The organism is Enterobacter sp. JUb54, from assembly GCF_014298075.1.
Classification (GTDB): Bacteria; Pseudomonadota; Gammaproteobacteria; order Enterobacterales; family Enterobacteriaceae; genus Klebsiella; species Klebsiella lignicola.
Genome location: NZ_CP060418.1, coordinates 3,221,092 through 3,334,826, shown reverse-complemented (window position 1 = coordinate 3,334,826; position 113,735 = coordinate 3,221,092). Strand labels below are relative to the sequence as shown.

The window sequence follows — 113,735 nt, the reverse complement described above, 5'->3', positions numbered from 1 at the left end:
CGCTGGAAGGCAGGTAGATCAGGCCGCTGGTGACGTTACGCTCGATGATATTTTTGATCTTGGCGTAGGCCATCGGCGCCATCACGCGGTAGGTTTGCAGCGCCGCATGATCCGGCAGCCAGGCACCGTTCACCCATGGGGTGGCTTCTGAACACATCGAGTCGCTCAGCGCCCAGAACATATTGCGCCACGCGACGACTTCCCCGAGGTCGGCCTGCACGCCGCGGAATTCCATGGTGCCGGTACATTCCAGAGAGCGCTTGAGCAGGGCGGTGATAAAGTCGAGTTTGACCGCCAGACGCACGCAGGCCTGCAGCGGATACATACGGGCAAAGCCCCCTTCCATGGTCCAGCGACGGCAGCGATCGAAGTCGCGATAGATCAGCACGTTTTCCCACGGGATCAGCACTTTATCCATCACCAGGATCGCGTCGTTTTCGTCAAAACGGCTGGAGAGCGGATAGTCGTATGGCGATCCGGTGGCGCCGGCGACCATCTCGTAAGAGGCGCGGGAGATGAGCTTCACGCCTTCGGCATCCATCGGGGCGACGAACATCAGGGCGAAGTCCGGATTCTCACCCATCACCTGAGCAGAGCCAAACCCGATCATGTTGTAGTGGGTCAGCGCCGAGTTGGTGGCCACCACTTTTGCGCCGCTGACGATGATCCCGGCGTCGGTCTCTTTTTCCAGCTTGATGTAGACGTCTTTCACTTCGTCGGCGGGTTTATGGCGGTCGATCGGCGGGTTGACGATCGCGTGGTTAAAGTACAGGCCGGTTTCCTGAATGCGGGTGTACCAGTTGCGGGCGTTCTGCTCGAACTGGCCGTAAAACGCCGGGTTAGCGCCGAGAGCACAGCCGAAGGCGGCTTTGTAATCCGGGGTGCGGCCCATCCAGCCGTAGCTCAGGCGGGACCATTCGGCGATGGCGTCGCGCTGCTGGCGCAGGTCGTCGGCGCTTTTTGCCACGCGGAAGAATTTATGGGTATAGCCGCCGCTACCGGTATCGGTGTTCCAGCACAGCGAATCCTGCAGCTCCGGTTTGTGCAGGGCGTCGTACAACTGTCCGACGGAGGCAGCGGCGTTGCGGAATGCCGGATGCGTGGTGACATCCTTGACGCGCTCGCCGTAGATATAAATTTCGCGGCCGTCCTGCAGGCTCTTCAGGTACTCTTCACCGGTTAACGGGCGTTTAGCGTCTGCGCGGAAATCTTCAGGTTTCATAGGGGCCTCTTCAGTATTTATCGGAATCTCCCGTCCTGCGTCGGACGCCGTAGAGTGGCGGTAGCCGAACGCTTTCAGGGGATAAAATGTTAAATTTATGTATTGTTTTTGTTGTTCAATTGAAGCGGTTAAACGCGGTTTCGTGAAGAGACTTTTGGGTCAACGGCAGGTACTTTTCAGGCTGGGTTTGGTTCTGTGATCCAGGCGATGTTTTCAGCCTGGAGGCCCCTGTTTTCCCCGGTGGCGCTGCGCTGACCGGGCTACGGACTGGTACTGGTAGGTAGCCCGGATCAGGCCGCAGGCCGCCATCCGGGACATTTCCCCCGGAGTTGGCATCGGTGGTAGCCCGGACAGGTGCGCAGCACCGCCTCCGGGGGGTCTTAAGATACCGGGACTTTTTGCGTTCTGTACGCGCTCGGTGAGCAGCCCACCAGGCGGTTAAAAAAGCGGGCGAAATAGGCCGGGTCTTTAAAGCCGAGCTGCCAGGCAATCTCGTTGACCGCGCTATCGGAAAACAGCAGCAGCCGTTTAGCTTCGCGCAGCTGACGGTCGAAGATCAGCCGCTTTGGCGGCCGGTTGGCAAAGCGGCGGCAGATATCGGTCAGCCTTGATTCGGTGACATGCAGCTCATTGGCATAGTCCGGCACCGTCCAGTGCTGGTGGTAGTGGCTGTCGATCATCTGGTTAAAACGCTGAAACAGCTTCAGTTCGCCGCGCATCCCGCTGGCGGCATGATCGTCGAGCCGGGCGTTGCGCAGCAGTAGCGTGAACACCGCCTGCGCCAGCAGCGCCAGAGTATGTTCACGCCCGGCCAGCTGTGACGTCGACTCGCGTTTAATCAGCTGCCAGTAGTGCGCCAGCGCCGTCAGCTCATCGGGTTTATCGGCCAGCGACAGGCACATACCCGGTAGGCCGAAGGCTTCCCGGGTGCCGGGGTAGAGCACTTCCAGCAGCGGCCAGATCAGATCCTCATGCACCGTCAACACATGCCCGTCGCTGTCGGACTCGGTGATAAACGCGTGCGGCACCGACGGCGGCGTCAGGACAAACAGCGGCGCCTGCACCGAGTAGCGGTGATCGTCGAGCTGCAGCTCAATCTGCCCGGTATCGAGAAAATGCATCTGAAAGTACCGATCGTGCCGATGCGCCTGCATATCGCGGCCAAAAAAGGCCGCCATACGGGCAAACGACTGGTAGTGCACGTCTTCGGTCCCCAGACTCTCATCGTAATCTTTGTTGATATCGATATTCGCGATGGAGGGCTGGCACATACGTACTCCTTAATGGCTTTTCTGTGCGGCAAGTCCGGCCGCCGCCGCGGCATCATCCCGCTGGCTCATTGGGATCCTGGTCAGCACCAGCGCACCGACGATCAGCAGTCCGGCGACAAACCACAGCCCGGAGCTAAAGCTGCCGGTGGTGTCGCGCAGGATGCCGATCAACAGCGGACTGACGGCGGATCCAATGTTGCCGATGGCGTTGATCACCGCCAGCGCCACCGCCCGGGATTGCAGGCTAATCACCCGATCCGGCGTGGTCCAGAAAATCGCCATCGCGGTAAAGGAGCCGACGGACGCCATGATGATGCCGATGAGCTGAACCAGGCTGTGGTTGGTGGCAGAGGCCAGCAGCCAGCCGGCAGCGGCGAACAGATAGGGCAGGATGGTGTGCATCTTGCGCTCTTTACGCCGGTCGGATCGCCGGCTCCACCACAGCATCCCGAAGATGGTACAGAACTGGGGGATCGCCGCCAGCAGGCCGATCACAATGTTGCTGCTACCGGTGTTGAAGCTTTGCAGGATCTGCGGGGTCCAGATATTAATCGCGCTCAGGGTATTGGTCAGGCAGAAGTAGGCGAGGGTGTACATCAGCACCGCCGGCGTCAGCACTTCGCGCAGCGTCGAGCGGCCCGAGGTCGGCAGCACGGTGGCGCTTTCCCGCTCGCGCTCAATCATGGTTTTCAGCGCCTGCTTCTCCTCCTGATCCAGCCAGCTGGCCTGATCCGGGGTATCGTTCAGGTAGAACCAGGTGACGACGCCAAGCACCACTGACGGTAGCCCTTCCAGCAGGAACAGCCACTGCCAGCCCTTCAGGTTCCACAGGCCGTCGAGCGCCAGAATATAGCCCGAGAGGATTGATCCGAGCATCATGGTCACCGGCATCGCTATCATAAACAGGGCGTTAGCGCGGGCGCGGTGATAGGCCGGGAACCACCAGGTCAGATAGACGAGGATCCCCGGCAGGAAACCGGCCTCGGCAATGCCCACCAGCATCCGCAGAAGATAAAGCGTATGCGGGTTGGTGGCGAACATCGTACAGGTTGAGGCAATCCCCCACACCACCATGATCCCGGCGATCCAGCGGCGAGCGCCGACCTTCGCCAGCATCATATTGCTGGGGATCCCACACATCACGTAGGTGACGTAAAACAGCGTGGCGGCAAGGCCGAACATGGTGGAGGTCAGACCGAGGTCTTTGCCCATCGTCAGGCCGGCGAAGCCGATGTTGATACGGTCGAGAAACGAGAAGACAAAGAGCACAAACAGGAACGTAATGAGACGACGGAACAGCTTCTTTATCACCCGTTGTTCGGGGGCGTTATTCTCACTATTTTGCAGGGTTGAGGTTGTCATAATGCGCTCCACATTATCCGTTTAATAGACGGATTTATTGTTATCGGTTGTGGTGGTTGCTGCGTCGATAAAGCGTGCCGCCAGCGCTTCTGCACCGCGGGCCAGCAGGGTGGTATCTACGCCAACGGCGACAAACAGCGCGCCGAGTTCGAGATAGCGTTTTGCCAGTTGCTCGTTTGCCATCAGAATGCCCGGGGCTTTGCCTGCCTGGCGAATCTGGACGATGGCGCTTTCAATGGCCGCCTGTACTTCCGGGTGCTGCGGGTTGCCGCCGAATCCCATATCGGCACTGAGATCCGCCGGGCCGATAAACACCCCGTCGACCCCTTCCACGTCGAGGATCTGCGGTAGATTTTTTAACGCCTCGCGGGTCTCAATCTGCACCAGCACGCACATGGCATCGTTGGCCTGCTGGAGATAGTTCGGGACACGGTTCCAGCGGGAAGCCCGCGCCAGGGCGCTGCCCACGCCGCGAATACCGGCTGGTGGATAGCGGGTGGCTTTCACCGCCAGCCGCGCTTCGTCAGCGTTTTGTACCATCGGCACCAGCAGGGTTTGCGCGCCAACATCCAGCAGCTGTTTGATTTGCACCGGGTCGTTCCACGACGGGCGCACCACCGGCTGGCTGGGGTAAGGCGCGATGGCCTGGAGCTGGGTCAGTACGGTCTGAACGTTGTTTGGCGCGTGTTCGCCGTCGATCAGCAGCCAGTCGAATCCGGCCCCGGCCAGCAGCTCGGCGCTGTAGCTGCTGCACAGCCCCAGCCACAATCCGATTTGCGGGCGCCCGGCCTGGAGCGCTTCTTTAAAGGTGTTGTTCATCTCTTTCCCCTTACACAAAGCGGCAGCTAATCGCGCCCATGTTGCCGTAATCGACGTGGAAGGTGTCGCCCTTGCGCGCCGGTACCGGACGGGTAAACGAGCCGCCGAGGATAATCTGCCCGGCTTCCAGCTGAACGTCGTGGGCTGCCAGCTTATTCGCCAGCCAGGCGACGCCATTGGCCGGGTGATTCAGCACGCCTGCGGCAACGCCGGTCTCTTCGATGACTCCGTTGCGATACATCAGCGCGGAGATCCAGCGCAGATCCAGCTCATCGGGTTTAATCGGCCGACCGCCAAGGATCACCCCGGCGTTGGCGGCGTTATCGGAGATGGTGTCGAACACTTTGCGTGGGCGCTGGGTTTCAGGATCGATGTTGTGGCAGCGGGCGTCGATCAGCTCCAGCGCCGGGATCACATAATCGGTGGCGTTATAGACGTCGAACAGCGTGCAGTTCGGCCCGCGCAGCGGTTTCGCCAGCACGAAAGCCAGTTCAACTTCAATGCGCGGCACGATAAAGCGGTCGGTAGGAATATCGCTGCCGTCGTGGAAGAACATATCGTCGAGCAGCGCGCCGTAGTCCGGTTCGCTGATTTGCGAACTGGCCTGCATCGCTTTGGAGGTCAGGCCGATCTTATGGCCCTTGAGCACCCGGCCTTCGGCGATCTTCATCTCGACCCACTCGCGCTGGACGGCGTAAGCGTCCTCAATGGTGATCGATGGGTAATCCAGGGAGATCGCGCGGATCTGTTCACGCTGTTTTTCGGCCTGATTCAGCCGTTGGGCGATCAGCGTGCGGGTCTGTTTATCGAGCATAGTGGCTTCCTGTAGCATTACCGGAAAATGGGCATCATCGGGTAGCCCGGCGAATCGCCGCCGGGACCGGCTTCGGGCGCTATTTAAAGAGCGCGTGCACGTTGTTCTGTTTGTAGTTCAGCGTCGGGTGCAGCTCTTCAATCTCGAAGGAGAGCGCCAGATAGCGGCTTTCCATCAGGGCGGCGAAGTGGGCTTTGATCAGCCCAAACAGCATTTCGCCTACTTCCTGTCGGCTCTCCAGGCTGCGCCCGCTGCCGATTTTCAAGGTCATGTGCACAAAGGCGTAATCGTGCTTTCCGTCGGCCATCTGCCAGGTATCCAGCCAGTGGGCGCGGCTGCGGATCCCGCCAATCGGGAAGATGCCGGTGGCGGCCAGCGCCTGGTTCACCTGGGCGAACAGGCCGGGTAAATCGGCTTGTTCGCGGATGTTGTCGCTACATTCGGCGATAAAGTGCGGCATAAAGGCTCCTTACGCCTGGGCCGGAAGCGGGAACACGGCGTTGACCTGGCCGGTGCCGGAGCTGGCGAACAGGTCGGTAATAAACTCCACCTTGCCGTCGTATTTATCCCAGCCGAGCACCCCAAGCAGCATCACCGTGTCGTGCATATTGCCTTCGCCGTAGCAGTAGTCGGCGTACTCCGGCAGCATGGTGCAGAACTCTTTGAACTTGCCTTCACGCCACAGCTTCACCACCCGTTCATCCATCTGATGGTCAAATTCGCGGGTGTAGCTGTTCATCCCTTCTTCGGCGCGCTGGTCGTCGATAAAGCGGTGCGACAGCGAGCCACTGGCGAATACCGCAACGGTCCCGTCGTACTGTTCGATGGCCTTGACGATGGCTTCGCCCAGCTTGCGGCTGTCGGCAAAATCGTGAACGGTGCAGAACGCGGAGATCGACACCACTTTGAAATGTTTATCGCTGTTCATGTAGCGCATCGGCACCAGGGTGCCGTACTCCAGCTTCAGGCTGGGGATGTTGTGCGCTTTGGCGCGCACGCCCAGCTTGACCGCTTCGTCAGCAATCAGCTGACCCAGCTCCGGGTTACCGTCGTAGTCATAGGTCATGTCGCGGATAAAGTGCGGCAGTTCGTTGCTGGTGTAGACGCCTTTAAAATGGTCGGCGCAGTTAATGTGGTAGGCGCTGTTAACCAGCCAGTGGGTATCGAAAACGATAATGGTATCGACGCCCATTTCGCGGCAGCGCTTGCCAATTTCTTTATGACCGTCGATGGCCGCCTGACGGCAACCATGGTTTTTCCCCGGCAGTTCTGAGAGGTACATCGACGGCACGTGAGTGATTTTGGCAGCTAAGGCTAATGTTCCCATGCGGTGTTCTCCTTACATAACCTGAATAGTTTGAGCCGCAGTCAACGTTGACGCGGCTCGACGGATGACGGTTACACGCCCCATTTCGGGATCGGATGGTCACCCATGGAAATGCAGACGTTCTTCATTTCGGCGAACACCTCAAAGCTGTACTCGCCGCCTTCACGACCGGTACCGGAGGCTTTCACGCCGCCAAACGGCTGGCGCAGATCGCGGACGTTCTGGGTGTTGACGAACACCATGCCGGCTTCGATACCCCGCGCCAGGCGCAGAACCTTGCTGATGTCCTGAGTCCAGATGTAGGAGGCCAGGCCGTACTCAATGTCGTTTGCCAGGCGCAGTCCTTCCGCTTCGTCTTTGAACGGCAGCAGACAGGCTACCGGGCCAAAAATCTCTTCCTGCGCGACGCGCATCCGGTTATCGACATCCGCCAGCACCGTCGGGCGCAGGAAGTTGCCGTTTTTCAGATGGGCAGGCAGGTCGGACGGTTTGTCCGGGCCGCCGGCCAGCAGAGTGGCGCCTTCTTCGATCCCCAGACGGATGTAGCCGGAGACTTTCTCCCAGTGCTGCTGGCTGATCAGCGCCCCGACCTGGGTCGTCGGATCGGTCGGATCGCCGACCCGCAGGCGGTTAGCGCGTTCCGCAAAGCGTTTAACGAACTCCGGGTAGATGCTCTGCTGAATGAAAATGCGCGAGCCGGCGGTGCAGCGCTCACCGTTGATCGAGAAGATGGTGAACAGCGCGGCATCCAGCGCGCGCTCGATATCGGCATCTTCAAAAATCAGCACCGGTGATTTGCCGCCCAGCTCCATCGAATACTTTTTCAGCCCGGCGTTTTTCATGATGTTGCGCCCGGTGGCGGTGCCGCCGGTAAACGACACGGCACGGATGTCATGGTGACGGACCAGCGCATCGCCAGCGCTGGCGCCGTAGCCCTGCACCACGTTAAGCACGCCGGCCGGAATACCTGCCTCCAGCGCCAGCTCGCCCAGACGATCGGCGGTCAGCGGCGACAGTTCGGACATCTTCAGCACGGCGGTATTGCCCAGCGCCAGGCACGGGGCAACCTTCCAGGTGGCGGTCATAAACGGCACGTTCCACGGCGACACCAGCGCACACACGCCAACCGGCTGCACGAGGGTGTAGTTGAGCATCTTGTCGTCAACCGGGTAGGTCTTGCCGTTCATCTGCTGGCACACTTCGGCGAAAAACTCGAAGTTGTGCGACGCGCGCGGGATCAACACGTTTTTGGTTTGATGGATCGGCAGGCCGGTGTCGGCGGTTTCCATGGCCGCGATCTCCGGGACGTCGCGATCGATCAGATCCCCCAGACGACGCATCAGACGCGCGCGCTCTTTCATCGGCAGATTAGCCCATTTCGGGAACGCTTCTTTGGCGGCGGCCACGGCCTGATTTACTTCGGCTTCACCGCCGGAGGCGACTTCCGCCAGCACTTCGCCGGTCGCCGGGTTGGTGGTATGGAAATACTCGGTGCCCGCGACATTTTTGCCGTTAATCCAATGGTTTATTTTTTTCATGACAGCTTCTCCTCATACGCCTGCTGGCTGATGATGCGGTTGACCAGACGGCCGACGCCTTCGACTTCGACGATCACCTCGTCACCCGGCACCACATCGGACAGCCCTTTCGGCGTGCCGGTGGCGATCATGTCGCCGGGTTGCAGGGTCATAAATTCGCTCAGGTACGCGATCAGGAACGGGACGCTGAAGATCAGATCCGCCGTGGTGCCCTGCTGGCGCAGTTCGCCGTTGACCCAGGTGCGCAGGGTCAGGTTATGCGGATCCGGGATCGTCTCTTTCGCCACGATCCACGGCCCGATAGGGGTTAAGGTATCGCGGCTTTTCACCCGCAGGTTCGGACGATAGTAGTTTTCCAGGTAATCGCGGATGGCGTAGTCGTTGCAGACGGTATAGCCGGCGACGTAGTCCATGGCGTCAGCCTCGCTGACGTGGCGCGCGGTTTTACCCATCACCACCACCAGTTCGGCTTCGTAATGCATGTACTCGACGTTGTCCGGGCGCACCGATTCTTGCTGATGACCGATAAAGGTGTTCGGCGCTTTGATAAAGACCAGCGGCTCTTCCGGCGGCGTAAACTCCAGCTCGCTGGCGTGATCGGCATAGTTCAGACCCAGCGCGAACAGGGTGCCGTCAGCGGGAGGCAGCCAACGGAATTCGCCTGCCTGCAGCAGGGTGCCATCGCTGAGGCGCACCTGCTCACGTTCATCAACCTGGACGTCGTAGCGCTGGCCTTGCCATTCAATACGTGCCTGTTTCATGCCAGCTCTCCTTCTGCGACCACCGGGTTTTCCAGCGTTGGAAATCCTGCGGCGAGGATCCGGACGCGGTCGCCTGGCTGCAGCGTCACGCGGGTATGTGGGGTGCCGATCAGAATGGCATCGCCGGGGTTCAGGGTGGCGAACTCGCTCAACGCGCTTAACAGTTCGGCGGCGTTACGCTGTAGATCGCCGGTGTTCCAGCTGTCCGCTTCGCGGCCGTTGATTTCGGTGACGATGGTCAGATTGTCCACGTTGTGTACCGGGGCCAGAGCGCCGATCGGGCAGAAACCATCGCGACATTTCGCTTTGATCGCCGGGCGGTAGAAGCTCTCTTCCGGCAGGCTGACGTCATTGGCCAGGGCATAGCCGGCGATAAACGCCGCGGCTTCAGAAACGGGAACCTGGCGCGCGGTTTTGCCGACAATCAGCGCCACGGTGGCGCCGCTCTGCACGGTTTCGCCCTGTGGATGTGGGATCGCCTCGCCGCTACCAATCACGGTATTACGAGGTTTGATAAACCAGACCGCGGTCTTCGGCGGCGTTTTGTAAGGGGCCTGTTGGAACGCATCGCGCCAGGCGTCGAGCTGGCTACGATGGTTGAGCGCAACGGCGAAGATAGTACCTTTCATTCACCACTCCTCTGGTACGGATGTCGGATGCTAAGTGTCATTCATTAATATGTTAATGATCAACTTTTATTCCTTGTGAGAAGGTTTGGCAAACAGAAGTGAATGTTTTGTGATCTGATTAACAATAAATTTACACTTGAAAATTTTATTTGTTTATAATCATATTGTTATAAAATTTAACGCCGAAGGCTGGTACTTTTCAGGTGCAGAAACCGGTTGCGTCATGGCAGGATAGGCGCTAATTATTAACTTATTAATAGAATTGAGTGTGTGACCGTGGGGATATGTAATGCATGATTCGTTAACCATTGCGCTGTTGCAGGCGCGGGAAGCCGCGATGGGCCATTTCCGGCCGATCGTCAAACGCCATAATCTCACCGAACAACAGTGGCGTATTGTGCGTATCCTCGCGGAAAACCCGTCGATGGACTTTCACGATCTGGCGTTTCGCGCCTGTATATTGCGCCCGAGCCTGACCGGTATTTTGACCCGCATGGAGCGTGACGGCCTGGTGCTGCGCCTCAAGCCGGTTAACGATCAGCGCAAGCTGTACGTGTCGCTGACGCCGGCGGGCAACAAGCTGTACGAAAGCGCGCAGGCGCAGGTAGAAGAGGCTTACCGCCAGATTGAAGCCCAGTTCACCCGGGAAAAAATGCAGCAACTGACCGGGTTACTGGAGGAGTTTATTGCGCTCGGCGGCGGTCAGCAGGCCGGGCGCGGTGACGAAGAGGAGTAGGTCAGCGTTCGGTGCGGTGTCCGGCTAACGCAATCAGCGTTTCGGCTCGGGCGGGAGAGAGCGGCTCTCGCGGCTGCGGTAACGGCCAGCCGTACAGCCAGCGGGCGGAGGCCGCGCAGGTTCTGCCCTGACAGGCGCCCATGCCGCAGCGGCGGCTCAGCTTGGCCTGCTGCCAGCTTTCGGCATCGGCCACTTCGCCGCAGCGGACATCCTCGCAGCGGCACAGCAGGCTATCCGCGGTGGCGGCGCTTTTCAGGCTGTCCGGCAGGGCAAAAGTGCGGTTTACCGCGTCGGCAAAGCGCTGCCAGCGTGCGCGGCGGGCAAAGCCTGCCTGGGCTTGCTCACCGGCATCGGCGCAGGCATAGCCGGCAATTTCACCTTCGATCAACGCCAGTTCGCTGCCGCCAAAGCCGGTGCATTCGCCGGCGGCATAGATCGCCGCGACGCTGGTCTGCTGCCAGCAATTGACCTCAACGGCGTCGTCGGCAACCGCACAGCCGAAGAGCAGCGCGGTTTCAATATTAGGCACCAGGCCATAGCCGATCGCCAGCCGTTGGCAGGGGATCGTCCGCTCAATTCCCCAGTGGCGCAGCGTCACCGCTTCCAGCTGCGTCTCTCCGTGAGCGCGGATCACCTGGCCGCCGCTGAGATAGCGCCGCGGGGCGAGCGTCGCCAGCTGGCTGAGTTTTTCCGGCCAGCGCCACAGGCCCGCGCCAAAACGCACCAACGCGCTGAGCTCAGCCTGCTCGACGATCTGCTGCACCTCGCCGCCGCTGTTGGTCACCGTGTTGGCCACCGCCAGCAGCAGCGGGCCGCTGCCGGCGATCACCACCTTCTGGCCCTGGACTGTCAGGCCATGTTTGATTTGCGCCTGCAGTCCGCCGGCGCCGGTGACGCCGGGTAAGGTCCAGCCGGGGAACGGCAGCGAGAGCTCCCGCGCCCCGCAGCAGAGGATCAGTTTTTGCCACTCAACAATCCCGCTGGTCTCTGCGGTTTCAAACAGCACGCTGCAGGCTGACGGACGGGCGATGAGTCGGGCGCCGTTCAGCATGGTGATGTTGGGCGCGGCGGCAACGGCCGCACGGTAGCGATGCGCCAGGGCGGGAAGGGCGACCTGCGGGCCATCGCGCCAGATTTGCCCGCCGGGGAGCGGGTTATCGTCGAGGATCACCACCTGTTTATCGCAGGAGGCGGCTGCCAGCGCGGCGGCCAGGCCTGACGGTCCGCCGCCGAGAATTAATATGTCACAACGCAGCGTGTGCATGGGGACTCCTTTCAATGGTCATTTCCGGCTGGCACAGCGTCTGGCAGGCCAGCATCCGCCGCCCGTTGACGGTCACCCGGCACTCCTGGCAAATGCCCATGCCGCAAAAAGGGGCGCGGGACTGACCGCCGACGGCCACCCGGGTGGTGGGATCTGCAGTTAACGCCAGCGCCGCCGCGACGCTGATGCCTGGCGGCACTTCATAGCGCTCGCCTTCAATCACCACCGGGATAGTTTCACTCATGCGATAGCCTCTTTCTTCAGCAGGCGCTCCGGCAGCCAGGCGTCCGGGGCGAGCGGGCAGCGTTCGCCCAACAGCTGGGCGGCGAGCAGCTCTGCGCTGGCAGGCGCGGTAGTGACGCCAAGCCCTTCATGACCCAGCGCCAGCCACACTCCGCGGCGCGTCGGGTGCGGGCCAATCAGGGGATTGCCATCCTGGGAGGCGGCGCGAAAGCCGCTCCAGCAGCGGATAATATTGAGCTCGCCCAGCGCCGGCAGGAAGTGCCTGGCGCGGTTGAGCATCTGCGCCAGCAACGGTAAATCGAGCTGGCGTTCTGTGGTATCAAACTGTCGCGACGAGCCGATCAGCAGCTGGCCGGTGGGCCGCGGCTGAACGTTGAACGCCACCGAGGTGCCGCCGCCGTGGGCGCTGGCGCCGTAGCCCAGTTCGACCAGTTGGTGGTGGAGCAACGGGCCATAGCGGTCGGTGATCGCCAGCTGGCCTTTCTTGGGCCGCAGCAAGTTTTCCGCCAGCAGCGCGTTGGCGTTAAGCCCGCAGGCGACCACGATCGCCGCGGCCCGCAGCCGTTTTCCGCTGCTCAGCACCACCGTCGGTTCGTCGAGCTCTGTGGCGCCTTCTGTCAGGCAGGTCAGGTTGTCTCCGGCGTCGGCAATAAACCAGCGGGCGACTTCGGGGGCATACACGATGCCGTCGCCGGGAACCCACAGCCCGCCGTGCAATCCTGCTCGCAGCTGCGGTTCGCGCTGCATCAGCTGTGCGGGCGTCTGCATTTCGCTGGCGGCCTGGTATTCCGCCATGCGCCGCTGTTTTTCCCGGGCAATCTCCAGCTCCTGCGCTGTTTCCGCCAGCCATAAAGTACCGCAGCCGCGCCAGGCGCAGCGCTCGGGCATTCGCGGAGTCAGGGTGCGCCAGCGCGCCAGCGACCAGGCGGAGAGCGCCAGTTCGGCGGGATCGTCGTCCATACACACCAGATGTCCCATGCCGGCCGCGGTGGCTCCAGGCTGGCGATCGTCAAGCAGGATCACGCTCTGCCCGCGTTTCGCCAGCTGCCAGGCGCAGGCGGCGCCGACGATCCCGGCGCCGATCACGATGACATCGCAGTGGTTCACGGCACGATCCCCCAGCAGAAGGGATCGTCCGGGTTGAGGATCAAGCGCGTATCGCCACACACCCAGGCTGCACCGCGGATCGTGGGAATAATCTCGCCGTCGCGACGGGCATAGTGGGCGCTAAACTGGCTGCCGATAATACTGGCCTGATGCCAGCGTTCACCGGGCTGGAGCTTGCCGTCCTCTGCCAGGCAGGCCAGCTTGGCGCTGGTTCCGGTGCCGCAGGGCGAGCGATCCCAGGCTTTCCCCGGACAGAGCACAAAGCTGCGGCTATCGGCCTCGGCGTCGTCGGCAAACAGTTCGATATGGTCGATCTCGCCGCCGTCATCGCCGCGGATCCCGGCGGCCTCCAGCCCTTCACGTACCGCCCACGCATAATCGGTGAGGGCCGGGATCTGTGCCGGTTCGAGGGTAAAAGGGTGATCGTTGATGAGGAAAAACCAGTTGCCGCCCCAGGCGATATCGCCGGTGACGGTCCCCACCGCGGTGCTGAGGCTGATCTGTTTTTTCCAGCGCCGGGCCGGGACGTTTTCCACCGATACGCTGCCATCTTCATGCAACGTGGCGCTGACGTTGCCTACCGGCGTTTCAATCAGATGCGTGCCGGGCTGGATCCGCCCAAGCCACGCCAGCGAGGCGATAAGCCCGATGGTGCCATGCCCGCACATGTTCAGGAAACCGGCGTTGTTGAAGAAAATCACGCCTGCCGTTGCCTCGGGAGAGACGGGTTTACACAGCAGCGCGCCGACCAGCACATCGTTGCCGCGCGGCTCAAGGATAACGGCCTGACGCCAGTGGTCGAAGTCGCGGGCAAAGCGTTCGCGGCGCTGGGCCATGCTGCCGTCGCCGAGGTCCGGAAAGCCGTCGACAATCAGCCGGGTCGGCTCGCCGCCGGTATGAGAATCGATGGCCCTGAGTTCAATAGCGTGGCGTGGCACAGTCATGATGCGCTCCGAAAGTTAACAGTATGTTTCATCATGCTGGCGCAACATTCCGTCTCCTGCTTGAGCGCTTTCATCAAAGAAAATGACGAAATTAGCATAATCACCGTGCTTGCTTACTCGTGGTAATTATAATTATTTATTATTAATCATTCACTTAATGCTGTGGTAAACCGAAAGTCGTCAGAACGCCAGCGACGTATTAAGGGGAAAGCAGAATCCGCAGTCAGGATCGCAAAACGCGGTGTTGCTGCTTGATGTGTTACTGGTATGTGAATAAATATCCTCCCGTCACCCGCCATGAGGAAGTCTTATGTTCTGCGTTACTGCTGCTGCACCGGAGTCTGCTCCGGCTGACACGACGGATCTGGCCGTCGATGAGCTGAGTCAGATTTGTGAAGGGCTGGCGCGTCAACGTCCGGAAAATATGCCGGCATTGCTCAATGCGCTGGCGCTAATCGCGCCGCTGTTGAATGCGATCCCCAACGTGGTTTTTTTCATCAAAGATGCCCAGGCGCGCTATCTGCTGGCAAACCTGACGCTGGCCCGCCGCTGCGGCTTTAAAAGCGTCACCTCGCTGCTGGGTAAAACCTCGGCCGACGTCTTTCCATCGGCGCTGGGGCAGGGCTATACCGAACAGGATCTGCGGGTGCTCAAAGAGGGCGTGACCCTGCGCGACCAGCTGGAAATGCACCTCTATAACGGGCGCGAGCGCGGCTGGTGCATGACGCAAAAGCTGGCGCTGCGCGATATTCACGGCCAGGTGATCGGTATGGCGGGGATCTCCCACGATCTGCAGGAAGCGCATGCCCGCCATCCGGCGTGGCAGCGGCTGGCGATCGTCGACGATCATATTCGCCGCCACTATCATCGACCGATCTCAATGGAGGAGCTGACGGGATTAAGTGGCATGTCGGTGGCGCAGATCGAACGCTACTGCAAACGGATCTTTCACCTCACGCCCCGGCAGATGATCCACAAAGTTCGTCTCGAAAAAGCCACCGAACTGCTGGCGGGAGAGACGCCAATTACCGACATTGCGCTGCAGTGTGGCTATACCGATCACAGCGCGTTCAGCCGTCAATTTAAGGCGATGACCGGCTCCACGCCGCGTGATTTCCGCCTGACGCTGGCGGGGTAATCGCCGGCTCACACTTTTAGCGATTGTGCTAATTTCGTCATCGTATTGGAAGAAAACCGACAAGCCGCCGGGTCCATGAAACGTCAATCTGTCAGTGAAAATTCACCATTCATTCACTTCGACTTAACAAAATGACGACAAGGAACCGAGCATGAGCAATAAAGCGATTCACTGGAGCGGCGTATTTCCGGCAGTCAGCACGCAGTTTCGTCAAGATTACTCCCTCGATTTAGACGCCACCCATGCGGTGATGAAAAACCTGGTCAAAGACGGCGTGTCCGGGCTGGTGGTGTGCGGCAGCGTCGGCGAAAACACCTCGCTGACCACCGCAGAAAAACTGCAGATTATCGAAGTGGCGAAGGATGCCGCGGGCGGCAAAATCCCGGTGATCGCCGGCGTTGCGGAGTTCACCACCGCCTTTGCCCAGAAGATGGCGAAAGAGGCTGAGCGGGTGGGCGTCGACGGGATTATGGTGATGCCAGCGCTGGTCTACTCATCAAAACCGCATGAAACCGCCGCCCATTTCCGCAGCGTGGCCTCCGCCACCGACCTGCCGATTATGGTTTATAACAACCCGCCGATTTACAAAAACGACGTGACGCCGGACATCCTCGCCACCCTGGCCGACTGCGACAACATCGTCTGCTTCAAAGACTCCTCCGGCGATACCCGCCGCTTCATCGACCTGCGTAATACCGTGGGCGACCGCTTCGTGCTGTTTGCCGGTCTCGACGATGTGGTGGTGGAGAGCATTGCCGTGGGAGCCGAAGGGTGGATTTCCGGCATGTCGAATGCCTTCCCACGCGAAGGCGAGACGCTGTTCCGTCTTGCCGTGCAGAAACGCTATGACGAAGCGATGGCGCTGTATCGTTGGTTTATGCCGCTGCTGCATCTCGATGCGCGTCCGGACCTTGTGCAGTGCATCAAGCTGTGCGAAGCGTTGCTGGGCCGTGGTAGCGAGGTGACCCGTCCGCCACGTCTGGCGCTGGAAGGGGAAACCCGTCAGCAGGTCGTGAAGATTGTGGAACAGGCGCTGGCAACGCGTCCTGTGCTGCCGGATGTAGGCCTGTGAGTCAGGGGGCAATGATGAGCGACACAGCGATGACGGCGGGGCGGCAGTTTATTGCCGGCCGTCGTATAGCCAGCGGTGAAGCCACGCTGCTGAGCCTGCGGGCGGCGGATGGCGAGACCACTGGCCAGCGTTTTTATCCGGCCTCCCGGGAGGAGGCCGCGCTGGCGGCAGAAGCGGCGGCGCAGGCGTTTAGCGTCTATTCCGCGACTTCGCCAGAGCAGCGGGCGCATTTTCTCGACACCATAGCCGATGAGCTGGACGGGCTGGGGGAGGCGTTTTTTGCCCTGGCCCACGCCGAGACGGCGCTGCCATTGCCACGTCTGCAGGGCGAGCGGGCGCGCACCAGCGGCCAGCTGCGGCTGTTTGCCGACGTGCTGCGGCGCGGCGATTTTCTTGGGGTGCGCATTGATACCGCGCTGCCAGAACGTCAGCCCCTGCCGCGCCCGGATCTGCGGCAGTTCCAGAGCGCGTTAGGCCCGGTGGCGGTGTTCGGCGCCAGCAACTTCCCGCTGGCGTTCTCTACCGCCGGCGGCGATACCGCTTCGGCGCTGGCGGCCGGCTGCCCGGTGGTGGTGAAAGCGCATCCGGGACATATGGCTACCGCGGAACAGACGGCGCAGGCCATCGTCCGGGCGGTTGAGAAATGCGGCTTACCCGGCGGCGTCTTCAATATGATTTTTGGTCACGATATTGGCGCCGATCTGGTGCGTCATCCGGCTATCCAGGCGGTGGGGTTCACCGGCTCGCTGGCGGGGGGCAAAGCGCTGTACCAGCTGGCGCAGCAGCGTCCTCAGCCGATCCCATTGTTTGCCGAAATGTCGGCGATTAACCCGCTGATTATTTTACCGCAGGCGCTGGCCGCGCGGGCGACGTCGCTGGCACACGCGTTGGTGGGGTCGTTTACCCTCGGCGGCGGGCAGTTTTGTACCCGGCCCGGGCTGATTCTGGCGCTCAAGGGGGAAGGGCTGACGGCGCTGAAAGCGGCGCTGTGCGAGCAGGTTCAGGCGGCTCCCGCCCAGGTGTTACTCAACGCACCGACGCTACAGCACTATCACGCCGGGGTGGATGCCCTCGATGCTTGTCCGGGCGTACAGCGGCTGGCTAGTGGGATAGCGCCCGGTGCTCAACAGGCGCAGGCGCTGCTGTATCTGGCGACGGCGGAACAGCTGCTGGAGCCGGATAGTCTGCTGCATCGCGAAGTGTTTGGCCCGCTCTCCGTGCTGGTGGAAGTGGCGGATGAGGCCCAACTGATGGCTGTGGTCAACGCGCTGCAGGGACAGCTGACCGCCACGTTGCATGCGGATGCGGACGATCGTCTGCTGGCGGGGCGACTGTTGCCGCTGCTCAGTGAAAAAGCCGGGCGGGTGCTGTTTAACGGCTACCCCACCGGTGTGGAAGTGTGCGATGCGATGGTGCACGGCGGCCCCTGGCCGGCGACCACCGATGCGCGTGGCACCTCGGTAGGGACCCGGGCGATAGAGCGGTTTCTCCGACCGGTTTGCTTGCAGAACGCCCCCGCCGCGTTGCTGCCACCGGCCTTGCAGGATGCTAACCCTTTGAACCTGCTGCGCCTGGTGAACGGCCAGTGGACCCGGGAAGCCATTTCCCCTTCATGTTGACGCAAGGGCATCACGATGACTATTCACTCTACGCATAACAGTCAAACCCGCGTGGCTGAGTCGGGTAAGTTTAAAAAGCAACTGACGTTAACCGATCTGACGTTTATTGGCCTGGGGGCGATTTTTGGTTCCGGATGGTTATTTGCCGCCAGCCACGTGGCGTCGATCGCCGGACCGGCCGGCATCGCCTCCTGGGTGATTGGCGGCGTGGCGGTGCTGCTGCTGGGGATTGTCTACTGCGAACTGGGGGCGGCGCTGCCGCGTGCCGGAGGGATTATCCGTTATCCGGTCTTTTCCCACGGCGAGCTGATGGGCTATCTGCTGGGTTTCATTACGCTGATCGCCTTTTCAAGCCTGATTTCGATCGAGATCGTCGCCGCCCGTCAGTATGCCGCGGCCTGGTTCCCGGCGCTGACGCAACCGGGTTCCAGCTCGCCAACCCTGCTGGGCTGGGTGGTGCAGTTTCTGCTGCTGTGCTTTTTCTTCAGTCTGAACTACTACAGCGTCAAAACCTTCGCCCGTTCGAACAACTTTATCAGCGTGCTGAAGTTCCTCGTTCCGCTGCTGGTGGTCATCACGCTCTTCACCTTCTTTAAGCCGGAAAACCTGCATGCTCAGGGGATTGCCCCGTTCGGCATGTCCGGTGTGGAAGCGGCGATCAGCGCCGGGGGGATCATTTTTGCCTATCTGGGGCTGACGCCGATTATCTCCGTCGCCAGCGAGGTGCAGAACCCGCAGCGCACCATCCCGGTAGCGCTGATTCTGTCGGTGGTGCTGTCGACCATTATCTACGTGCTGCTGCAGCTGGCGTTTCTCGGCAGTATTCCGACGGAGATGTTAAGCGGCGGCTGGGCGGAGGTGAGCAAACAGTTCTCGCTGCCGTATCGTGACATCGCGATTACGTTGGGGATGGGCTGGCTGGCCTTTATGGTCATCAGCGATGCGATTATCTCGCCGAGCGGCACGGGCAATATCTATATGAACGCCACGCCGCGCGTGATCTACGGCTGGGCGAAAGCCGGGACCTTTTTTAAAGCTTTTACCTACATTGATAAGGAGTCCGGGATCCCGCGTCCGGCGTTGTGGCTGACCTTTGGCCTGTCGATTTTCTGGACGCTGCCGTTCCCTTCCTGGGAGCAACTGATTAGCGTGGTGTCGGCGGCGCTGGTGCTGAGCTATGCGATTGCGCCGGTCACCGCTGCCGGGCTGCGTCGCAATGCGCCGGATCTGCCGCGTCCGTTCCGCGTGCGGGCGTTCGCTATCATTGGCCCGGTGTCGTTTATGATCTCGGCGCTGATCGTCTACTGGTCCGGCTGGAACACGCTCTCCTGGCTGCTGGGGCTGCAGATCGTCATGTTTGTGGTCTACATCCTGTGCAAAAGCAAGGTGCCGGTACATACCGTCAGCCTGGCGCAGCAGGTGAAGTCTTCGCTGTGGCTGATTGTCTTCTACGCGCTGATTATGCTCTTTTCCTGGGCCGGCAGTTTTGGAGGGATTAATGCGTTGCCCCATCCCTGGGATACGGTGATAGTGGCGGTAATGTCGCTGGGCATTTATTACTGGGGCGCGCGCAGTTGTCTTCCCCAGGCTAACTTTAGCGGAGACGAAGAAGAGTAGAGGAGAAGGTCATGGAAACGGTAACCCTTTCGTTACCCGAAGCTTATGCGCTGGCAATGCGGGCGCTGAGCAGCAATGGATTCAGTGAGGAACACGCGGCGGCAGTGGCGCGCAACGTGACCGGTGGGGAGCGCGATGGCTGCGCTTCCCACGGACTGTGGCGGCTGCTGGGGATTATTGCCACCTTGCATAAAGGCAAGGTGTCTCCCGATGCCGAACCGCAGATTGACGACCGGGCGCCGGGGATTGTCCGGGTCGACGCCGGCGGTGCCTTTTCGTTACTGGCGTTTGAGCGGGCGCTGCCGCTGCTGGTGGAGAAGGCGCGTCATAGCGGGATCGCCGCGCTGGCGATCAACCGCTGCGTGCATTTTTCGGCGCTGTTTGCCGATATCGAACCCTTAACCGAGGCCGGCCTGGTCGGGCTGGCCTGTACGCCGGGCCATGCCTGGGTGGCGCCAGCCGGCGGTACTTTGCCGCTGTTTGGCACCAATCCCATCGCCTTTGGCTGGCCGCGGGGCGAGGCGCCGCCGTTTATTTTTGATATGGCGACCAGCGTGGCGGCACGCGGTGAGATCCAGCTGCATCAGCGCGCCGGAAAATCGCTGCCGGAAGGGTGGGGAATCGACAGCCAGGGCCAGCCAACCACGGATGCCGGGGAAGTCCTGTCCGGGGCGATGCTGACCTTCGGTGGCTATAAAGGCTCGGCGCTGGCGGCGATGGTGGAACTGTTGGCCGGGCCGCTGATTGGCGATATGACCAGCGCGGAGTCGCTGGCCTGGGATAACGGTGCGGGCGGCCTGCCCTACGGCGGGGAGCTGATTCTGGCGCTGGATCCGCAACGTTTTCTTGGGGCGGAGGCCGATGCGCACCTGGCCCGGGCGCAGACGCTGTTTACCAACATGCAGGCACAAGGCGCCAGGTTACCCGGCGAACGCCGCTATCTCTGCCGTGCGCAGAGCGAACGATCCGGGGTGACCATTAGCCGTTCGCTGTTTGATGAAATTGCCGCATTGAGCGCGTAGTCGCGCGGCCCGGATTCCCCGGTGTCACACCGCCACCGGGGAGCCCGATCAGAACAGGGTGTCCAGCTCTTCCAGCACGGTGTACTCGTCATCGACCAGCAGCAGGGTTTTCCATTTGTCGAAGGTCAGGCACGGGTGCGACGTACCAAAAACGATAATGTCACCGACCTGCACATCGCAGTCTGGAGCCAGGCGCAGCATGCAGTGCTGATCCATAATCCCGACGCTGACGATCTCGTTGGCAGGCAGCGGCAGCGCGCGGCCGTTGCGATAGTGGGCGACAGGCTGCGGTAGCCCGGCATCGAAGGCGCAATCGCGTTTGCCAAAATTGACCACCGCGCGATCCGCTTCAGGAACCGACTGCACCATCGCCATCAGCTCCAGCGCGGAGGTCAGATCCCCCGCCAGATCGCAGGCGATCGGATCGCGGGCGATCAGCTCCCGTTGGGCAATATCGTAGATCCCCATGTCATGGGTGATGTAGCAACCCGGGCGGATCACTATCCGGCAGCGCGGTGGTTTTTGCGCGGCCAGCCACACGTTGCAGACCACGTCATACCAGACGGTGCCGGCGCCGGTCAGAATAAATTCCCCGTCAACCAGCGGCGCCATCCGGCAGGCAAGGGTGGCGGCCTGCTGTAACAGCGCTTCCACCTGTGGCTGCGGATCGTCGCCGTGCAGCACCCCTTCGTACAGCTCCAGCCCGCGTAACGTCAGGCCCGGCAGGTCGGCTACCAACTGGGCCAGCGCCAGGGCATCCTCCACGCTACGACAGCCGCAGCGCCCGCCGGGAACGCCCAGCTCGATCAGGACGTCCAGCGTTTGCTGACGGGCGCTGAAGAACGCCGACAGGGTTCGGGCGTTAGCCTTGCTATCGACGCAGCAGACAAAATCCACCGTCCGGTAATGCGCTTTCAGCTGCGAGACCACCTGCATGTTGGCCTTGCCGACCAGTTGATTAACCATCAGGACGCGCTGAATGCCGCTGGCCATCGCCGCGCTGGCCTGCCAGGCGCTGCCCACTCCGATAGCCCATGCCCCGGCCTGCTGCTGCGCCTGAAAAATCCACGGCGTCATCGTCGTTTTACCGTGCGGCGCCAGCGACACACCGCGGGCATCGGCATAGCGCTGCATCCAGCTTATGTTATTTTCCAGCGCCGTTTTTTTCACCAGCGCGGCGGGCAGGCAGACCTCTTCTGCCAGCAGGTTGGCCGGGGAGGCCATCACGGCAGATTTGTGCGGGACAAGCGTAGCGGAATGGTATTTCATAACACTATCCTTTCAGGTTTTAGACTCGATGTTTATCAGGGTATCATTTATATCTTGTTGATTATTATTGGTTTAATACTTAAATATTATCCGTTATGAATAAAAGTATCACAAAACGATCTGGATTTTGCGTAGTTTTCCACTGTTTTTTCACCTTGTAAATGGTTAACTTGTCGGCAGAGTCGAAAGGGAGTAATTGCTATGAAGGTTGACTGGCTGTTCAAGAATGTCACGGTGATTGACGGGAGCGGTGGGCCGCAGTATCGCGGCGATGTGGCGGTGAAGGGCGATCGCATTGTGGCGATTGCTCCGGCACTGAAGGTGGACGCCGGGCACGAGATTGACGGCGAGGGCCGCGTGCTGGCGCCGGGGTTTATTGATGTGCATACCCATGACGATATCAACGTCATTCGCATGCCGGAGTATCTGCCAAAGCTGAGCCAGGGCGTGACCACGGTGATCGTCGGTAACTGCGGGATCAGCGCCGCCATGGCGACCATGCGCGGTGCTGTTCCCGATCCGATGAACCTGTTGGGTGAACAGGATCAGTTTATCTACCCTACCGTCGAGGCTTACGCCCACGCGGTGGAAGCCGCCAGGCCGTCGCTTAACGTCGGCACGCTGATTGGCCACACTGCGCTGCGCAATAACCATATGGACGATCTGTTCCGTCCGGCCACGGATCGCGAAATTGCCGGGATGCGTGTCCAACTGCGCGATGCGTTACGTCAGGGAGCGCTGGGTTTGAGTACCGGACTGGCCTATGCCAGCGCGTTTCAGTCCACCACCGAAGAGGTGATGGCGCTGGCGGAAGAGCTGGCGGCGGAGAAGGGCATCTATACCACCCATCTGCGCTCTGAATTCGAGCCTATTCTGGAGGCCCTTGACGAAGCGTTTCGCATCGGGCGCCACGGCAACGTTCCGGTGGTGGTGTCGCATCATAAATGCGCCGGGGCAAAAAACTGGGGACGGACCCGCGAGACGCTGGCCTTTTTCGATGAGATGCGTGAGCACCAGGAGATTGCCTGCGATTGCTACCCTTATTCCGCCAGCTCCTCGACGCTGGATCTGAAACAAGTGACCGATGAGTTCGATATCGTGATTACCTGGTCGGAATCCCGGCCGGAACAGGCGGGTAAAACGCTCAAGCAGATTGCCAGCGACTGGCAGATGAGCCTGCTTGATGCGGCGGCACAGCTGATGCCGGCCGGCGCTATCTATTACAACATGGACGAGCAGGATGTCCGGCGGGTGATGCGCTATCCCGTCACGATGATCGGCTCCGACGGGTTACCCAACGATCCGATGCCGCATCCGCGTTTATGGGGCGCTTTCCCTCGCGTACTGGGGCATTACAGCCGTGATGAACAGCTGTTCCCGCTGACCACGGCGATTCACAAAATGACCGGGCTGTCGGCGGCGCGTTTCCGTCTGCCGCAGCGCGGGCTGGTTAAAGTGGACTATTTTGCCGACCTGGTGCTGTTCGATCCGCTGACGGTGCGGGATGTGGCCAGCTTCTCCGACCCGAAACAGCCCGCAGAAGGGATTGAGGCGGTGATGGTAAATGGTGTGATGAGCTACGGCAGCGATAAAAAAATTACCGGGCGCGCAGGGCGTTTCCTGCGTCGCCAGATGGACGAAGGAGTGAAGTATGAGCATTAAACGTTATGGCGTCGAAGGCGGAACCGGAACCGGCGGTCAGCATCTGCCTTTCGCACGGGCGGTAGAAGCCGGGGGCTGGTTGTACGTCTCCGGCCAGACGCCGATGAAAAACGGTGAAGTAGTGGAAGGCGGTATTGTCGATCAGTCGCGCCTGGCGATTCAGAACTGCGTCGATATCATGACCGAAGCCGGCTACACCCTGGCGGATGTGGTGCATGTGAAAGTGATTCTGACTGACTCACGCTATTTCCAGTCATTCAATAAAGTGTTCCGCGAGTTCTTCGGTGAGCATCCGCCCGCGCGTATTTGCTGCGTCGCCGATCTGGTGGTGGATTGTAAAGTCGAAGTGGATGTGACCTGCTATAACGCCGCGCGCGGATAAATAATAACGCCCCGCCATCGGATGGGGCGTTAACCATAAAAATGTGATAGTCGTGCCAGATTGAATACCTCAATCGGCGCGAGCAGGGTTACTTTGCCTTTTTTCTGGCATCGTTACGATTAACTCATAATATTCAGCGGTACGAATATTATTTATTACGCCTGGATGTGAGCAATGAATAATATGTCATTCCTGATTTGGTTTTCCGTTTATGCCTGCGCGATGATTACCCTCGGTTGGTATGTGTCGCGTAAGCAGAAGAACGGTGATGATTTCTTACTGGGGGGCCGCTCCCTGCCGATGTTTCTGACCCTCGGCTCGACGGTTGGCACGATGGTCGGTACCGGTTCGAGCGTCGGGGCCGTGGGGTTTGGCTACAGTAACGGCTGGGCCGGGATGCTGTACGGCCTCGGCGGCGCGGTGGGGATTCTGCTGGTGGCGTGGTTATTTGCGCCGGTGCGTAAATTTCGCTTTATGACCATGAGCGAAGAGATGTCCTATTATACCGGCGGCAGTAAAATTATTAAAAACCTGGTCGCGATCCTGATTTTCATTGCCTCAATTGGCTGGCTTGGCGCTCATATATTAGGGGGCGGATTATATCTGGCATGGGCCAGCGGCATTGATATTAATGTCGCTAAAGTTATTATTGCGTTGGCGTTTGTGGTGTATGTCGGTATTGGTGGTTACTCCGCGGTGGTCTGGATCGATACCGTCCAGTCGATCATCCTGTTCGTTGGTTTTATTTTGATGGCGATTTTTGCCGTCCAGCACGTGGGAGGCTGGAGCCATATTCAGCAGGCGGTCGACCCGGCGGCGCAAAGCCTGTTTGCCGTGGATAAACTCGGCGTGCTTCCTGCGCTGTCGCTGGCGGTGGTCATCGGCGTCGGTGTCCTGGCAACGCCATCCTATCGTCAGCGTATCTACTCAGCGAAAACCGTCTCTTCCGTGCGCCAGTCCTTTACCATCACCGGCCTGCTGTACCTTGGTTTCTCTTTCCTGCCGGCCATTATCGGCATGGCGGTGTGGACCATGAATGCGAACCTCGAAAACAACGGTTTTGCTTTCCTGTTTGCCACCCAGGTGCTGCCGCCGGTGCTGGGTATGGCGATCCTGATTGCCGGGATGTCGGCCAATATGTCTTCCGGTAGCTCCGATGCTATTGCCGCAGTGTCGATTATGCTGCGTGATCTCTACACCCTGGTGACCGGCCATATGCCCGCGCCGGAGAAAGCGATTCGCCTGTCGCGGATGTTCCTGGTACTGGTTATCGCCCTGGCGCTGCTTTTCGCGCTGACCTCTAACGATATCATCAGCTACATCACCAAAATGATCTCGATGATCATGTCCGGGATGTTTATCTGCACCATCCTTGGCCGCTTCTGGACGCGCTTCAACTGGCAGGGGGCGGTCGCGGCCCTGGCCGGTGGTGCCGGTGCCTCGGTGGCGGTGCTGCTGGACAGCGACTGGCTGGCCTTCTGGGGTAACCCGTGTATCCCGTCGGTGCTGACCAGCCTGGTGGCCTCCGTGGTGGTAACCCTGGTGACGCCGGCCAGCAGCATGAGCCGTGAAGAGGCGCTGGAGATGATCACTCGCGAACGTGAAAGCCGCCCGGCGGCTCCGGCGCTGCCGATTGGCAAACGTCATCCGTCGCAGAGCTAAGGGAGGCGTCATGCACAGTTATATTGCCGTCGACTGGGGCTCGACACAGCTCCGCGGCTGGTTGATTCGTGATGGGAAATGTGTGGAGACCCTGCAGCACCCGCTCGGGATTGCGCGGCTGAACGGGCAAACGCCGGAGGCGGTGTTTCATCAGTATCTGGCGCCGTGGCGCGGCGACGCAGCGCTGCCGGTCGTGATGGCCGGGATGGTGGGCAGCGATGCTGGCTGGCAGTCGGTGCCTTATCTGGCCTGCCCGGCGGCGCTTGATGCGCCAGGGCGCGAGCTGACGGCCGTGGCTGACAGGGTGTGGATTGTTCCCGGTCTGAAGGTTGAGCGGGACGGTGATTGCAACGTGATGCGTGGTGAAGAGACGCAGCTGCTTGGCGCATCGCAGATCGCTCCGGCGGAGTGCTACGTCATGCCCGGCACGCACTGCAAATGGGTGCAGGTTGAAGCGGGGGTGGTACGCCATTTTTCTACCGCGATGACCGGGGAGCTGCACCATCTGCTGCTCAGTCAGTCGCTGATTGGCAAACAGCTGCCCGACCAGCAGCCTGATGAGGCGGCGTTGACGCTGGGGCTGGAAAAAGGCATGGCGATGCCGTCTCTGGTCGCGAACCTGTTCGGCGCCCGTGCGGCACGGGTGTTGGGCATTCTGCCGCCGACATCGGTCAGTGACTATCTTTCAGGGCTGCTGATTGGCTCTGAGGTGGCAACGTTCAGCGAGCGCTATCGCGCGACGCAGGTAACCCTGGTGGGGGAACCGGCGCTGAGCGGACGTTACCGACAGGCATTGGCGGCCCGGGGAGTGACGGTTAACTGCTGTCCGGGCGATGAGGCATTTTTACGCGGTATTGCGAGGATAATGAATGAACAAGCTTAAACTGGTCGCGATCTTGCGCGGCATCCGTCCCGCAGAAGCCGCAGAGCATGTGGATACGCTGATTAGCGCTGGCTTTCGGTATATTGAAATCCCGCTTAATTCCCCGGACTGGCAGCAGAGTATTCCGCAGATGGTGCAGCAGTTTGGATCGCAGGCGATGATTGGCGCAGGCACGGTGCTGAATGTCGGGCAGGTGGATGTGCTGGCTGAGGCGGGCGCGAAGCTGGTTGTGACGCCCAATACGCAGCCGGCAGTGATCCGTCGGGCGGTGGCGCAGGGCATGTTGGTGTGCGCCGGATGCGCCACCGCGACAGAGGCGTTTACTGCCCTTGATGCCGGGGCGCAGTGGCTGAAGATTTTCCCTTCATCCAGCTTCGGGCCGGACTACATTCGCGCGCTGAAGGCGGTGTTGCCGCCGGAAGTGCCGGTGCTGGCCGTCGGTGGCGTGACGCCGGAAAACCTGGACTGCTGGGTGCAGGCGGGGTGCGCCGGGGCCGGGCTGGGCAGCGATCTGTATCGCGCCGGGCAGTCGCTGGATCGTACCCGCGAGCAGGCCGGGCGCTTTATTGCCGCCAGCCTCGCTTAATCGCCTAAGGGCTGGCGGTCGACGCCACCGCGGTGGCTGTCCAGCGCCAGCTTGATACGGCGCAGCCGATCTTTCGCCTGAGGTTTGTTGGCCATCGCCAGTTCGGTGGCCAGCACATCTACCATCGCCAGCATGGCATAGCGCGAGGTGCTGGGTTTGAAAATATAGTCGTTCTCACGTACCAGCAGCGGCAGTACCAGGTCCGCTTGCTCCGCCAGCGGGGTTTCTGCCGGGGTAATCGCGATCACCTTCGCGCCATACTGTCTGGCGATGGCCGCGCTCTCAATCATCTCTTTGGTATACCCGCCAAGCGACAGCACAATCACCACATCTTTGGGCGTCACGGCAGAGCTCATCATTCGCACCAGCAGGCCGTCGTTCTGGCTGACAACCGGCAGACCAAGACGGAACAGGCGATACTGGATCTCCTGGGCGCAGATCGTTGAACCGCCGCCCATGCCGATAGCCAGGATTTGCCGCGCGTCGCTGAGCCAGGAGACGGCTCGCTTTAAGGCCTCAATATCCAGCGCCCGGCGGTTGGTTTCCAGCACGCCGATGATCGACTCGTAAATGCCCTGAACGCCTTCCAGATCCGGCACATCGAGAATAAAACGCTGGCCGACCGCCAGGGACTGCGCCAGCTTCATCTTGAGCTCGCGGACATCCTTGCACCCTAACGCCCGGGCAAACCGGGTCACTGACGCCTGGCTGGTACCGGTTAAACGGGCGATTTCGGCGATCGGCAATTCTGCCGCCGCGGCGACATCATCGAGGATAAACTGGGCAATACGCTTTTCGCTGACGGTGAGCTCGAGAAAGCGGTCGGTGATGCAGGAGATGATATCTATCGAGTAGGCCATCGCAGGTACCAGGCGGAAAATTCAGGATGATACTTTGTACCATATTTAGCCAGTAAACGCAGCACTGGCCGGGGAAGGTGTGCAGGATGAGCCTCATGGTGCGGCACGTTCAATGGCTGGAGCAGCACGATATTGCCCTCCTGAGCCAGGCGAAATCTCGTCATGGCGATTATAGTATTGGCTTTCATCGGTTCAGCATCACAGCGTTCGGGAGCAATGTATGGAGCTCATCGCCGTTCCTGCCACCCGGTTCAGTATCGACCGGCTGGCGGCCATTCTCAGCGATTGTTTTGAGGATTATCTGGTCCCCGTCACTCTGTCGGTGGAGGTGTTTGTTCAGCGTTTTAGCGCCGAAGGCATGAGCCTGCTGGATTCCTGCGTCTGGCTGGATGGCGATGTGCCTGCGGCGATGGCGGTGATTTCCCGGCGTGGCGATGAGGCCAGACTTGCAGCATTTGCGGTGCGGCCCGCGTATCGTGGAAAAGGACTGGGTCGCCAGTTGATGACGCCGCTGATGGCTTCGCTGCGGGAGCAGGGCGTGCGGCAGATGTGGCTCGAGGTGATCCGCGATAACCTGGCGGCGGTGGCGCTGTACCAGGCGTTGGGGTTTACGGTGCGCCACGGGCTATGCGGCTTTGTCAGTACCCAGCCGCAGAATGAGAGCGCGGCGGGGCTGGCGGTGTGTGATGACCTGGCGCTGATCCGCAAAGCCGGGGCCGAGGTCAATGGTCGGCTGCCGTGGCTGATGGATCCGCTAACCTTCGCCACGCTGCCGTGCCGGACGCTGACGTTACATCAACAGGCTTTTGCGGTGCTGGCGACCCTGAACCACAAACCGCAGCTGCAGTTCTTGTGGGTCGAGCCCGCAGCGCGAGGACGCGGGTTAGGGCGGGAGATGCTCACCACCCTGGCGCGACAATATCCGGGACTGAGCACCACGGTGACCATCCCGGAATCTTTTACGCCGCTGTTCAACGCCGCGGGATATGCGACGTTGACGCTGAAGCAGTATGAAATGTGCGTGACGCTGCGTGCATGATCGCCGGCAGCGTCGTGAGTGCGGTAACCGGCGCTAAGCTTAACCGTCGCTTTTCACCACTTTGATATCCACCATGCCAATCCCCAGCTGACGCGGCGAATGGCCGAGGATATTGCCCTCGTTAGTGGATTGCGGGTCCGGCGGCACGATAATCAGCGTATCGCTGCGCGACGGGTTGTCGAAATGCAGCGTGGTGGTGGAGACATCGTTGGCCAGGGTCAGGGTCTGTTCGCTGTTGCCGACGCGCACCGGGATCGGTTTATTGGCGTTCGGCCCGTAGGCCTTGGCGGTGATCACCAGATCGAATTTTTCCGGTAACGGCTGCTTAAATTCAATTTTCACTTCGCTGCCCAGCTGGGCGTTGGACCAGCGGCCCCACGATTCCGGACGAGAGATGCCGCTGAACTGTTTGACCTCTTCCGGGGCGCCGGCAACGTTAAAGACAAAGCTGTCCGCTTTGTAGCGAATATCGTTATCGACAATCTTCAGCGTATCGACGTTGCCTTTATAGCGCTGCATATCGATCACGGTATCTTTGAAGGCCGTTTTGCCCTGCCACTGAGGTTTATCGACGTGCTGCACGGTTTGCTCGCCGCCGAGCTGGCCCTGCGAAACGCACCAGTCGGTTGAGAGCGCCAGCTCTGGCGACCACAGCTGGCCCATTTTGTAGCAGCGGTCGACCCAAACGAAATTATCGCGCGGGGCGAAATCAGCCAGCTGGAAGCGCAGCGGGGCAGAATATTCGCTCTCAGGCAGCGGCTCGACGCGTTTGTCGGACACCCGCAGCAGCAGTGGCAGGCGGAAGTGGCTGCCGGAGAATGAGATCATGCTCTTCTGGGCGTCGACGGTGAAGTTTTTCATCTCTTTCGGGAAGTTCCACAGGCGGATGACATCCGGCTTCCACGCCAGCACTTTCTCTTTCATATTCATGAAGATGCCGGACAGAGACTGCCCGGAGAGGCTGCTGCGGCCCAGGCCGATAAAGTTATCGCCGCCGAGGATGTCCAGCACCGTGGCGCCGTTGTCCATGGTGTTGCGCTTCACGGCCAGCGTATCCTGCTGCGGCTGGTCGCCACGCAGAATAAAGAACAGGTTGCTGCGGTCCTGCTTGTTGAGATAGTCCCAGGCGGAGTTTTTCATTGCCAGGTGGTCGGAAGAGACCACGATCACCGTGTTTTTGAAATACGGTGAGGCTTTGATCTTCTCGATCAGCGCGGCGATATGCTCCTGGCTACAGGCGACGGCGCTAAAGGAGAGGTTCTTTTTCCCACCCATCTCATAGCTTTTACGCTGGCAGGTGCGGGAGATAAAGCCGTCCGGGTGGTGGGTATCGACCGTCAGGGCAAAGAGCGAGAAGCGTTTGCCGGACTGGGAAAGCTGTTCGAATTTTTTCCAGGTTTCATCGAGAACGGTGTCATCGTAGAAGCCCCAGTCATTGCGGTAGGTCGGGTCCGCCACCGTGGTTTTCAGCTCTTCGGCGCCGTAGAGATGGTCGAAACCGTGTGATTTCAGAAACACATCTTTGCCGGCAAAGCGCAGGTTCGCGCCCTGTACGAAATAGTTTTCATAGCCGGAGTTTTTCAGAATATCGCCGAGGCAGATATTTTGCGGGAAGAAGCTGGAGACCGAGGCCGACGCGTTGCCTTCAAACGGCGCAAACAGCGGAATGCCGCACTGCGAGGCCACCATGCCGGCGATGGTGTAATCGGTACCCGGAAGCTGGGTGGTGTTGCTGAAGTCGAGGCCTTCGTTTTTGAGTTTGCCCAGCTCCGGCGTCAGGTCAGGGAATGCGTCGTTATCGAAATAGGTGCGTTCGAGGCTTTCCCCGTAGATGTAGACCAGGTTCAGCTTCGGATCGGCGATGCTTTTCGCCGGCTCTTTGTAATAGGCGGCAAAGTCGGGATCGCCATCGCGGGACTGGGATTTTACCAGTTCGCTGATCTGGCGGAATGCCGGACTGGCATCAACGGAGGCCAGCGCCAGCACCAGCGCCAGCAGGCTGTAGCCAAAGTGGTGCGGATGATGACGGCGGCGGCGCAGCACCCAACCTAAGGCGCTAAAGACGGCGACCAGCGCCGCGACAAGCCCGACGCCGGGAAGAATATATTTGCTGACGCCCGCACCGGTCAGGCTGTTGGTCAGGGTATAGAGGACCGCGTCATTGATCCCATCGCCGGTGAAATAGTCGCTGGCGTAGAGGGTGATGTTGAGCACCACAAACAGACCCAATACCGTCAACGTGGCGGCAAACCACCAGGTATTGCGACCCGCTTTTAAGGCATAGATCACCACCGAAGTGAGAAACAAGGCGATGGATAACAACTCTGACACAGTACGTACACCCTCTAAATGGTACCTGTTGAAAACCGGCAGGAGAGATCACTTTCCACGGTACACTGTAATTGCAGTGCCATATCGCTGCAATTGTAGAGTCATGAAAGTGTGCTGTGGTTCAGAATTGGTTTAGAAATGGTCATTCCAGGATAATGACTCATCCTGTGTGGCGGGGGGAGGCGGAACGAAAAAGGGTGAAAATCGCGACTGCGGCCGCGTTGTCGGCCCTAAGGCGTTAAACGCGGCCTCTGAGGCGGGGATCAGGAGAGGAAGCTAACACCCTGTTTTAAGACCAGATCGCAGGCTTTGGTTTTCACTTTCTCAGCCATCGAGCTGCTGCCGAGACTGTTGAGATCCAGTTTCTGGCCGCTGTTGCTGCTCAGAAGCCCCTGCAGACCGTCAAGGTAGCTGGTGTCCTCTTTCTGTTTTTCCGGAGTGCTGAGGCCCAGTTTATCCAGCACCTGGTTTTTGACGTTTTCGGTGTTGGTCACCGAAGACAGTTTCTGCTTCGCGCAATAGGACATAATCCCGGCGGCATTGTTCATGCTGCTGGAGGTCAGGGACTGGTTGCCGTTGCTCAGCAGGCTGGTCAGGGAAGAGACCGACATGCCGCCACTTTGCTGAGAGTCGCCCTGGCTGCTTAGCTGGCTGGCCGCGCTGGAAAGGGAATCCTGCCAGGAGGCAGCGTGGACGCCGGCGCTAAGAAAAACACCGGCAATCAAGGTGGTGCGGAACAAAAATTGAGCAGTTTTCATGAGTGTACTCGTCATAGTTACTTAAGCATCCCTGTAGTATAACCCCGCCCGGGTTCGGAAATATCTTAATACTCTTTACCGGTAACACGATGACGATAGCTGTCCCAGTTGAAAATCACCCACAGGCTATTGCCGAGACGCATGCGGTCCATGACGCGTTCGCCGAGCAGCTTGTTCATCTCTTCCATATTGCTGTTGGTGAGCATGCCGGTCGGGCGTTTTGACGACGAGCGGCGGTCGACGATCTGATTGATGATCACCTTCTCGTAGCGCGATTCTGTTTGCATCCCGATCTCATCGATGACCAGCAGATCGACCTTGCTCAGATCGCTCAGCAGCTGCTCTTCGCTGACTTCCCGGTTGCCGAAAGTGTCTTTCATTGCTGACATAATATCGGCGACGGTAATGATTAATACCGACTTCCCGCGCAGCAGCAGCTCATTACAAATGGCGGCGGCAAGGTGGTTCTTACCGGTGCCCGGCTTGCCGGAAAAGATAAAGCTGGCGATATTGCCATCGAACTCTTCAACGTACTGACGCGCCCTGGACAGGGCGTTCATCTGGCCTTCGCACTCTACCCGGTAGTTCTCAAAGGAACAGTTCTGATGCAGCGGTCGGATGCCGGAACGGTTAAACGTGCGCTGCATCTTCATGGCGCGGTTTTCACGCTCCAGCGCTTCAGAACGCAGCTTGCCCTGCTCCTTTTGCCAGGCCAGCAGCTCTTCGCCGGTTTTAAACGCCGGTTCGACATGGGCCGGCATCATTTTTTGCAGACGCTTCATCAGGTCGCCAACGTTTTTCATGCTCATCCTCTGAAACCTCGTGGAATATGGCTATCCGGTTCACTGACCGTATTCACATCGCGTCGCGGCTGGCCGCCGTTGCTGGCCCGGCCGATTTGGACGCTGCGCGCCAGCTTTTGTTGCCATTGCACATGATGAAAGACTTTGCCTTCCGCTTGCCAGTAAGCGACAAAAGCCGCCAGCTCTTCCGGGGTCACCGGCTGGCTGAGGGCGATGCCCCAGAGCGCGGCGAGGCGCTGAAAATCGGCATCCGGCTGCCAGTCGGCATACATGGCGAATTTCCCCATGGGAATGGCGGTTGGCGCGGCGGCGGGCTCATCAAAAAACTGCGTATCCAGCGCCACATCGCTGCCGGGACGCGCCAGCTTTGCTTCCAGCTCAAGCAGCTGAGCCAGACGTTCCGGCGTCAGCGCGTAGAACGCCGGGGCATTGTTGGCAAAAACGGCGACGGCGCCGCTGGCCGATTTTGCGAGTACAGCCGCAGGGTCCTGGATGAAATCATCCAGGCCGCTAAAATCGGTGGTTAACATTCGCGAAGACATAACGCTATCTCAACTCTGAACAACATATAGAGGGGGCTAAACCGATTGTCTTTCCAGTCGTTTTTGACCGGCGGCGCCCGGTGGACGGCATCGCTTAGTCCAGTAAGCCTGTCGGAATGCCTTCCGGCGCCGCAGTAAAACACATCGAAATCTATTGGCTATAGTAGCACAGGGTTCAGCCAAATCTCTGTGCTATACCCGCGGGCGCTTACGGTACAACCAGAGGCCCGGGATAGAAAGGCCAATGGAGAGGGCGCCGACAATAGAAGAGGCCTTCAGGAAATTGCTCAGCAGCATGATCATCAGCTCATCGGAGTAGCCAAAGTGGCTGATTTTTACCGCCGAGATCATCGCGGTGTAGGCCGAGATGCCGGGGAACATCGGGATCACTGCGGCCACGGTGAAAATCTTCGGATGCGCCAGATACCAGCGGGACCATTGAATACCGATGCTGCCAACCAGCAGCGCGGCGAGAAACGTCGCCCACTCAATATTGAACCCGACATCCATCATCACCATGCGCGAGCTGTGGCCGATGGCGCCGAGCAGCGCACACCAGCGCAGCGCGCGCTGCGGGACGTTAAACACCATCGCAAAGCCGGCCGCCGGAATGGCCGATAGCGCCATATCCTGCAGCAGTGCAAAAATATACGTCATTATACCCATCCTCGCAGCCCCCACATGGTCATCGCCATCACGACGCCGATACAGGTGGCCAGCGTCAACAGGCTGGCAATCGCCCAGCGCGCCAGGCCGGTATTGATGTGCCCTTTAAACATATCCGCCACGGCGTTGATTAAGGGAAAACCGGGAACCAGCAGCAGGACGCTGGCGGCCATTGCGACCGTTGAGGTGGCGGTAAATGCCGGCAGGTGCAGCATCAGCCCGGAAATGGTGGTGGCGACAAACGCCGTGATGCAGAAGTTAATCTGCGGGTGCATCGAACGGTGGGTCAGGAGCTGGCGAATATACATCGCGACGGTACTGGCGCAGAAAGTGATCAATGCGCCGTCCCAACCGCCTTTATTTAACTTGCAGAAGCAGGCGCAGGATAAGCCAACCATCAGCACCACCAGCCAGCGCGGGTAGCGTAGCGGTTTGATCTGCGCAAAGCGCTTCTCTACGTCTTTATAATCCAGCAGCTTATGCTCGGCCATAATCACAATATGCTGCACTTCCGTCACCACATGCATGTTGATGCCGCGGTCGATGTTCTTACGTGTGGAGGTCAGGCATTCGCCATCTTTAATCGTCGTGAGCACAATGGCATTCGAGGAGATGGCGCTTTCGACGCTGTCCATACCCAGCGCCCGTCCCAGGCGGGTTGAGAGTTCCTCCACCAGGGCGCTTTCGGCGCCGTGCTGCAATAAGAAAAGCCCACACTGAATGCACAACCGCGTAATAGCGCGCTGAACTGCCCGATCTGCTTGCATAAGTACCCGCTGTTCCCCACGTCCAATCCCAAAGTGTTTGTCGATACTTTAACCTGAACTCCCGTGGTATCTGGGGGGGACGGGATCAAACAATGTGCAAAAAGACGCCACGGGCGGACGAAATGAAATTTGAGCGCTGCCACACTTTCGTAAAACTGTTGGAAAGTGCAATTTTTGAACGAATTATGGCCTTCTTTTTCACGTCTGAGTTATCAAAAATGCAGCAAGGAACTTTTATTAAACAAAAAACAAACAAATAATTAACTATCTGAAGGTGAGACAACCCTATGAAAACACAAGTCGCGATTATTGGCGCTGGCCCCTCCGGGCTGCTGTTGGGTCAATTGCTGCATCTTGCCGGCATCCGTACGGTTATCCTCGAGCGGCAAACACCGGAATACGTGCTGGGGCGTATCCGCGCGGGGATCCTCGAAAGCGGAACCGTCGAATTACTGCGCGAAGCTGGTGTATCACAGCGAATGGATGCGGAAGGCCTGGTGCATCATGGGGTGGAGTTTTTGTTTGAAGGGCAGCGGGTGCCGGTTGCCCTGAGCGAGCTGACCGGGGGGAAAAGCGTGATGGTCTACGGCCAGACCGAAGTGACCCGGGATTTAATGGCGGCACGTGCTGACAGCGGGGCGCCGATTATTTATGGCGTCAGCGACGTGGTGATTGAAGATGCGAAGAGCGACCGACCGTCTATCTCGTATGTCAGCGGCGGCGAGACCTGCCGGCTCGAGTGTGATTTTATTGCCGGTTGCGATGGTTTTCACGGTGTGTCGCGCCAGAGCATTCCGCGCGAGATCCTTAAAGAGTACGAAAGCGTCTGGCCGTTTGGCTGGCTGGGGCTACTGGCGGATACGCCGCCGGTGAACCCGGAGCTGATTTATGCGCACCATGAGCGCGGGTTTGTGCTTTGTAGTCAGCGCTCACTAACACGCAGCCGCTACTATTTGCAGGTACCGCTGAGCGACAAGGTGGATGCGTGGTCGGACGAACGTTTCTGGGGAGAGTTGAAGCGTCGCCTGCCGGAGGAGCTGTCTGGCAAGTTAGTAACTGGTCACTCACTTGAGAAGAGCATCGCCCCGCTGCGCAGCTATGTGGTCGAGCCGATGCAATACGGGCGGCTGTTCCTGGTCGGGGATGCGGCGCATATCGTACCGCCCACCGGGGCAAAAGGGCTGAATCTGGCTGCCTCAGACGTCAATTATCTGTGGCGGATCCTGCGTGAATATTACCATCGTGGTCGTGCCGACCTGCTGGAGAGCTATTCTCGCTTTGCCCTCGACCGGGTGTGGAAGGGTGAGCGGTTTAGCTGGTTTATGACCCGTTTGCTGCATGACTTCCCGCAGCAGAGCGAGTTCGATAAAAAAATGCAGGCGGCAGATCGCCGTTACTATCTGGGCTCGCGCGCCGGGTTGACCACCATTGCGGAAAACTATGTTGGTCTGCCGATGGAGCGCGTGGCATAGCGTTGAAGACAGCAGGAGTTGCCATGCAGGTTGCGAATAGCGTTCCCGTTTTTACCTTGTATGGCGAAGAGCGCGACTGGCCTACGCCCGACCTGCTGCACTGTGAGTCGATTTTGCAGCGCAGCAGCCTGTATGAGTGGCATATCCGGATGCATCAGCATGCCGGGATGGTGCAGCTGCTGTACCTGCATAAGGGCCGGGCTGAAATCGAAATCGAAGGGACGATAACGGTGATGACCGATGCCTGTATTCAGGTCGTGCCTGCACTGTGCGTTCATGGATTTCGTTTTTCGCCAGGCACTCAGGGTTATGTGTTATCGCTGGCGCTGCCGTTGCTCAGCCGGCTTGAAAGCCAGTTTGGCCGCCAGCTTGATGTTCTCAGCCAGCCGCAATGTGTCCCCGTTAAACAATCCCGCGGGCACGTGCGCGCGCTGTTTACCGCCTTGCGTGAAGAGTATTGCGAAGAGCGGGACGCCCGGGAAATGATGCTGCATTCTCTGCTGGGTACGCTGCTGGTGTGGCTGAACCGGCAGTGTCTGCCGACGCCGGTTGCGGAAGGGAAAGCGGAACGAAAGCGCAGCGTTATGCGCCATTTTTCTCGTCTCATCGAAAGCCATTATCGCGAACATCTGCCGCTGGCGGAGTATGCCCGGCTGGTCGGGCTATCGGCGACCCATCTTAATTATTTATGTCGTGAATTTCATGGCTGCAGTGCGCTGAGCGTTTTGCACCAGCGATTGATGCTGGAAGCGCGGCGTAATCTGCAATATACCACGATGACAGTAACACAACTTTCTGATTATTTAGGGTTTACTGACGTGACTTATTTTTCTCGTTTTTTCCGTCGCTATAGCGGCGTCTCACCAAAAACATTCAGGAGTGAAATTAAATAAAGCCAGATACGTGCATCTGTATTAATTATTTCTAATAATATTTTTTATTTTTTCTAATTTATGATTGCTGGCCGTTTGTGCTAGTGTCATTTGTTGTTAAGGCCAATAATATATTTTTAGTTCCCCGCAATTTAGGATGCACCTGAGCGTAAGGCCGACGTTCACCAGGGGTGATAAAGAATTCACCTGGTAAATAAATTATGGCTGCCAGGCGCCCATCTGTTTTATGCCAGCGTGAATCTTCTACAAAACAGGGAGGATTTATGTTACCAGGACAGGGTAAGTACGGCATTATCATCAGCAAAATGCCGGTGATGCAATCCGGATTAAGTGCAATCACCAGCGAGTACCTTCCTCATTATATCTTCAGTCATTGTTATTCGCTGGAGACACTCATGCAGCTTCCGGTGAATCTGGCAACGGTGGTTATTGTTGATTTATCCGGAGAAACAGAACGACCGCAGGAAATATGTCGGCACTATTGTTCTCTAATGGTTCGTTTTAAAAATATTCATTGGATCTATATGGTTGGTCGTTCCTGCTCTCCCCATGCGGAAGCATTATTTGTCGGACCTGAAAGTACCTGTATTTCCGACTGTGAGCCAGTGACTCGTCTGGGTGAAGTCCTCTGCATCAGGGAAGCCGTCAGTACGGGGGCTGAGCCGGGTGTAACCCCTGTGCACCCGGTGGTTGCCGTGGGGGCGAGAGATTTTACCATTAGCCATGAGAAGCTGAGAGTGCTGACCTTCTCGGAGCGAAAGGTGCTCCGACTGCTGGCAAAAGGCTGGGGAATTAATCAGATTGCTTCGTTGCTGAAGAAAAGTAATAAGACCATCAGCGCACAAAAGAATAGCGCAATGCGTCGTTTGTCTTTGCGCAGCAATGCGCAAATGTATGCCTGGATTAATAGCACACAAGGAATAAAAGAGCTGAATGTATACTCAGCTTTTGGAGAGTAGCCGAAATGGGACAACCGAACACTACACGCTGCATTGCCGTGGTCGAACCCTGTGCGATGACGGAAATAGGGCTTCAGCATATCCTGAATGAGTACAGTACCGGAAATTATTGTGTTCATTTTTTTAAAGATGTTCACTCATTAAGGCGTACTTTGCGTGTTCGGGATATTACCGCGGTTATTTTTTCACTTTCCGGTCAGCGCTGGCTTCGGGTTGATAGTCTGCTTTACCTGCGTGATATTGCTTATTCTCATCCTGAAGTTCGGCGAATCATTTTGGCGAAAGACAATGGCGAGGTTAACCTCATCAAGAAACTGACGCCTTCCTGCCTGCACGGGATTATCAATAAAGCGACCTGTCGCGAGGTGTTGCAGCAAGAATTATTTCTGCTGCTTCTTCAACCCGCTCAACCGGTGGATCAGCCGCTCAATAGCCAGATTGCCGTGTGTCAAATCTTCAGCCCAACCGAGCATAGCATTCTCTGCTATATGACCTATGGCTATTCTCTGCTGGAGATCGCGCTGCAGTTAGGTCGCAATATCAAAACCATTCGCGCCCATAAGTGCAACGCGATGATCAAGTTGGGGATCAGTTCCGATCTAGCTCTGCTGAGCGCCGGCGATATTCTGGTTCATCTCTCGCCAGAAAGCGTTACCAACGCGCATGCTATTGTCGCGTAGTCGGACCGCAAAACGCTACTGACAGACGTCAACCCAGGTGGCATCCGTCAGTTGGGCCATTCTGTCAGGAGAAATGCGGACCGCACTATGAATGGCGCCGGCCGCCGGTAACACTTCCGGGTACTGCTTCAGCGAAATATCGCAATAGATCACCAGCGGGTTTTCCAGCCCGAAAGGGCATACGCCGCCGACCGGATGCCCGGTAAGCGTGACCACTTCATCACTGCTGAGCATCCGTGCTTTCGCGCCGAACGCTTCCTTCAGCTTCTTGTTATCCAGTCGGGCGTCACCGCTCGCGACCACCAGGATCACCTGCTCTTTCACTTTTAAAGAGAGGGTCTTCGCGATTTGGCCAGGCTCAACGCGATGTGCCGCGGCCGCGAGTGCGACGGTTGCCGTACTTTGATTGAGTTCGATGATTTCGATGTCGGGGGCATGGCTGGCAAAAAACTGCCGCACGGACTGCAGACTCATGGGGATCTCCTGATTCATGTCCGTGCCAATCTGTCACAAGCCTGGCGGAGTGTAAATATTGTCGATGGGTAATCCGGAATTATTCCAATTTCTGGATCTTCTTCACAATCACCGCAACCGGTTACTGTAACCGGTTGCTGTTATCCTCACTCGGATGAATACTGAGCGGGTAACTACCCTGTATCACTTATAACAAAAGAGCCGTGTATGAATCGTGCTGATCTGAACAGTATAGCCAATGAGATGGCCGCAGTGGGGATCCGTTCACAGAACATATTTCATCGCCACGGCAGGATAATCGTTGTTGGGCCTGTGTCTAAAGCCTGTCAGGAGGGCTGCTATGTCTGCTAACCATGCTGCGTTTAATCTGATATTTCGCTTTGTAGAAAATTATATTAGCCCTGTTGCCGGGCGAATCTCATCGCAGCGTCACGTGATGGCGATTCGTGACGGCTTCATCTCGGCGATGCCGTTTATGATTGTTGGCTCGTTCCTGCTGGTGTTTGCGTATCCGCCGTTTTCTCCAGATACCACCTGGGGATTTGCTCGTGCCTGGCTGGATTTAGCGAAAGAGTTTGAAGGGCGTATTCTGACGCCGTTCGATATGACGATGGGCATTATGTCTATCTACATTTGTGCTGCCATCTCCTATAACCTCGGCAAGCACTATGAAAAATCTAATCAGCTCGATCCTTTCATGTGCAGCATGCTGTCAATCATGGCATTCCTGCTGGTGGCGGCGCCAAAAACCAACGGTAACCTGCCGGTGGATAGCCTTGGCGGCACGGGGATCTTTACGGCGATCCTGGTGGCGGTCTACTGCGTTGAAATGATGCGCTTCCTGAAGGCACACAATATCGGTATTCGCCTGCCGGATCAGGTGCCGCCGATGATCAAAAACTCTTTCGACCTGCTGATTCCGGTGCTGGTGGTGGTACTGACCCTGTATCCGCTGAGCCTGTTTATTCAGCATCACTTTGACATGCTGATCCCGCAGGCCATCATGGCTATCTTTAAACCGCTGGTGTCCGCAGCGGATTCATTACCGGCAATTTTACTGGCGGTGCTGATTGGTCACCTGCTGTGGTTCGCCGGGATCCACGGTGCGGCCATTGTTTCTGGCATGCTGCAGATGTTCTGGTTAACAAACCTCGGGATGAACCAGCAGGCGCTGGCGCAAGGCGCACCACTTCCGCATATCTTTATGGAGGCGTTCTGGACATTCTTCATTGTCATCGGGGGGTCTGGCGCCACCATGGGCCTGGTCTTCTGCTACCTGCGCAGTCGTTCGGCGCACCTGCGATCTATCGGCCGTCTGAGCGTGGTACCCAGCCTGTTTAACATTAACGAACCGGTTATCTTCGGGACGCCTATCGTTATGAACCCGGTGTTCTTTATCCCGTTCCTGCTGGCGCCGATGGTGAACGCCGTGCTGGCCTGGGCGGCAATGAAGCTGGATCTGATTGGACGGGTCATTTCAGTGGTTCCGTGGACCGCGCCGGCACCGATTGGCGGCGCGTGGGCGCTGGGATGGGATTTCCGGGCGGCGATACTGGTGGTAGTCCTGGCCTGCGTCTCGGCGATTATCTACTTCCCGTTCTTTAAGGTGTACGAGAAACAGCTGTTAGCGCAGGAAGCTGAAGAAGCGGAACGCGTGGCGCAAGAGAGCCAACAGACCGCGTAACAAAGCAGACGGGCGGCATTGCTGCCGCCCGTCGCATCGGGATTATTTTAGCGTGCAGTCACCGCACTGCTGAACGTCTGGCAGTCGGTTACGTTGGCAGCAGGTACGCCGCACCAGTAACCCTTCGCGTAAGATTACCGTCCGCCACAGCGGGTTGTCCTGGCCGTCAGCAAACTGCTTTTCAAAGAAACAGTGCTGGCGAAGGGCGGCAACCTGGTCATCTCCCAACAGCGTTTTCATCTCGCCGAGATACCAGTTAATCAGATAGCCGGTATTGCTCCAGATAAGCTTGCCATTGATATTGCCGGTCGCTTCCAGAGCCTGCACCACCGGCTGCAGAGCGCGGACGATCAGCATTTCCATGCGGGCCTGCGGAGAATCTATTCTGCTGGCCGGTTCGGCATGCACGTCAATCCAGAAGCAGGCGGCCCGGCCGGTTTCGTGAAACTCCACGCGGAAGTGTTCTGGCATCAGGCTGATAGCGGTCTTTTCGGTCAGCAGCGCCAGCATCAGCGGCGGCACCAGCAAACCGATATACCACTGCGCCCACAGCGACAGCAGAGGCTTCTGCTCGCGCGGAATTGTCGGTTGATGACGGTAGATATGATCGGACCAGGTCGCCAGCAGCGAGCTGAGCGCGCTGGGGGCTGACCACTCGGCCAGCGTTAGCGCGTGATGCGGCGCTTCCTCGTCCAGACGGAGAAAATCCAGCAAATGGGGGCGTAGGGTGGTGATTTTTTCCCGAATGGCATTCGCCAATGCGCATTCAGCCTGGCGGAACGGCGCCTGCCAGATGATCTCATTGCTGAATGAAAGGGAACGGTAAGCCATCAGATTGCCAGATATTAATCTAAATGATAATGATTAGTAATACTAGTTAGTTGTCTGGATGATGGCAAGCGGTTTGTCTGCGCCGTGTGTACCGGCGCAGCGCGGGAATCAGCTGGCGAGAATAATGTTGCGTCCGAGGCTTTTCGCTTCGTACAGCGCGGTATCGGCTCTTTTCAGCGCGCCATCGATGTCAGCATCAATCAACGGGGTCATGCCGATGCTGATGGTGACGTTGGTGGCGACGCTTTCATTGAACATGTGGGGAATTTTTAAATCATAGACCTGCTGGCGAATGCGCTCTGCGGCCAGCGAGGCGGTTTCTGCGGTGCTGTTGGTCAGCAGGACCATAAACTCCTCTCCGCCAAACCGGGCTACGATGTCACGTGAGCGCACGGCATTGCGAATGGCTGCGGAGACCTGAATCAGCGCCTGATCGCCCATCATATGCCCGTAGTGATCGTTGTAGGCCTTAAAGTGGTCGATATCCAGCAGCAGCACGTGATGGCGCATGTCGTTTGCTGCCAGCATGGCATCCAGTCGGTTTTGTAAGCCACGTCGGTTATATAAGCCGGTGAGGGGATCCAACATACTGAGATCGTTCAGCGTGTTACGTTCCTGCAGCAGTTTATCCATCAGCCCCTGGGTAAAGGTATCGCTACGTTTTTGAATCATATTCTGTAGCGTAATACCGGCAATAGGGAGGGCAAAACAGTATAACATCCGCGGCCATTGTGCGGTCTCGGCAAAAACCAGACTAACGATAAACGTGGGTAAAGTGTGTAGCGTAAACGCAATGATATTATTGGGAAAGGCGATAGTGCCAATAAACAATATACTTAATAAGGCAATAACCAAAAAGTTAAATTGCGGTGGCGCCTGTAACAGGGCTTTATCTGCGACGTGCCATGCCCACAGCACACCAAATATCAGAGAAATAAAAGAAATATTAATTTTGCGTTGCGAGTACTTCCAGTGCCAAAGCATTAAGGCACTGCTGAACAGCACTATCAGGGTGCAGGGCAGCGTGAATCGGGTGCTGGTAAACAACGGGCTAGCCAACGCAAAAAGCGCAGAAATGAAATTCAACAGCAAAAATAGCCGTAAGGAATATTGATATTTTTTTTCGTAATGCTTTTGCCAGGATTGTGCAGTCATATTGAACGTGTCGCTATTAGCCATAAATTTCAACATGATGGCTGCAAAGAAAGAACGTTAAAAAACGATATACAGAGTAAGGTTTTTGTTAAATTATCAGATGATTTAATGTATTGCTGTTGCCCGTGTAATTTATCACCTTCATGAATGTCTGTCATTAGCGCGAACGTAAAGAACCGTGCATCCGGAATGTCATAACATGACAAATGATAAATATTATCATATGATATTGGTTATCATTATCGTCTTGGGGTGAGGCATGTTACAGCGAACTTTAGGCAGTGGATGGGGAGTGCTGCTTCCTGGCGTACTGATTGCTGTTCTGGGATTTGCCGATCTGTCGGTAGATGCCTGGCGTGGGCTGGTGACGGTCGGGTTATTATTGTCGGCATTGATGATCTGGCATCGTCAATTGCGCCACTTTATCTTGCTGCCATCTTGTGTCGCGTTGATCAGTGGGATAATGCTGATGACGTTGAATTTAAAGCTGATGGGATAATTCGGGAAGGTTAAGAATAGTGGTGCGAGGGGGGGGACTCGAACCCCCACATCCTAAGGACACTAACACCTGAAGCTAGCGCGTCTACCAATTCCGCCACCTTCGCACAGTATTCTTAATTGTTGATATCGCCTCGTTGGTGCGAGGGGGGGGACTCGAACCCCCACATCCTAAGGACACTAACACCTGAAGCTAGCGCGTCTACCAATTCCGCCACCTTCGCACAGTGCGAGCGATATCTATGTGGTATATGGTGCGAGGGGGGGGACTTGAACCCCCACGTCCGTAAGGACACTAACACCTGAAGCTAGCGCGTCTACCAATTCCGCCACCGTCGCATACCATCGATACTCAGAAAGTATCGTTACCACGGAGGCGCATTCTAGTGGTTTTCAACTATTCGTCAATAGTTAATTGTGTAGCGCGGATTGATTGTTGCAAAAATGGCCGAGCGGGGCGGGAAGTGACGGCGGCATGGTGACCCAGCCGCCGATGTGCGCAAGGAACTACTTTTTCGCCTGACGAGTCATGACGGTGCGGTAAACCTTAAAGCGGCCGGTCTGGGCAATCACTTCATGGAAGCCGAAGATCTCATCCAGCACATCCGGATACGGCAGGAAGGCGTTGGCAACAATGCGCAGTTCGCCGCCGCTGCTCAGATGACGTACCGCCCCGCGAATCAGCGCTTGAGCCGCTTCCTGGCTGGTTTGCAGGCCATCATGGAACGGTGGGTTGGAGATGATCATGTCGAAACGACCGTTCACTTCCGAGAACACGTTACTGGCGAAGACTTCGCCCTCAATGCCGTTGGCGGCAAGGGTTGCGCGGCTGGCTTCGACCGCTGGCGCACTGGCGTCACAGAGCGTCAGGCGCACTTTCGGGGAATGGCTGGCCAGGACGGTTGCCAGGACACCCGCGCCGCAGCCGACATCGAGCACTTTCCCTTTGGTGTGCGGCGTCAGGGTGGAGAGCAGCAGCTGGCTGCCGATATCCAGCCCGTCGCGGCTGAATACGCCAGGCAGGGTTTTGATCGTCAGGTTTTCCAGCGGGTATTCACCCCAGTACTGTTCTGGATCGAAGGCCGGCTGCTTTTCCAGACGCCCGTGATACAGCCCGCAGCGGCGCGCGCTGTCGATTTTGGTCAGGGGGACGTATTCGGCCAGCATCTGTTCAGCACTGCGAACGCCGCTGCGGTTTTCGCCGACCACGAAAACATCGGTACCCACCGGCAGCAGTGACAGCAGGTTCATAAGCTGGAACTGTGCTTCAGGCTTGTTTTTCGGCCAGTAGTAAATCAGCGTATCGCAATCGGCCGCGTCTTCGGCTTGCGCGACCAGGCTAAAGCGGGCGTTATCTCCCATCTGGCCATTCAGGACCTGCCAGTGGTGAAATTGTTGGGTGTGGGCACGGCTGGCCGCGGTGTCCAGACGTGCTGGCAGGTCATCCTGCAGGTCACCGGCAAACAGAACGCGTGCGGGTTCGAAATCATCACTGTGGCGCAGCAAGACTTCACTTGCCGGGGTAAAAGCAGACATGAAACACTCCTTCATTAAGACTGGCGCCGATTATACACGTTATCCTTAACGCTGCCTCTTTGTTGGCGTGCGCGATGTACGTTGTTTGTTGGCGCAGATACGACGAATTTGCTATATTGCGCGCTTGATTAACAGGAGTGTTTCGCTATGACTTCCCGACGAGACTGGCAATTACAGCAGCTGGGTATTACCCAGTGGTCGCTGCGTCGCCCCGGGGCGTTGCAGGGCGAAATCGCTATCTCGCTTCCCGGGCATATTCGGTTGGTGATGGTGGCAGACCCAATGCCGTCATTAACGGAACCGTTAATCAGCGATATTTTACGGGCCCTGGCGCTGACGCCGGATCAGGTGCTGCAGCTTGCCCCCGATCGCGTCGCCATGCTGCCGCAGGATAGTCGCTGCAACAGCTGGCGGCTGGGTACCGAGACGCCGTTACTGCTGGCGGGCGCACAGGTCGCCACGCCTGCTTTTGATGAACTCCAGACCAGCGTGCCTGCCCGAATGGCGCTCTGGCAACAAATCTGCGCACATGAACACGATTTCTACCCTCAACACGGCTGATTTGCCCCGTGCCTGGCAAATAGAACAACGCGCCCACGCTTTTCCGTGGAGTGAACAAACCTTTGCCAGTAACCAGGGTGAGCGCTATCTCAATCTTCAGCTGACGGTTGATGGCGAGATGGCCGCCTTCGCGATTACGCAAATTGTGCTGGACGAGGCGACGCTGTTTAACATCGCCGTCGACCCGGCTTTCCAGCGACGTGGCCTTGGGCGCGCGCTGCTGGAGCGGGTTATTGATGAGGTCGAACAGCGTGGCGTCGTGACGTTATGGCTCGAAGTCCGGGCCTCCAACGCGGCCGCCATTGCGCTGTACGAGGATATCGGTTTTAACGAGGCAACCATTCGTCGCAACTATTACCCCACCGCCGACGGGCGTGAGGATGCGATCATCATGGCGCTGCCAATCAGTATGTAATGGCCTACGGGCGAGTAATGACAGGGTGATACGATGAAGTGGGACTGGATTTTCTTTGATGCCGACGAAACGCTGTTTACGTTTGACGCTTTCAGTGGTTTACAGCGGATGTTTCTCGACTATTGCGTGACGTTTAGCGCCGAAGATTTTCAGGACTACCAGGCCGTGAATAAGCCGCTGTGGGTGGATTATCAAAATGGGGCTATCACCGCATCCCAGCTACAGCATCAGCGTTTTGATAACTGGGCCGAGCGCCTCAGCGTGCCGCCGGGTGAGCTCAACGACGCCTTTATGAATGCGATGGCCGAGATCTGCTCGCCGTTGCCAGGGGCGGTATCGCTGCTGAACGCGCTGCACGGCAAGGTGAAAATGGGCATCATCACCAACGGGTTTACATCGTTGCAGCAAATCCGTCTGGAACGTACCGGTTTAGGTCATCACTTTGATTTACTGGTTATTTCTGAAGAGGTCGGCGTAGCCAAGCCCGATGCGCGTATTTTTGATTACGCGCTGGCGCAGGCGGGCAATCCCGACCGTTCTCGCGTGCTGATGGTGGGGGATACGGCAGAGTCGGATATTCGCGGCGGCGTCAACGCCGGCCTGGCGACCTGCTGGCTGAATGCTCATCAGCGTGAATTGCCTGCGGACCTCCAGCCTGACTGGACGGTGACCTCGTTAAGCGAACTGGAGCAGCTCCTGTGTAAACACTGATTGCCTCCCCCCCGTTGATGGGTAAAATAGCCGCAATTTTGTATTCCACATGCGTGGCCCGCTGGCCGCGTTTACTAAGAAGATTGAATTATGACGTTGTCTCCTTATTTGCAAGAGGTGGCTAAACGCCGCACTTTTGCCATTATTTCTCACCCGGATGCCGGTAAAACGACCATTACTGAGAAAGTGCTGCTGTTCGGACAGGCGATTCAGACCGCCGGGACGGTAAAAGGCCGTGGCTCCAGCCAGCATGCAAAATCAGACTGGATGGAGATGGAAAAGCAGCGTGGTATCTCGATTACCACCTCGGTGATGCAGTTCCCGTATCACGACAGCCTGGTGAACCTGCTGGACACCCCGGGCCACGAAGACTTCTCCGAAGATACCTACCGTACCCTGACGGCAGTGGACTGCTGCCTGATGGTTATCGATGCGGCAAAAGGCGTTGAAGATCGTACCCGTAAGCTGATGGAAGTTACCCGTCTGCGCGACACGCCGATTCTGACGTTTATGAACAAACTCGACCGTGACATCCGCGACCCGATGGAGCTGCTGGACGAAGTTGAGAACGAGCTGCGGATTGCCTGCGCGCCGATCACCTGGCCGATTGGCTGCGGTAAGCTGTTTAAGGGCGTCTACCATCTGTATAAAAACGAAACCTACCTCTATCAGACCGGTAAAGGCCACACCATCCAGGAAGTGCGGATCGTCAAAGGGCTGAATAACCCGGAACTCGATACGGCGGTGGGAGAGGATCTGGCACAGCAGCTGCGCGACGAGCTGGAGCTGGTGCAGGGTGCGTCAAACGAATTTGATAAAGAGCTGTTCCTTGCCGGTGAAATTACGCCGGTCTTCTTTGGTACCGCTCTGGGCAACTTCGGCGTGGATCACATGCTGGACGGTCTGGTGGAGTGGGCGCCAGCGCCGATGCCGCGTAAAACCGACACCCGTGTTGTGACGGCAGAAGAAGAGAAATTTACCGGCTTCGTCTTTAAGATCCAGGCCAACATGGACCCGAAACACCGTGACCGCGTGGCCTTTATGCGTGTGGTCTCCGGGAAGTATGAAAAGGGCATGAAGTTGCGCCAGGTACGTACCGGTAAAGACGTGGTGATTTCCGACGCGCTGACCTTTATGGCGGGCGACCGTTCGCACGTGGAAGAAGCCTGGCCTGGCGATATCATCGGCTTGCACAACCACGGCACTATTCAGATCGGCGATACCTTCACCCAGGGCGAAACGATGAAGTTCACCGGTATCCCGAACTTCGCGCCGGAACTGTTCCGTCGTATTCGTCTGAAGGATCCGTTGAAGCAGAAACAGCTGCTGAAAGGGCTGGTACAACTTTCCGAAGAGGGCGCGGTGCAGGTCTTCCGTCCGATTGCCAATAACGACCTGATCGTTGGCGCGGTGGGCGTGCTGCAGTTTGATGTGGTCGTGGCCCGACTGAAAAGCGAGTACAACGTTGAAGCGATTTACGAGTCCGTCAACGTGGCGACCGCGCGTTGGGTGGAATCCACCGACGTGAAGAAATTTGAGGAATTTAAGCGTAAAAACGAAATTCAGCTGGCCCTGGATGGCGGTGATAACCTGACCTATATCGCCCCGACCATGGTGAACCTGAATCTGACTCAGGAACGTTATCCTGAAGTTCTGTTCCGTAAAACCCGCGAGCACTAATCCCTCCCGGAGCGCGGTGTTGGCCGCGCTCCACGCTATTTTTTTCTCGTTAATTTCCCCTGATTTACGTTATAGAAAGTTCTTAAAGATCCGCCTTGCCGTGATTTTTTGTGCATATTTCCCGCCTCCCTCATCACCTTCTACTATATTTAATAAGTAATTTTTAAGATTCTGGCTTAATAAGCTACTTATTTAGCTTTACCCATATAGAAATAACGAGGACATAATGATGACAAGACTAAAGAATGCCGGAGCGCTGGTGGCTCTCTTCTTAGGCTCAGCCATGATAAGTGTCTCGGCATATGCAGAAAACTCAACGACAGACAGTGCAAAATCGGTAGCTAACAGCGCCGGTCAGGCGGTTGACAGCTCACTGAATAAAGTCGGCGACTTTATGGATGACAGCACCATCACCGCCCGGGTGAAAGCGGCGCTGATTGACGATAAAAGTATTAGCAGTGCCGGTATCTCCGTGAAAACGGAGAATAAAGTGGTGACCCTAAGCGGCTCAGTCGACAGCACTGCCCAGAAGGAGCAGGCGCTGAGCGTGGCGAAAAACGTCAAAGGCGTTACCACGGTTACCGACAAGCTAAGCGTCAGTGAAGAGCAGTCCGCCAGCCTGAAAGGGTATGCCGGCGACACCGCTATCACCAGTCAAATCAAAGCGAAACTGTTGGCGGATGACATGGTGCCATCGCGAAACATCACGGTGGAAACCAGTGACGGCGTGGTGCAGTTATCCGGCAGCGTAGAAACCCGCCAGCAGGCGGATCGCGCAGCGGATATTGCGAAAGCCATTTCCGGCGTGAAAAGCGTCGAAAATAATCTCAGCGTTAAATAAACCATTCACATTAATAATGTTATAGCCATTTTTATCTCCAGGTTCTGCATTACGGACGAGCGGTAAACGGCAATATTTCCGGGTGCGCATTGGCGCGATTAACCCGAAAAAACGGATACCGCTTTGATGGCCGTAATATGAAGTATGGCGAGCAGCCGTTGAATAAAAAGAGCACGACAGGGTTGATACCCGCGCGTCTTCAGCGTGTGGCAATGCAACCGTTACTCACTATGGTAAGGAGTAGACTATGTTTCGATGGGGCATTATTTTTCTGGTCATCGCACTGATTGCCGCAGCGTTAGGATTTGGTAGCCTGGCAGGTACAGCAGCCTGGGCGGCGAAAATCGTCTTTGTCGTCGGTATTATTCTGTTCCTGATCAGCCTGTTTACCGGGCGCAAGCGTCCATAGCAAGCGTGTTTTCCCTGCCGCATAACCGGCGAAACGCCGTTGTATGACATAGCGTTTTACATAAAGCCAGTCCTCAGGACTGGCTTTCGTGCTTTCTGGGGGGTAATAATTGAGAACTCCTGGCGATGATCGCAGGCCAGGCAGGTTGTCGCGCTGGCGGCTTGTAGCGTAGTGGATCATTTTTGCGCTTTTAGAATAAACAGAACAGGAAAGCAGGGTGGGGCATCGAATTCCCGTAACGCTTGGCAATATCACGCCGTTATCCGTAGAACCGTTTCGACCGGGCAAACTTGGCCTGGTGTGTGAGGGTGGCGGTCAGCGGGGTATTTTTACCGCCGGGGTGCTGGATGAGTTCATGCGCGCCGGGTTTAACCCCTTCGACATTATGCTGGGGACCTCCGCCGGGGCGCAGAACCTGTCGGCCTATATCTGCAACCAACAGGGCTATGCCCGCAAGGTGATCACGCGCTATACCACCGCCCGTGAGTTTTTCGATCCGATGCGTTTTGTGCGTGGCGGCAACCTGATTGACCTCGACTGGTTGCTGGAGGTGACGGCGCAGAAAATGCCGCTGGCGATGGATTACGCACTGGAGCGGTTCGCCCAGGGCAAGGAACTGTGGCTGTGTGCCTGTCGTGGCGATGATTACACGGCCAGCTACTTCTCCCCGACGCAAACCACCTGGCTCGATCTGATCCGCGCCTCGAGCGCGATTCCCGGTTTTTACCGTAGCGGCGTCACCCTGGACGGCATCAGCTATCTGGATGGCGGCGTCAGCGATCCTATCCCCGTTCAGGAAGCCGCCCGTCGCGGGGCGCAAACCATTGTGGTGATCCGCACGGTTCCCTCGCAGATGTACTACACCCCGCAATGGTTTAAACGAATGGAACGCTGGCTGGGAGAAAGCAGCCTGCAGCCGTTGGTGAATCTGGTGCAGCATCATGAAGCGACCTACCGTGCGACCCAACAGTTTATCGAGACGCCGCCGGGTAAGCTGCGGATCCTGGAAATCTTCCCGCCCAAACCGCTAAAAAGTATGGCTCTGGGCAGCCGGTTGCCGGCGCTGCGGGATGATTACAAGACCGGGCGCCAGTGCGGCCGCTATTTTCTGGCGACGGTGGGCAAACTGCTTGCCGACAGCCCGCCACTGGTGCGTCATCTGCCACGCGTCACCCAGCCGACGGCGGTGGTCGTGCCGCCAGCCGCGGTGGCCAACGATCCGCAGCCGGCTACTTTTATCGCCACCGAGCAGGCCAACGATGCCCGCTTCGATAACGAGGACCTGGCATGACGCTGCAGTTTATTGATACCCATTGCCATTTTGATTTTCCCCCTTTTAGCGGGAATGAAACTGACAGCATCGCCAGGGCGGCGCAATCAGGGGTCACGCGGATTATTGTTCCGGCCGTTGAGGCGGACCATTTCCCGCGCGTGCTGGCGCTGGCGGAGCAGCATACGGCGCTGTATGCCGCCGTTGGGCTGCACCCCATCGTCATTGAACGGCACGATGCGCAGAGCCTTGAACAGCTCGAAACCTGCCTGCAAGCGCGTCACCACAAGCTGGTGGCGGTGGGCGAAATCGGCCTCGATCTGTATCGTGAAGAGCCGCAGTTTGACCGCCAGGTACAGATCCTGGAAGCACAACTGCGGCTGGCGAAGCGTTACGATCTGCCGGTGATCCTTCATTCCCGTCGCACCCACGATAAGCTGGCGATGCTGCTGAAAAAACACGCTCTGCCGCGGACCGGGGTGGTCCACGGGTTTGCGGGCAGCCTGCAGCAGGCGGAACGTTTCGTGCAGTCCGGCTACAAAATCGGTGTTGGCGGGACCATTACCTATCCGCGTGCCAGTAAGACCCGGGAGGTGATGGCGCGGCTGCCGCTGTCGGCGCTGCTGCTGGAAACGGATGCCCCGGATATGCCGCTCAATGGTTTTCAGGGGGCGCCTAACCGCCCTGAACAGGCGGCACGGGTGTTTACCGTTCTGTGTGAGCTCCGCCGCGAGCCGCCAGAGGTCATCGCGCAGGCCTTGCTCGACAATACCACCGCGCTGTTTACCCTGGCGTAAATCCCTTTTGGTGATGCGAGTCTCATTCTTGCCTTTTTATCTCATTGTTTTGCTTTAAAACTGAGAGTTAAGGCAAGAAAGATAGTTTCATGCCGTTATAATCCTGTTTTTAGTGCTGAACTATCAATACACAGGGACTCTGTATGCAAATCATCATGGGACTTATCGGCATGGTAGTGCTGTTAGCTATTGCCGTGCTCCTCTCCAATAACCGAAAAGCGATTAACCTGCGCACCGTCTTTGGCGCCTGGATGATTCAGGTGGGGATCGGGGCGTTAGTGCTCTATGTTCCTGCCGGGCGCAAGGTGCTGCTGGCGATGTCCGAAGGCGTTGCCAACGTGATTGCCTATGGCAATGAAGGTATCGGCTTTATCTTCGGCGGCCTGGTCTCCGACAAGATGTTTGAAGTCTTTGGCGGCGGCGGGTTTGTCTTCGCGCTGCGCGTCCTGCCGGTTATCGTCTTTTTCTCCTCGCTGATTGCCGTGCTCTACTATCTGGGCATTATGCAGTTTGTTATCCGTATTCTTGGTGGCTCGCTGCGTGCGGTTTTAAAGACCTCGCGTACGGAATCCCTGTCCGCGACGGCGAATATCTTCGTCGGGCAGACAGAAGCGCCGCTGGTGGTCCGTCCCTATATCGCGACCATGACCCGCTCTGAACTCTTTGCGGTGATGTGCGGTGGTCTGGCGTCGGTGGCCGGTTCGGTGCTGGCCGGTTATGCCCAGATGGGCGTGCCGCTCGAGTATCTGATTGCCGCCTCCTTTATGGCGGCGCCGGGTGGCTTGCTGTTTGCCAAAATTATCGTGCCGGAAACCGAGACCCCAGACGACCGACCTTCCCGCGATAAAAACGTTGCGGATCCGGACGCTCCGGCAAACGTACTGGATGCGGCAGCATCCGGCGCGGCCTCCGGCATGCAGTTAGCCCTGAACGTCGGCGCCATGCTGCTGGCTTTCATCGCGCTGATTGCTCTGCTTAACGGTATTCTGTCCGGCGTCGGCGGCTGGTTTAATCATCCGGATCTGTCGCTGCAGATGATCCTCGGCTGGGTCTTCTCACCGCTGGCATGGGTGATTGGCGTGCCATGGCATGAGGCTAATGTCGCCGGTTCCTTTATCGGTCAGAAGCTGATTATTAACGAGTTTGTGGCCTACATGAACTTTGGCGAGTACCTGAAAGCCGATGCCGACGTTGCGGCGGCGGGCCTGCAGGTGATTTCGGCCCAGACCAAAGCCATCATCTCCTTTGCGCTGTGCGGGTTTGCCAACCTGTCGTCTATCGCGATTTTGATTGGCGGACTGGGCGGCATGGCGCCGAACCGTCGCCAGGAGATCGCGCAGCTTGGCTTGCGTGCCGTGGCTGCGGGTACGCTCTCTAATCTGATGAGCGCCACCATCGCCGGGGTGTTCCTCGCCCTGTAGTGAGGTTACCGGCATCGTGCCGGTAGCCGTACCGGCGGCAATGTGCCGCCGGACCCCCTTCTCTATGTGATAATTCCATCACGCGCGACTTTGAAATAAAATCGCTTACTTTCAATGGTTAAGTGTTTTTTAGGCGATTTACTATGCGACGAATGTTGGTTGCGGTCGAGATCTCTCACATCTTTATGTTATTATAATAACATCATCACGCGATGAGGAATTCTGGTTATGCTTAAAGCAGACTTAAAGAAAACCTGTCGCCCGCAGGAGAGATGCTGCGCTTGTTTAAGTGATGAATGTCACATTAAAGTAATGCAAATTCGCAATGAGTTTTCATTAACTGTGATGAATGTCGAAGTGTAACCGCGAGGCGATGTTACAATAGTAACAGACTCGCAAGGTGAACAAACCATTGAACGGCACTACGCCCTCGGAGTATGAAATGACCGATTTATCTGCAAGCAGCCTGCGCGCGTTGAAACTGATGGACCTGACTACGCTGAATGACGATGACACCAATGAAAAGGTGATCGCGCTGTGCCATCAGGCGAAAACGCCGGTAGGAAATACTGCCGCTATCTGTATCTATCCGCGCTTTATCCCGATTGCCCGTAAAACGCTGAACGAGCAGGGTACCCCGGACATCCGCATTGCGACGGTAACCAACTTCCCGCACGGTAACGATGATATCGATATCGCGCTGGCAGAAACCCGCGCGGCTATCGCCTACGGCGCGGACGAAGTCGACGTGGTCTTCCCGTATCGTGCGCTGATCGCCGGTAACGAGCAGATCGGGTTCGATCTGGTTAAAGCCTGTAAAGACGCTTGTGCAGCGGCGAACGTACTGCTGAAAGTGATCATCGAAACCGGTGAGCTGAAAGAAGAAGCGTTAATCCGCAAAGCCTCTGAAATTTCTATCAAAGCGGGTGCGGATTTCATCAAAACCTCTACCGGTAAAGTGCCGGTTAACGCCACGCCGGAAAGCGCACGCATCATGCTGGAAGTGATCCGCGATATGGGCGTTCAGAAAACCGTTGGTTTTAAACCTGCGGGCGGCGTGCGCAGCGCCGAAGACGCACAGCAGTTCCTGGCGATTGCCGACGAGCTGTTTGGTGCAGACTGGGCTGATTCTCGCCACTACCGTTTTGGCGCATCCAGCCTGTTGGCCAGCCTGTTGAAAGCGCTGGGCCACGGCGATGGTAAGAGCGCAAGCGCCTATTAATTCTCCTTTCGCGGCGGGTTTTCCGCCGCACTTAACCTGATTCCTCGGGGGGTACCGTGTTTCTCGCACAAGAAATTATTCGTAAAAAACGCGATGGTCACGCGCTGAGCGATGAAGAAATCCGTTTCTTTATCAACGGCATTCGTGATAACACCGTGTCGGAAGGGCAGATTGCCGCCCTGGCGATGACCATTTTCTTCCATGATATGAGCATGCCGGAACGCGTCTCGCTGACCATGGCGATGCGGGACTCCGGAACCGTCCTCGACTGGAAAAGCCTGAACCTGAACGGCCCGATTGTGGATAAACACTCCACCGGCGGCGTTGGTGACGTGACGTCACTGATGCTGGGCCCGATGGTGGCGGCGTGCGGCGGCTATGTGCCGATGATTTCCGGGCGTGGTCTGGGCCATACCGGGGGCACGCTCGACAAACTGGAAGCCATTCCTGGCTTCGATATCTTCCCGGATGACGCGCGTTTCCGCGACATTATTAAAGACGTTGGCGTTGCGATTATCGGGCAGACCAGCTCGCTGGCGCCGGCCGACAAACGTTTTTATGCCACCCGCGATATTACCGCGACGGTGGATTCTATCCCGCTCATCACCGCCTCTATTCTGGCGAAGAAACTGGCGGAAGGCCTGGATGCGCTGGTGATGGATGTGAAAGTCGGCAGCGGTGCGTTTATGCCGACCTATGAACTCTCTGCGGCGCTTGCCGAAGCGATCGTTGGCGTCTCCAACGGCGCCGGCGTGCGCACTACCGCGCTGTTGACCGATATGAATCAGGTGCTGGCATCCAGCGCCGGTAACGCGGTCGAAGTTCGCGAAGCGGTACAGTTCCTGACCGGTGAATACCGTAACCCGCGGCTGTTTGATGTGACCATGGCGCTGTGCGTCGAAATGCTGATCTCCGGCAAACTGGCCCGGGACGACGCCGACGCGCGGGCGAAACTGCAGGCGGTGCTGGACAACGGCAAGGCGGCAGAGGTCTTTGGCCGCATGGTTGCCGCCCAGAAAGGGCCGAACGATTTCGTTGAAAACTATGCGAAATACCTGCCAACCGCCATGCTGAGCAAAGCGGTCTACGCCGATGGCGAAGGGTTTGTGGCGGAAATGGACACCCGTGCGCTGGGAATGGCCGTGGTCTCGATGGGCGGCGGTCGTCGTCAGGCTTCTGACCTGATTGACTATAGCGTCGGCTTTACCGATATGGCTCGTCTGGGCGACAGCATCGACGGACAGCGACCGCTGGCGGTGATCCACGCGAAAGACGAAAGCAGCTGGCAGGAAGCAGCCAAAGCCGTAAAAGCGGCAATTAAACTGGACGATACGGCACCGAAAGAAACCCCGACGGTCTATCGCCGAATCACCGAATAGCGGTATACTGATCTGATCGCTTTTTTGCAGCGCAAAAGGTACGGAGAATAATATGAAACGTGCATTTATTATGGTGCTGGACTCTTTCGGCATCGGTGCGACTGAAGATGCCGCTCGCTTTGGCGACGTCGGCGCAGACACCCTGGGGCATATCGCTGAGGCGTGTGCGAAAGGGGAAGCAGACCATGGTCGTCAAGGCCCGCTGAATCTGCCAAACCTGACCCGTCTGGGTCTGGTGAAAGCCCATGAAGGCTCTACCGGTAAAATTGCTGCGGGTATGGACGGCAACGCCGAAGTCATCGGCGCGTACGGCTGGGCCCACGAGCTCTCATCCGGTAAAGATACCCCGTCAGGCCACTGGGAAATCGCCGGTGTGCCGGTACTGTTTGACTGGGGCTACTTCTCCGATCACGAAAACAGCTTCCCGCAGGAGCTGCTGGACAAGCTGGTTAAGCGTGCCAATCTGCCAGGCTACCTCGGCAACTGCCACTCCTCGGGCACCGTGATTCTCGATCAACTGGGCGAAGAGCATATGAAAACCGGCAAGCCGATTTTCTATACTTCTGCTGACTCGGTGTTCCAGATCGCCTGCCATGAAGAGACCTACGGCCTCGATAAGCTGTATGAGCTGTGCGAAATTGCCCGTGAAGAGCTGACCGAAGGCGGTTACAACATCGGCCGCGTTATTGCGCGTCCGTTTATCGGCGACAAAGCCGGTAACTTCCAGCGTACCGGTAACCGTCATGACCTGGCGGTGGAACCACCGGCGGCGACGGTGCTGCAGAAACTGGTGGACGAGAAAGACGGCCACGTGGTGTCGGTCGGGAAAATCGCCGATATCTACGCCAACTGCGGGATCACTAAAAAAGTGAAAGCAACGGGCCTGGATGCGCTGTTTGACGCCACCATCACCGAGATGAAAGAAGCCGGTGATAAGACTATCGTCTTCACCAACTTTGTTGATTTCGACTCTTCCTGGGGCCACCGTCGCGATATCGCCGGTTATGCTGCGGGTCTGGAGCTCTTCGACCGCCGTCTGCCGGAGCTGATGGCGCTGGTGGGCGAAGACGATCTGCTGATCCTGACCGCCGACCACGGCTGCGACCCGAGCTGGCAGGGTACCGACCACACCCGCGAACATATTCCGGTGCTGGTGTACGGCCCGAAAGTGAAAGCCGGTTCCCTGGGCCACCGCGAAACCTTCGCGGATATCGGTCAGACCCTGGCAAAATACTTTGGTACTTCTGACATGGAATATGGCAAAGCCATGTTCTGAGGTCATTGCCGGGTGGCGACAGCGCCACCCGGCACAAAAATTCAAATTAAAAGGAACTGAAGATGGCAACTCCACATATTAACGCCGAGATGGGTGATTTCGCTGACGTCGTGCTGATGCCGGGCGACCCGCTGCGTGCGAAGCACATCGCGGAAACCTTCCTTGAAGACGTGCGTGAAGTGAACAACGTGCGCGGCATGCTGGGCTTCACCGGTACCTACAAGGGCCGCAAAATCTCCGTCATGGGTCACGGTATGGGTATCCCGTCCTGCTCCATCTACACCAAAGAGCTGATCACCGATTTCGGCGTGAAGAAGATTATTCGTGTGGGTTCCTGCGGCGCGGTACGTGCTGATGTGAAACTGCGTGATGTCGTTATCGGGATGGGCGCGTGCACCGACTCTAAAGTCAACCGCCTGCGCTTTAAAGACCATGATTTTGCTGCAATTGCCGATTTTGGCATGGTGCGCAACGCTGTTGATGCGGCAAAAGCACTGGGCGTAGACGCGCGCGTGGGGAACATTTTCTCCGCCGATCTGTTCTACACGCCGGATCCGTCAATGTTCGACGTGATGGAAAAATACGGCATCCTGGGTGTGGAAATGGAAGCTGCCGGGATCTACGGCGTGGCGGCAGAGTTCGGTGCGAAAGCGCTGACCATCTGTACCGTTTCCGATCATATCCGTACCCACGAGCAGACCACCGCTGCCGAGCGTCAGACCACCTTCAACGATATGATCAAAATCGCGCTGGAATCCGTTCTGCTGGGCGATCAAGAGTAATCGTATCTCGTCCCTCTCCGTGGGGGAGGGACGCTGTTTCCCGCGGCGCGCCTGGCGCGGTCGCGGGAACGTCACCTGCCAGTACTACCGCACCGCCCCCGCGATCCATGTGGCCAGCTCACTCAACTCTTTTTCCTGCTCCGGGAAGGTGTCCCGCAACGTCTCGCAGGTTTGTTGCAATACCTCAGCCCGATACGCGCAGCCTTGTAATCGCTCAGCCAGCGCCTCCAGCGGTGCCGGATTCAGGCTATCGGTAAAGACCTGAGCTCGGGTGATATGCCCCTTCTCGACGTCAAAATGCAGCTCGACGCCGCCCCAGCTAAAGCGCTCATCCAGCAGGTGTGAAAAGGCCGGTGCCTGGCCAAAATTCCATGCCCAGCTGCTCTGGCGCGCGAAGGTATCGGCAAAATTCGGCAGATCCGGGGTCTTATCCGGTGAAATGACTTCGGCGGCGACGCGTTCGCCGTAGTGATCGAAAAAGGCCTCTTCAATTGCGGTACACACCTGCTGGTGAGTGACGCCCGGCAGCAGTTCGACCAGGTTTGCCACCCGGCCGCGAACCGAGGTAATGCCTTTCGCCTGAAGCTTTTTCTTGTCCGGATTGAGGTAATTTGCCAGACGGCTCAAATCGGCATTCAACAGTAGCGTGCCGTGGTGAAAGCCGCGGTCACTGGTTTCGCGGTAGGCGGAGCCAGAAACTTTGCGATCGCCTTCGGCCGTTTTCACCACCAGGTCGTTGCGCCCGGACGCTTCTGCTGTAACGCCCAACGCGTTAAGCGCGGCCAGCACAATCCGGGTGGAGACGGTTTTGTCGTACTCCGGTTTACCGGCCATAAAGGTAAAGCAGGTATTGCCCAGGTCGTGGAATACCGCGCCGCCGCCGCTGCTGCGACGGGCCAGGCGCACGTTATCCTCTTCCATACGACGGGTGTTGCACTCTTTCCACGGGTTTTGCGCCCGCCCAATCACCACCGTGTCGGCGTTGCGCCACAGGAACAGCACCCGTTGAGTGGCGGGCATCTGGCGGAAGATGCACTCCTCGACCGCGAGGTTAAACCACGGATCGGTGGAGTCTGAGAGCAGCAAGCGGAGCGTCGACATCAGCGATTTCCTTATTCTGATTCATCTTTGTCTTCGTCCTGCACCGGTTTATTCGCGGTCAGCAGGAAGGGGGATTGTTGCCAGCGGGTGCGTTTACCCTGCAGCAGGGTACGAGTCAGCACCACGCCGATAGCCAGCGATAGCAGGAGCATCAGGCGTAAAATGTTGGTGGTATTATCCACCTGTTTTGCCTCGGTCGCTAAGGTATGGGTGTCCAGTGTCAGGCGCAGGTAGCCGAGCGGGCCGTTTTTACCTTCAATTGGCTCCACGATTTGCTGATTGAAGTAGCCGCCCGCTTTTTTGCCATCCAGCGCCAGCCGGTCGCGGACATTAACCCCTTCGCCCGAGCGGGCAACCAGATCGCCCTGATCGTCATAGACCCCGGCATCGAGGATCCGGCTCTGGCGAGTGAGCTGCTCCAGCAGCTGGCCGATGCGCTTTTCATCAGGCGTTTCGCTACGCATCATCGGGGCCAGATTCAGAGTAACCTGCTGCGCAAGGGTGCGAGCCAGTTCTTCTAACTGTGGATTACGTTGCTTTTGGCTGTTCTGGCTGAACCACGACGCGCCCTGCATCAGAGCAACGAGCAGCGCGAGACAGATAAGAACAATGACCGCGCGATGCAGTCGGAATTTCAGTTTTGCGCGTACCATATTCCACCTTTAATATTTACAGCTTAATGTTGCCAGAAGCGCTGGTTACAAGGTAGCCTCATGCGTTATTTTCCTGGCTTGAATAAAGAAATGTGGAGCCGTAATGCCAAACAGTTTGACCTGGTGCGATCTGCCCGAAGATGTTTCCCTGTGGCCTGGATTACCGCTTTCGCTGAGCGGTGATGAGGTCATGCCGCTGGATTATCACGCCGGACGTAGCGGCTGGCTGCTGTACGGACGCGGCCTGGATAAACGCCGTCTGACGGACTGGCAGCGTGAACTGGGGGCGGCGTTGGTGATTGTGGCTTCCTGGGCGGTCGACGACTATCAGGTGATTCGTCTGGCGGGCTCCCTGACGCAGCGGGCAACCCGGCTGGCTCACGATGCGGGGCTGGATGTCGCGCCGTTAGGCAAAATCCCTCATCTGCGCACTCCGGGGCTGCTGGTGATGGACATGGACTCAACGGCGATTCAGATCGAGTGTATCGACGAAATCGCTAAGCTGGCCGGCACCGGCGAACTGGTGTCGGAAGTGACCGAGCGCGCGATGCGCGGCGAGCTGGACTTCACCGCCAGCCTGCGCCAGCGCGTAGCGACGCTGAAAGATGCCGATGCCGGTATTCTGCTGCAGGTCCGTGAGTCGCTGCCGCTGATGCCGGGCCTGACCCAACTGGTGCTGAAGCTCGAAACGTTGGGCTGGAAGGTGGCGATTGCCTCCGGCGGCTTCACCTTCTTTGCCGAATACCTGCGCGATAAGCTGCATCTTGATACCGTGGTCGCCAACGAACTGGAGATCATGGACGGCAAGCTGACCGGCAACGTCATCGGCGATATCGTCGATGCGAAATACAAAGCCGCGACCCTGAAGAAGCTGGCGGAAAAATATGAAATCCAGCCTACGCAAACCGTGGCAATTGGCGATGGCGCCAACGATCTGCCGATGATCAAGGCGGCGGGGCTGGGGATCGCCTATCATGCCAAGCCAAAAGTGAACGAACAGTCGGAAGTGACCATTCGTCACGCCGATCTGATGGGGGTCTTCTGTATCCTCTCGGGCAGCATGAATCAAAAGTAAGAGGTAACACGTGGCGAAAGCTCCAAAACGCGCATTTGTCTGTAATGAATGTGGTGCGGATTACCCGCGCTGGCAGGGGCAGTGCAGCGCCTGCCAGGCCTGGAATACCATCACCGAGATGCGCATTGCCGCTTCGCCGCAGGTGGCGAGAAACGAGCGTCTGACGGGCTACGCCGGGAATGCCGGCGTGTCGAAAGTGCAAAAACTGTCGGAGATCAGCCTCGAGGCGCTCCCGCGTTTCTCCACCGGCTTTAAAGAGTTCGACCGCGTGCTGGGCGGCGGCGTGGTGCCAGGCAGCGCGATTCTGATTGGCGGCAGCCCCGGCGCCGGTAAATCAACGCTGCTGCTGCAGACGCTGTGCCGGCTGTCTGAAAATATGAAAACGCTGTATGTCACCGGGGAAGAGTCGCTGCAGCAGGTGGCGATGCGAGCGCATCGTCTGGGGCTGCCGACGGCCAATCTCAACATGCTCTCGGAAACCAGCATCGAGCAAATCTGCCAGATAGCCGATGACGAAAAGCCGCAGCTGATGGTGATCGACTCGATCCAGGTGATGCATATGGCTGACGTACAGTCGTCGCCGGGCAGCGTCGCTCAGGTGCGTGAAACCGCCGCCTATCTGACCCGGTTCGCCAAAACCCGCGACGTGGCGATTATCATGGTTGGCCATGTGACCAAAGACGGCTCGCTGGCCGGGCCGAAGGTGCTGGAGCACTGTATCGACTGTTCGGTGCTGCTGGATGGCGACGCCGACTCACGCTTTCGTACCTTACGCAGCCATAAAAACCGTTTTGGCGCGGTGAATGAGCTAGGCGTCTTCGCGATGACCGAGCAGGGGCTGCGTGAAATCAGCAACCCGTCGGCGATTTTCCTTAGCCGGGGCGATGAAGTCACTTCCGGCAGCTCGGTGATGGTGGTCTGGGAAGGCACCCGTCCGCTGCTGGTGGAGATCCAGGCGCTGGTCGATCACTCGATGATGTCAAACCCGCGCCGCGTGGCAGTGGGGCTGGAGCAGAACCGTCTCGCGATTTTGCTGGCGGTACTGCATCGCCACGGCGGCCTGCAGATGGCCGACCAGGACGTGTTTGTTAACGTCGTCGGCGGGGTGAAAGTGGCAGAAACCAGCGCCGACCTGGCCTTGCTGCTGGCGATGGTCTCCAGCCTGCGCGATCGCCCGTTGCCGCAGGATCTGGTAGTCTTCGGTGAAGTGGGGTTATCAGGTGAGATCCGTCCGGTGCCGAGCGGCCAGGAGCGGATTTCCGAAGCGGCAAAACACGGTTTTCGCCGCGCGATTGTTCCGGCAGCCAACGTGCCGAAAAAAGCACCAGAAGGGATGCAAATCTTTGGTGTGAAAAAGCTTTCAGACGCACTAAGTGTGTTTGACGACTTATAATTAAATACCCGTCGCCCCGGGTATTTTCTTTATTTTTGCTAAAGCAGGAGGCTCTTGTGTCATCGTTCGACTATCTCAAAACCGCCATAAAGCAGAAGGGCTGTACACTGCAGCAGGTTGCGGAAGCCAGCGGAATGACCAAAGGCTATTTGAGCCAATTGCTGAATGCCAAGATCAAAAGCCCCAGCGCGCAGAAGCTGGAAGCGCTGCACCGTTTTCTGGGGCTTGAATTCCCGCGCCGGCAAAAGAGCGTAGGCGTGGTGTTTGGCAAATTTTATCCGCTGCACACCGGGCATATCTATCTTATCCAGCGCGCCTGTAGCCAGGTGGATGAACTGCATATCATCATGGGCTACGACGATCCCCGTGACCGCGAGCTGTTTGAAAAGAGTGCGATGTCGCAGCAGCCGACCGTGCCTGATCGTTTGCGCTGGCTGCTGCAGACCTTTAAATATCAAAAAAACATTCGTATCCACGCCTTCAATGAAGAGGGGATGGAGCCTTATCCGCACGGCTGGGACGTCTGGAGCCATGGGATCCGCGCCTTTATGGATGAAAAAGGCATTGAGCCCAACTGGATCTATACCTCGGAGGAGGGCGATGCGGCGCAGTATCTCGAGCATCTGGGAATTGAAACCGTCTTGATCGATCCGAAACGTACCTTTATGAGCATCAGCGGCGGGCAGATTCGTGAAAACCCCTTCCGCTATTGGGAATATATCCCGACGGAAGTGAAGCCGTTCTTTGTGCGCACGGTGGCGATCCTCGGCGGCGAATCGAGCGGCAAATCGACGCTGGTGAACAAGCTCGCCAACATCTTCAATACCACCAGCGCCTGGGAATATGGCCGCGACTATGTGTTTTCGCATCTTGGCGGCGATGAGATGGCGCTACAGTATTCTGACTATGACAAAATCGCACTGGGCCATGCGCAGTATATTGATTTTGCAGTAAAATATGCCAATAAAGTGGCGTTTATCGATACGGATTTTGTCAGTACTCAGGCGTTTTGTCTGAAGTATGAAGGGCGCGAGCATCCTTTTGTTCAGGCGCTGATCGACGAGTACCGCTTCGACCTGGTGATTCTGCTGGAGAACAACACCCCGTGGGTGGCCGATGGCCTGCGCAGTCTGGGGAGCTCGGTGGATCGCAAAGAGTTCCAGACGCTGTTGATATCGTTGCTTAAAGAGAATGAGATCGACTTCGTGCATGTGAAGGAGTCGGACTACGATGCGCGCTTCCTGTGCTGTGTCGATCTGGTGAAGCAGCTAATGGGTGAACCGCTCGCCATGTAGCCCGGATAAGGCGCTGACGCTACTATCCTGAACGGGGCGACGTGAGCCGCTTGTCGGGGTGAAAAAAAAACGGGTGGCATTTGCCACCCGTTTTTATTACTTCGCGATACGCTTGTACTTGATTCGCTTTGGCTCCAGCGCATCGGCGCCGAGAGTGCGTTTCTTGTACTCTTCGTATTCGGTAAAGTTACCTTCGAAGAACTCGACTTTACCTTCATCCTGGTAATCCAGAATGTGGGTCGCGATACGGTCGAGGAACCAACGGTCGTGCGAGATAACCATGGCACAGCCCGGGAATTCCAGCAGGGCGTTTTCTAACGCGCGCAGGGTTTCGATATCCAGGTCGTTGGTCGGTTCATCGAGCAGCAGCACGTTGCCGCCAACCTGCAGCAGCTTCGCGAGGTGCAGACGACCGCGCTCACCACCGGAGAGTTCGCCCACGCGTTTACCCTGATCGACGCCCTTAAAGTTAAAGCGACCGACGTAGGCGCGGCTTGGCATCTCGGTGTTGCCAATCTTCATGATATCCAGACCGCCGGAGACTTCTTCCCACACGGTTTTGCTGTTATCCATCGCATCACGGAACTGATCGACGGACGCCAGCTTCACGGTTTCACCGAGGGTGATAGCACCGGCATCAGGCTGTTCCTGACCGGACATCATGCGGAACAGCGTGGATTTACCGGCGCCGTTCGGCCCGATAATCCCGACAATCGCGCCCTTCGGTACTGAGAAGGTCAGATCGTCAATCAGCACGCGGTCGCCGTAAGACTTACGCAGGTTGCTGACTTCAACGACTTTATCCCCCAGACGGGCTCCCGGCGGAATAAACAGTTCGTTGGTTTCGTTACGCTTCTGGTATTCCACGTTGTTAAGCTCTTCAAAGCGCGCCAGACGGGCTTTGCCCTTCGACTGACGGCCTTTCGCGCCCTGGCGTACCCACTCCAGCTCTTTCTCAATGGATTTACGGCGGGCCGCTTCCTGAGAGGCTTCCTGAGCCAGACGCTGATCTTTCTGCTCCAGCCAGGAGGAGTAGTTGCCTTCCCATGGAATGCCTTCGCCGCGGTCCAGCTCGAGGATCCAGCCGGCGACGTTGTCGAGGAAGTAACGGTCGTGGGTAATCGCCACTACGGTCCCTTCGAAGTCGTGCAGGAAGCGTTCCAGCCAGGCCACGGATTCGGCATCCAGGTGGTTGGTCGGTTCGTCGAGCAGCAGCATGTCTGGTTTTTCCAGCAGCAGGCGGCACAGCGCCACGCGGCGGCGTTCACCACCTGACAGGGTCGCGATTTTCGCATCCCAGTCCGGCAGACGCAGGGCATCGGCCGCACGCTCCAGCTGAACGTTCAGGTTATGGCCATCGTGAGCCTGAATGATCTCTTCAAACTTGCCCTGTTGCGCGGCGAGTTTATCGAAATCGGCATCTGGCTCAGCATACTTCGCGTACACCTCATCCAGCCCTTTCAGCGCGTTAACCACTTCGGCGACCGCTTCTTCCACGGACTCACGAACGGTTTGCTCCGGGTTCAGCTGCGGCTCCTGCGGCAGATAGCCAATTTTCAGGCCAGGCTGCGGGCGGGCTTCACCTTCGATATCGGTATCGATGCCGGCCATAATGCGTAGCAGGGTAGACTTACCTGCACCGTTCAGACCGAGAACACCGATCTTCGCGCCAGGGAAGAAGCTCAGAGAGATATTTTTCAAAATATGACGTTTCGGCGGAACCACTTTGCCGACACGATGCATGGTATAAACGAATTGAGCCACGTTGGACTTCGCCTCTTTTATATACTCGTTATCCTTCAGGCTGCCTCGGTGTTGGCGACATCTGAAACGCCGGTCACATAGTGAGCTATGCTCCCTGGGAATTCCTGTGTTGCCGCCCTGATGCAGTCAGAATGATGTTGAGTAGAGTAGTGAATAGTTTTCAAAGGCGAAGTGTAGCCTTTTTCGCACGGTAATCCCAGAGAGGCGATAGGATTCACAGAAGCGTAAAAAAATGTCCAGGACGTGGCACGTTTGGCGTTGTCTGGTTAGCATATCTATATGCGACACTGGGATATTTTACACGCGGCACGATGCTGCTCTGATGTAAACAGATGTACTTAAATAGGGGAAGAGCTTGTGGAAAAAGCCAAAACAATGGCATGGCGTCTTCTGGCGGCCAGCATCAGTCTGCTGACGTTCAGTCAACTGGTGCATGCGGATTCACTGGATGAACAGCGCAACCGCTATGCTCAAATTAAACAGGCGTGGGACAGCCGGCAGATGTCCGTTGTCGAACAGCTGATGCCTACGCTGGCGAGCTATCCGCTATACCCTTATCTGCAATACCGGCAGATAACGGACGATTTGATGAACCAGCCGACGCTGGTGGTGAAAAACTTTATTGAGGCGAACCCGACGCTGCCGCCGGCTCGCTCGCTGAAATCACGCTTCGTTAATGAACTGGCACGCCGCGCCGACTGGAACGGCCTGCTGGCATTCAGTCCCGATAAACCAACCAGCACCGAAGCGCAGTGTAATTACTACTACGCGAAGCTGAGCGTCGGCCAGACGCAGGAAGCCTGGGATGGCGCGAAAACGCTGTGGCTGACCGGTAAAAGCCAACCTAACGCCTGTGACGCGCTGTTTAGCGCCTGGCGTTCCTCCGGGAAGCAGGATCCGCTGGCGTACCTCGAACGTATCCGTCTGGCCATGAAGGCCGGCAATACCGCCCTGGTGAGGGTACTGGCGCAGCAGATGCCGCCGGAATACCAGACCATTTCCTCCGCGGTTGTTGCGCTGGCAAACGATCCCAATACGGTGATGACCTTTGCCCGCACCACCGGAGCGACGGACTTCACCCGCCAGATGGCAGCGGTGGCCTTTGCCAGCGTGGCCCGTCAGGATGCTGAAAACGCCCGCCTGATGATCCCGTCGTTGGTGCAGGCGCAGCAGCTTAATGACGATCAAACCCAGGAGCTGCGGGATATCGTCGCCTGGCGTCTGATGGGCAACGATGTTACCGAAGAGCAGGCTATCTGGCGCGATGATGCCATTATGCGCTCGCAGTCCACTTCGCTGGTGGAGCGTCGGGTGCGAATGGCGCTGGGGGCCGGGGATCGTCATGGATTAAACACCTGGCTGGCCCGCTTGCCGATGGATGCGAAAGAGAAAGATGAGTGGCGTTACTGGCAGGCGGATCTGCTGATGGAGCGCGGGCGCGACGACGAGGCCAAAGCGATCCTTCATTCATTGATGCAGCAGCGCGGTTTCTACCCGATGATTGCCGCCCAGCGTCTGGGAGAGGATTTCACCTTCCGCATCGATAAAGCCCCGGCGAATCTCGACTCCGCACTGACATCCGGACCGGAAATGGCCAGGGTACGTGAGCTGATGTACTGGAATATGGACAACACCGCGCGTAGCGAGTGGGCGAACCTGGTGACCAGCCGGACCAAAGATCAGCAGGCGCAGCTGGCGCGCTACGCGTTCAATCAGCACTGGTGGGATCTCAGCGTTCAGGCGACGATCGCCGGGAAGCTGTGGGATCAACTGGAAGAGCGCTTCCCGTTGGCCTACAACGATCTGTTCTCTCGTTATGTCAGCGGCAAAGATATTCCCCAAAGCTATGCGATGGCGATCGCTCGCCAGGAGAGCGCGTGGAATCCGAAAGTCCGTTCACCGGTTGGTGCCAGCGGCCTGATGCAAATCATGCCGGGAACGGCGACCCATACGGTCAGTATGTTCAACATCCCTGGCTACAGCAGCCCGTCGCAGCTGTTGGATCCGGAAACCAATATCAATATTGGTACCAGCTATCTGCAATATGTTTACAAGCAGTTCGGGAATAACCGTATCTACGCTTCCGCGGCCTACAACGCCGGTCCGGGAAGAGTACGCACCTGGCAGGGCAACAGCGCCGGGCGCATTGATGCGGTGGCGTTTGTCGAGAGCATTCCGTTCTCGGAAACCCGTGGCTACGTGAAGAACGTGCTGTCCTACGATGCCTACTACCGTTACTTCATGGGGCAAACGGCCCCGATGCTGAGCGACGCGGAGTGGAAGCAGCGCTACTGATACGCTGAGGTTTCGCGTCATGTACCCGGCCTGCCGCCGGTGGATGGCGCGAAATCCATAGAGTATTGAGCGGAGTATGTTATGCTTTGTACTCGTTAGTGAGTACACCGACAGGCGGCCATGGCCGCCTGTTCCAACAAGGCGGCGTAACATGACCCAACAATCCCCTTATTCAACGGCTGTGGCCGAACAGCGTCATCAGGAATGGCTGCGCTTCGTCGCCCTGCTTCAGCAGGCCTACAGCGACGATCTGCATCTGCCTTTACTGCAGTTGATGCTGACCCCGGACGAGCGTGAAGCGCTGGGCACTCGCGTGCGCATCATTGAAGAGCTGCTGCGTGGAGAAATGAGCCAGCGGGAGCTGAAAAGCGAACTTGGCGCCGGGATTGCCACCATTACACGTGGTTCTAACAGCTTAAAATCCGCTCCACCCGAGCTGCGACAGTGGCTGGAGCAGGCGCTGCTGAACGCTAGCGGTAAATAAGGTTATGGAACGGGCTGAGCGCCAGCACCACCGCCTGGTGATAGACGCTGCTGCGGGTGAGTTTACCCGCGGTAAAGACGCCGATAGCCCCTTCTTTACGGCCAATCTCATCAATGCCGGTTTGCTGCGACATCACCGGTCCTAGCGCTTCGCCAGCGCGCACTTTTTCCAGAATAACGGCGGGTAAGGGCAACGTTGCCGATCGCGCTTCCCCGCGCTGATGACGATCCTCAATAACGACCCAGCTGAACGTGCTGCCATCATCGATCCCGGCTTCAATCGCCACCCAGTAGTCAGCATTCGGCTGCGCTGTTCGGGCATTGGCGACCCTGTTTCGTGCGCCAGCGCGCGTTTCCTCATTGCCAAGGGGCTGTTCGGGCACGCCGCTCTCGACGGAGACGGACTCAATGTGGCAGGATCCTTCGCCGAAGATCTCGTTAAAAGCCTGTTGAATTGCGCGAATTTTGGCGGGATTAGTGGTAGCTGAGACAACATGGTGCATAATCAAACGACTCAGAATAAATTTACGTCGTCGTAGTATATACCCTAAATAATTCAAGTTACATAAAGGCGGCAAGGCCGCAAATTTCCAGCAGCTTACACCGCTAAGTGACTGGGGGCGCGGGCGCAGCCAACACCTATGTCGCTTGAAGTATGACGGGTATACTCCAAATCGTTTTCGTTGCAGCGCGAGAGACCTGCAGCCGAAATTGTGAAGAGCAGAGAACGGAAAAATAGCATGTTACAGGTACACCTTGTTCGCCATGGCGAAACGCAGTGGAACGCCGAAAGGCGCATTCAGGGGCAGTCAGACAGCCCGTTAACCCCCCACGGTGAGCGACAGGCCTGGCAGGTCGGCGAGCGCGCCAGAACGCTGGACATCACGCATATCATCGCCAGTGATTTGGGGCGTACGCGCCGGACGGCTGAAATTATCGCAGAAGCCTGCGGTTGTGATGTCATTCTGGATTCGCGACTGCGTGAACTGGATATGGGGGTGCTTGAGAAGCGCCATATCGATTCACTGAGCGTGGAAGAAGAGGCATGGCGCCGTCGTCTGGTTGACGGAACCCCGGATGGTCGCATTCCGCAGGGCGAATCTATGCAGGAGCTGAGCGAGCGTATGCACGCGGCACTGGCCGCCTGTCTGGAGCTGCCTGCCGGAAGCCGTCCGCTGCTGGTCAGCCACGGTATTGCGCTGGGCTGCCTGGTGAGTACGATCCTCGGACTGCCGGCACATGCAGAGCGTCGTCTACGCCTGCGTAACTGCTCTATTTCGCGTGTGGATTATCAGGAGAGCCTGTGGTTGGCGCCTGGCTGGGTGGTGGAGACGGCGGGGGATATTTCGCATCTTGACGCCCCCGCCATGGATGAACTGCAGCGTTAACGACGAATCGGGATCAGGTATTCACAACGCAGTTGAATCGGCGTTTCCTGGTCCCGGCTGTCATCCTCAGGGAAAAAGCGCTCGATATCCAGACCTTTGCGACGGGTCAGGTTCAGCATTGGCATGCAGGTGCCGTAAACCGTCAGGATGAAATCCTGTAATCCGGTGCCTAAACCTTCGTAGGTGAACATCACATACTCGCCGCCTTCCAGCATGACCGGATGGGAGTTTTGCAGGTGACCGTTGGCCATCTCCGGCGTCAGCGCAGTGGTATAGAAAACCTCCTGCTCATCGTCTTTCTCAAGGCTCGGGCGCGGTTCATGCAGGCCGTATAGCGTCGGCGGAATCGACGGCGCATTGCCGAGGAAATCCCGCCAGAACTGCACGCGCATCTGGCTGCGGAAGTCGGAGATCTCCTCCAGCTTGCAGGTGTAGCTCTGGGTTACGCCCAGCAGCGGCGTGTTGCTTAGCGTGACGAATTCATGCTTCGGCATGGTGAACTCGCCCAGACGCAGCGGCGGGCGCATCCCGTAAGAGCTCCAGTCCGGCGAGCGACGATACAGCGCAGGCGTTAAAGAAAACTGCTTTTTAAACGCACGGGTGAATGTTTGTTGTGAATCAAAGCGATACTGTAGCGCGATGTCGAGAATAGGGCGAGCAGTCAGGCGCAGGGCGACCGCGGATTTTGATAAACGACGAGCGCGGATATAGGCACCGATGGCATGGCCGGTCACGTCCTTAAACATTCTTTGCAAATGCCACTTGGAATAACCCGCCTTGGCTGCCACATTATCCAGTGAAAGTGGCTGATCGAGGTGACCTTCCAGCCAGCTAAGGAGATCGCGAATAATCCCTGCTTGATCCATAAAATGTCCTCATCCATAAACTCAGGTGCCTGCTACTAAGGTAGCGGATAATAGCATTTTTTGATCTTTTAGCATTCAGTGTTTTTTTTGCTTATAAATGCGATTTATCGGCGAGACTTATACTTTTATTTGTAACGCTGTGATCTTTAAATATTTTCTGCTAAGTCGACGATCGTTATTTAGTGAAATTTTAATACAATGGTAACAATATGAAATACAAGAAGTTAGTTGCGGGGCTGCTGTTACTGGCGGGGTCTCAGGTTGTTCATGCGGAACAAATTGGCTCCGTGGATACCGTATTCAAATTTTTTGGTCCTGATCATAAGATCGTCGTAGAAGCATTTGACGATCCCGATGTTCAGAACGTGACGTGCTATATCAGCCGGGCGAAGACCGGCGGGATTAAGGGCGGTCTCGGACTGGCGGAAGATACCTCTGATGCGGCAATTTCTTGCCAGCAGGTTGGCCCAATTGAACTGAACGACAAAATCAAAAACGGCAAATCCGAAGGGAGTGTGGTATTCCAGAAACGTACTTCTCTGGTGTTTAAAAAACTGCAGGTGGTCCGTTTTTACGACAGCAAACGTCATGCGCTGGTCTACATGAGCTATTCGGATAAAGTGGTCGACGGTTCGCCGAAAAATGCCATCAGCGCCGTGCCGATCATGCCGTGGGGCGTGGAGGCTCATTGACGCCAGTGGCGCGTGATATACAGCGCTGCCGCCAGCGAACCGCCGGCGATGGTTAGCGTCAGTATAAGGTCAATCAGCGGGTCTTCTCGGCTTTCTGCGAAGTATGCCAGAAACCACCGGGTCGTCCGCTGAGTCACCAGGCCGATGGCCAAAGACAGAAGCAGTACTGTTAACGCGCGCAACAGTAGCTCTTCCTGTTACGTGAAAAGATGGATGCTCTGCTGCAGGGTGATGGCAATTCCCCACAGCAGCGGAACCGTGACGACCAGCCAGGCGAGCACAGCCCAGGGATAGCTTGAACGGTTCGCCTGCCATTCAAGGGGAGTGTTGGGATCCACCTTGTAGGTTGAGGCGGCCTGTTTTAGCTCCTCATCGCTCATCGCGTACTTTTCGGGCACCCGGGTCACCAGGATATTGCAAATAAAGCCAACGCATAACAGCGCGGCCAGGCTGTACAGCGTAACGTCATAAATCCTGGCGGGAGCAACGCCCTGGGCAAGCTGGTATTCGCGTAAGTAGTTGACGAGGACCGGGCCAAATATTCCGGCGGCGGACCAGGCCGTCAGCAGGCGACCATGAATAGCCCCAACCATTTGTGTGCCGAACTGGTCGGCGAGGTAGGCCGGGATGGTGGCAAAGCCGCCGCCGTACATCGAAATAATGATGCAGAAGGTCAGCACAAACAGCCATAAGCTATTCGAACTTGCCGCAAATATGGTCAATAGATACAAGATAGCGCCAAGCACAAAGAACAGCGTGAACGTCTTTTTCCTTCCCAGATAGTCTGAAATCGAGGCCCAGAAGAAGCGCCCTCCGATATTAAACAAGCTCAGCAGACCGGTAAAACCCGCGGCTACGGCGGCGACTCTGGTGAGCGCGGGGGCGTCCAGCTGCTGCCAGCTCAGGTCGTTACCCAGCAATTTTCCGGCAAAGACCTCCTGCAACATGGGGGATGCCATGCCCAGAATCCCAATTCCGGCGGTGACATTAAGGCACAGCACCAGCCAAAGCAGCCAGAACTGGCGCGTTTTACAGGCGACGCTGACGTGAACGGAATAGTGCACATTAAGGTCGGATTGTGTCGGGGAAGGCTGCCAGCCCCTCGGTTTCCAGCCCATGGGCGGTAGCCGGTAGCTGAGCGTACCTGCAAGCATGAAGATGAAATAAATGGCCGCCAGCGTTAACAGCGTTTGCCAGACTCCCTTTTCAGCTCCCTCGGCATAAAAGGCCATCAGTTTATTGGCAAACGGGGCGCCAATCATTGCGCCACCACCAAATCCCATGATGGCCATTCCTGCAGCCATCCCTCGCTTATCGGGAAACCAGCGTAACAGCGTAGAGACGGGGGAAATGTAACCCAGCCCTAGCCCAATTCCGCCGATAGCCCCGGCACCTAGCCATAAAAGCCAAAGCTGGTGCTGATTGATGGCAAGCGCGGCCAGTAGCAATCCTCCGCACCACGAAAATGTGGCTACCATGCCGACCTTGCGAGGGCCGACTTTTTCCAGCCACTGCCCCCAAAGTGCGGCAGAGCATCCCAGGAAGATAAAGAACAGCGTGTAGGTCCAGCCAAGCAGGGAAATTCGCCAGTCGCAGGTTGTCGTGAAGAGCTGCTGCCAGACTGAGGACTCCGGAGCACAAGTCTTTCCGATCAAATTAGACATCGGTAGCCAGAATACTGAAAAACCATAGGCCATACCGATGCACAGGTGAATAGCCAGGGCCGCGGGAGGAACCAGCCATCGGTTAAACCCGGGTTTGGCTATTATTCGCTTTTTAGAAAAGAACGAAACGTGATTGATGGGTGTTTCATTGCTTAGTTGCATATCGCTTTTCTCCGGCTTTCAGGAAGCTTTTCAAAGAGCAATAGGTATGCCAGTCAGGGGGAAGAGGGGTGGATATGCGACGCAGGTCAACGGAAAAACGGGTCCAGGAAGTAAAACATGCAGGATGGATCGAGTAAGCGGGATTTTAGGATTCAGGCGGGAAAACGGTGAAAAAAGAGAGCAGTACCATATTGATAACCAGGGTTATCATTTCAATAATATAGAAAACGACGCCGAAGCGCCGTGTTTCTAAAAGACCGTCTTATTCCTGCAGATCGCCACAGAAACGGTAACCTTCGCCGTGAATGGTGGCGATGATTTCCGGCGTATCCGGAATAGATTCAAAATGCTTACGAATACGACGGATGGTCACGTCGACGGTACGGTCATGCGGCTTAAGCTCACGACCGGTCATTTTCTTCAGCAGTTCAGCACGAGACTGAATTTTTCCTGGGTTTTCGCAGAAATGCAGCATCGCGCGGAACTCACTGCGCGGCAGCTTGTACTGCTCGCCCTGCGGGCTGACCAGTGAACGGCTGTTGATATCCAGTTCCCATCCGTTGAACTTGTAGCTTTCTACGCTGCGACGTTCTTCGCTCACGGTGCCCAGGTTCATAGTACGGGAGAGAAGGTTGCGTGCGCGAATCGTCAGTTCACGAGGGTTAAACGGTTTAGTGATATAGTCATCTGCGCCGATTTCGAGGCCGAGAATCTTATCAACTTCGTTGTCGCGACCGGTAAGGAACATCAGTGCGACGTCAGCCTGTTCACGCAGTTCACGCGCCAGCAGGAGACCATTTTTACCTGGCAGGTTAATGTCCATGATCACCAGGTTGATATCATTTTCAGACAGGATCTGATGCATTTCCGCGCCATCGGTGGCTTCGAACACATCGTAACCTTCTGCTTCGAAAATACTTTTTAACGTGTTGCGTGTTACCAACTCGTCTTCAACGATAAGAATGTGCGGGGTCTGCATGTTTGCTACCTAAATTGCCAACTAAATCGAAACAGGAAGTACCAAAGTCCCTGACCTGCCTGGTACATGTCGCAAATTAACATGTCCGGCGTAACATGACTAAAGTACGTAATTGCGTTCTTGATGCACTTTCCATCAACGTCAACAACATCATTAGCTTGGTCGTGGGTACTTTCCCTCTGGACCCGACGGTGTCAAAAACGGCTGTTATCCTAACCATTTTAACAGCAATATAACAGGCTAAGAGAGGCTGAACACCCAATAAAACTACGCTTCGTTGACATATATCAAATTCAATTGTAGCACGTTAACAGTGTTGTGAAATCATCGTGTTGAAATGCTATTTATAGTCACAAATTTTACACGACTCAAATGGTTACGCTGGTAAATTAATAAATTTGTCGAATCTAATGCTCGTCCGAAGGCATAACGCGAAATATCATTGGCAAACATATGGATAAATGCGTTCTGTTAACATACCTCGGGTCGTGGTTTGATGGAAATAGTTTAGGCTTTTTTAACGGTAATCAACGGCAATTTTAGTGATTTTTGTTGCAATTTTGTAAATTTTCGACGCGTAAAATGGGATGATTTTCATTTACGCGACGTATGAGAGTAGAAGAGACCACAATGCGCATATCTATCATATTGGTGGCCCCGGCCAGGGCAGAAAATGTCGGCGCGGCGGCACGCGCGATGAAAACGATGGGCTTTAGCGACATGCGTATTGTCGACAGCGAAGCCCATCTGCAACCTGCGGCACGTTGGGTGGCGCATGGTTCCGGCGATATTCTCGATAACATCAAGGTCTATCCGACGCTTGAACAGGCATTGCATGATGTCGACTTTACTGTGGCGACGACGGCACGTAGCCGGGCGCGATTCCATTACTACGCCACACCGCAGCAACTACTGCCGTTGATGGAGGAAAAGGCGCAGTGGATGAACCACGCGGCGCTGGTATTCGGCCGGGAGGATTCCGGGCTGACCAACGACGAACTGGCGCTGGCGGATGTGCTGACCGGGGTGCCAATGGTGGCGGACTATCCTTCGCTTAACTTAGGGCAATCGGTGATGGTCTACTGCTATCAACTGACCACTTTGCTGCAGCAGGCGCCGGTTGTTTCTGCCAGCGTCGATGATAACCAGCTCCAGGCATTACGTCTGCGGACGCTCGAATTATTGACCCGGCTGGGCGTTGCTGAGGACGTCAAACTGACCGACTGGTTGCAGCAGCGGATCGGGCTTTTGCAGCAGCGAGACACGGCAATGTTGCACCGATTACTGCACGATATTGAAAAAAACCTCCCAGAATAAAGCTCTGTTATAAGTTTTGATTATGGTGATACATGCCGATTCGTAACGGTGAAAGTTGGCGGATCAGGATGTTTTATCCGGTCGTTGTGGCGCATTGCCCGGATGTGTCTGAAAGGGTGAAATGTAGAAATTCGTTGACTTAGACCGGCAGATACTTTAACCAATATAGGCAGGACACAGACAGATAACAATGACAGAGCACACAACATCCATGAAACGCATCAGCATGATGACAACCATTATCACCATCACCATTACCACAGGTAACGGTGCGGGCTGACGCGTAAAGGAAACAAAGAAAAAAGCCCGCACCTGAACAGTGCGGGCTTTTTTTTCGACAAAAAATCTAGGGGTAACAACCATGCGCGTGTTGAAGTTCGGCGGTACATCAGTGGCAAATGCAGAACGTTTTCTGCGAGTTGCCGATATTCTGGAGAGCAATGCCAGGCAGGGGCAGGTAGCGACCGTCCTGTCTGCCCCGGCGAAGATTACCAACCATCTGGTCGCGATGATTGAAAAAACCATCGGCGGTCAGGATGCGCTCACCAATATCGCTGACGCTGAACGCATTTTTGCCGAACTGCTGCAGGGCCTCGCGGACGCGCAACCGGGGTTTCCGCTGGCACAGCTGAAAGCGTTTGTTGCCCAGGAATTTGCTCAGATTAAACATGTTCTGCACGGGATCAGCTTGCTCGGGCAGTGCCCGGATAGCGTCAATGCCGCGCTGATTTGCCGCGGTGAGAAGTTATCGATCGCCGTGATGGCGGGCCTGCTGGAAGCGCGTGGCCACAAAGTTACCGTGATCAACCCTGTCGAAAAACTGCTGGCTGTCGGTCATTACCTCGAGTCTACCGTCGATATCGCGGAATCTACCCGTCGCATTACCGCCAGCCAGATCCCCGCTGACCACATGGTGCTGATGGCCGGGTTTACCGCCGGCAATGAGAAAGGCGAACTGGTGGTGCTGGGGCGTAATGGCTCTGACTACTCTGCCGCCGTGCTGGCTGCCTGCCTGCGCGCTGACTGCTGCGAAATCTGGACCGATGTTGATGGGGTCTATACCTGCGACCCGCGTCAGGTTCCCGACGCCCGTCTGCTGAAGTCGATGTCCTACCAGGAAGCGATGGAGCTGTCTTACTTCGGCGCGAAAGTGCTGCATCCGCGCACCATTGCTCCTATCGCTCAGTTCCAGATCCCATGCCTTATCAAAAACACCGGCAATCCGCAGGCGCCGGGCACGTTGATTGGTGCCAGCCTCGATGAAGACGGACTGCCGGTGAAAGGCATCTCCAACCTCAACAATATGGCGATGTTCAACGTCTCCGGTCCGGGGATGAAAGGCATGGTCGGCATGGCCGCCCGCGTCTTCGCAACGATGTCCCGCGCCGGGATCTCCGTGGTTCTGATTACCCAGTCCTCTTCGGAATACAGCATCAGCTTCTGCGTACCGCAGAGCGACTGCGCCCGCGCCAAGCGAGTGATGGAAGATGAGTTCTATCTGGAGCTGAAAGAGGGGCAGCTGGAGCCGCTGTCGATCATGGATCGTCTGGCGATCATCTCCGTTGTGGGTGACGGTATGCGCACGCTGCGCGGGATCTCCGCGAAGTTCTTCGCGGCGCTGGCTCGCGCAAATATCAATATCGTGGCCATTGCCCAGGGCTCGTCTGAGCGCTCTATTTCCGTGGTGGTCAGCAATGACGATGCCACCACCGGGGTGCGCGTGACCCACCAGATGCTGTTTAACACCGATCAGGTGATTGAGGTCTTCGTTATCGGCGTCGGCGGCGTCGGCGGGGCGCTGATTGAGCAAATCAAGCGCCAGCAGGGCTGGCTGAAGAACAAACACATCGACCTGCGCGTTTGCGGCGTGGCCAATTCACAGGCCTTGCTGACCAATGTGCATGGCCTGAACCTCGAAAACTGGCGTGCGGAGCTTGCTGAAGCGAAAGAGTCGCTGAATCTTGGCCGTCTGATTCGTCTGGTCAAAGAGTATCATCTACTGAACCCGGTGATTGTCGATTGTACCTCCAGCCAGGCGGTTGCCGATCAATACGCCGACTTCCTGCGTGAAGGTTTCCACGTCGTCACGCCGAACAAAAAGGCCAACACGTCCTCACTGGATTACTATCACCAGTTGCGTCATGCTGCCAGCAGTTCACGCCGTAAATTCCTCTACGATACAAACGTGGGCGCGGGCCTGCCGGTCATTGAAAACCTGCAGAACCTGTTGAACGCCGGCGATGAACTGCTGCACTTTTCCGGCATTCTTTCCGGTTCGCTGTCGTTTATCTTCGGTAAGCTCGATGAGGGGATGAATCTCTCTGAAGCGACGGGGCTGGCGCGTGAGATGGGCTATACCGAACCCGATCCGCGTGACGATCTCTCTGGCGTCGACGTTGCCCGCAAGCTGCTGATCCTGGCCCGTGAAACCGGTCGTGAGCTGGAGCTGTCGGATATCGTTATCGAGCCGGTGCTGCCCGCGCAATTTGATGCCAGCGGCGACGTCGAGAGCTTTATGGCGCGCCTGCCTTCGCTCGATGACGAATTTGCCTCTCGCGTCGCCAAAGCGCGTGATGAAGGTAAAGTGTTGCGTTACGTCGGTAACATCGAAGAGGATGGTACCTGTCGAGTGAAAATTGCCGCAGTTGACGGGAACGACCCGTTGTTTAAAGTGAAAAACGGTGAGAACGCCCTGGCCTTTTACAGCCACTATTATCAGCCGCTGCCGCTGGTGCTGCGCGGTTATGGTGCGGGTAACGATGTTACGGCGGCCGGTGTGTTTGCCGATCTGCTGCGCACCCTGTCATGGAAGTTAGGAGTTTAAGATGGTCAAAGTATATGCCCCGGCTTCCAGTGCCAATATGAGCGTCGGGTTTGATGTGCTGGGCGCGGCGGTGACGCCAGTCGATGGTACGCTGCTGGGGGATAACGTCTCGGTTGAGGCGGCAGAACATTTTAGTCTGCAAAACGTTGGCCGCTTTGCCAGCAAACTGCCTACCGCTCCGCAGGAGAACATTGTTTACCAGTGCTGGGAGCGCTTCTGCCAGGAAATCGGTAAAAACGTCCCGGTTTCGATGGTGCTGGAAAAAAACATGCCGATCGGCTCTGGCCTCGGCTCCAGCGCCTGCTCCGTCGTTGCCGCGCTGGTGGCGATGAATGAATTCTGCGGTAAGCCGCTGAATGAGACGCGCATGCTGGCGCTGATGGGCGAGATGGAAGGGCGTATTTCCGGCAGTATCCACTATGACAACGTCGCACCGTGCTACCTCGGCGGTATGCAACTGATGATTGAAGAGAATGGCATCATCAGCCAGCAGGTTCCCGGTTTTGACGAATGGTTGTGGGTGCTGGCCTATCCGGGGATCAAAGTCTCGACGGCGGAAGCGCGTGCGATACTCCCGGCGCAGTATCGTCGCCAGGACTGTATCGCCCACGGTCGTCACCTGGCGGGCTTTATTCATGCCTGCTATACCCGCCAGCCGCAGCTGGCAGCGAAATTAATGAAAGATGTGATTGCCGAACCGTATCGTACCAAACTGCTGCCGGGCTTCAGCGAAGCGCGACAGGCGGCGATGGAGATCGGCGCGCAGGCGTGCGGCATCTCTGGTTCAGGCCCAACGCTGTTTGCGCTGTGCGATAAGCCAGAAACCGCGCAACGCGTTGCCGACTGGCTGGCGACACATTATCTGCAGAATCAGGAAGGCTTCGTTCATATTTGCCGGCTGGACACGGCGGGCGCACGCGTAGTGGGAAACCAATGAAACTCTATAACTTAAAAGATCATAACGAACAGGTCAGCTTTGCGCAGGCCATCACGCAGGGGCTTGGCAAGCAACAGGGGCTGTTCTTCCCGCACGATCTGCCGGAATTTAGCCTGACTGACATCGACGACATGCTGGAGATGGATTTGGTCTCCCGCAGCGCCAAAATTCTCTCGGCGTTTATTGGCGATGAGATCCCGCTGGATGTGCTGAAAGCGCGTATCGCGGCGGCATTCACCTTCCCGGCGCCGGTGAGCAAGGTGCAGGATGATATCGGCTGTCTGGAGCTGTTCCACGGCCCGACCCTGGCGTTTAAGGATTTCGGCGGCCGCTTTATGGCGCAGATGCTGACCCAAATCGCCGGCGACAAACCGGTTACCATTCTGACGGCAACTTCAGGTGATACCGGTGCTGCGGTTGCGCACGCGTTTTACGGTCTGCCGAATGTGAAGGTCGTGATTCTCTATCCACGCGGCAAGATCAGCCCGCTGCAGGAAAAACTGTTCTGCACCCTGGGCGGTAATATCGAAACCGTGGCCATCGATGGCGATTTCGATGCCTGCCAGGCGCTGGTGAAACAGGCCTTTGACGACGAAGAGCTGAAGCTGGCTCTCGGCTTAAATTCGGCGAACTCCATTAACATCAGCCGTCTGCTGGCGCAAATTTGCTACTACTTCGAAGCGGTGGCCCAGCTGCCGCAGGAAGCGCGCAACCAACTGGTGATTTCGGTGCCGAGCGGTAACTTTGGTGACCTGACTGCCGGCCTGCTGGCGAAGTCATTGGGTCTGCCGATCAAACGCTTTATCGCGGCGACCAACGCCAATGATACCGTGCCACGCTTCCTGCAGGACGGTCAGTGGGCGCCAAAAGCAACCCAGGCGACGCTGTCCAACGCCATGGACGTCAGCCAGCCTAATAACTGGCCGCGCGTGGAAGAGCTGTTTCGCCGTAAAGTCTGGCGTCTCAATGAACTGGGTTACGCGGCGGTGGATGATGAAACCACGAAATCGGCCATGCGCGAGCTGCAAGCCATTGGCTACACCTCGGAACCGCATGCGGCGATTGCCTGGCGTGCACTGCGTGACCAGCTGCAACCGGGTGAATACGGTCTGTTCCTTGGCACCGCGCATCCGGCTAAGTTTAAAGAGAGCGTGGAAGAGATCCTGCAGGAGACGCTGCCGCTGCCGAAAGCGTTGGCCGATCGTGCCGACCTGCCGCTGCTGTCGCATAATCTGCCGGCCGATTTCGCCGCACTGCGTCAGCTGATGATGGGCAAAGCATAACGGCGATTATCGTTGTGCGATGTTTGCAAACCGGGCCTCTGCGCCCGGTTTTTTTATGGGCGAAAAAGGAGGAATTATGCAGATAAGTGGCAGAAAAAATGGATGAATGACCATTAAATGCCGGCGCGCAAAGATTAGGATTGCGGAGAATAACGTGCGGTGTTGCGCGAGGTTAATCTTTTGTTATCGCCCCATCGAGGGGACTGTTAAGAAAGGGGAAACCTATGTCTACACTGAAGTCTGTGATCCTTGCGCTTTCGATGTCGCTGGTGGCTCCTGCTGTGGTTCACGCATCGGAAATTACGCTGGTGCCGGCCATTAAACTGCAAATCGGCGATCGCGACAATCACGGGAATTACTGGGATGGCGGCCACTGGCGTGACCACGAATGGTGGGGCCGTCATTACGACTGGCGCGATAACCACTGGCGCCCGCATGACGATCGTCGCCACGACCGCGATCGCCATGATGACCACGATCGCGGGCGCGGCCCGGATCGCGACTGGCATCATCACTAATGCGCTCTCCCCGGTCTGCCGTTTGGTGGCCGGGGAGGGGATTAACGCTCGTGGCGCTTAAAGACCATTTCACCAGCACCGGAAGCGTCGGCATCATAATAGTAACCTTCGCTGTCGAAGCGGGTAAGCTGCTCCGGATGGCTCAGGCGGTTTTCAATGATATAGCGGCTCATTAAACCGCGGGCCTTCTTGGCGTAGAAGCTGATCACTTTAAACTGGCCGTTTTTCTCATCGAGGAACACCGGCTTAATCAACGTGCCCTGCAGCTGTTTTGTTTTGACCGACCTGAAGTATTCGTCAGAGGCCAGGTTAATCACGATGTCATCGCCCTGGGCTTGCAGCGCCTGGTTCAGCGTATTGGTAATTACGTCCCCCCAGAACTGGTAGAGATCTTTGCCTTTGGCGTTCTCCAGTTTTATCCCCATTTCCAGGCGGTAGGGCTGCATCAGATCCAGCGGGCGCAGCACGCCATACAGGCCGGAAAGCATGCGCAAATGCTGCTGGGCGAAATCAAAATCGGCTTCGCTGAGGGTTTCCGCCTGCAGCCCGGTGTAGACGTCACCTTTAAAGGCCAGAATCGCCTGGCGGGCGTTTTTCGGCGTAAAGTCCGGGTGCCAGTCGTGAAAACGGGTGGCGTTCAGGTCCGCCAGCTTATCGCTGATACTCATCAGCTTGCCGATCTGCGGTGCAGAGAGCTGGCGCGCGATGCCGATCAGCTGCTGGGAATATTCCAACAGTTCAGGCTGCGTGTAGCGCGATGTCGCCAGCGGGCTTTGGTAATCGAGCGTTTTTGCCGGTGAAATAAGAATCAGCATATCCAGTCCTTGCAGGTGTTTTATCCGTGACTTTAACAAAAAAAGGTCACGGAGGGATCGATAGCTGCGATTGCCGCATTATTCATGCGGCAGGTCATTCCAGGTGCCGGGCGCCAGCTGCTGATTGATTTCCGGGTATCGCGTGGCGTCAAAGGTCGGCTGCACGCCCAGTCGTCGCTGTCGGAGATAGTCGCCGGCGAGGATCCGCACCGTGGGTGATAGCAGTAAAATGGCGGTCAGGTTGGTGATGGCCATCAGCGCCATGATGGTATCCGCCAGCTGCCAGACGACCGGTAAACCGACCAGCGTGCCGATGAGCACCATCAGTATGGTGACTATGCGCAGCGCCCAGATATGGCATGGGCGGTTAAGGCGCAGAAAGATAAGATTGTTTTCGGCGTAAATATAGTTCGCCACGATCGAACTGAAGGCGAAAAACAGGACGATGATGGCGACAAAACCCGCGCCGCCGCTGCCGACAATGCCGGTCATGGCGTGCTGTATTGCCTGGATACCGTGGGTGCTATTTTCCACCTCTGACGGCGGGGCCAGCATGATAATCACCGCGCTGGCGGTACAGATGACAATCGTATCGATGAAGACGCCGATCATCTGCACGATCCCCTGCGCCGCCGGATGCGGAGGCCATGAGGCGGCGGTTGCCGCGGCGTTAGGGGTCGAGCCCATCCCGGCTTCGTTCGAGAACATACCACGTTGAAAACCGCTGGTGAGCGCCTGGCTGATGGTGTAGCCCACTGCGCCGGCGGCGGCTTCCTGCCAGCCGAATGCGCAGCGGAAAATGGTGTCGAAAATCGCCGGCAGCGCCGTGATATGCCACAGGCCAATGAGCAGGCTGGCGGCAACCCACAGCAGGGCCATCAGCGGCACAATCCACTGCATCAGCCGCGCCACGCCCCGTAAACCGCGCATAATCACCAGCAGCGTCAGGACGGCAAGCGCCCCGCCGGTCAGCAGGGAAGGCAGCCCGAAGGCATAGGACATGGCATGGGCGACCGAGTTGGCCTGCACGGTATTAAAAATAACGGCATAGGCCAGCAGCAGCAGGATAGAGAACATCACCCCCATCCAGCGCATTCCCAGGCCCCGGGACATGTACCAGGCCGGACCTCCGCGGAATTGCCCCTGCGCATCGCGCTCTTTATAGAGCTGGGCGAGGGAGCATTCGGCAAAGCTGCTGGCCATGCCGAGCAGGGCGGAAACCCACATCCAGAAGATGGCACCGGGCCCGCCCGCTGAGATAGCCAACGCCACCCCGACCAGGTTACCGCTGCCGACGCGGGCGGCGAGGCTGGTACACAGGGCCTGAAAAGCGGTCAGTCCATCTGGCTGCGGCAGGAGGCTCTTTTTTAGACTTTTCCCAAACTGGCGAACATAGCGAAACTGCACGTACTTCGTTTGCCAGGTAAACCAAATGCCGGCGCCCAGTAACAGATAAATCAGTACCGAGCCCCAGAGTATTTCGTTGATAAAAGAGAAAAAGTCAGGCATCAATTATCCTCTTGTCCATGCAGGCCCGCTAATGTAAGCGTTACCATTTTAGTGACAATCCCTTAGCATTCAGAGAATTAATTTATCCAGTTTATCACACTCTGCGCTCTTGCATGGTCCGCTGTTGCGCTGAAGATGCAGCGTGTTATCATCTTGGCAGACCGGTTACATCCCCTTAACTGCTGTTTAAGAGAAACACTATCATGACGGATAAATTGACCTCTCTGCGTCAGTACACCACTGTCGTAGCTGATACCGGAGATATTGCGGCAATGAAGCTGTATCAGCCTCAGGATGCCACAACTAACCCTTCTTTGATTCTCGGCGCGGCTCAGATTCCTGAGTACCGTAAGCTGATTGATGACGCTGTCGTATGGGCTCGTAGCCAGAGCAGCGATCGCGCGCAGCAGATTATCGATGCTTCCGATAAGCTGGCGGTGAACATTGGTCTCGAAATTCTTAAGCTGATTCCAGGCCGTATTTCGACTGAAGTTGATGCGCGTCTCTCCTACGACACGCAGGCTTCTATCGCCAAAGCGAAACGCATCATCAAGCTGTACAACGACGCCGGCATTGGTAACGACCGCATTCTGATTAAACTGGCTTCTACCTGGCAGGGCATCTGTGCCGCCGAGCAGCTGGAAAAAGAAGGCATCAACTGTAACCTGACGCTGCTGTTCTCCTTCGCTCAGGCTCGCGCTTGTGCGGAAGCAGGTGTATTCCTGATCTCTCCGTTCGTTGGCCGTATCCTCGACTGGTACAAAGCAAACACGGATAAGAAAGAGTACGCGCCGGCTGAAGATCCGGGCGTGGTGTCCGTCAGTGAAATCTACGAATACTACAAGCAGCACGGTTATGAAACCGTGGTGATGGGTGCAAGCTTCCGTAACGTCGGCGAAATCCTTGAGCTGGCTGGTTGCGATCGCCTGACCATCGCACCGGCTCTGCTGAAAGAGCTGGCAGAAAGCGAAGGCGCTATCGAGCGCAAACTGACGTTCAGCGGCGAAGTGAAAGCACGCCCGGAACGCATCACTGAATCCCAGTTCCTGTGGCAGCACAACCAGGATCCGATGGCGGTAGACAAACTGGCGGAAGGTATCCGTAAGTTTGCGATCGACCAGGAAAAACTGGAAAAAATGATCGGCGACCTGCTGTAATCATTGCGGCGTGACCGGGCTTCCGGTCACGCTACTTCTTTTGAACCCTGTCTGTATTTCCCTCCAGCGTGTATCATTCCGTCTAATTGCACAGTTTGAACGGAATAACGATGAATACCTTACGAATCGGCTTAGTTTCCATCTCCGATCGCGCCTCCAGCGGCGTCTATCAGGATAAAGGCATCCCGGCACTTGAAGAGTGGCTGGCGCGTGCGCTGACGACCCCCTTTGAGCTGGAGACCCGCTTAATCCCTGATGAGCAGGTGATTATCGAACAGACGCTGTGTGAGCTGGTGGACGAGATGGGCTGCCATCTGGTGTTAACCACCGGCGGGACCGGTCCTGCCAGACGCGACGTCACGCCGGATGCGACGCTGGCCATTGCCGATCGCGTTATGCCGGGTTTTGGCGAGCAAATGCGCCAGGTTAGCCTACACTTTGTGCCAACGGCGATCCTTTCTCGTCAGGTGGGCGTGATCCGCAAGCAGGCGCTCATTTTGAATCTGCCAGGCCAGCCGAAAGCCATTCAGGAAACGCTTGAAGGCGTCAAAGATGCCGAGGGCAAGGTGCTGGTGCATGGGGTATTCGCAAGTGTACCGTATTGTGTACAGTTGCTTGAAGGGCCTTATGTCGAGACAGACGGCGATGTCGTAGCGGCTTTTCGTCCTAAAAGTGCAAGACGCGAAACTTTATCCTGAATTTAATACTTTCCTGACATAACCTGCAATGTCGGTGGTGTGCCGTTTTATTTACGATATAGTGTTTTTTACTTTACACATTGCGTGATAACTCTACACACCTCTGGATGAATTGCTCGTTATGTCACAACATACCCGACCTCTGAATCGACAGGATTATAAAACGCTGACGCTGGCTGCATTGGGTGGCGCGCTGGAGTTTTATGACTTCATTATCTTTGTCTTCTTCGCCGCCGTCGTTGGCGAGCTGTTCTTCCCGGCTGATATTCCGGAATGGCTGCGCCAGGTTCAGACGTTCGGCATTTTTGCCGCCGGCTATCTGGCTCGTCCGTTAGGCGGCATTATCATGGCCCACTTTGGCGATCTGGTCGGGCGCAAAAAGATGTTCACCCTGAGCATTCTGCTGATGGCATTGCCGACGTTGGCGATTGGCCTGCTGCCGACCTATGCGTCGATCGGGCTTGCGGCACCGTTACTGCTGTTGCTGATGCGCCTGCTGCAAGGGGCGGCCATTGGCGGTGAAGTGCCTGGCGCCTGGGTGTTTGTTGCCGAACACGTCCCGGAAAAACGGATTGGCATCGCCTGCGGGACCCTGACCGCCGGTCTGACGGTCGGTATTCTGCTGGGCTCGGTGGTGGCTACCCTCATCAATACCAGCCTGACGCCACAGGGCGTTCACGATGGCGGCTGGCGTATTCCTTTCCTGCTGGGCGGCGTGTTTGGCCTGGTGGCGATGTATTTACGCCGCTGGCTGCAGGAGACGCCGATCTTCCTCGAGATGCAGCAGCGTAAAGCGTTAGCGCAGGAATTGCCGGTGAAATCGGTGGTGCTGAAGCATCAGCAAGCGGTGGTGGTCTCCATGCTGCTGACCTGGCTGTTATCCGCCGGCATCGTGGTGGTGATTCTGATGTCACCGGTGTGGCTGCAAAAACATTACGGCTATGCGCCGGCGATTACCCTGCAGGCCAACAGCATTGCGACGATTATGCTGTGCTTCGGCTGCCTGCTGGCGGGGCTGGCGGCAGATCGTTTCGGTGCCAGCCGCACGTTTATTGTCGGTAGCCTGTTACTGGCGGCTTCCAGCTGGGCGTTCTATCACCTCTCCGGCGACAGCCCGGAGCAGCTGTTCCTGCTGTACGGCACGGTAGGATTGTGTGTGGGCGTAGTGGGGGCGGTGCCTTACGTAATGGTGCGGGCCTTCCCGGCAGAAGTGCGTTTTACCGGTATCTCCTTCTCTTATAACGTCTCTTACGCGATCTTCGGTGGCCTGACGCCGATTGCAGTCACCATGTTAATGGGGGTGTCGCCGATGGCTCCTGCCTGGTACGTACTGGCGCTGTCGCTGATGGGATTAGGATTGGGGATCTGGCTGCGCCAGGAAAAGTATCGTGATGTGGCGGCAAAAGGCGGTGAAGTGCCGCATCTGCCTTAATGCATGACAACCCTCGTCCCGCCGGGACGAGGGTATGTGCTATCAGTGAGGCGCGCCGATAGGCAGTACGGTGCGACCAAACTGCTCGTTCAGGACTTCACCCATCGCCAGATAAATGGCGCTACCGCCGCAGACTAAACCAATCCAGCCCGCGATTTTTACGATGCCTTCGTTATCAGCCAGGTGACCGATTGCCAGCAGTGCAAACAGTACGGTCAGGCTCAGGAACACGAACTGCAGCATACGTGCAGCTTTCAGCGTGCCGAAGAACATAAACAGGGTAAAGACGCCCCACAGTCCGAGATACATGCCCAGGAAGTGCGCGTTCGGCGCTTCTGCCAGGCCCATTTTCGGCATCAGGAGAATGGCAACCAACGTCAGCCAGAAGGCGCCGTAGGAAGTAAAAGCCGTTAAACCAAAGGTATTGCCTTTTTTAAATTCCAGCAGGCCTGCGAAAATCTGCGCAATGCCGCCGTAAAAAATGCCCATCGCCAGGATAGCTACATCAAACGCGAACAGGCCGCTATTTGCCAGGTTAAGCAGAATAGTGGTCATGCCGAAACCCATAAGGCCCAGCGGTGCCGGATTAGCCAACTTAGTGTTGCCCATAATTCCTCAAAATAATGATTAGAAAGGGAAGCATTACCCCGCGACTCGGTGGCGGGGCGCGGCATAATAATGAGGCGCGGGATAACTGTCTATGATCTGGCGAGGTATTTTTCGCCAATTTACGCAGGTACCGGAAAATACGGAAGATTCAGCGCCAGCTGTCTGGCTCAATCGCCGTCTGACGGGGTTATCGTCGGCGTTGGTTCTGCCTTTTCCACTGGCGATTTACGCCGATATCCTGAATTCCTGTGCCCTACTCAATGAGATAAAGATAAAAAATTTTTAATCTCCCCCCTTGATGAAGCGGCAGGCGACCCCATCTTGTAGTCAACCGCAGTGAATGAACCTGAAAAAAATCATGACCGGGCAGTTGAAACCGTAGGTTTCGCCCTTATTACAGGTTCACAACCACATGTTGATCGAATTTTTAGTGGAGACGTTTAGATGGGTAAAATTATTGGTATCGACCTGGGGACAACCAACTCTTGTGTCGCGATTATGGATGGTACTACTGCTCGTGTGCTGGAGAACGCCGAGGGCGACCGCACCACGCCTTCTATCATTGCTTACACTCAGGACGGCGAAATCCTGGTAGGTCAGCCGGCTAAACGTCAGGCAGTGACTAACCCGCAAAACACCCTGTTTGCGATTAAACGCCTGATTGGTCGCCGCTTCCAGGACGAAGAAGTTCAGCGTGACGAATCCATCATGCCGTACAAAATCATCGGCGCCGAAAACGGCGACGCATGGATTGATGTGAAAGGTCAGAAAATGGCACCGCCGCAGATCTCTGCTGAAGTGCTGAAAAAAATGAAGAAAACCGCGGAAGATTACCTGGGTGAGCCGGTAACTGAAGCTGTTATCACCGTACCTGCTTACTTCAACGATGCTCAGCGTCAGGCAACCAAAGACGCCGGTCGTATCGCAGGTCTGGAAGTCAAACGTATCATCAACGAACCGACCGCTGCTGCACTGGCCTACGGTCTGGATAAAGAAGTCGGCAACCGTACTATCGCGGTTTACGACCTCGGTGGTGGTACTTTCGATATCTCTATTATTGAAATCGACGAAGTTGACGGCGAAAAAACCTTCGAAGTTCTGGCAACCAACGGTGATACCCACCTGGGTGGTGAAGACTTCGACAGCCGTATGATCAACTACCTCGTTGACGAGTTTAAGAAAGATCAGGGCATCGACCTGCGTAACGACCCGCTGGCGATGCAGCGTCTGAAAGAAGCAGCAGAAAAAGCGAAAATCGAGCTGTCTTCCGCACAGCAGACCGACGTGAACCTGCCGTACATCACTGCAGATGCCACCGGTCCGAAACACATGAACATCAAAGTGACTCGTGCGAAACTGGAATCCCTGGTCGAAGACCTGGTGAACCGTTCCATCGAGCCGCTGAAAGTTGCTCTGCAGGATGCGGGCCTGTCCGTTTCCGATATCCAGGACGTTATCCTGGTCGGTGGTCAGACTCGTATGCCAATGGTTCAGAAGAAAGTTGCTGAATTCTTTGGTAAAGAGCCGCGTAAAGACGTTAACCCGGATGAAGCAGTGGCGATCGGTGCTGCGGTTCAGGGTGGTGTACTGACCGGTGAAGTGAAAGACGTTCTGCTGCTCGACGTTACTCCGCTGTCGCTGGGTATCGAAACCATGGGCGGCGTGATGACGGCGCTGATCAACAAGAACACCACTATCCCGACTAAACACAGCCAGGTGTTCTCTACTGCAGAAGACAACCAGTCTGCGGTAACTATCCATGTGATTCAGGGTGAGCGTAAACGCGCCTCTGATAACAAATCACTGGGTCAGTTCAACCTGGATGGTATTAACCCGGCACCGCGTGGTATGCCGCAGATCGAAGTCACCTTCGACATCGATGCTGATGGTATCCTGCACGTGTCCGCGAAAGACAAAAATAGCGGTAAAGAGCAGAAAATCACCATCAAAGCTTCTTCCGGTCTGAACGAAGAAGAGATTGCAAAAATGGTTCGCGATGCGGAAGCGAATGCTGAATCTGACCGTAAGTTCGAAGAACTGGTTCAGACCCGCAACCAGGGTGACCATCTGCTGCACAGCACCCGTAAGCAGGTTGAAGAAGCTGGCGACAAACTGCCGGCTGACGACAAAACTGCGATCGAATCTGCATTGACCGCGCTGGAAGCTTCCCTGAAAGGTGAAGATAAAGCCGATATCGAAGCGAAAATGCAGGCGCTGGCACAGGCTTCTCAGAAGCTGATGGAAATTGCTCAACAGCAACACGCTCAGCAGCAGGCTGGCGGTGCTGAAGCTTCCGAAAGCAACGCGAAAGACGACGACGTCGTTGACGCCGAGTTTGAAGAAGTGAAAGACAAAAAATAATCGCCCTTTGAACGGGTAAAACACTGGCACGGGCGAAGAGGTTTCCTCTCCGCCCGTGCACGCATGTTAAGGGGCTGAAAAACACCAATGGCAAAGCAAGATTATTACGAGATTTTAGGCGTTTCCAAAACAGCGGAAGAGCGTGAAATCAAAAAGGCCTATAAGCGCCTGGCGATGAAATACCACCCGGACCGTAACCAGGGTGATAAAGAAGCCGAAGCGAAATTCAAAGAAATCAAAGAAGCGTATGAAATCCTGACTGATGACCAGAAGCGTGCGGCCTACGATCAATACGGCCACGCCGCCTTTGAACAAGGTGGCATGGGCGGTGGCGGCGGTGGTTTTGGCGGCGGCGCCGACTTCAGCGATATCTTTGGCGACGTGTTCGGCGATATCTTTGGCGGCGGTCGTGGTCGTCAGCGTGCGGCACGTGGCGCTGACCTGCGTTACAACATGGATCTTACGCTGGAAGAAGCCGTTCGCGGCGTGACCAAAGAGATTCGTATCCCGACGCTGGAAGAGTGCGACGTCTGCCACGGCAGCGGCGCGAAATCTGGCAGCAAACCGCAGACCTGTCCGACCTGTCATGGTCAGGGCCAGGTGCAGATGCGTCAGGGCTTCTTCGCCGTTCAGCAGACCTGTCCGCATTGTCAGGGGCGCGGTACGCTGATTAAAGATCCGTGCAACAAATGTCACGGTCACGGTCGCGTTGAGAAAACCAAAACCCTGTCGGTCAAAATCCCGGCGGGCGTGGATACCGGCGATCGTATTCGTCTGTCAGGAGAAGGCGAAGCGGGCGAACACGGTGCACCAGCAGGCGATCTGTACGTTCAGGTCCAGGTTAAGCAGCACGCCATCTTTGAGCGTGAAGGCAATAACCTGTACTGCGAAGTGCCTATTAACTTCACCATGGCAGCCCTCGGCGGCGAGATTGAAGTCCCGACGCTGGATGGCCGGGTGAATCTCAAAGTGCCTGGCGAAACGCAAACCGGCAAACTGTTCCGCATGCGCGGTAAAGGTGTGAAATCCGTGCGCGGTGGTGCTCAGGGCGACCTGCTGTGCCGCGTGGTGGTTGAAACACCAGTCGGGCTGAACGATAAGCAGAAACAGCTGCTGAAGGACCTGCAGGAAAGTTTTGGCGGACCAACGGGCGAGAAAAACAGCCCGCGCTCCAAAAATTTCTTTGATGGTGTGAAGAAATTCTTCGACGACCTGACCCGCTAAGCTGCTGTTATTTAAAAAAGCCACTTCATCGTTAAGTGGCTTTTTTGTTTCTGACTCACGCTACCTGAGTGATGCCCGATTTCCGTGTTGCGCTTTGATGATGTGCTACGATTAGATCGTTAAAACCGATCTATTCAGCAATAATAATCTTATTTTTTCGAAATATTATGGCGACTAGAATAGTTTAATCGATGAATTAGCCTTAATAGAGAGAGTAAAAGTGAAACATCTGCAGCGTTTTTTCAGTAGCGATGCTTCAGGGGGCATTATCCTCATTTGTGCGGCCGTGCTGGCAATGCTGCTGGCTAATACCAGTGCCACCACCGGCCTGTATCACTCCTTTTTAGACACTCCCGTGCAGCTGCGTGTTGGCGCATTAGAAATCAACAAGAACATGCTGCTGTGGATTAACGACGCGCTGATGGCGATTTTCTTCCTGCTGATTGGTCTGGAAGTGAAGCGCGAGATGATGCAGGGCGCGTTGGCCAGCCGCCGTCAGGCTATTTTCCCTGTGGTGGCCGCGCTGGGTGGCATGGTGGTTCCTGCGCTGGTGTACCTGGCGTTTAACGCCCAGGATCCGATCACCCGTGAGGGTTGGGCTATTCCGGCGGCGACCGACATCGCGTTTGCCCTGGGCGTGCTGGCACTGCTCGGCAGCCGTGTGCCACCGGCGCTGAAAATCTTCCTGATGGCGCTGGCGATCATCGACGATTTAGGGGCCATTATCATCATCGCCCTGTTTTATACCAACGATCTTTCCGTGTTGTCGCTGGTCGTTGCGGCGGGAGCCATCATCGTGCTGGCAGCCCTGAACCTGTGCGGCGTGCGGCGCACCGGTATCTATATTCTGGTGGGCGCCGTGCTATGGACCGCGGTGTTGAAATCCGGCGTTCACGCAACGCTCGCCGGGGTGATTGTCGGCTTTATGATCCCGCTGAAAGAGCAGGGAGGCAAGTCACCAGCGAAGCAGCTTGAGCACGTGCTGCACCCGTGGGTGGCGTATCTGATTCTGCCGCTGTTTGCCTTTGCGAACGCCGGGGTCTCGCTGCAGGGCGTGACAATTGAAGGGCTGACCTCGCTGCTGCCGATGGGCATCATTGCCGGGTTGTTTATCGGCAAGCCGCTGGGTATCGGTCTGTTCTGCTGGCTGGCGCTGAAATTAAAGTGGGCTTCATTGCCACAAGGCACCACCTGCAAACAAATCGTGGCGGTCGGGATCCTGTGTGGTATCGGCTTCACCATGTCGATTTTCATCGCCAGCCTGGCCTTCGGTAACGTCGATCCTGGACTCATCAACTGGGCTAAGCTGGGTATCCTGATTGGCTCCGTCCTCTCGGCGGTTACCGGGTACATGATCCTTCGCCAGCGCGTTGCGAATACGGCTGCTGTCTAACATTTGAGGGAGAGCCTGTGGTGGCTCTCCCTGGCATTATCAGGGAGCGAAACATGTCGCATATTAACTACAACCATCTGTATTACTTCTGGCACGTTTATAAGGAAGGTTCCGTTGTTGGCGCGGCGGAGGCTCTGTTCCTGACGCCGCAAACCATCACCGGGCAAATCAAAGCGCTTGAAGAGCGTTTACAGGGGAAGCTGTTTAAGCGTAAGGGCAGAGGGCTGGAGCCGAGTGAGCTGGGCGAGCTGGTATTCCGTTATGCGGACCGGATGTTCACCCTCAGCCAGGAAATGCTCGATATCGTGAATTACCGCAAAGAGTCTAACCTGCTGTTCGACGTTGGCGTCGCCGATGCCTTGTCGAAGCGTCTGGTGAGCGGCGTGCTGGATGCGGCAGTGGTTGAGGATGAGCAGATTCATTTACGCTGTTTTGAGTCGACCCACGAAATGCTGCTGGAGCAGCTCAGCCAGCACAAGCTGGATATGATTATCTCTGACTGTCCTATCGACTCTACCCAACAGGAAGGGCTGTTTTCGGTGCGTATCGGCGAGTGCAGCGTGAGCTTCTGGTGCATGAACCCACCGCCAGAGAAACCGTTCCCCGCCTGTCTTGAGGAGCGCCGCCTGCTGATCCCTGGCCGTCGCTCAATGCTCGGTCGCAAGCTTCTCAACTGGTTCAATTCGCAGGGGCTGAAGGTTGAGATCCTCGGCGAGTTTGACGATGCGGCACTGATGAAGGCATTTGGGGCGGCACACAACGCGATTTTCGTCGCGCCGACGCTCTACGCCCACGATTTCTATCAGGATGAGTCAATTATTGAGATCGGCCGGATGGATAATGTGATGGAAGAGTATCACGCCATTTTTGCCGAGAGGATGATTCAGCATCCGGCGGTGCAGCGTATTTGCAATCGCGACTACTCGTCGCTCTTCACCGTACCGCAGCCGTAAAGTATTGCGCGCGGCCGGCGTTGCCGGGCGCGGATAACAGGCATAAAAAAACCCGCTTTCGCGGGTTTTTTTCAAAGCGATAACAGACGGGCGATTAAGCCAGTTTGTTGATCTGAGCGGTCAGGTTTGCTTTATGACGCGCAGCTTTGTTTTTGTGGATCAGACCTTTAGCAGCCTGACGGTCCACGATTGGTTGCATTTCGTTAAATGCTTTCAGTGCAGTAGCTTTGTCGCCAGCTTCAATAGCTGCGTATACTTTCTTGATGAAAGTACGCATCATAGAGCGACGGCTAGCGTTGTGCTTGCGGGCCTTTTCAGACTGAACGGCGCGCTTCTTAGCTGATTTGATATTAGCCAAGGTCCAACTCCCAAATGTGTTCTATATGGACAATTCAAAGGCCGAGGAGAATGCCCGTTTAGCCTTCTTTTGTCAATGGATTTGTGCAAATAAGCGCCGCTTAAAACAACAACGCTTTATTACGTAGTGATGGCGCAAGATTCTACCAGCTTGTTGCTGGCGAATACAGCCTTTCCACCATAAAAATCGATGACCCCGGCGAGTTTTTGCCGCATTCCTACGCTGAGTTGATGAATTACCGGGATCTTTCGGTGAAGAGGTGCAATCGCTGGTTAACGTCGTCAGTTGTACAAGGTATACTCGGACGATTTTCACTGTTTTGAGCCAGACATGAAGCTGATACGCGGCATACATAATCTCAGTCAGGCGCCGCACGGGTGCGTGCTGACCATTGGTAATTTTGACGGTGTGCATCGCGGGCATCAGGCGCTGCTGCAGCGTTTGCGCGCAGAGGGCCGCCAGCGTGGTTTACCGGTGGTGGTGATGATTTTCGAACCACAGCCGCTGGAGTTGTTCGCAGCCGATAAAGCACCCGCGCGTTTAACGCGGCTACGGGAAAAACTGAGCTATCTGGCTGAGAGCGGCGTTGACTATGTGCTGTGCGTGCGTTTTGACCGACGCTTTGCCGCGCTGACCGCCCAGGATTTTATCAGTGAACTGCTGGTGCGCCGTTTGGGCGTGCAGTTCCTTGCGGTCGGCGATGATTTCCGCTTTGGCGCTGGTCGCCAGGGGGATTTCTTGCTATTACAAAAAGCAGGAACAGAATACGGCTTTGACGTAACCAGTACCCAAACCTTTTGTGAAGGCGGGGTGCGTATCAGCAGCACCGCGGTGCGTCAGGCGCTGGCGGATGACGACCTCGAACAGGCTGAAACCCTGCTGGGACATCCTTTTGCTATATCCGGGCGAGTGGTTCACGGCGATGAGCTGGGGCGCACCATTGGTTTTCCGACGGCGAACCTACCGCTGCGCCGTCAGGTTTCCCCGGTGAAAGGGGTCTATGCGGTTGAAGTAACAGGCTTAGGCGACAAACCGCTAGTGGGCGTCGCCAATATTGGCACCCGTCCAACGGTTGCCGGCGTGCGCCAGCAGCTGGAAGTGCATCTTCTGGACGTTGTAATGGACCTCTATGGTCGCCATATAGATGTAATACTGCGTAAGAAAATACGTAACGAGCAGCGATTTGCGTCGCTTGATGAGCTAAAGGCGCAAATTGCACGAGATGAGTTAACGGCCCGCGAGTTCTTTGGGCTGGCCAGGCAGGCATAAGCCTGTTGGTGTTTATCAAACCGAAATACGGAACCGAGAATCTGATGAGTGACTATAAATCGACCCTGAATTTGCCGGAAACAGGGTTCCCGATGCGTGGCGATCTCGCCAAGCGCGAACCGGGAATGCTGGCGCGTTGGACCGATGATGACCTGTACGGCATCATCCGTGCAGCGAAAAAAGGCAAAAAAACCTTCATTCTGCATGATGGCCCTCCATATGCGAATGGCAGCATTCATATTGGTCACTCGGTTAACAAGATTCTCAAAGACATTATCGTTAAGTCCAAAGGGCTGACGGGCTATGATTCCCCATACGTTCCGGGTTGGGACTGCCACGGTCTGCCGATCGAGCTGAAAGTCGAGCAGGAATACGGCAAGCCAGGTGAGAAATTCACCGCCGCGGAATTCCGCGCCAAGTGCCGTGAATATGCGGCGACGCAGGTTGACGGGCAGCGTAAAGACTTTATTCGCCTGGGTGTGCTGGGTGACTGGTCGCGTCCGTACCTGACCATGGACTTCAAAACCGAAGCCAACATCATCCGTGCGCTGGGTAAAATCATCGGCAACGGTCACCTGCACAAAGGCGCGAAGCCGGTGCACTGGTGCGTAGACTGCCGTTCCGCGCTGGCGGAAGCCGAAGTGGAATACTACGACAAAACGTCTCCGTCTATCGATGTGGCTTTCAACGCGGTAGACAAAGCGGCGGTGCTGGCGAAATTCGGCGTGGCCGACGTCAACGGTCCGGTTTCCCTGGTTATCTGGACCACAACCCCGTGGACCCTGCCGGCAAACCGCGCAATCTCCCTGTCTGCGGAATTCGACTATGCGCTGGTGCAGGTTGACGGTCAGGCGCTGATTGTGGCGAAAGACCTGGTTGAAAGCGTGATGAAACGCGCGGGCATCGCGGATTACACCATCCTGGCGACGGTGCAGGGCGATCAACTCGAACTGATGCGCTTTAAGCATCCGTTCCTCGGCTTTGACGTGCCGGCGATCCTCGGCGATCACGTGACTCTGGATGCGGGTACCGGTGCGGTGCATACCGCCGGCGGCCACGGTCCGGATGACTACACCATCAGCCAGAAGTACGGTCTGGAAATCGCCAACCCGGTAGGACCGGATGGTGCTTACCTGGCGGGGACTTACCCGGCGCTGGACGGCATTAATGTCTTTAAAGCGAACGACATCATCGTTGAGATGCTGCGTGAAAGCGGTGCGCTGCTGCACGTTGAAAAAATGCAGCACAGCTATCCATGCTGCTGGCGCCACAAGTCGCCGATCATCTTCCGGGCGACACCGCAGTGGTTCGTCAGCATGGATCAGAAAGGCCTGCGCGCGCAGTCGCTGAAAGAGATCAAAGGCGTGCAGTGGATCCCGGACTGGGGCCAGGCGCGTATTGAATCAATGGTTGCTAACCGTCCTGACTGGTGTATCTCTCGTCAGCGTACCTGGGGCGTACCGATGTCCCTGTTTGTACACAAAGAGACTCAGGAACTGCATCCGCGCACGCTGGAGCTGATGGAAGAAGTCGCTAAACGTGTAGAAACCGACGGCATTCAGGCCTGGTGGGATCTCGACGCGCGCGACATCCTTGGCGCCGACGCCGATAGCTACGAGAAAGTGCCGGATACCCTGGACGTGTGGTTCGACTCCGGGTCTACCCACTCCTCCGTCGTTGACGTGCGTCCGGAGTTCTCCGGTCATGCCGCCGATATGTATCTGGAAGGTTCTGACCAGCATCGTGGCTGGTTCATGTCCTCGCTGATGATCTCCACGGCGATGAAAGGCAAAGCGCCTTACCGTCAGGTACTGACCCACGGCTTCACCGTTGATGGCCAGGGCCGTAAAATGTCCAAGTCCATCGGCAACACCGTTTCGCCGCAGGATGTGATGAACAAACTGGGTGCCGACATTCTGCGCCTGTGGGTGGCTTCCACCGACTACACCGGCGAGATGGCGGTCTCCGATGAGATCCTCAAACGTGCTGCCGACAGCTATCGTCGTATCCGTAACACCGCGCGCTTCCTGCTGGCGAACCTTAACGGTTTCGATCCGGTAAAAGACATGGTGAAACCGGAAGAGATGGTGGTGCTCGATCGCTGGGCGGTAGGCTGCGCGCAAGCGGCACAGGAAGACATCCTGAAAGCCTATGAATCTTACGATTTCCACGAAGTGGTGCAGCGCCTGATGCGCTTCTGCTCCATCGAAATGGGCTCGTTCTATCTCGACATCATCAAGGATCGCCAGTACACCGCGAAAGCGGATAGCGTGGCGCGCCGCAGCTGTCAGACCGCGCTGTTCCATATCGTGGAAGCGCTGGTGCGCTGGATGGCGCCGATCATGTCCTTCACCGCCGATGAAATCTGGGGTTACCTGCCAGGTTCCCGCGAGAAATACGTCTTCACCGGTGAATGGTATGAAGGTCTGTTCGGCCTGGCCGACAACGAAGTGATGAACGACGGCTTCTGGGACGAGCTGCTGCAGGTGCGTGGCGAAGTCAACAAGGTTATCGAACAGGCGCGTGCTGACAAGCTGGTAGGCGGTTCTCTGGAAGCAGCGGTAACGCTGTATGCCGACGCCGGACTGGCGGCGAAGCTGAACGCGCTGGGCGAGGAATTACGATTTGTCCTGTTGACCTCCGGGGCGAAAGTTGTCGAAGATGCCCAGGCTCCGGCGGACGCCTGGCAGAGTGAACTGCTGAAAGGCCTGAAAGTCGTGTTGAGCAAAGCCGAGGGCGAAAAATGCCCGCGTTGCTGGCATTACACCAGTGATATCGGCAAGGTAGCGGAACACGCAGAAATCTGCGGTCGCTGTGTCAGCAACGTCGCCGGTGACGGCGAACAACGTAAGTTTGCCTGATGAGTAAATCTGTCTGTTCAACGGGGCTACGCTGGCTTTGGGTCGTCGTAGCCGTGCTGATTATCGATCTGGGCAGCAAATTCCTGATCCTCCAGAACTTCGCTCTGGGGGATACGGTATCGCTGTTCCCGTCGCTTAATCTGCATTATGCGCGTAACTATGGTGCGGCTTTTAGCTTCCTGGCCGATAGCGGGGGCTGGCAGCGCTGGTTCTTCGCCGGCATCGCCATCGGTATCTGCGTGATTCTGGCGGTATTGATGTACCGCTCAAAGGCCACACAAAAGCTGAACAACATTGCCTACGCGCTGATTATTGGTGGCGCGCTGGGGAATCTGTTCGACAGACTGTGGCATGGCTTTGTCGTCGATATGATTGATTTTTATGTCGGAGACTGGCACTTCGCCACGTTCAATCTGGCCGATACCGCGATTTGCATCGGCGCGGCGCTGATTGTGCTGGAAGGTTTTTTACCAGGCGCTGCCAAAAAAACCGCCTGATGATCCCTGCCGGGTCGCGTTCGCGCTGACCCGGCCTTCATGATAAGTTTGCCCTGCCAGCGCGCTATTCGGCGCGGCGGGGTCAATACAAATAAAAACTTAGAGCAAACCTGCATGTCTAACTCTGTACAGAGCAACAGCGCGGTGCTGGTGCACTTCACGCTGAAACTGGATGATGGTTCCACCGCGGAGTCTACGCGTAATAACGGTAAACCTGCGCTGTTTCGTCTCGGCGACGGGTCTCTTTCTGAAGGTCTGGAGCAGCATCTTCTGGGGCTGAAAGCGGGGGATAAAACCACCTTTTCCCTGGAGCCGGATGCCGCATTTGGCGTGCCAAGCCCGGATCTTATCCAGTACTTCTCACGTCGTGAATTTATCGACGCGGGCGAGCCGGAAATCGGCGCAATTATGCTCTTTACCGCAATGGATGGCAGCGAAATGCCTGGCGTGATCCGTGAAGTGAACGGCGATTCGATCACCGTTGATTTCAACCACCCGCTGGCCGGGCGCACCGTCCATTTTGATATTGAAGTGCTGGAAATCGATCCGGCGCTGGAGGAGTAAAATGCAGATCCTGTTGGCTAACCCGCGCGGCTTTTGCGCCGGCGTTGACCGCGCTATCAGCATTGTCGAAAACGCGCTGACCCTCTATGGCGCGCCGATTTATGTGCGTCATGAAGTGGTGCATAACCGCTATGTGGTCGATAGCCTGCGGCAGCGCGGCGCTATTTTCATCGAGCAGATTAGCGAAGTGCCGGACGGCGCGATCCTGATTTTCTCCGCACATGGCGTGTCTCAGGCGGTACGCAACGAAGCCAAAAGCCGCGATCTGACGGTCTTTGACGCGACCTGCCCGCTGGTGACCAAAGTGCATATGGAAGTCGCCCGTGCCAGCCGTCGTGGTGAAGAGTCGATCCTGATTGGCCATGCCGGTCACCCGGAAGTCGAAGGGACGATGGGCCAGTACAGCAACCCGCAAGGGGGAATGTACCTGGTAGAGTCGCCGGATGATGTCTGGACGTTGGACGTGAAAAATGACGCCAAACTGTCGTTTATGACCCAGACCACGCTCTCGGTCGATGATACCTCTGAGGTCATTGATGCCCTGCGTGAACGCTTCCCGAAAATCGTCGGGCCGCGTAAAGATGATATTTGTTACGCCACCACCAACCGTCAGGAAGCGGTCCGCGCGCTGGCTGAACAGGCCGATGTGGTGCTGGTGGTGGGGTCGAAAAACTCCTCTAACTCGAACCGTCTCGCGGAGCTGGCTCAGCGGATGGGGAAAGCCGCCTATCTGATTGACGACGCCACCGATATTCAGGAAGCGTGGGTCAAAGCGGCCACATGCGTGGGCGTGACCGCGGGCGCGTCGGCGCCGGATATTCTGGTGCAGAATGTGATTTCGCGCCTCCAGGAGCTGGGCGGCGGTGAAGCGGTGCCGCTGGAAGGCCGTGAAGAGAACATTGTTTTCGAAGTACCGAAAGAACTGCGGGTTGATGTCCGTGAAGTAGAATAAGTTCTTTGGTTCCCTGTTGTGAGAAGATGCCAGACTTAATGTCTGGCATTTTTTTTGGAGAAACCATGCGCTTACCGATCATTCTTGATACCGATCCCGGCATCGACGATGCGGCGGCAATAGCCGCGGCGTTGTTTGCCCCCGAGCTGGATCTGCAATTGATGACCACGGTCGCGGGCAACGTGTCGGTGGAAAAAACCACCCGCAACGCGCTGCAGCTGCTGCATTTCTGGGGGGCCGATGTGCCGCTTGCCCAGGGCGCGTCAATGCCGTTGGTACGTCCGCTACGCGACGCGGCCTCGGTACACGGCGAATCCGGCATGGAAGGGTATGATTTTGTCGAGCACGATTGCCAGCCGCTGCCGAAACCGGCTTTTCAGGCGATTCGCGATGCGCTGATGCATGCCCCGGAGCCTGTCACGCTGGTGGCGATTGGTCCGCTGACTAATATTGCGTTGCTGCTGACGCAGTACCCGGAATGCCGCTTTAACATTCGCCGGCTGGTGATCATGGGCGGGTCCGCCGGGCGCGGCAACTTCACGCCCAACGCGGAGTTTAATATTGCCATTGACCCGGAGGCGGCAGCTCAGGTGTTCCGCAGCGGTCTGGAGATCGTCATGTGCGGCCTGGACGTGACGAACCAGGCGCTACTGGCGCCCGACTATCTGGCGACGCTGCCTGCGTTGAACAAGACCGGGAAAATGCTCCATGCGTTATTCAGCCACTATCGCAGCGGCAGCATGAGCAGCGGCCTGCGTATGCATGACCTGTGCGCCATTGCGTGGTTGGTTCGCCCGGAGCTGTTTACGCTCAAACCGTGTTTTGTGGCGGTGGAAACGCAAGGAACCTGGACCGCCGGTACCACCGTTGTCGACATCGAAGGGCGCCTGGGCCAGCCAGCGAACGCGCAGGTAGCACTGGATCTTGATGTCGCCGGTTTCCAGCGCTGGGCCGCGGAGGTGCTGTCTCTGGCACCGTAAGCGGCGCTAGCGACGGTAAATCTTCTCGCTCAGGTAATCGATCATGGCCCGCATTCTGGCGGGCATATGCTTATTGCCCGACCACAGCAGCCACAGCTGGCCGCTATAGCTGCTGATAAACTCCCATTGCGCCAGTACCTGCACGATCTCCCCGCGCTCCAGCGCCTCGCGGGCGGTAAACAGCGGCAGGCTGCCGATCCCCAAATGTTGCTTCACCGCGTCCAGGCGTACCGCGGTATGGTTGGCGGCGTAGCGTCCGTGAGTCTCAATGGTGTCCGTTTTGCCCGCCTGACGGAATTTCCAGCGTGAGTCGGCCGGAGTTTCGCCGAGGCTGATACAGCTGTGGTGACGCAGGTCAGCTGGCGTCTGCGGCGTGCCGTGCTGGCATAAGTAGTCCGGAGTGGCGCAGATAATGTGCGTCACCGGCATTAACGGCTTGCCGTGCAGCCCCGGAGAAGGCGTATGGGTAATGCGCAGCGCCAGATCGATACCATCGTCAATCAAATCCAGATAGCGGTCTTCGAGCCGCAGGCAGACATCCACTTCCGGATAGCGATCGAGAAACTCGGTCATCAGCGGATGAATCACGAAGCGACCGACGGCTTTAGGCACGCTGAGCGTGAGTTTGCCCTGCGCTACCTCCTGGGTACTGCTGGCGGAGTCCATCGCCTGGCGGGCCGACGCCAGCATCTCCAGCGCGTGGCTATAGACCGATTCCCCGGCATCGCTCAGGCGTAATTTACGCGTACTGCGCTGCAGCAGTTTGCAACCCATCTCATGTTCAAGCCGCGAGACGCTGCGGCTGATCGCCGATGGCGTGACCCCGTTCAGCCGGGCGACGGCGGAGAAGCTGCCGTGGTCGACAATCTGCACAAACAGGGCAAGGTCGGGCAGTAAATTAAGATTCATTTGTGCTCATCAGGCAAAGGTCCATTGATGGATGACGGGATTATCGTCATGCGTAATATCAATATACTGTCCTGACAGAGAGGAGGACAACCATGACTGAACGTCTTTATTACACCAGCGATGCGACCGAAGGGCGCGCACGGATACTGGGCTGCCTGCCCGAAGCCGATGGTCGCTACGCCATCACCCTGGATCAAACCCTGTTTCACCCGCAGGGCGGCGGACAACCGGCCGATCGCGGCTGGATCGGCGATATTCCCGTAGAGAGCGTTAGCGCACGCGGCGATAGCATTGTGCATATTGTTTCGCAGCCGCTGCCCCTGGAGGAAGTCACCATGCGGGTGAATGCTGAAGAAAGGCACCTGCACGCCCGGTTACATTCTGCCGGGCATCTGATTGGTCAGGCCGGTGAACGCTTTGGCTGGCAGCCCATCAAGGCTCATCATTGGCCTGGCGAAGGGCGGATCACCTTCAAAGCCGGCGCACAGGCGTCGCTGCCCGAAGCCAGCGCGTTGCTGGCGCAGGTTGAAGCCTGGCAGACAGAGCATTTACCGCGTCAGATCTCGTTTGCCGATGGCCTGCGCAAGGTCGGGTTCGGCGACATGCTGAGCTATCCCTGCGGCGGCACGCACGTCGCCAGCCTGGCTGAGCTCGGCAAGGTGACGATACTGCAGGTGAAAATGAAAAAAGGGCAGTTAATCGTTAACTACACGCTGGAATAGCGACAATGCTGCCGTGGGTTCTGTGATACCGACGGCAAATCCACGTGATACATTCAAGGTTAATCGATTAATCTGCTAATCTGATTCTGCTGTTCTCCTTGGGCCGGAGACAAACATGAATCCTTCTTTTATCCAGCCACCGCAGGTGGCGTGGGCCAGTGGAGCACTTTCCAATGGTCCGTTATTAGGTAAGTCAACGCGCATCATCGATCTTGCCGGTATTTTTGCCGATGAGCAGGCTCGTCAGGCTATGGCGGGAGAGCAGGTTGTTTATGATGTAGAAATGTTTGATACCCCTTCAGACGAAGGGGAGCTGTATACCGGCGTTACCCATCTGTATCCGGGGAAAGTTGGCAACGAGTATTTTATGACCCGTGGGCATTACCATGCCCGCCGTGAGCAAGGCGAAGTTTACTTTGGCCTGCGCGGTAGCGGTTTGCTGTTGCAGCAAAATGAGCAAGGACAGGCGCGGCTCGAAAAGGTTTCTGTCGGGTCCGTGCATATTATTCCCGGATTTACCGCCCACCGGTTGATTAATACCGGTGAGGATACGCTCTCTGCGTTGGCCGTCTGGCCCGGCGTTGCAGGCCATGACTACGCATCGCTGGTAAACGGCTTCGCGTTGCGGATTATCGAGGAACATCAGCAGATCCAGGCAAAGGAGGTGCAGAATGGCTAATTCTGTCCGCGATTATGGTCTGGATATGACGATTCATCATCAGCCGCTGGGTTTCAGCTATGGTGAGGATGTGACCGGCCCGATGCCGGAGATCCGTCACCTCGAACAAATCCGTGCTTCGCTGCGCGACCCGCATTGCGACGGACCGCAAGATGTTTATGCAATCGCCATGGACGTTGCGCGGATGCAGGATCGTGAAGAGCTACAAAAACGAATGTTGCTGTTTGGCGTAGTGACCTATGCCGCCGGACGTTTAGGAGATGAGCCGATTCGCAGCCAGGGGCATATCCATCGTATTAGCCAGCACAGTGGTTGGTCGCCGCCAGAACTCTATGAGATCTGGCAAGGGAGCGCAATTATCTATATGCAGGAGTACGTAGAGGACGATCCCGGTCGTTGCTTTGCCGTGATTGCTAATCCAGGAGAAAAAGTGCTGGTGCCACCAGGATGGGGGCACGCCACGATATCGGCTAACCCGGATGTTCCACTCACTTTCGGTGCCTGGTGCGACCGTGAATATGGTTTTGAGTATCAGGCTGTTCGAGCGCGTAAGGGGCTGGCATGGTACCCGTTATTGCAAGATAAGCACGTGGTCTGGCAGCACAATCCGCATTACGTTGCAGGACGATTACAGGCGATCACTCCCCGACAGTACACTGAATTTGGGCTAACTTCCGATCCGATTTATCAGCAGTTTATCGATGACCCAGCGCGCTTTCAGTTTATCTCCCGCCCGGATAAAACGGCGGAGCTGTGGCACAACTTCCATCCATAAGAAAACCGGGGCGTAATGCCCCGGTCAGCTTTATTCAGGCATGTTAACCGGCAAAGAAACCGCTGGCGACGCCTGCCGCAGCCAGCACCAGCAGCATGATCATGGCTTTCACTGGCGAAACGCCGCGTTTGGCCATCAAATACCAGGTTCCCAGCACCACGACAAGAGGCAGTAACTGCGGGAAAATACCATCCAGCATTTGCTGGACGTGGATATTAACGCCATCTTTCGTAATAAACTCCAGCCCGGTGCCGAGCTTTACGTAGCTTGCCGCCACGCCGCCCATCACGAAAACCCCCAGTAGCGACAAGGCTTCGCGCAGGCGGGCCGATTTGCTGCTGACCAGCATTTCTACCGAGCCGGAGCCCATTTTGTAACCTTTCAAAAACAGGAACCACGAGCCCGGCAGAATAATAGCCAGCCAGGCGATGGTATAAAATAGCGGCCCAAGAATACTGCCGCCGGCCGCAAGCGCCATACCAATACTCAATAAGATGGGGATTAGCATGCCTGGGATCATCGAGTCGCCGATCCCGGCGATCGGCCCCATCAGACCGACTTTCAGGGTATTTATCGTTTCACCGTCGATGGGATCACCGTTGGCTTTTTTCTCCTCTAGCCCCAGCACCATACCGTTAACAATCGCGCCGATTTGCGGTTCAGTGTTATAGAACGAAGCGTGGCGGCGCAGCATTTCAGTACGCTCAGCGGTATCCGGGTAAAGTTTTTTCGCCACCGGCAGCATGCTCAGGCAGAAGCCGAAGGATTCCAGGCGCTCAAAGCTCATGGACGAGAGGTTGTGCATCATCCACGCTCGCCAGCAACGGCGCAGATCTTTCCGGGTCAGGGTACGGTCTTCCATCAGAATTCATCCTCATCATCGACGACCGGTGCTGTGCCTGCGTTTTGCTGCGGCTCCGGTTTGTAGTTGTAATGGATAAGCGCCAGCAACGAACCCACGATCACCAGTGCGACCATATTGAGTTTTAAAAAGACGATGCAGACGAAACCGACGAGAAAATAGATCAGCATGGTGTAGTTTTTGATGATCTGTTTGAGCAGTATTGCGATCCCCACCGCAGGCAGGATGCCGCCCAGGACGTTCATCGTCGACAGAATGATCTTTGGCAAACTGTCCATAAAGCCGCTGATGTACTGTGCGCCGAAATAGACGGCAATAAACGTAGGCACGAAGCGTAAAACAAAGTTCGTGACCTGGGGCCAGATGGCGCTGTTCAGATAAATACCGCGATCGTCGCCTCGCTCCAGCGCCACGTCGGCCCGGTGATTCCAGAAGGAGTTCAGCACCATCATCGCATTGAACAAAATCGTGCCGGCGATACCGATAGTGGCAGCCAGAGCTACCGCGACCTCCGGCCCTTTACCTGACAGAATACCTAACGCAATTGCCGGATAGGCGACGAAGTTGAGGTCCGCGGGCATTGAACCGCCCGGCGTCACCATCGCGATATAAACCGCCTGGACCGCAACGCCTATCATGATCCCGGTCTTCAGGTCGCCCAGAATCAGCCCGACCAGCATGCCGGACACCAGCGGTCGGGTAATCAGATACCAGCCGCCGGTCAGACCTAGAAGCCAGGGACTGCTGAGGGCCCCCAGATAACAAAGAATGCCAATCAACGTAGCTTCGATAATCATCATCCGCTCCTTATTTCAGCTTCTGGCGTGCGTCCTGCCAGCTGTAGTAGCTGGCATCCGGAACCAGACGGAATTCAACGTGATGCCCGTGCTGTACCAGCCAGTCAAAGGCGGCGACCTCAGCGGCATTCACCGACTGATTTGGTCCAATGGTGGTGGTATCCGCGCGGGCGCTCATTGGGCCAACGTTGATTTTGCCATTGGCATTTTTCAGGCTGATCCCTGCCGCCTCCAGGCGCTGTAAAGTGACCGGGGATTTGCCGATCACGAAATAGCGTTTCTCACTGGCAATGACTTTTGGCAGTTTTTCAATGGCCGTAGCGGTGTCGAACAGCCAGACTTTGATGTCTTGCACGGCGCCTTTCATCACCGACGAAAGTAGCGGATCGGCCGCGACAGCGTCGTCAATTGCCACGATACCGTCGCAGGGCAGCTCTTTGGCCCAGCGCGTCACGAGCTGCCCATGGATCACCCGGTCGTCAATACGTACAAAAGAGATACTCATAAGCGTTTTCCTTTAAAAATCATCAGGCTGAATGGCTAAAACCGGGGTGGCTTTAATCAGGGTGGGTACGGTTAACGCCAGTAGCTGTAAGGCAGCGGCGTGAACATCCGTCAGGTGGATAATGTCTTCACTCTGCAGCAGCATCGGGAAATTAACCCCGGCCAGTACGGCGACAGGAGGCGTTGTCTGGGAAGAAAATGCGTGCAGGCAGGCGACGTTCCATGGCGTACCGCTTTGCATATCGCATAGCACCAGTACGCCGTCGGCCTGCTGACCAACTTCACCCAGCGTGCGGGCGAAGTCCTGCTTAAAGCCTTCGATGCCCGCCTGTTCGTCGAGCGTGACGGTAGAGACATGCGGTAATTCGCCATAAACCATCCGCCCGCTGGCAAGCAGGGCGTTGACAAGCGGACCGTGGCTGGCAACAATGATGTTGATCATTTGCTTATCCCCTTACCCAGGCTTTGATGGTGGCAAGTTGCTGTCCTGCGCCTTTCCCCGATGGAGAGATGCGATACTCGCCTACTGCGGCGGGTATGATAAACGTCTCGGCGTAGTGGACGATAAAGTGCTCAAAGGCACCGTCAGGGCTGTCGACGAGAGCTTCCGCCCCTTCAATCAGGTTCAATACGTTAACGCCGCCCCTGGTATGGTGCGTTACCGGTGCGGTAAACCAGTGGCGACGGGTTTCGATAAACTCACGTTCGTGCATGCCCGTCCGCTCCTCTCGCCAGCCTTCTCCTTCGGTGATAGGTTCAATGCGGTTAACCAGGTTGTCGTTGACCCACTGCGTATCGCGTTGCCAGTCGATGACCTGTTCGCCATGCTCAAGATGCACCGGGCGCGGTAAACCGTCTAAGCCTAAACGCCCCCAGTCCCAGAGTTTGAAGGTGAAGATATAGGGTGTTGCGCTGATTTCGAGCACCATTGTGCCGCTTCCGGAACAGTGAACCGTACCGGCAGGGATAAGGAAGTGATCGTGCTTACGCGCCGGGATTTGGTTAACGAAGCGCCGATCGTCAAACGCTTTTTCGCCACGGCCGGCTGCCTGTAGATCGTCGAGCATCTCCTGCGGTTTGATTCCCGTTTGCGTTCCCAAATAGACCACGGCTCCCGGCTCGGCTTCGAGGATGTAATAGCTCTCATCCTGGGTATAGTGCATCCCGAACTGTTGTTGGATGTACTCGGTAACCGGATGAACCTGGAAACTGAGGTTCTGACCGCCGATGGTATCCAGAAAATCGAAGCGAATAGGAAACTCAGCGCCAAACCGGGCGTGGACCTTCTCGCCAAGGAGCGCACGTGGGTGGAGTAATACCAGGTTTTGTGAGGGGATCTCGATCCGCACCTGACCAAAACGCAGTAACAGGCTGTTTTCCTCGGGCACGCAATCAAAACACCATGCGTAATTGGGCGCGGAGGGATCGAGATCGAATTGCTGTTTCATCCACTGACCGCCCCAGACACCAGGGTCGAAGAAAGGGACGACCCGGAACGGGCGGGCGGTAGTGTGCTGTAGTCCAGCGCGCAGCGCTTCACCGCTGACTAGCGTCGGTGCATCTTTTTGTGTGGTATCGAGCAGATAATCGGTACGTTTGAGCAACGGCGTTTTATGGCGGTCGAAGACGCGCCATTCAATAAAGAAGGCGCGTTTATAGCGGCGGAGAATATCTTCGTCCTGGTTATCTGCCCCCCAGTTTCCCAGGCCATCATGGCGCATCCGTTGTTGGATTTCCCAACGTGGCATATCAGCGTAGACCAGCAGGTCTCCTGGGTGAACGAGCGTGGCGCCAGGACCATAGATCACAATGACGCCTTCCGTTACGGCGTCAACCTGGCGGCGTAACTGATGCAGTTTTTCGGCATTAAAAAACTCATCAAGGTGATGGCAGGACAGCACGCCGAAGACGCGGTCATCGGTAAGATTGCGCGCCAGGAGATCGTGTAACGCTTGCTCATCGCGGCGGGCGGATTCGACGTTCAGTGTCAATGCAGCGTTGAGTGATGGCAACAGGCGCTGTTCCAGCTCCTCAATCCGCACGCCTGGGTAGCAGTCCACAACCAGCACGGTTCTGGAGGACGTTGATGTTCTGGCGTTAAGTGCGGTATTGATGGAGGCCCAACCCTGCCAGGCCTGGTCGTCATAGCCCTGAATGGCTATATCAGGGAATTTATCATAGGTCGTTTGCATTATTTGTCTCCATATTGGCTAAACAAAGATTAATCGATTAACCTTGTTTTGACAGTATGGTTAACGCGATTAACCCGCCATAATCCACAACCAGCGGGCTAAAATGCGTCTTAATGTGAGTGTGCTCACAGGGAATAATGCATTTTTTAGGTTATTCGATTAACCTTCAGTGAACGAACAGGAGGCATGATGACGACAGTAACGCTGGCACAGGTGGCCGAACGGGCAGGGGTGTCTACGGCTACCGTTTCGATGGTGTTGCGTAATCGAGGACGGATTTCACAAGCTACGCGTGAACGGGTGCTGAAAGCTCTGGATGATTCCGGATATGTCTACAACCAGACTGCCGCTAACCTGCGGAATCGCAGTAGCAATCAGGTCGGACTGTTACTGCATGATATTACCAACCCGTTTTATGGTGAGATGACGGCGGGCTTAAGTCATGAAATGGAGCGACACGACCTGCTGCTGTTCCTGGCAAACAGTGAAGAGTCAGGCGAGCGACAACAGAAGTTTGTTGACTCACTCATGCGAAACAACGCCTGCGGCATGGTGTTGTGCGCGGCGCGGGAAACCCCGACCTCATTTTTCGATGCCCTGAAAAGGCGCAATATTCCCGCCATTATGGTGGTACGTCCGCTCAGCGATCCGGATTTTGATTTTGTCGGCACCGATAACTTTCTTGGCACGCAAATGGCTACCGCTCACTTGTTGAAAATGGAGCATCGGAATATTGCTTTTATCGGTGGCAGCTTGAGTTCAGGTACTCGGGCGCAACGTATTGGTGGCTTCACCAGTACGCTACTGGAAAGCGGAATATCCCCTAATCCTGAGTGGATTGTCACGGCTAAGGCCAGCCAGATTGATGGGGCGAAAGTCGCCGAGGCGCTCCTGACCCGCTATCCGGAGATAACGGCCGCAGTCTGTTATCAGGATATTGTGGCACTTGGTGTGATGCAGGCGCTACGTAAAACCGGGCGTGAACCGGGTCGGGATTTTGCGCTGGTGGGGTTTGACGATATTACCGAGGCGGCTCTGGTTCAGCCTGCCCTGACGACCGTTTCGGTGGCAGCAAAAGAGATTGGTCGGAAAGCCGGTGAGCTATTGTATAGCCGTATTCAGGGCAATAATGAGCCGCCAAAACGGATTATTCTGCCCCCCGCGCTGGTGATCCGTGAATCGTGCGGATTTATGCGCAAAGAGTCAGTGATCTCAGACTGTTAGCGGTGCTTTAACGCTACGATATCTCTCCTTCTAATGATGAAAAACATATAGTTTTTACTGATATCGATCGCGGTTTGTCATAAATTTCTAATTATCGGTGTTTTTGAGTAGCGGCCCATCGTTGGGCTGGTTACTCTGAAAACTATTTACGTGAAGTTAACAAAAGAGAATAGCTATGCATGATGCACAAATCCGCGTGGCCATCGCGGGCGCGGGCGGCCGGATGGGACGCCAGTTGATTCAAGCGGTACAGCAGATGGACGGCGTGGCGCTGGGCGCGGCGCTGGAGCGCGAAGGTTCCTCCCTGCTCGGCAGCGATGCTGGCGAACTGGCAGGCGCAGGCCACATGGGCGTCACGGTGCAAAGCAGCCTGACGGCAGTCAACGATGATTTTGACGTGCTGATCGATTTTACCCGCCCGGAAGGCACCTTAAACCACCTGGCGTTTTGCCGCGAGCATGCGAAAGGGATGGTGATTGGTACGACGGGTTTTGATGACGCAGGAAAACAAGCCATTCGCGATGCCGCGCAGGATATTGCCATAGTTTTCGCGGCTAATTTCAGCGTCGGCGTTAACGTCATGCTGAAACTGCTGGAAAAAGCGGCGAAGGTCATGGGTGACTATACTGATATCGAAATTATCGAAGCTCACCACCGCCACAAGGTCGATGCGCCGTCAGGCACAGCGCTGGCGATGGGCGAGGCGATTGCCGGTGCTCTGAACAAGGATCTGAAGGATTGCGCAGTCTACAGCCGTGAAGGTTATACCGGCGAGCGCGTACCGGGCACCATCGGGTTTGCCACCGTGCGCGCGGGTGACATCGTCGGGGAACATACGGCGATGTTCGCCGATATCGGCGAGCGCATTGAAATCAGCCATAAAGCCTCCAGCCGGATGACGTTTGCCAATGGCGCCGTTCGTTCCGCTCTGTGGCTGAAAGACAAGAAAATCGGGCTTTTTGATATGCGAGACGTCCTGGAGTTAAACAGTTTATAAGATTTATTACCCATCGTGATGTGGTTGTTGCATTCAATATGTGATTGATTGCAAAGGGCAATATTTTATTGCCCTTTTTATTTTTAATCGTTTCATTAATGTTTTTATCTCAAGCATTTATAATTCATGCTTATCTCTTCTATTTCTGTTGTGTTATTGTAAATTTTGACCATTTGGTCTACTTTTTCACACTCAGGCCCGCATTTTTTCAATCTTCCTAGTCCGCAAGCGTTTTCTTAGCATAGTTAGTTGATCTTTTTGCCTGCTAAAGCAGTGTGAAGTGCCCAGTGACGTAAAAATAGATTAAAAATATCGGCTTTAAGTTGACTTTTGCCCGACATCTCTCCAGAATGCCGCCGTTTGCCAGAAATCCATAGGTAAGCAAATTTGCATTGATTCGTGCTATCGCTATGCATTAATATGCAAATAAAGTGAGTGAATATTCTCTGGAGGGTGTTTTGATTAAGTCAGCGCTATTGGTTCTGGAAGACGGAACCCAGTTTCACGGTCGGGCCATCGGGGCAACGGGCACGGCGGTTGGGGAAGTCGTTTTCAATACTTCAATGACCGGTTATCAAGAAATCCTCACTGATCCCTCCTATTCCCGCCAAATTGTCACTCTTACTTATCCTCATATCGGTAATGTCGGCACCAACGCCGCCGATGAAGAATCTTCCCAGGTACATGCACAAGGTCTGATTATTCGCGACCTGCCGCTGATTGCCAGCAACTTCCGCAATACCGAAGACCTCTCTTCTTACCTGAAGCGCCATAACATCGTGGCGATTGCCGATATCGATACCCGTAAGCTGACTCGTTTGCTGCGCGAAAAGGGCGCACAGAACGGCTGCATCATCGTAGGGGATAACCTGGATGCACAGCTGGCGCTGGAAAAAGCCAAAGCGTTCCCGGGCCTGAACGGCATGGACCTGGCAAAAGAAGTCACCACTTCAGAAACCTACAGCTGGACACAAGGAAGCTGGACGCTGGCGGGCGACCTGCCGGAAGCGAAAGCGGAAAGCGAACTGCCGTTCCACGTTGTGGCCTACGATTTCGGTGCCAAACGCAACATTCTGCGCATGCTGGTCGATCGCGGCTGCCGTCTGACCGTCGTGCCGGCACAAACCTCTGCGGAAGAGGTGCTGAAGATGAATCCGGACGGGATCTTCCTGTCCAACGGTCCTGGTGACCCGGCGCCGTGCGATTACGCTATCGACGCGATTGAGAAATTCCTCGAGACCGATGTTCCGGTATTCGGCATCTGCCTCGGTCATCAGCTGCTGGCGCTGGCGAGCGGAGCGAAGACCGTGAAGATGAAGTTCGGCCACCACGGCGGCAACCACCCGGTCAAAGATATCGATAACGACGTGGTAATGATTACCGCGCAGAACCACGGTTTTGCGGTCGACGAAGCGTCTATGCCGGCTAACCTGCGCGTGACCCACAAGTCACTGTTCGATGGCACCCTGCAGGGCATCCACCGCACTGACAAACCGGCGTTCAGCTTCCAGGGACACCCGGAAGCGAGCCCAGGCCCGCATGATGCCGCGCCGTTGTTCGACCATTTTATCGAGTTAATTGAGCAGTACCGCCAGTCCGCGAAATAATCAGGAGAAAAAAGCCATGCCAAAACGTACAGACATAAAAAGCATCCTGATTCTTGGCGCTGGCCCGATCGTTATCGGCCAGGCTTGTGAATTTGACTACTCTGGCGCTCAGGCTTGTAAAGCCCTGCGTGAAGAGGGTTACCGCGTCATCCTGGTGAACTCTAACCCGGCCACCATCATGACCGACCCTGAAATGGCCGATGCCACCTACATTGAGCCGATTCACTGGGAAGTGGTACGCAAAATCATCGAAAAAGAGCGCCCGGACGCGGTTCTGCCGACCATGGGCGGCCAGACGGCGCTGAACTGCGCGCTGGAACTGGAACGTCAGGGCGTGCTGGAAGAGTTCGGCGTGACCATGATCGGCGCCACCGCCGATGCGATTGATAAAGCAGAAGACCGCCGTCGCTTTGATGTGGCGATGAAGAAAATCGGTCTTGATACCGCGCGTTCCGGTATTGCGCACACGATGGAAGAAGCGCTGGCCGTTGCTGCCGATGTGGGCTACCCGTGCATTATTCGCCCGAGCTTCACCATGGGCGGCACCGGCGGCGGTATCGCCTACAACCGCGAAGAGTTCGAAGAAATCTGTACCCGCGGTCTGGATCTCTCTCCGACCAACGAGCTGCTGATTGATGAATCGCTGATCGGCTGGAAAGAGTACGAAATGGAAGTGGTGCGCGATAAGAACGACAACTGCATCATCGTCTGTTCCATCGAAAACTTCGACGCCATGGGCATTCACACTGGTGACTCCATCACCGTGGCACCGGCGCAAACCCTGACCGACAAAGAGTATCAGGTTATGCGTAACGCCTCGATGGCGGTATTGCGTGAAATCGGTGTGGAAACCGGCGGTTCTAACGTTCAGTTCTCGGTGAACCCGAAAGACGGTCGCCTGATTGTTATCGAAATGAACCCGCGCGTATCACGCTCCTCGGCACTGGCATCGAAAGCCACCGGCTTCCCGATTGCCAAAGTGGCGGCGAAACTGGCGGTCGGTTACACCCTGGATGAGCTGATGAACGACATCACCGGCGGTCGTACCCCGGCATCGTTCGAACCGTCCATCGACTACGTCGTTACCAAAATTCCACGCTTCAACTTTGAAAAATTTGTTGGTGCGAACGACCGTCTGACCACGCAGATGAAATCTGTGGGTGAAGTGATGGCGATTGGCCGCACCCAGCAGGAATCTCTGCAGAAAGCGCTGCGCGGCCTCGAAGTGGGCGCCACCGGTTTCGACCCGAAAGTGAGCCTCGACGATCCGGAAGCGCTGACCAAAATCCGCCGCGAGCTGAAAGACGCTGGCGCCGAGCGTATCTGGTACATCGCCGATGCATTCCGTGCCGGGCTGTCCGTGGACGGCGTCTTCAACCTGACCAATATTGACCGTTGGTTCCTGGTACAAATCGAAGAGCTGGTACGTCTGGAAGAGAAAGTGACCGAACTCGGTATCACCGGCCTGACCGCTGACTTCCTGCACCAGCTTAAGCGCAAAGGCTTTGCCGACGCGCGTCTGGCAAAACTGGCGGGCGTTCGTGAAGGCGAAATCCGCAAGCTGCGTGACCAGTACAACCTGCACCCGGTCTACAAGCGTGTGGATACCTGCGCGGCGGAATTTGCGACCGACACCGCCTACATGTACTCCACCTACGACGAAGAGTGTGAAGCGAACCCGTCCGTTGACCGCGATAAAATCATGGTCCTCGGCGGCGGCCCGAACCGTATCGGTCAGGGTATCGAGTTCGACTACTGCTGCGTACACGCCTCGCTGGCGCTGCGTGAAGACGGTTACGAGACCATTATGGTCAACTGTAACCCGGAAACCGTGTCGACCGACTACGACACCTCTGATCGTCTGTACTTTGAGCCGGTCACCCTGGAAGACGTGCTGGAAATCGTGCGCATCGAGAAGCCGAAAGGCGTCATCGTGCAGTACGGCGGCCAGACTCCGCTGAAACTGGCCCGTGCGCTGGAAGCCGCTGGCGTACCGGTTATCGGCACCAGCCCGGATGCGATTGACCGCGCGGAAGACCGCGAGCGTTTCCAGCAGGCGGTTGACCGTCTGAAGCTGAAGCAGCCGGCTAACGCCACCGTTACCGCCATCGAGATGGCCGTTGAGAAGGCAAAAGAGATTGGCTACCCGCTGGTGGTACGTCCGTCCTACGTCCTCGGTGGCCGGGCAATGGAAATCGTCTACGACGAAGCCGACCTGCGTCGCTACTTCCAGACCGCGGTCAGCGTGTCTAACGACGCGCCGGTGCTGCTGGACCGCTTCCTTGACGACGCGGTAGAAGTTGACGTGGACGCCATCTGCGACGGCGAAATGGTGCTGATTGGCGGCATCATGGAGCACATCGAGCAGGCTGGCGTACACTCCGGTGACTCCGCATGTTCTCTGCCAGCCTACACCCTGAGCCAGGAAATTCAGGATGTGATGCGCGAGCAGGTGCAGAAGCTGGCCTTCGAGCTGCAGGTTCGC

At 56.7% G+C, this 113,735-nt stretch carries 109 protein-coding genes, 3 tRNA genes, 1 pseudogene and 1 other annotated feature (2 of these 114 only partly in view); of the genes and pseudogenes, 65 read left to right on the top strand and 48 right to left on the bottom strand.

The genetic code is table 11. From position 1 onward, the window contains the following. From hpaB to HF679_RS15320, 10 genes are all read right to left on the bottom strand, one after another. On the bottom strand, positions 1-1,222 hold the 5' portion of the coding sequence (gene hpaB / locus HF679_RS15365; protein WP_123757656.1) for a 4-hydroxyphenylacetate 3-monooxygenase, oxygenase component. Its footprint begins 341 nt before the window's first position; only the first 1,222 of its 1,563 coding nucleotides appear in the window; it begins with the start codon at positions 1,220-1,222; the stop codon falls past the left edge of the window. Between the two features lie 380 nt (positions 1,223-1,602). Next, positions 1,603-2,493: a 4-hydroxyphenylacetate catabolism regulatory protein HpaA gene (gene hpaA, locus HF679_RS15360; protein WP_123757655.1), complete on the bottom strand. Its 891-nt coding sequence runs from the start codon at positions 2,491-2,493 to the stop codon at positions 1,603-1,605. Between the two features lie 9 nt (positions 2,494-2,502). Continuing rightward, positions 2,503-3,855, bottom strand: coding sequence for a 4-hydroxyphenylacetate permease (gene hpaX, locus HF679_RS15355; RefSeq protein ID WP_123757654.1), 1,353 nt, complete (start codon positions 3,853-3,855; stop codon positions 2,503-2,505). 21 nt (positions 3,856-3,876) lie between these two features. After that, a complete protein-coding gene (gene hpaI / locus HF679_RS15350; protein ID WP_123757653.1) occupies positions 3,877-4,674 on the bottom strand; it encodes a 4-hydroxy-2-oxoheptanedioate aldolase in 798 nt (265 codons plus the stop codon). 10 nt (positions 4,675-4,684) lie between these two features. Further along, complete coding sequence (gene hpaH / locus HF679_RS15345) at positions 4,685-5,488, bottom strand: 2-oxo-hept-4-ene-1,7-dioate hydratase (RefSeq protein WP_123757652.1); 804 nt, start codon at positions 5,486-5,488, stop codon at positions 4,685-4,687. A gap of 79 nt (positions 5,489-5,567) precedes the next feature. After that, on the bottom strand, positions 5,568-5,948 hold the full coding sequence (locus HF679_RS15340; RefSeq protein WP_123757651.1) for a 5-carboxymethyl-2-hydroxymuconate Delta-isomerase: 381 nt from the start codon (positions 5,946-5,948) through the stop codon (positions 5,568-5,570). Positions 5,949-5,957: 9 nt separating this feature from the next. Further along, positions 5,958-6,815, bottom strand: a complete 858-nt coding sequence (gene hpaD, locus HF679_RS15335) for a 3,4-dihydroxyphenylacetate 2,3-dioxygenase (RefSeq protein ID WP_123757650.1) — start codon at positions 6,813-6,815, stop codon at positions 5,958-5,960. A 71-nt stretch (positions 6,816-6,886) separates the two neighbouring features. Continuing rightward, entirely contained in the window at positions 6,887-8,353 is a 1,467-nt protein-coding gene (gene hpaE / locus HF679_RS15330) for a 5-carboxymethyl-2-hydroxymuconate semialdehyde dehydrogenase (RefSeq protein ID WP_123757649.1), read from the bottom strand. Next, positions 8,350-9,114 carry a fumarylacetoacetate hydrolase family protein gene (locus HF679_RS15325; RefSeq protein ID WP_123757648.1) on the bottom strand — a complete coding sequence of 255 codons (765 nt, stop codon included), beginning with the start codon at positions 9,112-9,114 and terminating at the stop codon, positions 8,350-8,352. The genes hpaE and HF679_RS15325 overlap by 4 nt, the downstream gene beginning before the upstream one ends. Further along, positions 9,111-9,743: a fumarylacetoacetate hydrolase family protein gene (locus HF679_RS15320; protein WP_154144435.1), complete on the bottom strand. Its 633-nt coding sequence runs from the start codon at positions 9,741-9,743 to the stop codon at positions 9,111-9,113. The genes HF679_RS15325 and HF679_RS15320 overlap by 4 nt, the downstream gene beginning before the upstream one ends. A 289-nt stretch (positions 9,744-10,032) precedes the next feature. Here HF679_RS15320 and hpaR point away from each other — a divergent pair, with 289 nt between their 5' ends. Further along, on the top strand, positions 10,033-10,479 hold the full coding sequence (hpaR, locus tag HF679_RS15315) for a homoprotocatechuate degradation operon regulator HpaR (RefSeq protein ID WP_123757646.1): 447 nt from the start codon (positions 10,033-10,035) through the stop codon (positions 10,477-10,479). Position 10,480: 1 nt separating this feature from the next. Here hpaR and HF679_RS15310 read toward each other — a convergent pair whose 3' ends face one another. Genes HF679_RS15310 through HF679_RS15295 form a run of 4 tightly spaced genes read right to left on the bottom strand, consistent with a single transcriptional unit; the run spans position 10,481 to position 14,037 of the window. Next, the gene (locus HF679_RS15310; RefSeq protein WP_187042185.1) at positions 10,481-11,743 is read right to left on the bottom strand and encodes an FAD/NAD(P)-binding oxidoreductase; all 1,263 of its coding nucleotides are present in this window, start codon (positions 11,741-11,743) and stop codon (positions 10,481-10,483) included. Continuing rightward, positions 11,724-11,987 carry a 2Fe-2S iron-sulfur cluster-binding protein gene (locus HF679_RS15305; RefSeq protein ID WP_154144440.1) on the bottom strand — a complete coding sequence of 88 codons (264 nt, stop codon included), beginning with the start codon at positions 11,985-11,987 and terminating at the stop codon, positions 11,724-11,726. Before HF679_RS15305 ends, HF679_RS15310 begins: the two co-directional genes overlap by 20 nt. Next, entirely contained in the window at positions 11,984-13,093 is a 1,110-nt protein-coding gene (locus HF679_RS15300) for an NAD(P)/FAD-dependent oxidoreductase (RefSeq protein ID WP_187042184.1), read from the bottom strand. Before HF679_RS15300 ends, HF679_RS15305 begins: the two co-directional genes overlap by 4 nt. Further along, positions 13,090-14,037, bottom strand: a complete 948-nt coding sequence (locus HF679_RS15295; RefSeq protein ID WP_123757642.1) for a 4-hydroxyproline epimerase — start codon at positions 14,035-14,037, stop codon at positions 13,090-13,092. Before HF679_RS15295 ends, HF679_RS15300 begins: the two co-directional genes overlap by 4 nt. Before the next feature lie 310 nt (positions 14,038-14,347). Here HF679_RS15295 and HF679_RS15290 point away from each other — a divergent pair, with 310 nt between their 5' ends. The 5 genes from HF679_RS15290 to HF679_RS15270 all read left to right on the top strand — a co-directional run bounded on the left by HF679_RS15290 (position 14,348) and on the right by HF679_RS15270 (position 20,505). Continuing rightward, entirely contained in the window at positions 14,348-15,175 is an 828-nt protein-coding gene (locus HF679_RS15290) for an AraC family transcriptional regulator (RefSeq protein WP_123757641.1), read from the top strand. Positions 15,176-15,326: 151 nt separating this feature from the next. Then, positions 15,327-16,247: a dihydrodipicolinate synthase family protein gene (locus HF679_RS15285; protein ID WP_123757640.1), complete on the top strand. Its 921-nt coding sequence runs from the start codon at positions 15,327-15,329 to the stop codon at positions 16,245-16,247. Positions 16,248-16,261: 14 nt separating this feature from the next. Next, positions 16,262-17,866 carry an aldehyde dehydrogenase (NADP(+)) gene (locus HF679_RS15280; RefSeq protein WP_187043061.1) on the top strand — a complete coding sequence of 535 codons (1,605 nt, stop codon included), beginning with the start codon at positions 16,262-16,264 and terminating at the stop codon, positions 17,864-17,866. A 15-nt stretch (positions 17,867-17,881) separates the two neighbouring features. Then, positions 17,882-19,483: an APC family permease gene (locus HF679_RS15275; RefSeq protein WP_123757638.1), complete on the top strand. Its 1,602-nt coding sequence runs from the start codon at positions 17,882-17,884 to the stop codon at positions 19,481-19,483. An 11-nt stretch (positions 19,484-19,494) separates the two neighbouring features. Continuing rightward, on the top strand, positions 19,495-20,505 hold the full coding sequence (locus HF679_RS15270; protein WP_123757637.1) for an Ldh family oxidoreductase: 1,011 nt from the start codon (positions 19,495-19,497) through the stop codon (positions 20,503-20,505). 48 nt (positions 20,506-20,553) lie between these two features. On the opposite strand, the gene HF679_RS15265 is transcribed toward HF679_RS15270, so the two are convergent. Then, positions 20,554-21,774, bottom strand: coding sequence for an amino acid deaminase (locus HF679_RS15265; protein WP_187042183.1), 1,221 nt, complete (start codon positions 21,772-21,774; stop codon positions 20,554-20,556). Between the two features lie 79 nt (positions 21,775-21,853). Further along, positions 21,854-21,998 (bottom strand): annotated as a pseudogene (locus HF679_RS15260) (hypothetical protein). Between HF679_RS15260 and HF679_RS15255 the strand changes: the two are divergent. The 5 genes from HF679_RS15255 (at position 21,976) to HF679_RS15235 (ending at position 26,949) form a co-directional block, all read left to right on the top strand. Continuing rightward, positions 21,976-23,436: an N-acyl-D-amino-acid deacylase family protein gene (locus HF679_RS15255; RefSeq protein ID WP_123757635.1), complete on the top strand. Its 1,461-nt coding sequence runs from the start codon at positions 21,976-21,978 to the stop codon at positions 23,434-23,436. The pseudogene HF679_RS15260 and the gene HF679_RS15255 sit on opposite strands and share 23 nt — an antisense overlap. Further along, on the top strand, positions 23,426-23,818 hold the full coding sequence (locus HF679_RS15250; RefSeq protein WP_154144444.1) for a RidA family protein: 393 nt from the start codon (positions 23,426-23,428) through the stop codon (positions 23,816-23,818). The genes HF679_RS15255 and HF679_RS15250 overlap by 11 nt, the downstream gene beginning before the upstream one ends. Before the next feature lie 174 nt (positions 23,819-23,992). Next, on the top strand, positions 23,993-25,480 hold the full coding sequence (locus tag HF679_RS15245; RefSeq protein ID WP_123757633.1) for a sodium:solute symporter family protein: 1,488 nt from the start codon (positions 23,993-23,995) through the stop codon (positions 25,478-25,480). A 10-nt stretch (positions 25,481-25,490) separates the two neighbouring features. After that, positions 25,491-26,363 carry a 2-dehydro-3-deoxygalactonokinase gene (locus HF679_RS15240; protein WP_123757632.1) on the top strand — a complete coding sequence of 291 codons (873 nt, stop codon included), beginning with the start codon at positions 25,491-25,493 and terminating at the stop codon, positions 26,361-26,363. Next, positions 26,350-26,949, top strand: coding sequence for a 2-dehydro-3-deoxy-6-phosphogalactonate aldolase (locus tag HF679_RS15235; RefSeq protein WP_123757631.1), 600 nt, complete (start codon positions 26,350-26,352; stop codon positions 26,947-26,949). The genes HF679_RS15240 and HF679_RS15235 overlap by 14 nt, the downstream gene beginning before the upstream one ends. Here HF679_RS15235 and HF679_RS15230 read toward each other — a convergent pair. Continuing rightward, a complete protein-coding gene (locus HF679_RS15230) occupies positions 26,946-27,809 on the bottom strand; it encodes a MurR/RpiR family transcriptional regulator (RefSeq protein WP_123757630.1) in 864 nt (287 codons plus the stop codon). The two genes, HF679_RS15235 and HF679_RS15230, sit on opposite strands and share 4 nt — an antisense overlap. Positions 27,810-28,029: 220 nt before the next feature. Here HF679_RS15230 and HF679_RS15225 point away from each other — a divergent pair, with 220 nt between their 5' ends. Further along, on the top strand, positions 28,030-28,848 hold the full coding sequence (locus tag HF679_RS15225; RefSeq protein WP_187042182.1) for a GNAT family N-acetyltransferase: 819 nt from the start codon (positions 28,030-28,032) through the stop codon (positions 28,846-28,848). A gap of 39 nt (positions 28,849-28,887) precedes the next feature. On the opposite strand, the gene opgB is transcribed toward HF679_RS15225, so the two are convergent. From opgB to HF679_RS15195, 6 genes are all read right to left on the bottom strand, one after another. Further along, a complete protein-coding gene (gene opgB / locus HF679_RS15220) occupies positions 28,888-31,179 on the bottom strand; it encodes a phosphatidylglycerol--membrane-oligosaccharide glycerophosphotransferase (protein WP_123757628.1) in 2,292 nt (763 codons plus the stop codon). A gap of 263 nt (positions 31,180-31,442) precedes the next feature. Next, a complete protein-coding gene (locus HF679_RS15215; RefSeq protein ID WP_123757627.1) occupies positions 31,443-31,937 on the bottom strand; it encodes a DUF2501 domain-containing protein in 495 nt (164 codons plus the stop codon). Between the two features lie 65 nt (positions 31,938-32,002). Continuing rightward, positions 32,003-32,740 carry a DNA replication protein DnaC gene (dnaC, locus tag HF679_RS15210; RefSeq protein WP_123757626.1) on the bottom strand — a complete coding sequence of 246 codons (738 nt, stop codon included), beginning with the start codon at positions 32,738-32,740 and terminating at the stop codon, positions 32,003-32,005. Between the two features lie 2 nt (positions 32,741-32,742). Then, the gene (gene dnaT, locus HF679_RS15205) at positions 32,743-33,282 is read right to left on the bottom strand and encodes a primosomal protein DnaT (protein ID WP_154144450.1); all 540 of its coding nucleotides are present in this window, start codon (positions 33,280-33,282) and stop codon (positions 32,743-32,745) included. Positions 33,283-33,474: 192 nt separating this feature from the next. After that, positions 33,475-33,948, bottom strand: coding sequence for a threonine/serine exporter (locus HF679_RS15200; protein ID WP_123757624.1), 474 nt, complete (start codon positions 33,946-33,948; stop codon positions 33,475-33,477). Continuing rightward, positions 33,939-34,715: a threonine/serine exporter ThrE family protein gene (locus tag HF679_RS15195; RefSeq protein ID WP_187042181.1), complete on the bottom strand. Its 777-nt coding sequence runs from the start codon at positions 34,713-34,715 to the stop codon at positions 33,939-33,941. Before HF679_RS15195 ends, HF679_RS15200 begins: the two co-directional genes overlap by 10 nt. 287 nt (positions 34,716-35,002) lie before the next feature. Here HF679_RS15195 and pobA point away from each other — a divergent pair, with 287 nt between their 5' ends. The 4 genes from pobA to bglJ all read left to right on the top strand — a co-directional run bounded on the left by pobA (position 35,003) and on the right by bglJ (position 38,719). Beyond that, entirely contained in the window at positions 35,003-36,187 is a 1,185-nt protein-coding gene (pobA, locus tag HF679_RS15190) for a 4-hydroxybenzoate 3-monooxygenase (protein WP_187042180.1), read from the top strand. A 23-nt stretch (positions 36,188-36,210) separates the two neighbouring features. Next, a complete protein-coding gene (locus tag HF679_RS15185; protein ID WP_123757621.1) occupies positions 36,211-37,080 on the top strand; it encodes a helix-turn-helix domain-containing protein in 870 nt (289 codons plus the stop codon). 263 nt (positions 37,081-37,343) lie between these two features. Then, on the top strand, positions 37,344-38,039 hold the full coding sequence (locus HF679_RS15180) for a helix-turn-helix domain-containing protein (RefSeq protein ID WP_187042179.1): 696 nt from the start codon (positions 37,344-37,346) through the stop codon (positions 38,037-38,039). Between the two features lie 5 nt (positions 38,040-38,044). Then, positions 38,045-38,719: a DNA-binding transcriptional activator BglJ gene (gene bglJ, locus HF679_RS15175; RefSeq protein WP_187042178.1), complete on the top strand. Its 675-nt coding sequence runs from the start codon at positions 38,045-38,047 to the stop codon at positions 38,717-38,719. A gap of 15 nt (positions 38,720-38,734) precedes the next feature. Here bglJ and HF679_RS15170 read toward each other — a convergent pair whose 3' ends face one another. Then, the gene (locus HF679_RS15170; RefSeq protein ID WP_123757618.1) at positions 38,735-39,193 is read right to left on the bottom strand and encodes a YbaK/EbsC family protein; all 459 of its coding nucleotides are present in this window, start codon (positions 39,191-39,193) and stop codon (positions 38,735-38,737) included. A 340-nt stretch (positions 39,194-39,533) separates the two neighbouring features. Between HF679_RS15170 and HF679_RS15165 the strand changes: the two genes are divergently transcribed. Further along, positions 39,534-40,877: a PTS sugar transporter subunit IIC gene (locus tag HF679_RS15165; protein ID WP_123757617.1), complete on the top strand. Its 1,344-nt coding sequence runs from the start codon at positions 39,534-39,536 to the stop codon at positions 40,875-40,877. A gap of 42 nt (positions 40,878-40,919) precedes the next feature. Here HF679_RS15165 and fhuF read toward each other — a convergent pair whose 3' ends face one another. Both fhuF and HF679_RS15155 read right to left on the bottom strand, forming a co-directional pair. After that, a complete protein-coding gene (gene fhuF / locus HF679_RS15160; RefSeq protein ID WP_123757616.1) occupies positions 40,920-41,708 on the bottom strand; it encodes a siderophore-iron reductase FhuF in 789 nt (262 codons plus the stop codon). A gap of 108 nt (positions 41,709-41,816) precedes the next feature. Further along, positions 41,817-42,863, bottom strand: a complete 1,047-nt coding sequence (locus HF679_RS15155) for a GGDEF domain-containing protein (RefSeq protein ID WP_123757708.1) — start codon at positions 42,861-42,863, stop codon at positions 41,817-41,819. A gap of 259 nt (positions 42,864-43,122) precedes the next feature. Here HF679_RS15155 and HF679_RS15150 point away from each other — a divergent pair, with 259 nt between their 5' ends. Then, positions 43,123-43,362 carry a DUF1435 domain-containing protein gene (locus HF679_RS15150; protein WP_123757615.1) on the top strand — a complete coding sequence of 80 codons (240 nt, stop codon included), beginning with the start codon at positions 43,123-43,125 and terminating at the stop codon, positions 43,360-43,362. A 20-nt stretch (positions 43,363-43,382) separates the two neighbouring features. Here HF679_RS15150 and HF679_RS15145 read toward each other — a convergent pair. The 4 genes from HF679_RS15145 to rsmC all read right to left on the bottom strand — a co-directional run bounded on the left by HF679_RS15145 (position 43,383) and on the right by rsmC (position 44,897). Then, positions 43,383-43,468: transfer RNA gene (locus HF679_RS15145), tRNA-Leu, on the bottom strand. Positions 43,469-43,499: 31 nt separating this feature from the next. Next, a tRNA-Leu gene (locus HF679_RS15140) sits at positions 43,500-43,585 on the bottom strand. 28 nt (positions 43,586-43,613) lie between these two features. Further along, positions 43,614-43,700 (bottom strand) — tRNA-Leu (locus HF679_RS15135). 168 nt (positions 43,701-43,868) lie between these two features. Then, positions 43,869-44,897 carry a 16S rRNA (guanine(1207)-N(2))-methyltransferase RsmC gene (gene rsmC, locus HF679_RS15130; protein WP_123757614.1) on the bottom strand — a complete coding sequence of 343 codons (1,029 nt, stop codon included), beginning with the start codon at positions 44,895-44,897 and terminating at the stop codon, positions 43,869-43,871. Positions 44,898-45,044: 147 nt separating this feature from the next. Here rsmC and HF679_RS15125 point away from each other — a divergent pair, with 147 nt between their 5' ends. The 13 genes from HF679_RS15125 (at position 45,045) to deoD (ending at position 57,661) form a co-directional block, all read left to right on the top strand. Continuing rightward, positions 45,045-45,458 (top strand): DNA polymerase III subunit psi, encoded by a 414-nt coding sequence (locus HF679_RS15125; protein ID WP_123757613.1) that lies wholly within the window; start codon positions 45,045-45,047, stop codon positions 45,456-45,458. Then, positions 45,427-45,873 (top strand): ribosomal protein S18-alanine N-acetyltransferase, encoded by a 447-nt coding sequence (rimI, locus tag HF679_RS15120; protein WP_154144458.1) that lies wholly within the window; start codon positions 45,427-45,429, stop codon positions 45,871-45,873. Before HF679_RS15125 ends, rimI begins: the two co-directional genes overlap by 32 nt. Positions 45,874-45,906: 33 nt before the next feature. Beyond that, positions 45,907-46,584, top strand: a complete 678-nt coding sequence (gene yjjG / locus HF679_RS15115) for a pyrimidine 5'-nucleotidase (RefSeq protein WP_123757611.1) — start codon at positions 45,907-45,909, stop codon at positions 46,582-46,584. 90 nt (positions 46,585-46,674) lie between these two features. Beyond that, a complete protein-coding gene (prfC, locus tag HF679_RS15110; protein WP_187042177.1) occupies positions 46,675-48,264 on the top strand; it encodes a peptide chain release factor 3 in 1,590 nt (529 codons plus the stop codon). Positions 48,265-48,493: 229 nt separating this feature from the next. Continuing rightward, a complete protein-coding gene (gene osmY / locus HF679_RS15105) occupies positions 48,494-49,105 on the top strand; it encodes a molecular chaperone OsmY (RefSeq protein ID WP_123757609.1) in 612 nt (203 codons plus the stop codon). A 247-nt stretch (positions 49,106-49,352) separates the two neighbouring features. Next, the gene (locus HF679_RS15100) at positions 49,353-49,514 is read left to right on the top strand and encodes a DUF1328 domain-containing protein (protein WP_123757608.1); all 162 of its coding nucleotides are present in this window, start codon (positions 49,353-49,355) and stop codon (positions 49,512-49,514) included. Positions 49,515-49,731: 217 nt separating this feature from the next. Further along, on the top strand, positions 49,732-50,805 hold the full coding sequence (locus tag HF679_RS15095) for a patatin family protein (RefSeq protein WP_174509084.1): 1,074 nt from the start codon (positions 49,732-49,734) through the stop codon (positions 50,803-50,805). Next, positions 50,802-51,581: a TatD family hydrolase gene (locus HF679_RS15090; protein WP_154144461.1), complete on the top strand. Its 780-nt coding sequence runs from the start codon at positions 50,802-50,804 to the stop codon at positions 51,579-51,581. The genes HF679_RS15095 and HF679_RS15090 overlap by 4 nt, the downstream gene beginning before the upstream one ends. 143 nt (positions 51,582-51,724) lie before the next feature. After that, positions 51,725-53,002 carry a NupC/NupG family nucleoside CNT transporter gene (locus tag HF679_RS15085; protein ID WP_123757605.1) on the top strand — a complete coding sequence of 426 codons (1,278 nt, stop codon included), beginning with the start codon at positions 51,725-51,727 and terminating at the stop codon, positions 53,000-53,002. Between the two features lie 442 nt (positions 53,003-53,444). Further along, the gene (gene deoC, locus HF679_RS15080) at positions 53,445-54,224 is read left to right on the top strand and encodes a deoxyribose-phosphate aldolase (RefSeq protein ID WP_123757604.1); all 780 of its coding nucleotides are present in this window, start codon (positions 53,445-53,447) and stop codon (positions 54,222-54,224) included. Positions 54,225-54,280: 56 nt separating this feature from the next. Continuing rightward, a complete protein-coding gene (deoA, locus tag HF679_RS15075; protein ID WP_187042176.1) occupies positions 54,281-55,603 on the top strand; it encodes a thymidine phosphorylase in 1,323 nt (440 codons plus the stop codon). A 52-nt stretch (positions 55,604-55,655) separates the two neighbouring features. Beyond that, positions 55,656-56,879, top strand: coding sequence for a phosphopentomutase (gene deoB / locus HF679_RS15070; protein WP_123757602.1), 1,224 nt, complete (start codon positions 55,656-55,658; stop codon positions 56,877-56,879). A gap of 62 nt (positions 56,880-56,941) precedes the next feature. Then, entirely contained in the window at positions 56,942-57,661 is a 720-nt protein-coding gene (gene deoD, locus HF679_RS15065) for a purine-nucleoside phosphorylase (RefSeq protein WP_041143950.1), read from the top strand. 84 nt (positions 57,662-57,745) lie between these two features. Here the strand turns inward: deoD and lplA are convergent, their stop codons facing one another. Continuing rightward, positions 57,746-58,762, bottom strand: coding sequence for a lipoate--protein ligase LplA (gene lplA, locus HF679_RS15060; protein WP_154144465.1), 1,017 nt, complete (start codon positions 58,760-58,762; stop codon positions 57,746-57,748). A gap of 11 nt (positions 58,763-58,773) precedes the next feature. After that, a complete protein-coding gene (locus tag HF679_RS15055; RefSeq protein ID WP_123757600.1) occupies positions 58,774-59,415 on the bottom strand; it encodes a YtjB family periplasmic protein in 642 nt (213 codons plus the stop codon). 103 nt (positions 59,416-59,518) lie between these two features. On the opposite strand from HF679_RS15055, the gene serB reads away from it, so the two are divergent. From serB to nadR, 3 genes are read left to right on the top strand one after another with little or no spacing between them, the layout of a single operon-like run. Next, complete coding sequence (serB, locus tag HF679_RS15050) at positions 59,519-60,490, top strand: phosphoserine phosphatase (protein ID WP_123757599.1); 972 nt, start codon at positions 59,519-59,521, stop codon at positions 60,488-60,490. 10 nt (positions 60,491-60,500) lie between these two features. Next, positions 60,501-61,883 (top strand): DNA repair protein RadA, encoded by a 1,383-nt coding sequence (gene radA / locus HF679_RS15045; RefSeq protein ID WP_123757598.1) that lies wholly within the window; start codon positions 60,501-60,503, stop codon positions 61,881-61,883. A gap of 56 nt (positions 61,884-61,939) precedes the next feature. Next, positions 61,940-63,178, top strand: a complete 1,239-nt coding sequence (gene nadR, locus HF679_RS15040) for a multifunctional transcriptional regulator/nicotinamide-nucleotide adenylyltransferase/ribosylnicotinamide kinase NadR (RefSeq protein ID WP_123757597.1) — start codon at positions 61,940-61,942, stop codon at positions 63,176-63,178. A gap of 96 nt (positions 63,179-63,274) precedes the next feature. Here the strand turns inward: nadR and ettA are convergent, their stop codons facing one another. Further along, positions 63,275-64,942: an energy-dependent translational throttle protein EttA gene (gene ettA, locus HF679_RS15035; RefSeq protein WP_123757596.1), complete on the bottom strand. Its 1,668-nt coding sequence runs from the start codon at positions 64,940-64,942 to the stop codon at positions 63,275-63,277. 357 nt (positions 64,943-65,299) lie between these two features. On the opposite strand from ettA, the gene sltY reads away from it, so the two are divergent. Both sltY and trpR read left to right on the top strand, forming a co-directional pair. Further along, complete coding sequence (sltY, locus tag HF679_RS15030) at positions 65,300-67,237, top strand: murein transglycosylase (protein WP_187042175.1); 1,938 nt, start codon at positions 65,300-65,302, stop codon at positions 67,235-67,237. 151 nt (positions 67,238-67,388) lie between these two features. After that, positions 67,389-67,721 (top strand): trp operon repressor, encoded by a 333-nt coding sequence (gene trpR, locus HF679_RS15025; RefSeq protein WP_123757594.1) that lies wholly within the window; start codon positions 67,389-67,391, stop codon positions 67,719-67,721. On the opposite strand, the gene yjjX is transcribed toward trpR, so the two are convergent. Beyond that, positions 67,708-68,223 carry an inosine/xanthosine triphosphatase gene (gene yjjX, locus HF679_RS15020; protein WP_123757593.1) on the bottom strand — a complete coding sequence of 172 codons (516 nt, stop codon included), beginning with the start codon at positions 68,221-68,223 and terminating at the stop codon, positions 67,708-67,710. The two genes, trpR and yjjX, sit on opposite strands and share 14 nt — an antisense overlap. 237 nt (positions 68,224-68,460) lie before the next feature. Between yjjX and gpmB the strand changes: the two genes are divergently transcribed. Further along, positions 68,461-69,108 carry a 2,3-diphosphoglycerate-dependent phosphoglycerate mutase GpmB gene (gene gpmB / locus HF679_RS15015; protein ID WP_123757592.1) on the top strand — a complete coding sequence of 216 codons (648 nt, stop codon included), beginning with the start codon at positions 68,461-68,463 and terminating at the stop codon, positions 69,106-69,108. Here the strand turns inward: gpmB and robA are convergent. Beyond that, positions 69,105-69,974 (bottom strand): MDR efflux pump AcrAB transcriptional activator RobA, encoded by an 870-nt coding sequence (robA, locus tag HF679_RS15010; RefSeq protein ID WP_123757591.1) that lies wholly within the window; start codon positions 69,972-69,974, stop codon positions 69,105-69,107. The genes gpmB and robA overlap by 4 nt on opposite strands. A gap of 209 nt (positions 69,975-70,183) precedes the next feature. Between robA and creA the strand changes: the two genes are divergently transcribed. Further along, the gene (creA, locus tag HF679_RS15005) at positions 70,184-70,666 is read left to right on the top strand and encodes a protein CreA (protein WP_123757590.1); all 483 of its coding nucleotides are present in this window, start codon (positions 70,184-70,186) and stop codon (positions 70,664-70,666) included. On the opposite strand, the gene HF679_RS15000 is transcribed toward creA, so the two are convergent. The 3 genes from HF679_RS15000 to arcA form a co-directional block, all read right to left on the bottom strand. Further along, positions 70,660-70,848 (bottom strand): hypothetical protein, encoded by a 189-nt coding sequence (locus HF679_RS15000; RefSeq protein WP_123757589.1) that lies wholly within the window; start codon positions 70,846-70,848, stop codon positions 70,660-70,662. The genes creA and HF679_RS15000 overlap by 7 nt on opposite strands. Before the next feature lie 15 nt (positions 70,849-70,863). Continuing rightward, positions 70,864-72,492, bottom strand: coding sequence for an OFA family MFS transporter (locus tag HF679_RS14995; RefSeq protein ID WP_187042174.1), 1,629 nt, complete (start codon positions 72,490-72,492; stop codon positions 70,864-70,866). Positions 72,493-72,754: 262 nt separating this feature from the next. Next, on the bottom strand, positions 72,755-73,471 hold the full coding sequence (gene arcA, locus HF679_RS14990; RefSeq protein WP_123757587.1) for a two-component system response regulator ArcA: 717 nt from the start codon (positions 73,469-73,471) through the stop codon (positions 72,755-72,757). Between the two features lie 95 nt (positions 73,472-73,566). On the opposite strand from arcA, the gene yjjY reads away from it, so the two are divergent. From yjjY to HF679_RS14955, 7 genes are all read left to right on the top strand, one after another. Continuing rightward, a complete protein-coding gene (yjjY, locus tag HF679_RS14985; RefSeq protein WP_049268126.1) occupies positions 73,567-73,707 on the top strand; it encodes a protein YjjY in 141 nt (46 codons plus the stop codon). A gap of 394 nt (positions 73,708-74,101) precedes the next feature. After that, positions 74,102-74,788 carry a tRNA/rRNA methyltransferase gene (locus HF679_RS14980; RefSeq protein WP_154144477.1) on the top strand — a complete coding sequence of 229 codons (687 nt, stop codon included), beginning with the start codon at positions 74,102-74,104 and terminating at the stop codon, positions 74,786-74,788. Between the two features lie 211 nt (positions 74,789-74,999). Next, positions 75,000-75,068 (top strand): thr operon leader peptide, encoded by a 69-nt coding sequence (gene thrL / locus HF679_RS14975; protein ID WP_071824685.1) that lies wholly within the window; start codon positions 75,000-75,002, stop codon positions 75,066-75,068. Beyond that, positions 75,007-75,124: a sequence feature (Thr leader region), on the top strand. It overlaps the preceding gene by 62 nt. A gap of 25 nt (positions 75,125-75,149) precedes the next feature. Then, positions 75,150-77,612, top strand: coding sequence for a bifunctional aspartate kinase/homoserine dehydrogenase I (thrA, locus tag HF679_RS14970; protein ID WP_123757585.1), 2,463 nt, complete (start codon positions 75,150-75,152; stop codon positions 77,610-77,612). 1 nt (position 77,613) lies between these two features. Then, positions 77,614-78,549 carry a homoserine kinase gene (thrB, locus tag HF679_RS14965; RefSeq protein ID WP_123757584.1) on the top strand — a complete coding sequence of 312 codons (936 nt, stop codon included), beginning with the start codon at positions 77,614-77,616 and terminating at the stop codon, positions 78,547-78,549. Beyond that, positions 78,546-79,832 (top strand): threonine synthase, encoded by a 1,287-nt coding sequence (thrC, locus tag HF679_RS14960; RefSeq protein WP_123757583.1) that lies wholly within the window; start codon positions 78,546-78,548, stop codon positions 79,830-79,832. The genes thrB and thrC overlap by 4 nt, the downstream gene beginning before the upstream one ends. A gap of 224 nt (positions 79,833-80,056) precedes the next feature. Next, positions 80,057-80,350 (top strand): DUF2502 domain-containing protein, encoded by a 294-nt coding sequence (locus HF679_RS14955; protein WP_123757582.1) that lies wholly within the window; start codon positions 80,057-80,059, stop codon positions 80,348-80,350. A 41-nt stretch (positions 80,351-80,391) separates the two neighbouring features. Here HF679_RS14955 and yaaA read toward each other — a convergent pair whose 3' ends face one another. Then, positions 80,392-81,165, bottom strand: coding sequence for a peroxide stress protein YaaA (yaaA, locus tag HF679_RS14950; RefSeq protein WP_123757581.1), 774 nt, complete (start codon positions 81,163-81,165; stop codon positions 80,392-80,394). A 78-nt stretch (positions 81,166-81,243) separates the two neighbouring features. After that, on the bottom strand, positions 81,244-82,674 hold the full coding sequence (locus HF679_RS14945; RefSeq protein WP_123757580.1) for an alanine/glycine:cation symporter family protein: 1,431 nt from the start codon (positions 82,672-82,674) through the stop codon (positions 81,244-81,246). A gap of 203 nt (positions 82,675-82,877) precedes the next feature. Here HF679_RS14945 and tal point away from each other — a divergent pair, with 203 nt between their 5' ends. The 3 genes from tal to HF679_RS14930 all read left to right on the top strand — a co-directional run bounded on the left by tal (position 82,878) and on the right by HF679_RS14930 (position 85,961). After that, entirely contained in the window at positions 82,878-83,831 is a 954-nt protein-coding gene (tal, locus tag HF679_RS14940) for a transaldolase (RefSeq protein ID WP_123757579.1), read from the top strand. 110 nt (positions 83,832-83,941) lie between these two features. Then, positions 83,942-84,529, top strand: coding sequence for a molybdopterin adenylyltransferase (gene mog / locus HF679_RS14935; RefSeq protein ID WP_123757578.1), 588 nt, complete (start codon positions 83,942-83,944; stop codon positions 84,527-84,529). Positions 84,530-84,650: 121 nt separating this feature from the next. Continuing rightward, positions 84,651-85,961 (top strand): MFS transporter, encoded by a 1,311-nt coding sequence (locus HF679_RS14930; protein ID WP_123757577.1) that lies wholly within the window; start codon positions 84,651-84,653, stop codon positions 85,959-85,961. A gap of 42 nt (positions 85,962-86,003) precedes the next feature. Here the strand turns inward: HF679_RS14930 and satP are convergent, their stop codons facing one another. Beyond that, positions 86,004-86,570, bottom strand: a complete 567-nt coding sequence (gene satP / locus HF679_RS14925) for an acetate uptake transporter (RefSeq protein WP_045860029.1) — start codon at positions 86,568-86,570, stop codon at positions 86,004-86,006. A 444-nt stretch (positions 86,571-87,014) separates the two neighbouring features. Here satP and dnaK point away from each other — a divergent pair, with 444 nt between their 5' ends. The 4 genes from dnaK to nhaR all read left to right on the top strand — a co-directional run bounded on the left by dnaK (position 87,015) and on the right by nhaR (position 92,501). Beyond that, entirely contained in the window at positions 87,015-88,931 is a 1,917-nt protein-coding gene (gene dnaK / locus HF679_RS14920) for a molecular chaperone DnaK (protein ID WP_123757576.1), read from the top strand. An 87-nt stretch (positions 88,932-89,018) separates the two neighbouring features. Then, the gene (gene dnaJ, locus HF679_RS14915) at positions 89,019-90,155 is read left to right on the top strand and encodes a molecular chaperone DnaJ (protein ID WP_123757575.1); all 1,137 of its coding nucleotides are present in this window, start codon (positions 89,019-89,021) and stop codon (positions 90,153-90,155) included. A gap of 220 nt (positions 90,156-90,375) precedes the next feature. Then, positions 90,376-91,548, top strand: a complete 1,173-nt coding sequence (gene nhaA, locus HF679_RS14910; protein ID WP_123757574.1) for a Na+/H+ antiporter NhaA — start codon at positions 90,376-90,378, stop codon at positions 91,546-91,548. Between the two features lie 53 nt (positions 91,549-91,601). Beyond that, a complete protein-coding gene (gene nhaR, locus HF679_RS14905) occupies positions 91,602-92,501 on the top strand; it encodes a transcriptional activator NhaR (RefSeq protein WP_123757573.1) in 900 nt (299 codons plus the stop codon). Between the two features lie 94 nt (positions 92,502-92,595). Here nhaR and rpsT read toward each other — a convergent pair whose 3' ends face one another. Further along, positions 92,596-92,859, bottom strand: coding sequence for a 30S ribosomal protein S20 (rpsT, locus tag HF679_RS14900; protein ID WP_003018940.1), 264 nt, complete (start codon positions 92,857-92,859; stop codon positions 92,596-92,598). Between the two features lie 330 nt (positions 92,860-93,189). Here rpsT and ribF point away from each other — a divergent pair, with 330 nt between their 5' ends. From ribF to rihC, 6 genes are all read left to right on the top strand, one after another. Further along, positions 93,190-94,128, top strand: coding sequence for a bifunctional riboflavin kinase/FAD synthetase (gene ribF / locus HF679_RS14895; RefSeq protein WP_123757572.1), 939 nt, complete (start codon positions 93,190-93,192; stop codon positions 94,126-94,128). 44 nt (positions 94,129-94,172) lie between these two features. Beyond that, positions 94,173-96,989 carry an isoleucine--tRNA ligase gene (gene ileS, locus HF679_RS14890; RefSeq protein ID WP_123757707.1) on the top strand — a complete coding sequence of 939 codons (2,817 nt, stop codon included), beginning with the start codon at positions 94,173-94,175 and terminating at the stop codon, positions 96,987-96,989. After that, positions 96,989-97,486: a signal peptidase II gene (lspA, locus tag HF679_RS14885; RefSeq protein WP_123757571.1), complete on the top strand. Its 498-nt coding sequence runs from the start codon at positions 96,989-96,991 to the stop codon at positions 97,484-97,486. Before ileS ends, lspA begins: the two co-directional genes overlap by 1 nt. Positions 97,487-97,600: 114 nt before the next feature. Beyond that, positions 97,601-98,050, top strand: a complete 450-nt coding sequence (gene fkpB / locus HF679_RS14880) for an FKBP-type peptidyl-prolyl cis-trans isomerase (RefSeq protein WP_123757570.1) — start codon at positions 97,601-97,603, stop codon at positions 98,048-98,050. Between the two features lies 1 nt (position 98,051). Then, positions 98,052-99,002, top strand: a complete 951-nt coding sequence (gene ispH / locus HF679_RS14875) for a 4-hydroxy-3-methylbut-2-enyl diphosphate reductase (protein WP_187042173.1) — start codon at positions 98,052-98,054, stop codon at positions 99,000-99,002. Positions 99,003-99,067: 65 nt separating this feature from the next. Next, entirely contained in the window at positions 99,068-99,982 is a 915-nt protein-coding gene (gene rihC, locus HF679_RS14870) for a ribonucleoside hydrolase RihC (protein ID WP_187042172.1), read from the top strand. Positions 99,983-99,988: 6 nt separating this feature from the next. Here the strand turns inward: rihC and HF679_RS14865 are convergent, their stop codons facing one another. Next, positions 99,989-100,891: a LysR family transcriptional regulator gene (locus tag HF679_RS14865; RefSeq protein WP_187042171.1), complete on the bottom strand. Its 903-nt coding sequence runs from the start codon at positions 100,889-100,891 to the stop codon at positions 99,989-99,991. Positions 100,892-100,983: 92 nt separating this feature from the next. On the opposite strand from HF679_RS14865, the gene HF679_RS14860 reads away from it, so the two are divergent. The 3 genes from HF679_RS14860 (at position 100,984) to HF679_RS14850 (ending at position 103,067) form a co-directional block, all read left to right on the top strand. Beyond that, the gene (locus tag HF679_RS14860; protein ID WP_123757567.1) at positions 100,984-101,613 is read left to right on the top strand and encodes an alanyl-tRNA editing protein; all 630 of its coding nucleotides are present in this window, start codon (positions 100,984-100,986) and stop codon (positions 101,611-101,613) included. Between the two features lie 115 nt (positions 101,614-101,728). Next, on the top strand, positions 101,729-102,292 hold the full coding sequence (locus tag HF679_RS14855) for a glucose-6-phosphate isomerase family protein (protein ID WP_123757566.1): 564 nt from the start codon (positions 101,729-101,731) through the stop codon (positions 102,290-102,292). After that, on the top strand, positions 102,285-103,067 hold the full coding sequence (locus HF679_RS14850; RefSeq protein WP_123757565.1) for a glucose-6-phosphate isomerase family protein: 783 nt from the start codon (positions 102,285-102,287) through the stop codon (positions 103,065-103,067). The genes HF679_RS14855 and HF679_RS14850 overlap by 8 nt, the downstream gene beginning before the upstream one ends. 43 nt (positions 103,068-103,110) lie before the next feature. Here HF679_RS14850 and HF679_RS14845 read toward each other — a convergent pair whose 3' ends face one another. Genes HF679_RS14845 through HF679_RS14825 form a run of 5 tightly spaced genes read right to left on the bottom strand, consistent with a single transcriptional unit; the run spans position 103,111 to position 107,422 of the window. Then, positions 103,111-103,929 (bottom strand): PTS system mannose/fructose/sorbose family transporter subunit IID, encoded by an 819-nt coding sequence (locus HF679_RS14845; protein ID WP_123757564.1) that lies wholly within the window; start codon positions 103,927-103,929, stop codon positions 103,111-103,113. Next, on the bottom strand, positions 103,929-104,726 hold the full coding sequence (locus HF679_RS14840; RefSeq protein WP_123757563.1) for a PTS mannose/fructose/sorbose/N-acetylgalactosamine transporter subunit IIC: 798 nt from the start codon (positions 104,724-104,726) through the stop codon (positions 103,929-103,931). Before HF679_RS14840 ends, HF679_RS14845 begins: the two co-directional genes overlap by 1 nt. A gap of 10 nt (positions 104,727-104,736) precedes the next feature. Then, positions 104,737-105,231, bottom strand: coding sequence for a PTS system mannose/fructose/N-acetylgalactosamine-transporter subunit IIB (locus tag HF679_RS14835; RefSeq protein ID WP_123757562.1), 495 nt, complete (start codon positions 105,229-105,231; stop codon positions 104,737-104,739). Positions 105,232-105,243: 12 nt separating this feature from the next. Further along, the gene (locus tag HF679_RS14830) at positions 105,244-105,672 is read right to left on the bottom strand and encodes a PTS sugar transporter subunit IIA (protein WP_187042170.1); all 429 of its coding nucleotides are present in this window, start codon (positions 105,670-105,672) and stop codon (positions 105,244-105,246) included. 4 nt (positions 105,673-105,676) lie between these two features. Then, on the bottom strand, positions 105,677-107,422 hold the full coding sequence (locus HF679_RS14825) for a class I mannose-6-phosphate isomerase (RefSeq protein ID WP_187042169.1): 1,746 nt from the start codon (positions 107,420-107,422) through the stop codon (positions 105,677-105,679). 189 nt (positions 107,423-107,611) lie between these two features. Here HF679_RS14825 and HF679_RS14820 point away from each other — a divergent pair, with 189 nt between their 5' ends. The 4 genes from HF679_RS14820 to carB all read left to right on the top strand — a co-directional run. Continuing rightward, on the top strand, positions 107,612-108,646 hold the full coding sequence (locus tag HF679_RS14820; protein ID WP_187043060.1) for a LacI family DNA-binding transcriptional regulator: 1,035 nt from the start codon (positions 107,612-107,614) through the stop codon (positions 108,644-108,646). A gap of 175 nt (positions 108,647-108,821) precedes the next feature. Further along, positions 108,822-109,643: a 4-hydroxy-tetrahydrodipicolinate reductase gene (gene dapB / locus HF679_RS14815; protein WP_123757558.1), complete on the top strand. Its 822-nt coding sequence runs from the start codon at positions 108,822-108,824 to the stop codon at positions 109,641-109,643. Positions 109,644-110,101: 458 nt separating this feature from the next. Then, the gene (gene carA / locus HF679_RS14810; RefSeq protein WP_123757557.1) at positions 110,102-111,250 is read left to right on the top strand and encodes a glutamine-hydrolyzing carbamoyl-phosphate synthase small subunit; all 1,149 of its coding nucleotides are present in this window, start codon (positions 110,102-110,104) and stop codon (positions 111,248-111,250) included. 16 nt (positions 111,251-111,266) lie between these two features. Next, a protein-coding gene (carB, locus tag HF679_RS14805; RefSeq protein ID WP_154144485.1) for a carbamoyl-phosphate synthase large subunit crosses the window boundary here: on the top strand, positions 111,267-113,735 show its 5' portion. 756 nt of this gene lie beyond the right edge of the window; 2,469 of the gene's 3,225 nt are visible here — the first part of the coding sequence; the start codon lies at positions 111,267-111,269; its stop codon lies off the right edge, out of view.

What these genes read in the sequence shown, in the direction of transcription:
- hpaA (WP_123757655.1), bottom strand. Translation starts at nt 2,493, where the DNA reads ATGTGCCAGCCCTCCATCGCGAATATCGATATCAACAAAGATTACGAT.
- hpaX (WP_123757654.1), bottom strand. Translation starts at nt 3,855, where the DNA reads ATGACAACCTCAACCCTGCAAAATAGTGAGAATAACGCCCCCGAACAA.
- hpaI (WP_123757653.1), bottom strand. Translation starts at nt 4,674, where the DNA reads ATGAACAACACCTTTAAAGAAGCGCTCCAGGCCGGGCGCCCGCAAATC.
- hpaH (WP_123757652.1), bottom strand. Translation starts at nt 5,488, where the DNA reads ATGCTCGATAAACAGACCCGCACGCTGATCGCCCAACGGCTGAATCAG.
- HF679_RS15340 (WP_123757651.1), bottom strand. Translation starts at nt 5,948, where the DNA reads ATGCCGCACTTTATCGCCGAATGTAGCGACAACATCCGCGAACAAGCC.
- hpaD (WP_123757650.1), bottom strand. Translation starts at nt 6,815, where the DNA reads ATGGGAACATTAGCCTTAGCTGCCAAAATCACTCACGTGCCGTCGATG.
- hpaE (WP_123757649.1), bottom strand. Translation starts at nt 8,353, where the DNA reads ATGAAAAAAATAAACCATTGGATTAACGGCAAAAATGTCGCGGGCACC.
- HF679_RS15325 (WP_123757648.1), bottom strand. Translation starts at nt 9,114, where the DNA reads ATGAAACAGGCACGTATTGAATGGCAAGGCCAGCGCTACGACGTCCAG.
- HF679_RS15320 (WP_154144435.1), bottom strand. Translation starts at nt 9,743, where the DNA reads ATGAAAGGTACTATCTTCGCCGTTGCGCTCAACCATCGTAGCCAGCTC.
- hpaR (WP_123757646.1), top strand. Translation starts at nt 10,033, where the DNA reads ATGCATGATTCGTTAACCATTGCGCTGTTGCAGGCGCGGGAAGCCGCG.
- HF679_RS15310 (WP_187042185.1), bottom strand. Translation starts at nt 11,743, where the DNA reads ATGCACACGCTGCGTTGTGACATATTAATTCTCGGCGGCGGACCGTCA.
- HF679_RS15305 (WP_154144440.1), bottom strand. Translation starts at nt 11,987, where the DNA reads ATGAGTGAAACTATCCCGGTGGTGATTGAAGGCGAGCGCTATGAAGTG.
- HF679_RS15295 (WP_123757642.1), bottom strand. Translation starts at nt 14,037, where the DNA reads ATGACTGTGCCACGCCACGCTATTGAACTCAGGGCCATCGATTCTCAT.
- HF679_RS15290 (WP_123757641.1), top strand. Translation starts at nt 14,348, where the DNA reads ATGTTCTGCGTTACTGCTGCTGCACCGGAGTCTGCTCCGGCTGACACG.
- HF679_RS15285 (WP_123757640.1), top strand. Translation starts at nt 15,327, where the DNA reads ATGAGCAATAAAGCGATTCACTGGAGCGGCGTATTTCCGGCAGTCAGC.
- HF679_RS15280 (WP_187043061.1), top strand. Translation starts at nt 16,262, where the DNA reads ATGAGCGACACAGCGATGACGGCGGGGCGGCAGTTTATTGCCGGCCGT.
- HF679_RS15275 (WP_123757638.1), top strand. Translation starts at nt 17,882, where the DNA reads ATGACTATTCACTCTACGCATAACAGTCAAACCCGCGTGGCTGAGTCG.
- HF679_RS15270 (WP_123757637.1), top strand. Translation starts at nt 19,495, where the DNA reads ATGGAAACGGTAACCCTTTCGTTACCCGAAGCTTATGCGCTGGCAATG.
- HF679_RS15265 (WP_187042183.1), bottom strand. Translation starts at nt 21,774, where the DNA reads ATGAAATACCATTCCGCTACGCTTGTCCCGCACAAATCTGCCGTGATG.
- HF679_RS15255 (WP_123757635.1), top strand. Translation starts at nt 21,976, where the DNA reads ATGAAGGTTGACTGGCTGTTCAAGAATGTCACGGTGATTGACGGGAGC.
- HF679_RS15250 (WP_154144444.1), top strand. Translation starts at nt 23,426, where the DNA reads ATGAGCATTAAACGTTATGGCGTCGAAGGCGGAACCGGAACCGGCGGT.
- HF679_RS15245 (WP_123757633.1), top strand. Translation starts at nt 23,993, where the DNA reads ATGAATAATATGTCATTCCTGATTTGGTTTTCCGTTTATGCCTGCGCG.
- HF679_RS15240 (WP_123757632.1), top strand. Translation starts at nt 25,491, where the DNA reads ATGCACAGTTATATTGCCGTCGACTGGGGCTCGACACAGCTCCGCGGC.
- HF679_RS15235 (WP_123757631.1), top strand. Translation starts at nt 26,350, where the DNA reads ATGAACAAGCTTAAACTGGTCGCGATCTTGCGCGGCATCCGTCCCGCA.
- HF679_RS15230 (WP_123757630.1), bottom strand. Translation starts at nt 27,809, where the DNA reads ATGGCCTACTCGATAGATATCATCTCCTGCATCACCGACCGCTTTCTC.
- HF679_RS15225 (WP_187042182.1), top strand. Translation starts at nt 28,030, where the DNA reads ATGGAGCTCATCGCCGTTCCTGCCACCCGGTTCAGTATCGACCGGCTG.
- HF679_RS15215 (WP_123757627.1), bottom strand. Translation starts at nt 31,937, where the DNA reads ATGAAAACTGCTCAATTTTTGTTCCGCACCACCTTGATTGCCGGTGTT.
- dnaC (WP_123757626.1), bottom strand. Translation starts at nt 32,740, where the DNA reads ATGAAAAACGTTGGCGACCTGATGAAGCGTCTGCAAAAAATGATGCCG.
- dnaT (WP_154144450.1), bottom strand. Translation starts at nt 33,282, where the DNA reads ATGTCTTCGCGAATGTTAACCACCGATTTTAGCGGCCTGGATGATTTC.
- HF679_RS15200 (WP_123757624.1), bottom strand. Translation starts at nt 33,948, where the DNA reads ATGGGTATAATGACGTATATTTTTGCACTGCTGCAGGATATGGCGCTA.
- HF679_RS15195 (WP_187042181.1), bottom strand. Translation starts at nt 34,715, where the DNA reads ATGCAAGCAGATCGGGCAGTTCAGCGCGCTATTACGCGGTTGTGCATT.
- pobA (WP_187042180.1), top strand. Translation starts at nt 35,003, where the DNA reads ATGAAAACACAAGTCGCGATTATTGGCGCTGGCCCCTCCGGGCTGCTG.
- HF679_RS15185 (WP_123757621.1), top strand. Translation starts at nt 36,211, where the DNA reads ATGCAGGTTGCGAATAGCGTTCCCGTTTTTACCTTGTATGGCGAAGAG.
- HF679_RS15180 (WP_187042179.1), top strand. Translation starts at nt 37,344, where the DNA reads ATGTTACCAGGACAGGGTAAGTACGGCATTATCATCAGCAAAATGCCG.
- bglJ (WP_187042178.1), top strand. Translation starts at nt 38,045, where the DNA reads ATGGGACAACCGAACACTACACGCTGCATTGCCGTGGTCGAACCCTGT.
- HF679_RS15170 (WP_123757618.1), bottom strand. Translation starts at nt 39,193, where the DNA reads ATGAGTCTGCAGTCCGTGCGGCAGTTTTTTGCCAGCCATGCCCCCGAC.
- HF679_RS15165 (WP_123757617.1), top strand. Translation starts at nt 39,534, where the DNA reads ATGTCTGCTAACCATGCTGCGTTTAATCTGATATTTCGCTTTGTAGAA.
- fhuF (WP_123757616.1), bottom strand. Translation starts at nt 41,708, where the DNA reads ATGGCTTACCGTTCCCTTTCATTCAGCAATGAGATCATCTGGCAGGCG.
- HF679_RS15155 (WP_123757708.1), bottom strand. Translation starts at nt 42,863, where the DNA reads ATGACTGCACAATCCTGGCAAAAGCATTACGAAAAAAAATATCAATAT.
- HF679_RS15150 (WP_123757615.1), top strand. Translation starts at nt 43,123, where the DNA reads ATGTTACAGCGAACTTTAGGCAGTGGATGGGGAGTGCTGCTTCCTGGC.
- rsmC (WP_123757614.1), bottom strand. Translation starts at nt 44,897, where the DNA reads ATGTCTGCTTTTACCCCGGCAAGTGAAGTCTTGCTGCGCCACAGTGAT.
- HF679_RS15125 (WP_123757613.1), top strand. Translation starts at nt 45,045, where the DNA reads ATGACTTCCCGACGAGACTGGCAATTACAGCAGCTGGGTATTACCCAG.
- rimI (WP_154144458.1), top strand. Translation starts at nt 45,427, where the DNA reads ATGAACACGATTTCTACCCTCAACACGGCTGATTTGCCCCGTGCCTGG.
- yjjG (WP_123757611.1), top strand. Translation starts at nt 45,907, where the DNA reads ATGAAGTGGGACTGGATTTTCTTTGATGCCGACGAAACGCTGTTTACG.
- prfC (WP_187042177.1), top strand. Translation starts at nt 46,675, where the DNA reads ATGACGTTGTCTCCTTATTTGCAAGAGGTGGCTAAACGCCGCACTTTT.
- osmY (WP_123757609.1), top strand. Translation starts at nt 48,494, where the DNA reads ATGACAAGACTAAAGAATGCCGGAGCGCTGGTGGCTCTCTTCTTAGGC.
- HF679_RS15100 (WP_123757608.1), top strand. Translation starts at nt 49,353, where the DNA reads ATGTTTCGATGGGGCATTATTTTTCTGGTCATCGCACTGATTGCCGCA.
- HF679_RS15090 (WP_154144461.1), top strand. Translation starts at nt 50,802, where the DNA reads ATGACGCTGCAGTTTATTGATACCCATTGCCATTTTGATTTTCCCCCT.
- HF679_RS15085 (WP_123757605.1), top strand. Translation starts at nt 51,725, where the DNA reads ATGCAAATCATCATGGGACTTATCGGCATGGTAGTGCTGTTAGCTATT.
- deoC (WP_123757604.1), top strand. Translation starts at nt 53,445, where the DNA reads ATGACCGATTTATCTGCAAGCAGCCTGCGCGCGTTGAAACTGATGGAC.
- deoB (WP_123757602.1), top strand. Translation starts at nt 55,656, where the DNA reads ATGAAACGTGCATTTATTATGGTGCTGGACTCTTTCGGCATCGGTGCG.
- deoD (WP_041143950.1), top strand. Translation starts at nt 56,942, where the DNA reads ATGGCAACTCCACATATTAACGCCGAGATGGGTGATTTCGCTGACGTC.
- lplA (WP_154144465.1), bottom strand. Translation starts at nt 58,762, where the DNA reads ATGTCGACGCTCCGCTTGCTGCTCTCAGACTCCACCGATCCGTGGTTT.
- HF679_RS15055 (WP_123757600.1), bottom strand. Translation starts at nt 59,415, where the DNA reads ATGGTACGCGCAAAACTGAAATTCCGACTGCATCGCGCGGTCATTGTT.
- serB (WP_123757599.1), top strand. Translation starts at nt 59,519, where the DNA reads ATGCCAAACAGTTTGACCTGGTGCGATCTGCCCGAAGATGTTTCCCTG.
- trpR (WP_123757594.1), top strand. Translation starts at nt 67,389, where the DNA reads ATGACCCAACAATCCCCTTATTCAACGGCTGTGGCCGAACAGCGTCAT.
- yjjX (WP_123757593.1), bottom strand. Translation starts at nt 68,223, where the DNA reads ATGCACCATGTTGTCTCAGCTACCACTAATCCCGCCAAAATTCGCGCA.
- gpmB (WP_123757592.1), top strand. Translation starts at nt 68,461, where the DNA reads ATGTTACAGGTACACCTTGTTCGCCATGGCGAAACGCAGTGGAACGCC.
- robA (WP_123757591.1), bottom strand. Translation starts at nt 69,974, where the DNA reads ATGGATCAAGCAGGGATTATTCGCGATCTCCTTAGCTGGCTGGAAGGT.
- creA (WP_123757590.1), top strand. Translation starts at nt 70,184, where the DNA reads ATGAAATACAAGAAGTTAGTTGCGGGGCTGCTGTTACTGGCGGGGTCT.
- HF679_RS14995 (WP_187042174.1), bottom strand. Translation starts at nt 72,492, where the DNA reads ATGCAACTAAGCAATGAAACACCCATCAATCACGTTTCGTTCTTTTCT.
- arcA (WP_123757587.1), bottom strand. Translation starts at nt 73,471, where the DNA reads ATGCAGACCCCGCACATTCTTATCGTTGAAGACGAGTTGGTAACACGC.
- yjjY (WP_049268126.1), top strand. Translation starts at nt 73,567, where the DNA reads ATGACTAAAGTACGTAATTGCGTTCTTGATGCACTTTCCATCAACGTC.
- HF679_RS14980 (WP_154144477.1), top strand. Translation starts at nt 74,102, where the DNA reads ATGCGCATATCTATCATATTGGTGGCCCCGGCCAGGGCAGAAAATGTC.
- thrA (WP_123757585.1), top strand. Translation starts at nt 75,150, where the DNA reads ATGCGCGTGTTGAAGTTCGGCGGTACATCAGTGGCAAATGCAGAACGT.
- thrB (WP_123757584.1), top strand. Translation starts at nt 77,614, where the DNA reads ATGGTCAAAGTATATGCCCCGGCTTCCAGTGCCAATATGAGCGTCGGG.
- thrC (WP_123757583.1), top strand. Translation starts at nt 78,546, where the DNA reads ATGAAACTCTATAACTTAAAAGATCATAACGAACAGGTCAGCTTTGCG.
- HF679_RS14955 (WP_123757582.1), top strand. Translation starts at nt 80,057, where the DNA reads ATGTCTACACTGAAGTCTGTGATCCTTGCGCTTTCGATGTCGCTGGTG.
- yaaA (WP_123757581.1), bottom strand. Translation starts at nt 81,165, where the DNA reads ATGCTGATTCTTATTTCACCGGCAAAAACGCTCGATTACCAAAGCCCG.
- HF679_RS14945 (WP_123757580.1), bottom strand. Translation starts at nt 82,674, where the DNA reads ATGCCTGACTTTTTCTCTTTTATCAACGAAATACTCTGGGGCTCGGTA.
- tal (WP_123757579.1), top strand. Translation starts at nt 82,878, where the DNA reads ATGACGGATAAATTGACCTCTCTGCGTCAGTACACCACTGTCGTAGCT.
- mog (WP_123757578.1), top strand. Translation starts at nt 83,942, where the DNA reads ATGAATACCTTACGAATCGGCTTAGTTTCCATCTCCGATCGCGCCTCC.
- HF679_RS14930 (WP_123757577.1), top strand. Translation starts at nt 84,651, where the DNA reads ATGTCACAACATACCCGACCTCTGAATCGACAGGATTATAAAACGCTG.
- satP (WP_045860029.1), bottom strand. Translation starts at nt 86,570, where the DNA reads ATGGGCAACACTAAGTTGGCTAATCCGGCACCGCTGGGCCTTATGGGT.
- dnaK (WP_123757576.1), top strand. Translation starts at nt 87,015, where the DNA reads ATGGGTAAAATTATTGGTATCGACCTGGGGACAACCAACTCTTGTGTC.
- dnaJ (WP_123757575.1), top strand. Translation starts at nt 89,019, where the DNA reads ATGGCAAAGCAAGATTATTACGAGATTTTAGGCGTTTCCAAAACAGCG.
- nhaR (WP_123757573.1), top strand. Translation starts at nt 91,602, where the DNA reads ATGTCGCATATTAACTACAACCATCTGTATTACTTCTGGCACGTTTAT.
- ribF (WP_123757572.1), top strand. Translation starts at nt 93,190, where the DNA reads ATGAAGCTGATACGCGGCATACATAATCTCAGTCAGGCGCCGCACGGG.
- ileS (WP_123757707.1), top strand. Translation starts at nt 94,173, where the DNA reads ATGAGTGACTATAAATCGACCCTGAATTTGCCGGAAACAGGGTTCCCG.
- lspA (WP_123757571.1), top strand. Translation starts at nt 96,989, where the DNA reads ATGAGTAAATCTGTCTGTTCAACGGGGCTACGCTGGCTTTGGGTCGTC.
- fkpB (WP_123757570.1), top strand. Translation starts at nt 97,601, where the DNA reads ATGTCTAACTCTGTACAGAGCAACAGCGCGGTGCTGGTGCACTTCACG.
- ispH (WP_187042173.1), top strand. Translation starts at nt 98,052, where the DNA reads ATGCAGATCCTGTTGGCTAACCCGCGCGGCTTTTGCGCCGGCGTTGAC.
- rihC (WP_187042172.1), top strand. Translation starts at nt 99,068, where the DNA reads ATGCGCTTACCGATCATTCTTGATACCGATCCCGGCATCGACGATGCG.
- HF679_RS14865 (WP_187042171.1), bottom strand. Translation starts at nt 100,891, where the DNA reads ATGAATCTTAATTTACTGCCCGACCTTGCCCTGTTTGTGCAGATTGTC.
- HF679_RS14860 (WP_123757567.1), top strand. Translation starts at nt 100,984, where the DNA reads ATGACTGAACGTCTTTATTACACCAGCGATGCGACCGAAGGGCGCGCA.
- HF679_RS14855 (WP_123757566.1), top strand. Translation starts at nt 101,729, where the DNA reads ATGAATCCTTCTTTTATCCAGCCACCGCAGGTGGCGTGGGCCAGTGGA.
- HF679_RS14850 (WP_123757565.1), top strand. Translation starts at nt 102,285, where the DNA reads ATGGCTAATTCTGTCCGCGATTATGGTCTGGATATGACGATTCATCAT.
- HF679_RS14845 (WP_123757564.1), bottom strand. Translation starts at nt 103,929, where the DNA reads ATGGAAGACCGTACCCTGACCCGGAAAGATCTGCGCCGTTGCTGGCGA.
- HF679_RS14840 (WP_123757563.1), bottom strand. Translation starts at nt 104,726, where the DNA reads ATGATTATCGAAGCTACGTTGATTGGCATTCTTTGTTATCTGGGGGCC.
- HF679_RS14835 (WP_123757562.1), bottom strand. Translation starts at nt 105,231, where the DNA reads ATGAGTATCTCTTTTGTACGTATTGACGACCGGGTGATCCATGGGCAG.
- HF679_RS14830 (WP_187042170.1), bottom strand. Translation starts at nt 105,672, where the DNA reads ATGATCAACATCATTGTTGCCAGCCACGGTCCGCTTGTCAACGCCCTG.
- HF679_RS14825 (WP_187042169.1), bottom strand. Translation starts at nt 107,422, where the DNA reads ATGCAAACGACCTATGATAAATTCCCTGATATAGCCATTCAGGGCTAT.
- HF679_RS14820 (WP_187043060.1), top strand. Translation starts at nt 107,612, where the DNA reads ATGACGACAGTAACGCTGGCACAGGTGGCCGAACGGGCAGGGGTGTCT.
- dapB (WP_123757558.1), top strand. Translation starts at nt 108,822, where the DNA reads ATGCATGATGCACAAATCCGCGTGGCCATCGCGGGCGCGGGCGGCCGG.